This is a genomic window from Azorhizobium sp. AG788 (assembly GCF_943371865.1).
Lineage (GTDB): Bacteria > Pseudomonadota > Alphaproteobacteria > Rhizobiales > Xanthobacteraceae > Azorhizobium.
Genome location: NZ_CALRWL010000015.1, coordinates 1 through 114461, shown reverse-complemented (window position 1 = coordinate 114461; position 114461 = coordinate 1). Strand labels below are relative to the sequence as shown.

Below are 114461 nucleotides of genomic sequence, written 5' to 3'. Positions count from 1 at the left end.
AGGCGTAAATCGCCCCCAGGGTCAGGAAGCCCAGCGAGGGCGGGGTATCGAGAATGACCACGTCATAATCGTCTTCCACCTCCGCCAAGGCGAGGCGCAGCCGCTCGAAGAAGATGCTGTCCGAATCCGCCGCGCGCTTCGAGAGGAAGCGGGGCGTCTCGTGCTCATACTCCATCACCTCGATATTGCCGGGGATCAGGTCGATGCCGGTGAAATAGGTCGGCCGGATGATCTCGGCGATCGGGCGACGGTGCGCGTCATAGCGCAGGGCGGCATAGATGGTCTCGTTCTGCTGCACGTCCATTTCCGGCTGGGCACCGAACATGGCCGATAGCGAGGCCTGCGGATAGAGGTCGATGGCCAGCACCCGATAACCGTGCAGCGCCAGATAGTGCGCCAGGTGCGCGCTGGTGGTGGTCTTGGCGCTGCCGCCCTTGAAGTTGGCCACCGCCAGAATCTGCAGATGGTCGCCGGGCCGGCGGTGCGGCAGGAACCGCAGCGCGTCCGCCGGTCGCTGGCTGGCGAACAGCTCGCGCAATTCGTTGATCTGTGCCAGCGTATAGGCGCGGTGGTTGTTCTCCAGCCGCGCCGGCACCGGGCCCTTGCCCTCGTTGGACATCAGCTTGAGCGTCGATTCCGGAATCGACGTGAGTTTGGACACCTCATGAATCATGAAGTGCCTGAGGCTCTTCTGCGCATCCGGCGGATACATCTGCTGGCGTCGGGCCTGCAAATGTTCCGAGAGCAGGCCCGCATGGCGAACGATCTTGTCCGCCGGATCCTCATCCTGCTGGGGGGGCACGGCCTGGGCAGCCATTGTCGCTTCAATTCCTCTTTGTCGGACAGAATGCGTTTTGCCGCCCTCCGCCCGTCAAAGATAGGACACGATTCTGACGCTGCGTCCAGAGCTTTAAGGTTAACAAGACTTTAACCGCCGGCCGCGCGCGGGTCGCATCGGTGTCCCGGCGGCGTGGCCAGCGGCTGCGCTGGCCCAGAAAGGCGCGCCGCGCGTGGCGCCGGTATCCCGTCAGGCCGTCGGGCGCTGGCGGACGACACGCCGGAATGGGTCGCCTTCAAGCTCGCCGCCGCGCCGAACCCTTCTCGCGCCGCATGCCCTCCTGGTCGGCGGTCTTGAACGCGCCCCGGGTCCGCCATTCCGGCACCAGCAGATCGACGCTGGCTCCAGCGATTCCGGCATTGCCATGCGTACCAGATTGACGCCGTCCGCGTCCGCCACGTCGGCCCCGGCCAGCATCTGGTCGGCCACGTCGCTGGCTGCGCCCACGAACACCGGGCCGCGGGCGCCGACCGGAAGGTGTCGAGGCGCGCTGCGCGGCGAGAGGACATTTTCGGGTCGGTCCTTAGGTGGGGAGCGGACGGGGGAGGGGACTCTGCCGGGGCACGTGCTGCGTGCGGGCAGGGGGGTGGCGCGCGTTTCGCCCCCAACCCACCCGCCCGCGCACGGGCCGCGCCGGGCGAGGCGGCCCGGGCGTCAGGATGATGAGCCTGCACTAGCCGAGGGTCTCCTGGGCATGCTCCCCGGGGCGAGCGCACCGATGCCGGTCGTCGCCGCAGCCGGAGCGGGTGGGAGAGAGCTGGTCATGACGCGGCCTTTTGCCGGCAGGGAGGGGAGGGAGGCGCGGACGTGCGGGCGCTCACGACGCGGGCAACGTGCGGAGGGGATTCCTGTCGCATGACACGGTGGTGCATGCGGGGAATTGCGGGAAACTCCCTGTCTGTGACACGGGTTTGTGTCGCATCCCTCCAGCGCACAAGGCGCGCCTATTCCGCCGCCTCCGCCTGGTGGGCGAACCGGCTGGCGGGTGCCCACCCTCCCGCTCAAGGACGCCCCGTTGCCGCCGGATCGCTCCCGTGGTTATTGCTATCTGATGGTTGGAGTTGGCCTCGTCAGACGGGCGAGCGGCAGACGCGGTGGGGTGTTGCCTCTCCTGCGCCCGTGCGCCGGGGCCGCTCCATGGCCTGCCCCGTGACGTGTCCCGGTTCGAAATGATGAAAGCCAAGGCTGCCCCCCCATCGGCCCGCGTGACCCTGGCCGATGTTGCACGCACGGCGGGCGTCGACATGTCGACCGCCTCGCGCGTCCTGCGGGGCGAGGCGACCCAGCGGGTGCGGGAGGAGACCCGCGACCGCATCCTGAAGGTCGCGGAAGAGCTGCAGTACCTCGCCAATCCCCTGGCGCGGGGTCTGCGCACGGCGCGCACCTCCACCATCGGCATCGTCGTTCCCCAGCTCGATAATCCGGTGTTTGCCTCCGCCATCCGCGGCGCGGAGCTGGCCGCGGCGCGGCTCGGCTATTCGCTGCTGATTTCCCATCGGGAGCCCGGTGCCACCGGCACCACCATCGCCAAGCTGTCGCAGACCAACCGGGTGGACGGGCTGCTGGTGGCCAGCCTCGACGACGATGAGGTGCTGCGCACCGACCTGACCGCCGCGCGGGTGCCCTATGTGCTGATGAACCGCGTGCTGCCCGGCGCGGCGCTGTCGGTGGTTCTCGACAGCCGGGCCGCGGCGCGTCTCGCCGTCGCCCACCTTGCCGCGCTCGGCCATCGCCGCATCGCCCATCTCGCCGGGCGCGAGGGCGGGTTCAATGCCAAGGAGCGCTGGGAGGGCTATCGCGACGGGCTGAAGGCGGCCGGCATCGCCTATGATGCGAGCCTCGTCGCCGTCGCTGGCTACACCGCCGAGGGCGGCATGTGGGCCATGCGGGCGTTGTTGCCGCAGCGCCCGACCGCCGTGCTCGCCGCCACGCTGGTCTCCGCCGCCGGCGCGATGACGGTGCTGCACGAGGCCGGGCTGCGCATTCCCGAGGATATTTCGGTGATCGGCCTGCACGATGCGCCGGTGGCCGGGATGCTCTATCCCGCGCTCACCACGGTGATGATGCCCACCGAGGAAATGGGCAGCGTGGCGGCCACATTGCTGATCCGCAGCCTGAATGGCGAAAGCCCCGCGGCGGTGGCGCCGCTCCCCCCGGGCGCACTGATCTCCCGCAACTCCACCGGCCCCGCGCCCCACGGACGTTAACCGGCCGCGTTCCCCGCTTGACGGCCATAGGCTTCTCTGTCAGCTTTGAACAAACGATTGTTCAAAAGAACATGGGAGGACGCCAAAATGACATCATCGCCACGCGCCTCTCATCTTGAGAGGTGCCAATGACCGGCCTAGCGATCGCCGTTGCCCGAGACGCAGACACGATAGACACCGCCCTGGCGGCGGACTTTGCCGCCATCGTCGGTGCTGAGCACATCCTCAGCGAATTCGAGGCGCGGCGCGCCTATTCCCACGACCGCCTGCCCTTCGCCAACTTCCGGGAGCGCCATGGCAAGCTGGCGGGCGTGGTACCGCGCCTGGTGGTGCGTCCCGGCACGGCGGACGAGGTGGAGGGCATCGTGCGGCTCGCGCGGGCAAAGGGCATCCAGCTCATCCCGTTCGGCAATGGCTCGGGCGTGCTCGGCGGCGCTATCCCCCTCGACCATGAGGTGATGGTCGACCTGCGACGGCTGGACCAGATCCTGTCTATCAACCCGCAGGATGCCATGGTGACGGTGCAGGCCGGCATGAACGGCGCCGTGTTCGAGGCGGCGCTCAATGCGGCCGGCTTCACCACCGGGCATTTGCCGCAGTCCATCGAGATTTCCACCGTGGGCGGCTGGGCCGCCTGCCGGGGCGGGGGGCAGGCATCGAGCCGCTACGGCAAGATCGAAGACATGGTTCTCGGCCTCAAGGCGGTTCTGCCGGACGGCACCCCGATCGAGGTGCGCCCGGTGGCGCGGCGGGCCGTGGGGCCGTCAATCCGCGATCTGATCGTCGGCAGCGAAGGCGCCTATGGCATCATCACCGAACTCACCCTGCGCCTGTGGCAGTTGCCCGAGGTCGAGCGCGGGGTCGTGCTCGCCTTCCCCTCGCTCGACGCCGCGTGGGAGGCCGCGCGCCGCATCATGCAGGCGGAACTGCGCCCAACCGTGGCCCGGATCTATGACGCCACCGAGAGCGCCGAACGCACCGCCGATATCGCGGCATTCACCCGCAAGCCGATCCTGGCGATGATGGTGTTCTCCGGCTCCGAGCCGCTGGTGACCACCGAGCAGGAGATGGCGCTGGCCATCGCCGCCGAGCTTGGGGCCGAAGTGACCGCGGACGGGCCTTACCAGCACTGGAAGCAGAACCGTTACGTCGCCTATTCGCAGAAATGGCAGGCGGCGGGCTACTATAACGACACCATCGAGGTGACCGGAAACTGGTCGGCCATCCCCGGCATGTATGCGGCCATGGCGGCAGCGGCCCGCGCCATTTTCCCGGACATCCATTTCGGCGCGCACTGGTCGCACATCTACCCGGAAGGGGCGTGCCAATACATGACCATCCGCCTGCCGCCCATGGAGGAGGAGCAGGCGCTGCCGCTGCACGCCCGGCTGTGGGAAACCATCCAGACGCTGACCCTCGACCATGGCGGCTCCATCGCCCATCACCACGGGGTCGGCGTGTTCCGCAATCCATGGCTGGCGCGGGAGCTCGGCGCGGGGCTCGCTTTGTTGCAGACCATCAAGGATGCCATCGATCCCGGCAATCTGATGAACCCGGGCAAGCTCGGCCTGCGGCCGGCGGCCGGTGCGGTGGACGTGCGCAATGGGTAGGTGGCGCACAGCCAGGGGGGAGGTGAGCCGTGGCTGATCTCCTCGTCGGCATCGATCTCGGGGCGGGCTCGCTGAAGACCAGCGTGATCCGCGCCGATGGCACCCTCGTGGCGGAGGCGTCCGCCACGCTCACCACCTCGGCCCCCGCAGCGGGCTGGAGCGAGCAGGATCCGCACGACTGGTGGCGCGCCGTGTGCGAGACCGTACCACGGGCGCTGGCCGCGGCGGCGGGCGCGGGAACCGTGGCGGGCATCTCCTTCTCCGCCGGCGCCCATACGCAGGTTCTGGAAGACGCCGATGGTCGCATCATCCGCCCGGCGATCCTGTGGAACGACCAGCGCGCCGGCGCCGAGACCCGCGACCTGCGCGCCCAAGCGGACGCCCGCATCCTGGAGATCGGCGCCAACCGCGCCAATCCCACCTGGACCTTGCCGCAGATGCTCTGGCTCCGTCGCCACGAGCCGGACGCCTTTGCCCGCGTCCGGCGGCTTTACCTCGCCAAGGACTGGCTGCGGGCGCAACTGACCGGCACCTGGGAGACCGACCTGATCGATGCGGTCGGCACGCTGATGGCCGACACCCGCACCGGCACATGGTCGGAAGACTTGTGCGGGATGATCGGCTGGCCGCTCGACACCTTGCCGCCCATCGTCGCCTCCAAAGCGGTCGTCGGGCGGGTGACGGCGGCAGCCGCCCGCGCCACCGGGCTTGCGGAGGGCACGCCGGTGGTGTGCGGCACCTCGGACACCGCGGCCGAAACCTATGGCGTCGGCATGACCTGCGAAGGACTGGGGGTGATCAAGCTGGCCACCGCCGCCACCGTCAGCGTGCTGTCGCGGCACCCCCGGCCGGATTTCAAGGTGATCAACTATCCGCACGTCATGCCGGACCACTGGTATGTCATCGCGGCCACCAATTCCTGCGCCTCGGCGCATAAATGGCTGCGCGACACCTTCTTCCGGCGCGATGGCGAGGATGGCGCCAGCGTGTTCAGCCAGATGGACCGGCTCGCCGGCGCGGTGGCGCCGGGCGCGGAGGGGCTGTTCTTCCACCCCTACCTCAATGGCGAGCGCAGCCCCCATTGGGACCCGCTGTTGCGGGCGGATTACGTGGGCATCGGCTTCAACCACGGCGCCGGCCACTTCGTGCGCGCGCTCTATGAGGGCATCTCTTATTCGCTGCGCGACTGCCTGCTGGCGTTGCGCGGGCAGGGGCTGGATTTCACCACCGCGCGCCTCACCGGCGGCGGCGCCAAGAGCGCGCTGTGGCGGCAGATCGTGGCCGATGTGCTCAATGTGGAGGTGGAAATTCCGGCGGTGGCCGACGCCTCGTTCGGCGCCGCCCTTCTGGCCGGCGTCGGGGTCGGCATCTATGCCGACGAACACGACGCCGCCCGTGCGATCAAGGTGGTGTCCCGGCTGGTGCCGGACCCGGAACGGGCCGCGCTTTATACCCGGGGGCACGGGATTTACGGCGAGATCCAGGCCGCCTTGGCGCCCGTGAACCACCGCATCCATGACTTCGTGAGTGGACGGTGATGTCGCTCCGCAAGCTTGAGAGTGAATGAGAATGGCACAGGTCAGCCTGAAACAGGTCCGCAAGGCCTATGGCGGCACGGTCGCCGTCCATGGGGTGGACCTCGAGATCGGAGACGGCGAATTCGTCGTCTTCCTGGGGCCGTCGGGCTGCGGAAAATCGACCACGCTGCGCATGATTGCCGGTCTGGAGGAGATCACCTCCGGCACCATCGACATCGGCGGGCGCGACGTGACGCGGCTGGAACCGAAGGACCGGAACATCGCCATGGTGTTCCAGAACTATGCGCTCTACCCGCACAAGACGATCTACGAAAACCTCGCCTTCGGCCTGCGCATGCGCAAGATGGACCGCAACGAGATCGACCGGCGGGTGAAGTCCGCCTCCACCATGCTCGGGCTCGATCCCTATCTGGAGCGCAAGCCCAAGCAATTGTCCGGCGGCCAGATGCAGCGCGTGGCGCTCGGTCGCGCTTTGGTGCGCGATCCGGAAGTGTTCCTGCTCGACGAGCCGCTCTCCAATCTGGACGCCAAGCTGCGCGTGCGCATGCGGGAGGAGATTGCCCGGCTCCATCAGGAGGTCGGCACCTCCATGGTCTATGTCACCCATGATCAGGTCGAGGCCATGACGTTGGCCAACCGCATCGTCATCATGAAGGATGGCTATGTGCAGCAGGTCGGCGCGCCGCTGGAGGTCTATGACCGCCCCGCCAATCTGTTCGTGGCGAGCTTCGTCGGCTCACCGGAAATGAATTTGATCGAGGGGCACATCGCGGCCGGGGCGTTCCGCGCCGGCGACCTTCGCATCCCCCTGCCGGACGGCCTGCCGGCCGCGGACGGCGCCGAGGTCACGCTCGGCGTGCGGCCGGAGCACATCACGGTGGGCGAGGGCGCCGATGCCCTGCGGTTCGAGATCGCCGTGATCGAACAACTCGGCGCGCAGACCCTGTGCATCGGCCAGGTGGCCGGCGTGCGGATGCGCGTGCTCATGGAGCGCACCGATGCGGTGCGAAACGGGGCGGCGCTGCCGGTCTCGTTCCGCCCCGAGGGACTTCACCTATTCACCAAGCAAACCGGGGCGCGTCTGGACACCAGGCGTGCACCCACTGGGCAACGACCCACCGTCTAGGGCGGAACGATCATAACGGGAGGAGAGGGGACATGGACACCACAGTGAAGGCCGGCGGGCTCTCCCGCCGGGCAGTTCTCAAGGTCGCCGGCACGGTCGCGGGCGGCATCGCGGCCGGCGCCATCGCCGCACCGGCTGTCCGGGCGCAGGGAACCAAGACCATCCGGTTCCTGAACACGGAAACCTCCATCGACAGCATCCGGGCGTTGAAGGTGGCCGCCGCCGAATATGAGCGCCAGTTCGGCACCAAGGTGGTGATCGATTCCGTCCCGCTGGACGGCGCCTTCACCAAGGTCACCACGTCGCTGCGCGGCGGCACGCCCTACGACATCGCCACCTTCGCCTTTGTCGGCCATGTGCTGATCCTGGCCAGCGAAGGCCATCTGATGCCGCTCAACGAGCTGACCGACAAATATAAATGGGGGCCGAACATCCTGTTTCCCATCGACGGGAAGGTGTTCTGGTATCCCTACGACTATAATCTCGGCTGGATCTATTATCGCAAGGATCTCTACGAGAAGAACAACCTCTCCGTGCCCAAGACCTGGGCCGAATTCCTCAAGAACGCCCAGACCCTGAACGGCGACGGGCGGGCCGGCGCGCTCTATCCCATCGGCTCGAACGGCGCCACCAACTGGCTCTCGCCCGGCTTCATGTGGGCGGAAGGCGTCAAGGTGTTCGACGACAAGTGGAACATCGTGTTCGATAATGCCGACATCGGGCCGCGCGTCACCCGCTTCCTCGATTTCTTCGGCGAGCTTTACAAGACCATGCCGCCGGGCACCAGCCAGGCCAGCTTCGGCGAAGTGCTGTCCACCTTCACCTCCGACAAGGTGGCCCATTCCGCCTATGCCGGGCGCATGATCGAGACGCTGGAGCGCAACGCCCCGGCGCTCGCCGACAAATACGGCATCATGCCCTACATGGATTCCGCCGGAAAACATCAGGCGGTGAACCATGGCTATGACGGATGGGTGGTGCTGAAGACACCGAATTCCGACGAAGCGATGAAGTTCATGAAGTGGTTCACCGAAAACCAGTTCATCAATTTCCTGCACACCGCGCCGCTGCATTTCCAGCCGCCGCGGCTCGATGTCTATGAGGACGCCCGCTGGCGCGCCCATCCCTTGATCGAAAAGCACGCCGCCGCGGTGGAGACCATGCGCTCGTTCCTCACCGACAAGAACATGATCCTCACCTCGCTGGACACCCAGGGCCCGGCCCCGGACCTTCGCCCCGGCAAGATCTTCGAGGCGTTCGTGTTTCCGGAGATGCTGCAGAACAAGTGCCTGAAGAACCTGCCCTCCGCCGACTGCGTGAAGATCGCCGCGGACAAGATGCGCCAGGTGATCGCCTGACGTTCATCGACAGCGCAGCCGGCGCATGGGCCTTCCGGGCCCGTGGGCCGGCTTCCACCCGAGGCACGAGGGCGAGCCGGTGAGTTCCAAAGCGACGATCTATTCTTTTCTGGTCCTCGGCCTTGCGGTCACGCTGCTGTTGATCGTGGCGCCGGTGGTCTATGCCATTTCGCTCAGTTTCTATCAGATGGACTCGTTCGTCGGCACGCCGAAGTGGGCGGGCCTCGACAATTATGCCCGCGTGCTCTCGCAATGGGAGTTCTGGCGGGCGCTGATCAACGGCTTCGTCTATGCCTTCGGCACCATCGTGTTCCAGGTGGTGCTGGGCATCGGCTTCGCCCTGGTGCTCAACCAGGTGTTTCCAGGCCGCAATCTGGTGCGCGGCCTGTCCATATTGCCTTATCTGCTGCCCACCGTGGTGGTGGTGCTGACCTTCAAATGGATGGTGGACGGCTCCATCGGCGTGCTCACTCACGTCATTGCCGCCCTCGGCCTGCCGCCGGTGTACTGGTTCGAGAGCCCCGGCGCGGCCATGGCCTCGGTCATACTGGTCAGCGTCTGGATGTGGACGCCGTTCGTGACCACCACCTTCCTCGCCGCGCTGCAGACCGTGCCGACCTCGCTCTATGAGGCCGCCAAGGTGGACGGCACCACCGCGATCCAGCGCTTCTTCCACATCACCTTGCCGATGCTGAAGCCCATCCTCACCGTGATCGTGCTGCTGCGGGCGGTGTGGATGTTCAACAAGTTCGACGTGATCTGGCTTCTGACCCAGGGCGGGCCCGTCGGCTCGACCGAGCATCTGGCCATCCTGTCCTACCGCACCGCCTTCTCCCTGTTCGACATCGGCGGCGGCGCGGCCATCGCCACCATCTCCTTCGCCATCCTCTCGGTGGCGGTGTTCATCTATTTCCGCCTGTTCCCGCTCGATACGGAGTGATGCTCATGGTCCGCTCGCTCCCCGGCCGCCTCGCGCTTTATGCCGCGGCCCTCATCATCGCGGTCTATTCCGCCTTCCCGATCTACTGGATGGTGCTGTCGTCGCTGCGCGCGCCCGGCGTGCTGTTGACCAGCACCTCGCTGATCCCCGGCCCGTTCACCACGGAATATTACTGGAACCTGCTGGAGCTGACCGACTATCCGACCCAGTTCGTCAACAGCGTGATCGTGGCTGCGGTGACGGTGGTGGTGACGATGGTGTTCTCGGTGATGATCGCCTACGCCGTGACCCGCCACCGGGTGCCCGGCAAGAAACTGATCATCGGCGCAATGCTCTATGCGTACATGTTTCCGCCGCTGCTCATCGCCATTCCCATGTTCTCCATCTTCGCCAAGCTCGGGCTCGGCGACACGCTGACCAGCGTCATCGTCTCGCATCTGACCCTGACGCTGCCGCTCGGCGTCTGGTTCCTGTGGGGGTTCTTCAAGAGCATGCCGTTCGAGCTGGAGGAAGCGGCGATGGTGGATGGCTGCACCCGGCTCGGCGCCTTCCTGCGCGTGGTGCTGCCGCTGTCGCTACCGGGGCTGATCACCGTGGCGATCTTCTCCTTCCTGTTGTCCTGGACCGACTACACCTATGCGCTGATCATGATCGGGTCCGACGCCAACAAGACCGTGCCGGTGGGGCTGGCCTCCATGATCGGCTCGTTCGACCTGCGCTGGGGCGAGATCATGGCCGGTTCGACGCTGATCGCGCTGCCGCTGTTCGGCGCCTTCGCCATGCTCAGCCAGTATTTCATCCAGGGCCTCGGGGCCGGCGCGGTGAAGGGCTGAACCGCGCTCGAAGGAGACACGCACCATGGATTTCGGCCTGACCGGCAAGGTCGCGCTCATCACCGGCGGTGCCGGCGGCATCGGCCGGGCGGAAGCCGTGGCGCTGGCGAACGAGGGCGCGGCCATCGCCGTCAACGACCTGGATGGCGCCGCCGCCGAACGCTTTGTCGATGACTTACGGGCGCAGGGCGTTGTGGCTGTCACTGCCATCGGCGACGTCTCCGAGCCGGACACTGCGGCGCAGGTGGTGCGGCAGGCGGCGGAAGCACTCGGTGGCCTCGACATCCTGATCAACAATGCCGGCGCGGGCGGGCGCCATCTGGGGCGCCCTGTGGAGGAGATGGCGGTGGATGATTGGGACATCATCGTCCGCACCCATCTGCGCAGCAGCTTCCTGTGCAGCAAATACGCCATTCCCATCATGCGCGCCCGCGGCTTCGGACGCATCGTCAACACCTCGTCGATGAATGTCACCGGCGGCGGCCGGCCGGGGGTGGCCAATTATGCGGCAGCGAAGGCCGGCGTGCTGGGCTTCACCCGTACCCTTGCCAAGGAAATCGGCGGCTTTGGCCTCACGGCGAACGCCATTGCGCCTGGTTATGTGGAAACCAATCTCATCGCCGGCTTTTCCGAGCAGCAGCGCGCCATCATCACCGGCCAGAACCCGCTCGGCCGGTTCTGCCAGCCGGAGGAAGTCGGCGCCCTGATTGCATTCCTGTGTTCGACACAGGCCTCCTTCATCAACGGCGCCTTGATCTGCATGGATGGCGGCAAGCGCGATTTCCATTGGGGCGATGCATGAGCTTTCGCGCGTTCGGTGCCCCGCACCGCTATATCCAGGGCCCCGGTTCCCTCTCTGAACTCAAGGGCCTGGTGGCACTCTATGGTCGCCGCCCCTTCATCGTCGCCGACGCCGTGGTCGCCGACCTGCTGGGCACACGGCTGCGCGCCGAGCTGGACGGCGCCGAGCCGGCCGTGTTCGGTGTGTTTGGCGGCGAGTGCACGGCGGCCGAGATCGCGGCCCTCGCTGGCGCAGCACGGGCGGCGCAGGCGGATGTGATCATCGGGGTCGGCGGCGGCAAGGCGATCGACACCGCCAAGGGCGTGCGCATGGCCCTCAATCTGCCCATCATCATCGTGCCCACCATCGCCTCCAACGACAGCCCCACCTCGCGCCTCGCCGTGCTCTATCGCGAGGACCATGTGCTCAGTGAGGTGCGGCTGATGACGGCCAGTCCCGATGTGGTGCTGGTGGACACCGCGATCATCATCCAGGCGCCGGCGCGATTCTTCATCGCCGGCATCGGCGATGCCCTGTCCAAGAAATTCGAGGTCGAGCAATGCGCGGGCGCCGGGGGCACGAATTTCTTCAAGGGGCGCCCCACCCAGCTGGCCCTGGGCATCGCCAACGCCTGCTACGACATCATCCGCCGCGAGGGCGAAGCGGCGGTGGCGGCGGTGCGGCGCCACGAGGCCACGGAGGCGGTCGAGAACACCGTCGAAGCCGCCATCCTGATGAGCGGGCTGGCCTTCGAGAGCGGCGGCCTGTCCATCGCGCATTCGCTCACGCGGGGATTTTCGGCTATTCCGGAGATCGCCCGCGCTTTGCATGGCGAGCAGGTGGCGTTGGGGCTGCTGGTGCAAGTGGTGGCCGAGCGCCGCACCCCCCGGTTCCTGGATGACCTGCGCGGCCTCTATGATCGCATCGGCCTGCCCACCTCGCTGGCGGCGTTCGGCGTCAGCGATCCCGATGCGGTGGACACCATCGTGCGCCTGTCGTGGGAGACGGCGCCCTATATCAAGAATTTCACCCAGCCCTTGTCGCCGGAGATCCTGCGGGCGGCGTTCCTGTCGCTCGGGTGAGGGCGGGACGCGTCAGCTCGACGGAAGCGCGCTGAGCGGATTTGCGCCGGGCTGGCCGTGCGGGGCGGCGGGTGCGTGCCGGATGACGTCCGACATCTGCAGCAACGGCTTGGCCAAAGGGCTGGTCTTGCGCCAGACCATGCCGATGGTGCGGGACGGCTGGGGTCCGCGCCCTAATCCTGTCTGAAATTCGATTTGGCCCGACATTGAAAACTCGCCTGATCTTGGGCACGGGGCCGGAGAAAACCTGGGGCGCGGGTGGCTGCCTGGGCACAGGTGAGGGCGATCATGTGAAAGGCGTCATCCTCAGAGCAGCCGCGCGAAAGGTCATTCGCCGGACCGGCAAGGCCTTGCAATACCGGTCCGATTGCCTTTGCGCCGCCAATGCGTTGGGCGATCTTGTAGCCGATGTTCGCGGCGTCGAGATTAGGAAAGACGAACACATTTGCGTCCCCGCAAATCGCCAATCCCGGCGCCTTAGCTGCGCCTACCGCAGCAACGAACGCCGCGTCGAACTGAAGTTCACCTTCGATAATGAGCCCAGGGGCCTGCCTACGGGCGATGCTCACGGCCTCGATGACTTTGTCGACACGCGCGTGCCGGGCGCTTCCCGCGGTGGAGAAGGAGAGCATCGCCACCTTCGCGCACTCTCCCGTCATCGCCGTGTAGGAATGCGCGGAGGAGATGGCGATCTCGGCGAGTTCAGTCGCGTCCGGGTCGATCACGAGTCCGCAATCGGCGAACACGAAGGCGCCCTTGTGCACGTGATAGTCCTCGCACAGGATCATGAGGAAGAAGCTGGACACCAGTTGCACCCCCGGGGCGAGGCCGATGATCTGGAGTGCGGCGCGCACCGTCTCGGCGGTGGTCGCCACAGCACCGCCCACCATTCCGTCTGCATCAGCAAGGCGCACCATCATGGCGGCAAAGGCCAGCGGCTCGCTGATCCTATGCCGGGCCGCGGCTCGGTCCATGCCTTTGGCCCGGCGCAGAAGGTAAAGCTCTTCTCCATAGGCCTCGCGGTGCGGCGAGGTGCAGGGATCCACGATTGTGATGCCCCGTGCATCGCCTTCAAGCGCCGCCAAGACCTCTTGTGCACGCCCCAGCAAGATCGGATGGGCGATCCCTTCTCGCGCCGCCCTTCGTGCGGCCCCGGCAATGCGCGGATCGTTTCCTTCGGGCAGAACGATGCGGTGGGGGGCGGCGCGCGCAGCGTTGATGATCCGGTCGAGGGCGAGCATCATCGGGCCTCATGGCACGGGACAAAATAGCGTTTGAAGATCAGGAACCTGCGTCGGGGGCGGCTTTGGCCGCCCCCGACGCCCCAGGTCAGCGGGCCACGTGCGCGCGCATGTCGGCGCGGGCGATGCCGGCGACCTTCACGGGTTTCTTCATGGCATCGCGGCGGAAGGGCTCGCCCAACTCCTGGTTCAGCACCACCTCGATGAAGGTGGTGATGCCGGCTTTTTGATCGGCTGCGGCGGTGGAAATTGCCTCTGAGAGGGCGGCCTGGCTATCCACGCGCACGCCCTTGAATCCGCAGCCTTCTGCGATCCGGGCATAGGACAGCTTGGGATCCAGCTCCGTGCCGACGAAGTTGTTGGCATACCAGAGCGTCGTATTCCGCTTTTCCGCGCCCCACTGGAAGTTGCGGAACACCACCATGGTCACCGCCGGCCATTCCTCGCGACCGATGGACGTCATCTCGTTGATGGAGATGCCGAAGGCGCCGTCGCCGGCAAAGCCGAAGACCGGCACGTCCGGGCAACCGATCTTCGCGCCGATGATGGCGGGAAAGGCATAACCGCAGGGACCGAACATGCCGGGCGCGAGATATTTGCGGCCGAACTCGAACGCGGGATAGGCATTGCCGATGGCGCAATTGTTGCCGATGTCGGTGGAGATGGTCGCATCCTTCGGCAGCGCCGCCTGAATGGCACGCCACGCCTGCCGCGGCGACATGCGATCGGCATCGCGGGCACGGGCCTCCTCGTTCCAGGAGGTGCCGGGATCATCATCCTCATGGTCCATGGAGGCCAGTTGCTGGAGCCAGCGCGACCGGGTCTGGTGGATCAGGGCGGCCCGCTCCGCGCGGCCGGCATCGCCGGCGCCGGGTTCCAACTGCGCCAGGATCTGGCCCGCCACCTCGCGGGCGTCTCCGCAGATGCCCACAGCGATCGTCTTGGTCAGGCCGATGCGGTCGGAATTGATGTCCACCTGAATGATCTTGGCCTCGCGCGGCCAATAATCCATTCCGTAGCCGGGCAAGGTGGAGAAGGGATTGAGCCGGGTGCCCAGCGCGAGGACCACGTCGGCCTTCGCGATCAGCTCCATGGCCGCCTTCGAGCCGTTATAGCCCAGCGGCCCCACCGCCAGCGGATGGCCGCCGGGGGCGGCGTCATTGTGCTGATAGCCCGAACACACCGGCGCCCCGAGCCGTTCAGCAAGGGTCATGGCCTCGGCAATGGCGTTGCCGATGACCACGCCGGCGCCGTTCAGCATCACCGGGAACTTGGCCTGCGACAGCAATTTTGCCGCCTCGGCAATGGCGTTGCGACCGCCGCTCGGGCGCTCAAGGCGCACGATCTGCGGCAGCTGGATATCGATGACCTGGGTCCAGAAATCCCGGGGAATATTGATCTGGGCGGGGGCGCTGGCGCGCCAGGCCTTCTCGATGACCCGGTTCAGGACTTCCGCGACGCGGGAGGGATCGCGCACCTCCTCCTGGTAGCAGACCATGTCCGAGAACATGGCCATCTGCGAGACTTCCTGGAAGCCGCCCTGGCCGATGGTGCGGTTTGCCGCCTGTGGCGTCACCAGCAGCATGGGCGTGTGGTTCCAATAGGCGGTCTTCATGGCGGTGACGAAGCCGGTCACGCCCGGCCCGTTCTGGGCGATGGCCATGGCCATGCGGCCCGTCGAGCGGGTGTAGCCGTCGCAGATGAGGCCGGCGTTCGTTTCGTGGGCGCAATCCCAGAAGCGGATCCCGGCCGCGGGGAACAGATCGGACACCGGCATCATGGCCGAGCCGATGATGCCGAAGGCCTCGTCGATCCCGTGCGCTTGCAGGACTTTGATAAACGCCTCTTCGGTGGTCATCTTCATGGGACGATCGATCCTCTAAGTGAAGGGAAGAAAGGCGACCCGTCCGGCCGCCTTTCGGTCCGGTCCGTCAGCGCGCGCCCTGGGGCGAACGCTGGGCGATGGTGGCTGCGTGCACGGCCGGGACCGGCACGCGGATCGCCATGGCGGAGACCATGCTGATGAGGGCGGCGAACACCACGTAGGCACACACAAGCCACGGCTGGCCGTTGCCCTGGGCGAGCAGATAGGTGGCGATGATGGGGGTGATGCCGCTCGCGACGATGCCCGAGAACTGGTAGACGAACGAGATGCCCGTGTAGCGCACCCGCGCGTCGAACAGATCCGAGAACAATGCGGCTTCCGGCCCGTAGCACATGGCGTAGAGCACCCCGAACGGGAACACGATGCCCAGGGTGATGAGCGGCATGGATCCGGACGACATCAGCCAGAAGGCCGGATAGACCGAGAGCGCCAGCAGCAGCGAGCCCACCGCATAGGTGCGCGGGCGCCCCCAACGGTCGGACAGCTTGCCGAACATCGGGATGGTGAAGACCATCACGAATGCTGCCAGCGTGACCAGCCACAGCGTCTGCGTGCGCGGCACCTTCACGTAATTGGCCAGGTACACGATGGAGAACACGGCGAACACGTTGAAAAACACGCCGTCGATGTAACGCACGCCCATGCCCAGCAACACATTGCGCGGATAATCACGCAGCAGGGTGAAGAATGGGATCGTCGCTTCCTGGTTGTTGGCCTTCACCTGTTCAAAATCGGGAGTTTCATGAACCTTCAGGCGGATGTACATGCCCACGCCCACCAGGGCGATGGAGCCGATGAAGCCGATGCGCCAGCCCCAGGCCATGAATTGTTCATCCGGCAGCATGGACATGAGCGCCGTGACGCCGGAGGCGAGACATAGGCCCAGCGCCAGGCCGATCTGCGGGATCGAAGCGAAGAAGCCGCGCTTGTTCTCCGGGGCATATTCATAAGCCATCAGGACTGCGCCGCCCCATTCGCCGCCGATGCCGATGCCCTGCGCGATGCGCAGAAGCAGCAGCAGGATGGGGGCGGCGACGCCGATCTGCGCATAGGTGGGCAGAAGCCCGATGGCCACCGTGGCCACCCCCATGATCATCAAGGTCATGATGAGCATGCTCTTGCGGCCCAGCTTGTCGCCGAAATGGCCGAAGATCAGGCCCCCGATCGGCCGAGCCACAAAGCCGACGGCGAACGTGGTATAGGCCAGCAGGATCGACACCACCGGATCGTCGCCGGGAAAAAACAGCTTGTTGAAGACGATACCGGCGGCGATGCCGTACAGAAAGAAGTCATACCATTCAATGGTTGCGCCGATAACGCTCGCGCCGACGACCCGCCTTAATTCGCGACTTGAAGCTGCGGATTTCCCTGCCATGGTGTTGTCCTCCCATCCTTGGTTTGTTTCTGGACGTTGTCTCGCCCTGTACTGTTATTCAGACACTCATCCCGGATCATATCGGCGGCTTTTTCTCCGATCATGATCGCGGGAATATTGGTGTTGCCGGATGTCACCGTCGGCATCACGGAGCAATCGGCCACCCACAGGCCATCGACGCCGCGCACGCGCAGATGCGGATCGAGCACCGCCTCGCGATCGTCGCTGGCGCCCATACGGCAGGTGCCGGCGGGGTGGAAAATGGTGGCGCCATATTCGCGGGCGAAGGCCAGCAGGCCCGCATCGTCCGTGACGCAGGGACCGGGGAGATTCTCCTCGGCCACATAGCTGCGCAAGGGATCAGTTGCGGCGAGCAAGCGCGCGAACTTCAGGCTGGCCACCGCGCAGCGCCGGTCGGTCTCGGTGGCGAGATAATTGGCGTTGATCTTCGGTGCGGCCAGGGGATCCGCCGACCCCAGCCGCACCGTGCCGACGCTCTCCGGCCGGAGCTGACACACCGACAGCGTAAAGCCGGAATGCGCATGGACCTTGCCGCCGGCCATGTCCGCCGAGAGGGTGCCGATGTGGAACTGAATGTCCGGCGTCTGGGACTCCGGCAGCACCCGCGTGAACAGCCCGCCCTGGTTGATGCCGATGGCCAGGGGTCCGCCGCGGAACAGCAGATATTCCAACCCCATGCGCAGCCGTCCGAACAGGGAGTTGAGCGCGTCATTGGTGGTGATGGGCTTGGTGCAACGGTAGAGCAGGCGCAGTTGCAGATGATCCTGGAGATTCCCGCCGACACCGGGGCTGTCGACCCGCACCTCGATGCCGTGGTCCTTGAGATGCGCCGCCGGCCCGATGCCGGAGAGCATAAGCAATTGCGGCGATTGCACCGCCCCGGCAGAGAGGATGACCCCGGACTTTGCGTGCAGCGTCTTGATGGCGCCTGGCACACTCACCTCCACGCCACTGGCCCGTGCCCCGTCGAACAGAACGCGGCGGGCCTGGGCCTCGGTGAAGATGGTCAGGTTCGCCCGGCCCCGGGCCGGGGCCAGATAGGCCTTGGCCGCGCTGGCGCGCATGCCGTTGCGAGTGGTGAGCTGGTAATAGCCCACGCCTTCCTGGGAGGCGCCGTTGAAATCGTCGGTTTCCGGCACGCCGAGCGTGCGGCCCGCTGCCTTGACTGCCTCGATCAACTCGTGCTTGCGCGGGATGGAACTGATGGTGACTGGCCCGCTGGCCCCATGCAGGGGATCATTCTTGAAGCGGGTGTTGGTCTCCAGTTTCTTGAAGTAGGGCAACACATCCTGCCAGCCCCAGCCAATGGCGCCCCGCGCCACCCAGCCGTCGAAATCCTCCCGTTGGCCGCGGATCACCACCAGGCCGTTGATGGATGAGCATCCGCCCAGCACCCGGCCGCGCGGCCAGTAGATGCGCCGCCCGTCCATGGTGGGTTCCGGCTCGGTGTGAAAGCGCCAGTTGAGCCGGTCGTCCCACATGGTCTTGCCGTAGCCGATAGGGACGTGAATCCACGGGTTTGTATCCTTCGGACCGGCTTCCACCAGCGCCACCCGGCTCTTGCCGTCCTCGCTGAGGCGATTGGCCAGGACACATCCGGACGACCCCGCGCCGACGACGACGAAGTCGAAGGTTTCCTCGTCTTGCATGGGCAGTTTCCTCTCTGCGAAACCAACGATGCGACGAAGGTATGATGGGAGTCAATCCACTGATCGACACAAAACGTCTCATTAGATGAGATTTGTGTTGTGCAGCGCGCAACGAATGTTGGGCAGTTGCAGCAAAGCCCCCGGGTCGCTTGGACTTGATCTCGCCAGCAACTATGGTGCCGACCTCGGTGCGACGGGTGAGAGCGTGAAATGGCGGAAGTCATTAAAACCCCTGAGAAAAAAGACGGGCCGGACGGGGCATCCGTCATGCTGCGGGCGCTTGATCTGCTCGGCGAGGTGGCCCGTTCCGCAGTGCCGCTCGGGGTGCCCGATCTGTGCGTCCGCCTGGCTTTGCCCAAGCCGACCGTGCATCGCCTGTGTCAGAAGCTCGAAGCCGAGATGTATCTGCTGCGCGACCCCGACGGTCGCCGCTTCACCTCCGGCCCGCGTTTCCTGCGCATGGGCTTTGACATGCTGCGCAATTCCGTCAGCTCAGAGCGACGCGCCATCCTGGCGCAGTTGGTCGACGTGGCCGGCGAGACCTGTAATTTCGTCACGCGCGTCGGCACCGATGCGGTCTATCTTGATCGTGTGGAAGCGGCCTGGCCCCTCCGCATGCACCTGGAAGTCGGATCACGGGTGCCGATGCACTGCACCGCCAGCGGCAAGCTCTTTCTCTCCGCCATGCGTCCATCGCAGCGGCGCCGCATCCTGCAATCGCTGCACCTGAAGGTGAATACGCCCAACACCTTCACCAGCATTCCAGCGCTGGAGCAAGAATTGGAGCGGATCGCGGCGATGGGTTACAGCACTGACGATCAGGAGTTTTTGGAGGGGCTCTGCGGCATCGCGGTGCCGGTCAAGGATTCGCGCGGCGAGGTGGTCGGTGCCGTGGCCTGCCACGGTCCGGTTCCGCGCTTCTCCCTCGACAAGGCCGTCGCGCTGCTTCCGGATATGCGGCAGGCTGCGGACAAGCTCGCCGCAACGCTTTCGGATTGAGACGGACGTATCTTCAGTTTACGATAAAGAACGCTATGTCGTCCGGGTGCTCCATGCGGCCGGCGCGCGCCATCCGTGAGTTCAGATCGGCAACAATACGCGAGATGGACGGGCCTGTAACACCCAGATGCGAGTGCGCATTTAGTACAGCTCGTGTCTGTACTGCGCCTGCCACGAGGGAGAGCGTTGCGGCAAAGATCACGACATCATGAAGGCGCTGAAGATGGTGCATTGCTGCGCGTGGTTCGAATTGGGACAGCGCCATGTTTAGCATAGAGCATTGTGCGTTGCAAAATGAACGCCCGGATCGTCGTGGCGCCGCCGCTCCGACCTCACATGCGCGCGCAGGCCAGTCGGGGGTATCGCTGTCAGTCCGTACCGAAGCGCGCACCCAGGTCAGATGACGTCAACGCATTGAAAAATCTTCGGGATATGCATGCTGACCGGGGTTCGCGGCGGTGCCGATCGGGGCTCCAGCTAGCGCTACGTGATCGGCGTGACGCGCGAGGCGTTAGGATCACGCACGGTCACCGCGCTCGGTGCTCAGGCTCGATGCGCGGTCCGATGGCGGCAGCGTAGCACTATTAAATTCCAATCTCACCGTGCAGGTGCCGCGATGCCGCGCGTGAGAGCCTTGTTGAGCGCGATCGTCAGCGTAAGTGTCACCAAAATCAGGATGAAGGCCAGGACCGCGCCGACAGACCAGTTATTCTTGACGATGATCTCGTCTGAGATGGCAGGCCCCATCATGCGGAAGCGGGGACCGCCCAGCAAGACCGGCGTCGCATAAGCGTTCATGCTCAGGATGAAAGATAGGGTGCAGGCCGCCAGAAGGCCTAGCGCCATCAGCGGCAGGGTGACCAGTCGCCAGGTCTGGAACGGGGTCGCTCCCAGGCTGATCGACGCCTCTTCCACAGCGGGGCTGATGCGCTCCAGAACGCTCTGCAGCGTCAGAACCATGTACGGAAGGTTGACCGCAGCGGCGCCGATGAGCACCGCGGTTCCAGTATATATGATCTTGTAGGGGCCACCGAAGCCAAGGCCGGTGACGATGGTGTTGAACACGCCCCGTTCGCCCAACGCGATCATCCAGCCGATGGCCCGCACGGCATTGCCGACGAAGAGGGGCAGGATCACCGCGAGCAGGAAGACGCTCTTGAAGCGTGACTGGCTCCTCGCCAGGAAATGCGCGATCGGCAGCGCGAAGAACAACGCAAGTGCGGTGATGCCGAGCGCCATGAGGATGGTGGTCAGCAGGATGTCGAGATAATAGGGATCGGCGATCACCTTGACATAGCCGGCGAGGCTGAGCGGGCCTGCGCCATCCGAGGCCGGATACCCCTCGTTGAGGCTGACCCAGAACAGGATCGTGAGCGGCACCAACAAGAAGAGACATGTCAAAGCAAGCGCCGGGCCCAGGAGGCCGGCGGCGGTCAGGCCAGTGCGTAATTTCCGGCTCATGCTTTGAAAACCCGGTCCCACCATTCCTTGTTCGCGCCGTCGGTCTTGGCAATATAGGCGGGGTCGACGTCGAGAAGTTTGCCGCGAAAGGCCTCCGGCAGTTCCATCAGGCGGCTCAGTTGCGGATCCAGCGCATCCAGGCCCGTGCTCGTCGCCGGAGGCGACCACATGGCGGCAGCCCAGCCGGTCTGCGCCTGAACCGTCAGCGACGCATTGATGAACTCGTAGGCCGCATCCTTGTTGCGCGCATTCTTCGGGATGCCGAAGCCCCACCAATCCATCGGCACCCCTTCTTTGGCATAGGCGATCTCGATCGGCACACCCTGGCGTTTCCACATGATGCCGCGCGATTGGATCATCAGGCCGATCCAGCATTCACCGGTCTGCAGGGCCTGCCCGAACGCCTCGTTCGACGGATAGACCTGGACGCCGAGCTTCTTCAGTTCGAGCAGCTTGGCCTTTCCTGGCTCGTAATTGCTCATACTGCCGCCACTGGTCAGCGCGGCGGACGACAGCGCCATGTTGTAGTGCGGATTGATGAGGCCGACCTTATTGGCGTATTTCGGGTTCCAAAGATCGTCATAGGATGACGGCGCCGGTGAGACATGCGCGGGATTGTAGAGGATCGCCCGCGCCGTCACCGTATGCGGGATGGCGTAGCCCGTCTTCACCACCGGAAGGATCTTGTCGTAGGCGGGAATACGGGAGACGTCGAGTTCGTCGAGGAGGCCGTCCTGATAGAGCTGGTAGAGAATAGCGGCCTGATTGTGCACCACGTCATAGGTGCCGCGGGGCAATCGCCGTTCGGCCTGGAGCTTCAGCCGGCGCGGCGCATCGCTCGCAGCTTCGATCACCGTCGCGATGCCCTTGGGCTCGAGAATCGGCTTGACGATGAGATCTTCGATGTAGCGCTGCGTGTCCCCGCCATAGGTCCCCAACACCATGCGCTGCTGTTGGGCAGAAGCAGGACGCGTGCCGAAACCGGCGGCCGCGAGAGCGATGCCGCCGGCGGTAAAGCCACGGCGCGAAAGCGTGATCGGCATCGTCTATCCCCTTCTCGATTATGAATCGGTGACGGCGTAGGCAGTATCTGGCGCGATCTCCACATGGACCTGCTCGCCCTTGCATCGGCGGGGCGCACCGCCCGTTCCCGGGGTCGCCAGCAAGGTTTCGCCCGACTGCAACTGCAAGCGCACCTCGCAGACGGGGCCGAGATAGGTGACTTGCTCCACGGTGGCGGGCAGCGAGGTCGCCGACACTACGTCGACCAACTGGATGGATTCCGGCCGCACGATCGCGGCGCTGCAACCCGCGGTCAGGTTGCGGCAGCTGAGGCGCAGCCCGCTCTCGGTGATGAACGTCGTGCCTTCGCTGCCGCTCCCGTGCAGCACATTCGTGCGGCCGATGAAATCGGCCACGAACAGGTTCGCGGGCGTTTCGTAGATTTCGGTCGGCGTTCCAATCTGCTGGACCTTGCCCTTGTTCATGACGACCAGACGGTCGCCGAGGCTCAGGGCTTCCTCCTGATCGTGGGTCACCATGATGGTGGTGATGCCGAGGTCGCGCTGGAGACGGTGGATCTCGTCGCGGACGTCGTGGCGCAACTTGGCGTCGAGATTGGACAGCGGCTCGTCGAGCAGAAGCAGATCGGGCTCAATCGCGAGCGCGCGGGCGATAGCGACGCGCTGCTGCTGGCCGCCAGACAGTTGCTTGGGCATCCGCTCGCGCAGATGGTCGAGCTTGACCCTGGCGAGTGCAGCCATCGCCTTGGCTTCGACCGTCGCGGAAGGCAGTTTGCGCCGCCGCAGGCCGAAGGCGACGTTGTCGAATACACTGAGATGCGGAAAAATCGCGTAGTTCTGGAAGACGATGCCGAGGTTGCGGCGATAGGGCGGTATGGTGGTCAGGTTGCGCCCACCGATCGCAATCACACCAGCCGTCGGCTCGATGAAGCCGGCGATCATCCGCAGCGTCGTCGTCTTGCCGCAGCCCGACGGGCCGAGGAAGACGATAAACTCGCCCTCCTGGACGTCGAGATCCATGCTCTCGACCGCGGAGAATACGCCATATGCCTTGGAAAGGCCCTGGATCTGCAATCTGGCCACGGCTAGACGACCCTCGTGAGCTTCACGTAGCGGTCTGCGATCAGCAGGCCAGCGGCGATGAGTGCGATTTGGGCGACGGATACGGCAGCGACCGTCGGGTCGAGCTTCCATTCGAGATATTGCAGGATCGCGATCGGCAATGTGGTGGAACCCGGCGCGACCAGGAACAGCGACAGCTCGATGTTGCCGAAGCTGACCACGAAGCTAAACAAGCCCGCCGCCACAACGCCCGACCAGATCAGCGGCAGCGTAACCTTGAACAGCGTGGCGAGCGGTGAGGCTCCCAGCGAGGCGGCCGCCTCCTCGATCGAACCATCGACGCTCGCGAGGTTCGCCAGCAGCAGTCGCACGCACCAGGGAATCGTCATGAGCACATGCGCGAGGCCCAGCGCCCAGAGCGAGCCGACGACCGGCCACGAGGTCGCGATCTCGAACATCACCAGCGTCACATAGATGCCCGCGCCGATGACGATCGTCGGCACGATCAGCGGCGCCGTCAGCAATTGCACGATCGAGCCCGCGAGGCGGGAACGCGCATGCCGCAGTGCGATTGTCGCCGGAACCGAAACCGCAAGCCCCAATGCCGTCGCGATCAACGCCACATAGAGGCTGAACATGAAGCTCTCGGCGAAGCGCCCTCGTGTAAAGGCGGCGGCGTACCAGTCGAGTGTGTAGCCCTGCGGAGGAAGGTAGGGGATCTCGTTAGAAAAGAAGCTCATCCAGACGACGAAGATCAGCGGCAGCAGGAGATAGGCGAAGCCCGCCGCCGTCCAGACCGCCATCAGTGTCTTGTTCAGCCTGTCCATTGCGCTCCTCCGGAAGCGATGGCGATCGTCAATGACGTCGCGCTCGCAGGCCACCGCCCTTCAACTCGTCCGTCGCGTGCCGCCATCGCGCTCACCGGACCGGAAAGATCAACCGCGAGCCGCGCTCGCCGCCGATATGGACCTGCAGGCGCGGCGGACGGCCATGGGGCATCTGACTGCAGTGATCGGCATCGGCGCCGGAGATCGACAACCTGATCCGACTGCCAGAGGCGAACCGCCAGCTGATCGGCAGCAGCGGAATGCGCAGGGTCTCGGTGCCGTCGACGGGCATGGGCGAGGCATCCGCCCGTGCAAAGCTGCGGAACGGCCAACTGGTCCGATATCGCGAGGGGGCCGGCGACAGCTTGCGGTGCAGCAGACGCAGAAGGCCTTCCGTCACATAGCGTTCGCGACCATCGGCCTCGACTTCGGCCAGATAGAGAAACAGGTGGGCATCCGGCTCGCTCGTCGACAAGGTCAGATCACAGAGCACGTGGCCGGCGAATTCAAGCGGTTGCTCGAGCGGCTGCGACGTGTAGCGCAGCATCTTGTCGCTGCGGCCATCCCAATCCTGATAATAGTCGGTGATCGCGACGCCGGCGATCCGCTCGTAGCGGGTGTGCCCGCCAGTACCGATCGCGAAATCAACCTTGTATTCGTCGCAGCCGGAGTCCTGAGCGGAGGCGCCGAGCGAATGTCCGGTGCCGAAAAAGAAGGTGGTCTCGCTGCCCGCTGGAGGCCAGACCTCGCTGGCCCGCCATTCCTGCGCGTGGATGCAGAAATAGTGGACCGGCTTCTCCTGCGTCAAACCCGTGTCGATGCCCTTCAGATAGGTGTCGAAGAAGCGCAGCACTTCGCCAAGAACGGGGAAGTCTGCCGCCGCATTGCGGCGCCAGGGCGAGATATCGGAGCGCGCCCCATGGTCCCAGGGACCGAGCAGGAGGTGTCGTGGATTGTCTTCGAGCGTCAGGAAGCGAGAGATCGCGCCATTGGCGTAGCCCGCGCCGTCATACCAGCCCGAGACCGAAAGAACGGCGACATCAGAGGCGATGCCGTCGGAATAGGAATAGGGGCTGAACGAGGCGGAGCTGAACCCCGCATCATAGGCCAGCGGCTCTTCGCGGAACTTGAATTCCGCCATGAAGTCGGTCTGCCGGAAATTTCCAAGATGCTCCGTGATGGCATCGACGAGAAGCGTACCGTCGGCATCCTCGTCGACCGGCTGAGGCCCTTCGAAGTCGGGATTGTTGTAATAGGCGAAGGGCTTGAGCACGTCGCGACGATCATGATCCAGCCCGATCATCATGGCGTCGTAGAGTTTCGTCAGCGCTTTTAGATGCACGCCACCCGGATAGTAGTTGTCGGCATAGGTATCCCATACGCCGAAGAGGGGCGCGATCGCCTTGACGGCCGGATGGCCGGTCGAGGCCAGGAAGTCGGACGCCGCGCCGAGATAGGAGATGCCGGTGGCTCCGATGATCCCGTTCGACCAGGGCTGGCCGACGATCCAGTCCGCGATGGAGCGGCTGTCTCTGCGCTCGTTGGGGGAGCGGAAGCTGTCCCGCGTACCGAAGCTCGCCCCGGTGCCGCGCACATCGATCACCACCAGCGCGTAGCCATGGGGAACGAACAAATCGCGATAGAGCGCGACGTTGGCCGCGCCGTCGGCGGTGCCTCCGGCCCGGATCTTGAAGCGCCGGAAATAGGGCGTGAAGATCGTGATCGCGGGAAAGCGCCCCGGCGTGTCGGCAGCGGGCGAGGTCGGCTGCGGCAGGTAGAGATCGACCGCGATCCGGCAGCCGTCCGGCATCGTCACATAGCAGGAGCGGGGCTGTGTCACCCGGAAAGCCTGCGGAGTCCGGGCGAGATAGTCCGTGGGCGTCACCGCCCAGGCGCTGGCATATTCGTCCTGCAGGCTCATGATGGCTGGCTGCCCCCGTTCGAGCCAGCATCGAACCACGCCGATTATGTGTCAAATGCGTAATAAAGCAATTTAACTGCGTTTTTCGCACTAAGTGGGCGCGGGGCATAAGGCGTCAGGTTTGGCCGATCGACGCCTTGCGCTTCTGAGCAACCTGCCGGATTTCCGCGCACAGCAGTTTCGTCAGTGGCGAAAGCTCAATCCAGGTGGGAAAGACGAAGCCGTATCGGATGGTCAGCTTCGGCCTGAACGGGCGCATGACAAGGCCCGGCTCGCCCACCGAACTTGCGATCAGCGGGTCGGCAATGCTGCAGCCGAGGCCGCCAGCAGCCATCTGCGCCGCGATGAAACCGTTTGGGGCCTGGAAGCGGATGGTGAGAGCCTGGCCTCGTTCCTGCGCGAGGGATTCGATGAAACTGCGCACGGCCGAGCGCGGGTGCTGCATGGTCAGGTCGTAATCCGCCAGCATCTCGAACTCGACCACGTCCCGCGCCGCGAGCGGATGGTCCTTTCGCATGGCGCAGACCACATCGACCTCCACCAATTCCTCGGTCCGAAAGGCGGAATTCTGCACCGGCAAACTGGAGATGCCGAGGTCGAAGCTCTCGTTCTCGATCCATTCCTCGATGTCGAGACGGATCCGGGAATCAAGTTCGACCGTGAGTTCCGGATGCTGAACAGCCAATGCCGCCACAGCATCAATGACGATCGCCCGAGCCAAGAATGGCGCGGTCAAAATTCTCACATGGACGCGATCGACCGATCTGAGTTGTCGAGCGACCTTGTCGAGGCGTTCGACGCCGGCCATCGCGGTTTGCGCCTGAAGCGCGAAGTTGCGGCCTTCGCGGGTCAGTTCCAGCGGTCGCGTGGTCCGATCAAAGAGCGGAAAACCGAGATCGGCCTCCAGCGCGTTCAAGAGCCGGCCCACCTGCGGCGGGGTACGGCCGAGCCGTTCCGCCGCGCGCAGCACCGAGCCTGCCTGAACGAAGGCACAGAGCGCCTCCAGTCCGCGAAAGTTCATCCAGTCCGTCCCCGCCGACTCCCGAGGGTCGCGAGCGATCCCGAAAAGAAAGACGATGTCAAATCATGGCAAGTTCATATGCGCCATGAATCAGAGCCCAAGCGCGTCCCGTGGTCAGATCACATCACCTCATTGAAAAACACCGGGATAGTCACGCTGCCCGCGGTTCGCGTCGGCGCGGCTCGGGACACCAGCGATATTCGAAAGGTATGAGCGATATTAAATGCTTCGGCCATTTTAGTCGGGATCCAGTCACCGCGCTTATACACACCTGGACACGTCCCAGCCGTCAGGTCTGGTACCGAACGGCCGATCATCACCTGTCTGAATATCGTTCGGACCTCCCGCCCTCCTGCCAATCCATCACCACGTCTCGGCCGAGCGGGTCTCGTGGGCTCGCTCATGAGGAGGATTGGGTGCCACGGAGAGACGCACCGTCCTGGCAATATCATATGTATACATATAACTTTTTGGATATTTAGCAGAGAAAACTATATATTTGACTGTATGGGTAGCCGCCCGGACACTGCACCTCATCGGATGTGGATTGATGCCGAAACCCGGGTGATGAGCGAATGTCGCAGATAGTGATTCAGGACTGGAAGGCGCGAGCTGAGGCCCTTTCGATCCCCACCCAAGCCTATATCGGCGGGACCTTCGTTCCGGCCCTCTCCGGCAAGGTGTTTCCCTGCGTCTTTCCAGGAACGGGCCAACCCATTGCCCAGGTCGCGGCCTGTGCGGCGGAAGACATCGATCAGGCGGTGCGCTCGGCCCGGGCGGCGTTTGAAAGCGGCGTATGGTCCCGCATGGCACCTGCTGATCGAAAGCGCATCATGTTGCGCTTCGCGGAGCTGATCCTGGCCAATCGCGAGGAGTTGGCCCTGCTCGAGACGTTGAACGTGGGCAAGCCCATCTCCAGTTCGCTCAATGGCGACATCCCCAGCGCGGCCAATTGCATCGCCTTCTATGGCGAGGCCATCGACAAGATCTATGGTGAGGTGGCCCCCTCAGCGCCGGACATGACCACCCTGGTGATGCGCGAGCCGCTGGGCGTGGTCGGTGCCGTTGTGCCGTGGAACTATCCCCTGTCCATGACCGCCTGGAAGGTGGGCCCGGCCCTCGCTGCGGGCAATTCGGTGATCGTGAAGCCGGCGGAACAGTCTCCCTTCACCGCCCTGCGCATGGCGCAATTGGCCACGGAAGCCGGCGTGCCGCCGGGCGTGCTCAATGTGGTACCCGGCTATGGCGAGACCGCCGGCCAGGCGCTCGGCCTGCACATGGATGTGGACTGCGTGACCTTCACCGGCTCCACCGAGGTGGGCAAGCTGTTCCTGACCTATGCCGGCCGCTCCAATGCCAAGCGCGTCAGCCTGGAACTGGGGGGCAAGTCGCCCCAGATCGTGCTCGCCGACTGCGACGATCTTGATGCCGCCGCCCGCGCGGTGGCGGGGGGCATCTTCACCAATGCCGGCCAGGTCTGCAATGCGGGCTCCCGGCTGATCGTAGAAGACAGCATCCGCGAGGAGTTCCTGGAGCGCGTGGCCGCCATCGCCAAGGCTCTGCGCCCCGGCGATCCGCTCAACCCGGACACCAAGCTCGGCCCCCTGGTCAGCGCCCCGCAGATGGCCCGCGTGATGGGTTATATCGAAGGCGGCACGGCCGCCGGGGCGCGGATCATCGCCGGCGGCAACCGCGCGCTCACCGAAACCGGCGGCTACTATGTCGAGCCCACCATCTTCGATGCCGTGGACAATGCCATGGCCATCGCCCAGGAAGAGGTGTTCGGCCCGGTGCTGGCCACCATTGCGGTGAAGAGTTTCGAAGAGGCCGTAAGCGTCGCCAACGACACCATCTATGGCCTCGCCGCCTCCATCTGGACCCGGGATGTGAAGAAGGCTCATCGCGCGGCGCGGGCCATCCGGGCCGGCGTGGTGTGGGTGAACTGCTTCGACAAGGGCACCATGTCCGTGCCGTTCGGCGGCTTCAAGCAGTCCGGCTTCGGACGCGACAAGTCCCTGCATGCCATCGAGAAATACATGGACCTGAAGGCAGTCTGGTTCGCGACCTGATCCGGTTGTCCGGTTGGTGAGGGGAATGGCAATGAGCAAAGCACATACAACGCAGGGACCGGGTTCCAGCGGCATTTCCCGCCGTTCGGTACTCATCGGCGCCTCGGCGGCACTGGCGGCGCCACTGGTGATTACCGGCCGCGCCCGCGCCGACAGTACCATCACCGTCACCTGCTGGGGTGGCGACTACCACGCCGGCGTTGAGCGCGTGTTCGCCAAGCCCTTCACCGCCGAGACCGGCATTCCCGTGCGGCTGGTGGACAATGCGGATCTCGCCCGCATGAAGGCCCAGGTGGAGAGCGGCCGGCTGGACTGGGACGTGTTCGACAGCGTCGGCCCGCAGATCACCGCCGGTGCCAAGGACAATCTATGGGAGCCGGTGGACGCCAAGATCGTCGATCGCTCGGATCTGTTCGTGCCCGGCGGCCCCACCTATGTGGGCACCTATATGTTCGCAGGCGGCCTCGCCTTCGACCCCAAGCGCACCCCGGCCGAGAAGGCCCCCGCCGACTTCAAGGCGTTCTGGGATGTGAAGGCCTTTCCCGGCCGGCGGGGCCTGCGCCCGCGCATCAGCGAGACCCTGGAGATGGCGCTGATCGCCAGCGGCGTGGAGCCCGCGAAGCTCTATCCCCTGGATGTGGAGCGGGGCTTTGCCGCTCTCGACAAGATCAAGCCGCATATCAAGAAGTGGATCGAGACCACGCCGCAGACCGTCACCTTGGTCACGGCCAATGAGATCGACTTCTCCTACAGCTACATCAGCCGGGTGCGTCCGGCGGAGATCGCCGGCGCCTCCATCGCCATCTCCACCAAGCAGACGCTGAACTCGCTGGAATATCTGGCGGTGGCCAAGGGCACGACCAATCGCGAGGCCGCCATGCGCTACCTGGCCTTCTGCCTGCGCCCCGACCGGCAGACGGCATTTGCCGAGGCCCTGTTCTTCAGCCCCAATTCGAAGGCCGGCCTGGCCGCCGCCAGCCCCGCCGCCCGTCAATACATGCCGGACCTGCAGAACCCCGCCAATGCGGTGGTGAACGATGAGTGGTGGTTCGACAATTACGCCAAGCTGCAGAAGCGCTTTACCGAGTGGCTGCTGATCTGAGCCCGCGCAAGACGGGGCCAGCGGGCGCGAGCAGGCGCCGCTGACAACCGGCCCCGTGCCCGGCATCCTGCGGAATGGGGCTGTATCGCCCCGCTCCTGTCTGTCCGGTCCGCTTCGCTCGCGCCAGGGCGCGTGATCCCGCGTCCTGGCGCCCATCGCCATCGAGGTCATTTGCGATGAACCATGCCCTCGAGACCCGCTATGCGGCGGTGCTGCTGGCGCCGCTCCTGCTGGTGATGCTGCTGTTCTTCCTGCTGCCGGCGCTGTCCATCATCTGGACCAGCCTGCATGGCGCGCAGCTCGACCTCTCCACCTATGGCGAACTGCTCACCAGCACCTTGTTCCGGAAGGTGCTGGGGACGACGCTGGAGATCGGGCTTGAGGCGACCGCCGTCACCCTGGTCATCGGCTACGCCATCGCCATGCATCTGGCCCGGCTGCCCCCGCGCAGCCGTGCGGTGATGATGATATTCGTGATGCTGCCGTTCTGGACCAGCATCCTGGTGAAAAGCTTCGCCTTTACCATCGTGCTCGGCGATGCGGGCCTCGTGAACCGCGCCATCGCCTTTGTGTTCGGCAATACCGAGCCGATCCAGCTGCTGTTCAACCGCACCGGCGTCTTGCTGGGCATGCTGAATTTCCTGCTGCCCTTCATGGTGTTGCCGATCTTGAGCAACCTCCTGGCTCAGGATCCCGCTTTGCAACGGGCCGCACAGACCATGGGCGCGGGGCCGGTGCGCATCTTCCTGCGGGTGACGCTGCCGCTGAGCCTGCCGGGGGTGCTGTCCGGCGTGCTCATGTGCCTGTCACTGTCCATCGGCTCCTACATCACCCCGGCGCTGCTGGGCGGACGCACCGACATGATGCTGGCCAACCTGGTGGACTTCTACACCCGCCAGACCCTGGACTGGCCCGCCGCCTCCGCCATCGCCGTGATCCTCCTCGCCATCACCGGCGTCATCGTCGCGCTGCTGAGCCGCGTGCGCGGCGGCAATGCCGAAGTTCTGTGAGGGCGCCCCATGAATGACCTCATCGATCGCGCGACCCGCTTCTGGCGCGCCACCGGCGGCGCGGTGGCCTGGGCCGGCTTTCTGTTCCTGCTGATGCCGACGCTGATCATCATCCCGGTGTCGCTCAATGGTTCGCAGCAGCTCGCCTTTCCGCCGGAGCGGATTTCGCTGGCGCTGTTCGCCCAGTTCTTCTCCGATCCGTCCTGGTGGGGCGCGGCGCTGCAGAGCCTGAAGATCGCCCTCGCCTCCACCGCGCTCACCATGGTGCTGGCGGTGCCCGCCGCTTATGCCCTGGTGCGAGGCAGCTTCTTCGGCCGCCGCAGCCTGAACCTGTTCCTGATGAGCCCCATTCTCGTGCCGGTGGTGGTGCTCGGCCTGGGCTTCTATCTCAACTTCAACACCTTCCGCATCGGCGGCACCGACCTGGCCCTCATCCTCTCCCACACCGTGCTGATCGCCCCCTTCGTGGTGGTGTCGGTGAGTGCGGGCCTGCGCCAGATCGAGCCGGCGCTGGAGACCGCGGCCATCATCATGGGCGCCACGCGGGCCACGGTGTTCTTCCGGGTGGTGCTGCCGCAGATCCACGAATCCCTGATCGTCGGAGCGCTGCTCGCCTTCCTCATCTCGTTCGACGAGGTGGTGGCCTCCTATTTCGTCGCCGGCCCCGCCACCACCACCCTGCCGGTGAAGATGTACAGCGCCCTGCGGTGGGAGATTTCCCCGGTCATCGCCGCCGTGTCCGCCATGCTGACGGTGCTCTCCCTCGTGTTCAGCATCGCCCTGATCTACCTGCGCAAGACTCCCCGAGGTCACTGATGTCCAAGGACCACGTCCTTTCCACGCCCGTCCCCCCCGTCCAGGATCGCTTGGCTGCCATCGAGGCCGCGCCCCTGCCGGCCAACATCGCCGCTCTGCTGGCGCAGGCCGCCGCGGACGTGCCCGACCAGCTGGCCTGGCATTTCTTCGAGAGCGACGAGCGCGCCACCTATCAGGAGATGAAGGCCGGTGTTCATGCCCTCGCCCACGGCATGGCCCGGCACGGCATCACCAAGGGCACGCGGGTGGCGGTGATGCTGCCCAACATCGCCGCCTTTCCCCTTACCTGGCTGGCGCTGGGCGTCATCGGCGCGGTGATGGTGCCGGTGAATGCCAGCTATCGGGCGCGCGAACTGGCCTATGTGGTCAATGACAGTGAGGCCGAATTCATCGTGCTGCATGAGAGCGTGCAGTCGGTGTTCGAGGCGGGACGCGCTGACGGCTCGGTCACGCTGCCGGTGGCGCGGGCCCTGCTGGTGGGCCAGGAGAGCGCCGGCTATGCCTCCTGGGAGGCCTGCCTCGTGGGGTCATCGGGAGACTTCATGCCCGCGGAGCCCATCGGCCATGATGATCTGCTGAACATTCAATACACATCCGGCACCACGGGCTATCCCAAGGGCTGCCTGCTGCCGCAGGACTATTGGCTGGTGGCCGGCAAGGTCAACGCCACCCGCGACGGGCGCACCTATGGGCGCATCCTGGCCTCGACCCCGTTCTTCTACATGGACCCGCAATGGCTGCTGCTGATGACGCTCTATCAGCGCGGCACGCTCTATGTAGCCGCACGGCAGAGCGCCTCGCGCTTCATGTCCTGGGTGCGGGACTATGAGATCAATTTCTGCCTGCTGCCCTTCCTCGCCTTCAAGCAGCCGCCGCATCCGGACGACGCCCGCAATGCCATCGTGCGGGCCAATGTCTACGGCCTGCCCAAGGCCATGCATGCGGCGGTGGAGGCGCGCTTCAATCTGGTGGCCCGCGAAGCCTTCGGCATGACCGAACTGGGACCGACCCTGTTCATGCCCATCGAGGCCACCGACAAGGTGGGCTCCGGCTCCTGCGGCCGGCCGGGTCCGTTCCGCGAATGCAAGGTGGTGAATGCGGACGGCCAGCCGGTGCAACCGGGCGAGGAGGGCGAACTGGTGGTGCGCGGCAAGGGCATCTTCCGCGGCTATTACAATCGCCCGGAGGCCACGGCCGATGCCTTTCTGGATGGCTGGTTCCGCACCGGTGATGTGTTCCGCGTGGATGGGGAGGGCTATTTCACCATCGTCGGGCGCACCAAGGACATGATCCGCCGCTCCAGCGAGAATATCGCCGCCCGCGAGGTGGAAGGTGTGCTGCAGGCCTCCGGCGTGGTGATGGAGGCGGCCGTCCTGGGCGTGCCCGACGAGACCCGCGGCGAGGAGATCAAGGCCTATCTGGTACTGGAAGACGACCAGGCGCCGGACGCCGCCACGCTGGAGACCATCATCCTCCACTGCCAGCGCAATCTGGCGCCGTTCAAGGTTCCGCGCTTCTACGAATTCCGCAAGGCGCTGCCGAAGACACCATCGCTCAAGGTTGCCAAGCACATGCTGAAAGCGGAGCAGGCGGATTTGCGGGCCGGCGCCTATGACCGGGTGACCTCCTCCTGGCAGCAGACGAGCGCGACCCATGTCTGACACCTCCTATGACGCGCTCATCATCGGCGCCGGGCACAATGGCCTGGTGTGCGGGGCCTATCTGGCCCGCAGCGGCATGAAGGTGCTGGTGCTGGAGCGCCGCCCCTTGATCGGCGGCGCCTGCGTCACCGAGGAGGTGTGGCCCGGCTACAAGGTCTCCACCGCCTCTTATGTGATGGCGCTGTTGCAGCCCAAGGTGATCCTCGATCTGGAGCTGGCCCGCTACGGCTATGAAGTGCTCAAGCCGCCGCCGCTGTTCCAGCCGTTTCCGGACGGGCGTTCGCTCACCTTCTGGGACGAGGAGGCCAAGACCTGCGCGGAGATCGCCAAATTCTCCGCCAAGGATGCCGCCGCCTATCCGCTGTTCCGCCGCCACATGCGCCAGCTGGCGCCGATCATGCGCGAGATCATCTGGGACACGCCGTTTAACGTCTCCACCCAGCCGCGCGACCTGCTCGCCGCCGCCCGCTTCCTGTGGAAGAAGCGCGGCTTCGTGGGCCAGTTCTACCAGATCTACGATCTGCTCACCCTGAGCGCCTATGACGTGCTCAGCCAGTGGTTCGAGAGCGACGAGATCCGCGCTGCGCTGGGTTTCTACGCCACCGGTGGCGGCGGCAGCGCGAGCTTGCGCACACCGGGCACGGGCTATGTGCTGCTGCGGCCGCTGGTGCGCGATCACGAAACCGCGGCCGGAACCTGGGGCTTCGTCCGGGGCGGCATGGGCGCCATCAGCGACGCCATCGCCCGCTCGGGCGCCGCCCACGGGATGGAGGTGCGCACCGATGCCGAGGTCAGCCGCCTGCTGGTCGAGAATGGCCGCGCCGCCGGCGTGGTTCTGGCCTCGGGGGAGGAGATCAGGGCGCGGCGCGTGGCCGCCAATGCCAGCGCCCGCACCACTTTCACCCGCCTCGTGGACCCGGCCCTGCTCCCGGAGGGCTTCACCCACGCCATTTCCGGCCTGCGGGCACGCGGCTCCGTCTACAAGGTGCATCTGGCGCTGGACGACCTGCCGCGCTTTTCCGCCTTCGACGCCAGCGCCGCCGGCTTCCCCTACCCGGCCCAGGTGCGCATCGGGCCGACCATCGACTATCTCGAACGGAGTTTCGATCCGGCCAAATATGGCGACTATGCCCGTCAGCCCTTCATGATCGCCATGACGCCCACCGCCGTGGACGACACGCTGGCCCCGCCCGGCCAGCATTTCATGAGCATCATGGCCGGCCATGCGCCCTACGATCTGCGCGGCGGCTGGACCGATGCCGCGCGCGAGGCGATCGGCGATGCGGTCGTCGATACGCTGGAGACCTATGCGCCGGGCCTACGCGATCTGGTGCGCCATCGCCACATTTATACCCCCGCCGACCTGGAGCGCGTGTTCGACCTGCCCGGCGGGCATGTGCACCATGCGGAAATCAGCGCCGACCAGATGTTCATGCGCCGGCCGGCGCCCGGCTTTGCCGATTATCGCACCCCGGTGCCGGGCCTCTATCTGTGCAGCTCCTCCGTCCATCCCGGCGGCGGCGTCACCGGCGTGCCGGGGCACAATGCGGCCCGAGAGATCATCCACGACGCCAAGCGCCGATAGTGTGGCGCGGCCTTGCTTTGCTCAGGAGTTGCCATGGTGTCGATGATCGAAATTGAGCGACTGACCAAGAGCTACGGCGCCTTCCACGCCGTCGCCGAGTTCAGCCTCACCGTTGCGAAAGGAGAGTTCGTCAGCCTGCTGGGGCCGAGCGGCTCCGGCAAGACGACGCTGCTCAACCTCATCGCCGGCATGACCCGCCCCAGCTCGGGGACCATCCGCATCGACAATGTGGACGTGACCAACCTGCCGCCGAGCCAGCGCGACCTGGGTATGGTGTTCCAGAACTACGCCCTGATGCCGCACATGACGGTGTTCGAGAACATCGCCTTTCCGCTCCAGGTGCGCCGCGTGCCCAAGGCCGAGATCCGGCGCCGGGTGGCGGAGGCGCTGGATCTGGTGCGCATGCCGCAGTTCGCCGACCGCAAGCCCCGCGAACTGTCCGGCGGCCAGCAGCAGCGCATCTCGCTCGCCCGCTGCATGGTCTATCGCCCGGCGCTCATCCTCATGGACGAGCCCCTCGGCGCCCTCGACAAGAAGCTGCGGGAAGAGATGCAGATCGAGATCAGCCGTCTGCATCGGGACTCCGGCATCACCATGGTGTGCGTCACCCACGATCAGGAAGAGGCGCTCAGCATGTCCGATCGTATCGTGCTGATGCGCGAGGGCCGTTGCGTGCAGATCGGCACCGCCGACGAGCTGTATTTCAATCCCACCTCTTCTTACGTGGCCGACTTCATCGGCCATTCCAACCAGTTGCCCTGCACGGTGGCGGAAGAGGCCGCCGGGCAGCTCACCATCGCCTTGGGGGATGGCTCCCAGCGGCAGGCCCCGCGGCCGGCCTTCGCCACGCCGCCGGGCTGCGGCGCGACGCTGCACGTGCGCCCGGAAAGCGCCACCCTCGCCGCGGCGCCCGATGCGGCCCATGCGCTGAAGGGCACACTGGAAGCCTCCATGGTGGTGGGCAGCTGCATCAAGCATGTGGTGCGGCTGGACACTGGCGACACCTTCCTGGTGCAGGAACTCAATCACCGCGGACGCACGCGCCCGCAGTTCGGCGCCCCCGTGTGGGTGGGCTGGCCCACGGATGCCGCCCAACTGCTGCCCCCCTCCTGATCCTGAGCGAGACCGGAATGCTCATCGACTTCTCCAGCCGGCCGCCTCTGCCCGAATTTCAGAAATCGGCGCCGCATCTGGCCAATTACCGAAGGGTCTATAACGCCAGCGAAACCGCCAGCGCCGCGGAGATCGGGCCGGACGCCTTTGCCGATTACCTCGCCTCCTATGATGCGGTGGATGCCCGCCACATCGTGCTCAAGGCCCGCGATCTGGAGACCACCTTCGGCTTCAAGATCAGCAATGACGACGTGGCGCATCTGTGCGCCGCCCACGGCGGACGGTTCATCGGCTTCGCCGGGGTGGACCCGCACAAGGGCGCGGCGGCGGTGGAGGAATTGCGGCGTGCCATATCGGAGCTGGGGCTGCGCGGGCTCAATCTGCAGTGCTTCGAGCACCGGCTGAAGCCCAACGATCCGCTGCTGTTTCCGCTCTATGAGACGTGCCTGGCCCTCGACGTGCCGGTCAATATCCATTGCGGCATCAACTTCTCGACCGCGAGCCTCATGGAATTCGGGCGCCCGGCCTATCTGGACGAGGTGGCCACCACCTTCCCGGACCTGCGCATCTGCGCCTCGCCGCCGGGCTGGCCGTGGGTGCAGGAGCTGATCGCCCTCGCCTGGCGCCATCGCAATCTGCATATCGGCATCGTCTCGGTGCGCCCCAGCCTGCTCACCCGGCCCCATGCGGGCTATGAGGCGCTTTTGGTCTATGGCGCCAAGGTGCTGAAAGACCAGATCATCTTCGGCACCGGCTTTCCCATGCTGCCGGTGGCGCGCACGGTGGCCGAACTCGACGCGCTGCCCATCCCGCCCGAGGTGCGGCACAAGTGGAAATACCAGAACGCAGCGACCTTCCTGCGCCTGTGAGCCGTCGCGTGCCCGCTCGACACCCACCGATGTCGGCGATACCCTCTGACGGCCCCGGAGACCGGCCTCCGCCCTCTCCTCCGCGTGGCGGGGCCAAGCACGCGCACGCCATGAACATCCGTCACCTGCTGATCGTCGATTTGGTGATGGATCTCGGCTCCGTCAGCGCCGCTGCCCGCCGCCTGCGGGTGTCGCAACCCTCGATCACCAAGACGGTGCATCTGGCGGAACAGGAACTGGGCATTCCTCTGTTCCGCCGTGTGGGCGGCCGCCTCCAGCCCACGCCGGAAGCGCAGATCCTCATGCCGGAGGTCAAGCGCCTCGCCGGTTTCGTGGATACGCTGCGCGATCTCGCCGACCAGATCCGCGACGGCCGCTCAGGCCGCATCCGGCTGGCCACCAGTTCGTCCATTGCCAGCTCCATCGTGCCCCTGGCGGTCGCCCTGCTGCGCAAGGACTGGCCGAACCTCTCGGTGGACGTCATGGCCTATGCCACCAAGGACGTGATCGAGCAGGTCACGCGCAACGAGGTCGATCTCGCCATCGCCGATGTGGCGGTGCGCGATCCCGGCCTGAAAGTGACCGTGCTGTGCGAGGCAGACATGGTCTGCGTGCTCCCGCAGGGGCATCGTCTGGCCGGGGCGCCGGAGGTGGGCGTCAAGGATCTGGAGGCGGAATCGGTCATCACCTTTTCCGAGAGCACCACGCTCGGACGGGCGGTGCGCAGCGCCTTCTACGAATCCTATCCCCGCTTTCAGATCGCCAGCACGGTGAACCAATCCACCGTCGCCTGCGCCATGGTGGAGCAGGGCCTTGGCGTTGCGCTCATCGATCCCTTCACGGTGCTGGCCGGCGCCTATCGCGAGTTAGTGACGGTGCGCTTCGTGCCAGAACTGGCCATCCGGCCCGTGCTGGTTCATCGGCGCGATCAGGCGCAGTCGCAGTTCGCCATCCATTTCGAGCACGCTCTGGGGCGGGCCATCGCCCAGATCGCCAGCACGTCCAAAATACTGCGCGTCGCCAGCACGGGCTGAGCCTCGTCTTATGCCGGGCTTGTGAAGTCATGGTCCGGGCGCACTTGCGGTAACGTCAGCCCCAGAGTGTACCAGCCCGGCGTCTCGCTGTGGCGCGCGCCCTTGGCGCCCGCACTGCCGCCCACCATGACCGGACGACCGCGACCACGCCGCACCACTTCACCCCCAAGCCGGGAGCGCGAGATGGCGAAACTGAACATCAATGGCAAGATCCTCGCGCTGGACGTGGAGGACGACACCCCGCTGCTCTGGGCCATTCGCGAGCAGGCCGGACTCACCGGCACTAAATATGGCTGCGGCGTCGGCCAGTGCGGCGCCTGCACCGTGCACCTGGATGGCGTGGCGACGCGCTCCTGCGCCCTGCCGGTCAGTGCGGTGAGCGAGAACCAGAAGATCCTCACCATCGAGGGGCTGGGCGCCGAGCGGCCGCATCCGGTGCAGCAGGCCTGGGCCGAGCTGGACGTGGCGCAATGCGGCTATTGCCAGGTGGGCATGATGATGGCGACCGCCGCGCTGCTGGCGCAGAACTCCAGCCCGAGCGATGCCGAGATCCGGGCCGAGATCACCAATATCTGTCGCTGCGGGACCTATCCGCGGGTGTTGGCCGGCGTGAAGCTGGCCGCCGCGCGCATGACCGCCAACAAGGGGTGAGGGAGGCTGCCATGACGATCCAGACAAAAAGCGATCAGCCGCTGGGCCGCAGGCCCCTCTCCCGCCGGGGCTTCCTTGCCGGGGCCGGCGTGGCCGCCGGTGCCTTCAGCTTCGGCTTTTCCATACCAGTACCGGCCCATGCGGCGGCGCCGGGCGCTGCCACGGAAGTGGGCGCCTGGGTGGTGATCCAGCCCGATGAGACGGTGATCATCCGCATCGCCCGCATCGAGATGGGCCAGGGCTCGCTCACCGGGCTGGCCCAATTGGTCGCCGAAGAACTGGACTGCGACTGGGACAAGGTGCGGTTCGAGCTGGTAACGCCCGGCGAGAACAAGCGCCGCGGCAATGTGTGGAACACCCAGTCCACCGGCGGCTCGCGCGCCATCCGCGGCTCGCAGGACTATGTCCGCAAGGGCGGCGCCACCGCCCGTGCCATGCTGATCGAAGCGGCTGCCCAGGGCTGGGGTGTTCCCGCCGCGCAGTGCACGGTGGCCAAGGGGGTCATCACCCACGCCCAGAGCGGCCGCACCACCACCTATGGCGCCGTGGCCGGCGCGGCCAACGCCCTCTCCCCGCCCGCGACGGTGCCGCTGAAGGATCCGAAGGACTGGACCATCGCCGGCCAGCCGCTGAAGCGCCTCGACACCGCCGACAAGCTGGATGGCTCTTTGGTCTATGGGGTGGACTTTACGATGCCCGGCATGCTGGTCGCGGTGCCGAAGGCCTGTCCGGTTCATGGCGGCAAGTTGAAGAGCTTCGACGCGGCCGCGGTGTCGAAGATGCGCGGCGTCAGGCAGGTCCTGAAGGTGGATGGCGAGACCGTGGCCGTGGTGGCGGACACCTTCTGGCGCGCCAAGGTGGCGCTGGATGCCTTGCCGATCGTGTGGGAGGCGGGCGCCAACGCCCGGGTCTCCAGCGACACCATCGCCGCATTGCTGCGCGAGGGACTTTCCGCCGACACCCCTTATGTGGGCAATCGCGCCGGCGATGCCAAAGCGGTGCTGGCCAAGGCGACAGGGGATAAAGCCTCCCGTGTGATCGAGGCGGACTACAGCTTTCCCTATCAGAACCACGCCCCGATGGAGGTGCTCGCTGCAACCGTGCGCTGGACGCCGGAGCGCTGCGAAGCGTGGGCCCCGACCCAGGTGCCCGAAGCGGCGCTCGCCGCGGTGGCGACCGCCGCCGGCCTCGCGCCGGAGGCGTGCGAGATCCATGTCATGCGCATCGGCGGCAGCTTCGGCCGGCGCCTGCAGACGGATTATCTGCGCATGGCGACACTGATTGCCAAGCAGGTACCCGGCACGCCGGTGAAGATGATGTGGACCCGCGAGGAGGACATGGTCCAGGGCCGTTTCCATCCGGTCACCCAGTGCCGGCTGCGCGGTGTTCTGGATGCGCAGGGCCATGTGGAAGCCCTGCACATGCGCATCGCCGGCCAGTCGATCGCCAGCTTCACCAATCCCGCGGCGGTCACCGCCAATGGCGATCCCTTCGTCTTCCAGGGTCTTTTGCCCACCGGCGCCGAGATGGCCATCGGCTATACCATTCCCAACCTGCTCATCGACCATGCCATGCGCAATCCGCACATCCGGCCGGGCGCCTGGCGCGGAGTGAACCTCAATCAGAATGCGGTCTATCTTGAGAGCTTCATCGATGAACTGGCGGCGGCGGCCGGCCAGGATCCGCTCGCCTTCCGCCGCACCTTGATGGCGAAGCACCCCAAGCATCTGGCGGTGCTGGAGGCGGCGGCCAAGGGCATCGGCTGGGACACCCCGCCGCCGGCCGGCGTGCATCGCGGGCTCGCCCAGGTCATGGGGTTCGGCAGCTATGTGGCGGCGGCGGCTGAAGTCTCGGTGGACAAGGGCAAGCTGAAGATCCACCGCATCGTGGCCGCCACCGACCCCGGCCATGTGGTCAATCCGCAGCAGGTGGAGGCGCAGGTCGCCGGCTCGTTCGTCTACGGCCTGTCCGCCATGCTCTATGGCGAATGCACCGTGAAGGATGGGCGCATCGAGCAGGAGAATTTCGACAGCTACAATGTGATGCGGCTCGACGAGATGCCGGTGGTCGAGGTCATCCTGGTGCCCAGCGGCGGCTTCTGGGGCGGTGTCGGCGAGCCCACCATCGCGGTGGCGGCCCCCGCCGTGCTGAACGCGGTGTTCGCCGCCACCGGCAAGCGGGTGCGCCATCTCCCGCTCAAGAATGTCGACCTCAACATGAGCTGACGGCGGGTGGAAGGATGCGGGAGCCGGGTTGCCGGCCCCCGCCGGTCGCAACAGCGGGCCGTGCCCGCCGGCGCCTCACTTGGCGAGGACGGCCTGGACCATGATCTCGACCTTGCCGCCCACGCCGGCCAGCCGGCTTTCCACGGTGGCGCGCACCGGCTTGTTGTCGGGATCCACCCAGGCATCCCAGACCGCGTTCATGGCATCGAAATCGGCAATGTCGGTGAGCCAGATATTGGCAAGCACCAGATGGCTCTTGTCGACGCCGCAAGCGGCCAGATGCCCGTCGATCTGGGCGAAAATGTCCTGGGTCTGGGCGGTGATGTCGGCGGACTTGTCACGCGCCATCATGCCGGACAGATAGACCATGCCGTTGGCGACGACCGCCTTGGCGAAGCGGCCGCTGGTTTCGATGCGCTGGATCATGCGGAGATCTTTCTCTGGTGGAAGAAGGGTGGCGGCCCGCTCACGCGGCCGAAGGCGGCCTTGATGAGGGAGCGGCCGTGGGGGCCGGAGACACCCTCGCATAGATCGCCTCGATGCGGCCCGCCTCGTCAGCGGTCAGGGCGGCGAATTCCTTCTCGCGGGCGCGCTGGGACAGGCGGCCCTCGTTCTGCCGCAGGAAGCGGAACAGCAGATCCAGCAGCCGGTCGGGCATGTCCACCAGGGCCTGCACCTGGGCCTTGAACAGGTCATAGGTCCTCAGAAACGCGGTCTCCGCCGGCAGATCCACATCGATGGTGCGGGCGACGCAATCGAACAGAAACTCGGCGTGGGGCGTGGCATCGAAATAGCGATAGAAATCCGCTGTCTCATGGGGCACCTCCACATTGCCGCGGCCGGTGGGGCGCCAGTCGATCAGCGGCAGCAGACGGCGCGAATAGGTTTCCAGCACGGTGCGATAGAGGCCGATCCGCTCCAGGATGACGGCGGAGACGGGGAACACCAGTCCCGGCGGATTGAAGCCGCGCTCGGCCAGCACATGGTGGATCAGATAGCGGTGCAGCCGGCCGTTGCCGTCCTCGAACGGGTGGATATAGACGAAGCCGAAGGCGAGAATGGCGGCAGCCAGAACCGGATCCAGCGCCTGCGCCGCGCCACGGTCGAACGCCGTCAGGCCGTCGATCAGGCCCGCCAGATCCTCCGGCCGGGCGCTGATGTGATCGGGAAGCGGCGCGCCGGTTATGCGATCATGCTCGCCGATGAAGCCGCCCTCGGTGCGCAGGCCGAGATGGACGAAGCGGGCATCGCCGATGACGATGCGCTGCAGGCGCTCCAGCTCCGCCCGGTCGATGGGGCGCCGGCCCGCTTCGCCGATCACCTGCCCCCAGCGCTGGATGCGCTCCTGCGGCGGATCCTCCCCCTCGATGGCGAAGCTGGAGCGGGAATCCTTGAGCAGCAGGAAGGCGGCGGTGCGGGCCAGCAGATCCGCCGGCACCTCGGCCGCCAGGCGGCGGGCTTCGTCCGCGAGCCGGCGCGCGACGTGCGCCTCCAGGGCCGGGGTGCGGAACACCAAAGGGCAGAAGGCCGGGGTGCCCGGCAGGTTGTTCTTCACCCGATGGCGGGGCGAGGTCACGCTGCCCGCTGCCCATTGCCGCTCCGGATCCACCACCAGGGCATAGCTGCCCTTGGCGGCATCAGGCAGGGCGAGGCGCTGATCCAGCAACCATTCGTAGAGAAACCAGATCCGCCGTGCATAGGACCCGGTGGGTGCGGCGCGCACCATGGCGGCGATGGGATCGGGACCGGTGGCCTTGAACAGCGCCTTGAGCACGGCAAGGTCCAGCCCCTCGTAGCGGAGCGCGAAGGTGAGATGCCCGGCCAGGGTGGCCTCGGGGGCATGGCGGGGCGTATAGAGCCGCCAGCCGTCCGCCGCATAGACCTTGTGCCGTGGCCCGATGGCGGACAGCGTGAGCGGCACCGGCACGGCCAGCTCGTATGCCGCGATCAGGGCGGCATAGCCCACCGGAACGGCGGCCTCCGGCAGCCAGCGGTCATGAAAGACGCGCACCGGTCCTGAAAATGCCGCTTCCTGGGCAGGTGTCATGAATTTCGATGCCGGGCCGTGATAAAGAGATCTAGACCAGGATTTTCACGAAAAACGATAACTGGCAATGCCTTTCGCTGGCGGCGACGGGCACCACCATGGTCAAGGTCCAGATGGCATCGATCTCCGCATGATGCCCACGCCGCAGGGGCCACCTGCGCGATGCATCGCCCGAACTCCCCCTGAGGGATGGGAGGTCTACGCCGCTGATCGTGCCGGCCGGTGCGCCGGGCGGGCGAGGCGAGATCTTCGCGCCGGGATTTTCGCACAGGGTGGCGCCTCCGGATCCGGTCCGGAACAGACGGCGACGGCATCCTTTGGGCGCCAACCGACAGATCAGCACTGCGGGCTTTTCGCCGCCTCCATGGCCAGGGTCTCACGAAACGCGGGGGCGGCGATGGCGATCAGGCGGCGGGCGCGCTCGCGGAAGGTCGCACCGCGCAAGTCGGCCACACCATATTCGGTCACCACCACGTCGGCATCGCTCTTGGGCAGGGTGACATTCGACAGGCGGGGCACGATGCGGCTCAGCGTGCCTCTGCGGGCGGTGGCGGGCAGCGCGATGATGCTGCGCCCACCGTTCGAGACCTGCGCCGCGCGGGCGAAATCCAGCAGGCCGCCGGTGCCGCCCACATAGGCGCCCCCGGCCGTCTCCGTATTCACCTGCCCGGACAGGTCCACCTCCAGCGCGGAATTGATGGCCACCAAATTCTCTATCGCCGCCAACACGTCGCGGCCATGGGTATAGCGTGCCGGTCGCACGCGGATGTCGGCATTGTCGTCCGCATGCGCGCGCGCCAGCGCCGTGCCGAAGATGGCGTTGGTAATGGTGAGGCCCGCATCCACGCCCTTGCGGCCATTGGTGACCACCCCGCGCTTGATCAGCTCCACCACGCGATCGCCGATGACGCCGGAATGGATGCCCAAGTCGCGATGGCCGGTCAGTGCCGCCAGCACCGCGTCGGGAATGGAGCCGATGCCGATCTGGAGCACCGCGCCGTCGGGCACGAGCCCCGCCACATGGGCGGCGATGGCCTGCTCCGTTCCGCCCATGACGGTGGGCGCCACATCCACCGGCGGATACCGGGCCTCCACCAGCAGGAGGTTCTGCAGCCCCTCGGGCAGCGGCGCGTCATGGGTCCAGGGGGCGTCTTGATTGACCTCGGCGATGACGAGGCGGGCATGGCGGGCGGCCTGGGCGGTATAGTCATTGGCAAGGCTGAGGCTGAAGCGGCCATCGCTGCGCGGCGGCGCCAGTTGGAGCAGCACCACGTCCGCCCGCCACGCGCCGGAGCGGGCGGCGGCGTCCAGCGCACTGTAATGGGTGGGCAGCACGTCCAGCAGACCCGCACTCCACAGCCGACCGGCGGCGCCCATGGCACCGTAGCTGGAAAAGCGCAGTTGCGTTCCCCGCACGGTGTCCGGCGTGAAGCTGTCGGCCAGCAGCGGGCCGACGAACACATCCAGCGGACCCAGCGCGGGCGCCTGCGCGGCGAGGCGGCGGGTCAGGGTCAGCGGCTCGGCCGCCCCCTGCCCGCACACCACACGGTCACCCGGACGCAGCAGGGTGGAGAAATCCAGCGTATCCGCATCCGCCGGACGCGCGCTGTGCATATGGAGCCCCATGCGCCCGCCTCAGCCCGCCGCCATGCCGCCGGCCGCAGGGCGGCGGGCGAGGATGGCGGCAGCCTGCGCGATGATGGGGCGGTCCACCAGTTTGCCGTCCACCGTGACCGCGCCATGGGCGCCACTGCCGGCGGCCACCACCCGCTGCGCCCAGTCGACCTCCTGATCGCTGGGCGAGAAGCCGGCGTTGACCGGCGCCACCTGCAGCGGGTGGATGCACAGCTTGGCGCCGAAGCCGAAACGTCTGGCATGGGCGATATCCGCCGCCAGCGCCGCCTGGTCCTGCACGGCGAGCGTGACGCCCTCCACCGGCGGCGGCAAGCCGGCGGCGCGGGACACCACCACCAGTTCGGTGCGGATGGCGTCCAGCTCGCTGCCCAGTCCGCCAATGCCGGTCTCGGCGCAGAAATCCACCGAGCCGAAGGCGAGCCGGGAGAGGCCCGGCGTAAACACCAGCCGGCGCAGGTCCAGATAGGCGCGGATGGTCTCGATCAGCGCCACCAGCGGGCGTTCCGGTGGAAGATGGACGCGCACGCCGGCAATGGCTTCAGCGGTGTCGGCTTTGGGCAACATGAGACCCGTGACCTTGGGCTTGCGGGCCAGCGCCTTCAGGTCGTCTTGATGCCACGGGGTATCGGCGGCATTGACCCGCACCATGATGGGCCGGGCCTCCGGCCCATCCAGCCATTGGGCCAGGCCCGCGCGGGCCCCGGCCTTGTTGTCCGGCTGCACGGCGTCCTCGAGGTCGATCACCACCCGATCGGCGCCGGTGGCCAGCGCCTTGAGGAAGCGTTCGGGCCGGTCGGCGGGCACGAAGAGGAAGCTGCGTTCGCTGCTGGTCATGCGGTGTGCCTCCTCACACGGGGTTGCGGGCAATGAGCTGCTTGGCGATGATGATGCGCTGCATCTCGTTGGTGCCTTCGCCGATGACGAGCAACGGCGCGTCGCGATAGAGCCGCTCCACATTGTATTCGCGCGAATAGCCGTAGCCGCCGTGAATGCGCAGAGCCTCCTGGCTGTTTTCCATGCCCGCCTCGGTGGCGAAATACTTCGCCATGCCGGCTTCCATGTCACAGCGTTCGCCGCGGTCGAATTTCTCCGCCGCCTTCTCGGTCAGCAGGCGCGCGGCCTCGGTGCGGGTCGCCATCTCGCCCAGCTTGAGCTGGATCGCCTGATGTTCGCAGATGGGCTTGCCGAAGGTCTTGCGCACCTGCGCATAGGCCACCGACTCGTCCAGCGCCGCCTGCGCCAGACCGACGCCGCGCGCCGCCACATTGATGCGCCCCAGCTCCAGCCCGCCCAGCACCTGCTGAAGTCCTTTTCCCTCGACGCCGCCGATCAGCCGGTCCACCGGCACGCGATAGTCCTCGAACACCAGTTCGCAGGTGTCGATGCCGCGATAGCCCAACTTCTCCAGCTTGCGCGCCACCTTGAAGCCCGGGCCCTTTTCCGCGATCAGCAGGCTCATGCCCTTGTGGCGGGGCGAGGCGCCGGGATCGGTCTTCACCAGCAAAGCGATGGTGTTGCCGTACATGGAATTGGTGATCCAGGTCTTGGCCCCGTTGACCACATAATGGTCGCCCTCGCGCTTGGCGACGGTGCGGATGGCTTGCAGATCCGTGCCGCAGTCGGGCTCGGTGAGACCGATGCCGCCCCGCAATTCGCCGGTGGCGAACAGCGGGAGATAGTGCCGCTTCTGCTCCTCGGTGCCGCAGCGCTGCACTGCGCTCGCCATGATGAGATGCGAGTTGATGATGCCCGAGACCGACATCCAGACCGTCGAGATACGCTCGATGATCTTCACATAGGTCATCGTGGAGAGACCCAGGCCGCCGTATTCCGGGCTGATGGTGCAGCCGAACAGGCCGAGATCCTTCATCTTCTCGACGATCTTGGCCGGATATTCATCCTTCGCCTCCAGATCATGCGCCACCGGGCGCACTTCGGCTTCCAGAAAGCGGTCGACGCTGGCGAGGATGAGGGCCTCGTCCTCATTGGGCAGGGATGCGTGGGCGTTCATGGGAAAAACCTTTATTGTTCGTGGAATCAGGACCGGCGCGCCGTCTCAGACGGCATCGCCCACACCGTGGCCGCGCTTGGGGATCAGCGCGCTGCGCACGAAGTTCATCACCGGTGTGCCATCCTGCTTGAAGGCGCGGGTCTGCACGGTGACGATGCCCTGCGTCGGGCGCGACTTGGACTCGCGCATCTCCAGCACCTCGCTTTCCGCATAGAGCGTGTCACCGGGGAACACCGGGCTGGTGAGGTTGATCTCCTTCCAGCCCAGATTGGCGATGGCCTTGCCGCTGACGTCGTTGACGCTCATGCCGAGCACGATGGCGAGGCTCAGGCCGCTGTTGACCAGCGGCTTGCCGAATTCGCTCTTCTCCGCGAACGCCCGGTCACAATGCATGGGGTGGAAGTTCATGGTCATCAGCGAGAAATTGATGTTGTCGCTCTCGGTGATGGTCCGGCCTGGCCGGTGGTCGTAGATGGTGCCCACTTCGAACTCCTCGAAGTAGCGGCCAAACGGCGTGGGAATCCGGGTCTTCTCAAGCGTTGCCACAGACATGGCCTGTCTCCTCATGTTGGGCGCCGCCGGACAGCCGGCGGCGCGCATCCGTTAGTCCGTATGGAAGGTGCAAAAGGCCGAAAGCTCTTCACGCGTGGTGCGCAGGCGGTTGGCGGGCTCGCCGGCATCCTCGTGGCCGATGGCCATGCCGGCGATCACCATCTGGCTGTCGGGAATGCCCAAGCGCCGGCGCACGATCTGCGGATAATTGCCGATGGCAGCGAGCGGGCAGGTGTGCAGCCCATGGCCGCGCGCCAGCACCATCACGTTCTGCATGAACATGCCGTTGTCCACCCAGCTGCCGGGATTGAGGTCGCGGTCGATGGCGAACACCAGGCCCGCGGGGGCGCCGAAGAAGCTGTAATTCTTCGCCCGCTGGCGCAGTCCGGCCTCGCGGTCGCCGCGCTCCACGCCGGTGAGGGCATAGAGCGACCAGCCGGTCTGTCGCCGCCGCTCGATATAAGGCGAGCGCCAGTGGGTGGGGTAATAGGCATAGTCCGGCGCCTCCGGCTCGCCGGCCAGGAAGACCGAGGTCAGTTCCTCTCCCAGCGCCCGCAGTGCTTCTCCGGTCAGCACATGCACCTGCCAAGGTTGGATGTTGCTGCCGCTGGGCGCCCGGCGCGCCACGCCGAGAATGCGCTCCAGGAGGGACAGGTCCACGGGATCGGACAGGAAGCCGCGGACCGAGCGACGGGAGGCCACGGCCTCTTCCACGATCTCGGCCGGAGATGCGGCGGGTGCGGGCATGGGAGCGGCCTCAGGCATGGAGGGCCTCGGGCGCCTCGCCCAGGAACACGCGCTTGACCCGGTCATCGGCCAAAAGTTCGCCGGCCGGTCCCTTGAAGGCGACACGGCCCGTGTGCATCACATAGCCGTAGTCGGCCACCGTGAGCACCATGGAGGCCTTCTGCTCCACCACGATGATGGTCAGGCCGCTCTGCGTCAGCTCGGTGAGCTTCTCGAACACCACCGCCACGAACTTCGGCGACAGGCCGAGCGAAGGCTCATCCAGGATGATCACGTCCGGCGCCGTCACCAGTGCCCGAGCGATGGCGAGCATTTGCTGCTCACCGCCGCTCATGTTGCCGGCCAACTGGCTCATGCGCTCGCCGAGAATGGGAAACAGGCCGCAGAGGCGGTCAATCGCCTCGCGCAGACGGCGACGATCCGAGCCGAGCGTGTAGCCGCCCAGCTCCAGATTTTCGCGCACCGTCATTTCCGGCAGCACGATGCGCCCTTGCGGCACATAGGCGATGCCACGGGAGAGCCGCCGGTAACCGGCCTCGCGCGTGATGTCGGTGCCCCGGACGAGGATCCGGCCCGACCATGCGGGCAGGAGGCCGGCCGCCGCCTTGATGACGGTGGACTTGCCGGCGCCGTTGGAGCCGATGATGGCGGTCATGACGCCCTGCCGAAACGAAAGGTCCGCATCCCGCACCACCTCGACGTCGCCATAGCCGGTGGTGAGCCCTTGAATATCCAGCAGAATGGGCTGGACCGGGGCTGGGATCGGCGCCGCTATGGGATGCATTGCGAGAGAACTCATTGAAGCGCGTCTCCGCTATGGGTGAAGGCGGGAATGCGGGGGCGCGCGGCCTCAAGCTGGGATGCGCGCGTCCCCCATTGCGTGACATGGCTGTTCGGCTGGAGGCCGAGCAGGTGGGCGGCCCGCTCGGCGACGGCGATGACCCGCGACAGGTCGAGGCCGGTCCCGATGCCGGAAGCCTCCAGCAGATGCACCAGATCCTCGGTGGGATAATTGCCCGGTGGCCGCTCGCCGCCCGGCATGGCCATGCCGCCGCCCAGCCCGCAGACCGCGCCCTCCAGCCAGCGCGCGCCGCCATCCAGGGCGGCGAGGATGTTGGCGGGCGCAAATCCGGCGCGGTCGTGGACGTGATAGCCGAAGGCGCAGTCCGGGAAAGCGCCGACGAGGCGCGCGAACAGGCGCGAGACATGACGCGGGTCTTCCATGCCGACGGAGCCCGCCAGATAGATGCGCCGCACGCCGGCATCGTGCAGGCGCTCGACGGCGCGCAGCACATCCGCCTCCGGGATCGTGCCCTCGTAGGGGCACCAGAACGACATGCCCAGCGCCATGACGAAGCGCCGCCCGGCCTCCTGCGTCAGCGCGAAGGCGCAGATCGCCTGATCCAGCGCCTGTTCCACCGTCATGTTCTGGTTCTTGGCGGTGTAGGTGCCGCTGAGGGTGGCAAGGCCGAGCACCTCATCCGCCTGTGCCGCCACCGCCCGCTCCGCCCCGCGCAGGTTAGGGGCGAGCGCACGGTAGATGGTGCCCGGCCGGCGGGTGATGCCGGCCATCACCGCCTCCGCATCCGCAAGATTGGGAATGGCGCGCGGATGGGAGAATGCCGTGACCTCGATCACCGGGAATCCGGCATCCGTGAGCGCATCCACCAGCGCGATCTTGGTGCGCGTGTCCACCGCGCGCGAATGGCTTTGCAGGCCATCGCGGGGCGACACTTCGACGATCTCGGTCCGGGAGGGGAGCGCGAGCATGGCGGCCTCTCAGAAATAGGCAGCCAGCACGGCGGGGTCCTCGCGGACCTCCGCCGGCCGGCCGTGCGCGATCACCCGGCCTTCCGCCAGCACGTACACCTGATCGCAAATATCGAGCACGATGCGCATTTCGTGGTCGATGAAGAACAGGGTCATGCCCCGTTCCCGCAACCGCACCAGATAGTCGACGATCTGGTTCTGCAAGCGCGGGTTGATGCCGGCGAAGGGTTCGTCCAGCAAAAGCAGCGTGGGCGACATCATCAGCGCCCGCGCGATCTCCGCCAGCTTGCGCTGGCCATAGGAGAGTTCCGCACCCCAGCAGTCGCGCAGGCGGGTGATCTCCAGCAACTCGAGCAATTCCAGCGCCCGATCCACGGCCGCGGAATCATCAAGGCCGTGAGCCACGGCGATGAGATTCTCAAGCACCGTCATCTCGGCGAAGACGCGGCTGATCTGGAAGGTGCGGCCCACCCCTTCGCGGCAGATGCGGGCGGGCGATGCGCGGGTCACGTCGCGCCCGTCCAACAGGATGCTGCCGGCATCGGGGGCCAGGGCGCCGGCCACCATGTTGAACAAGGTGGACTTGCCGGAGCCGTTCGGCCCGATGACGCCGGTGATGGAGCCGACGGCCACCTCGAGGCTTGCGGCATCCAGGGCGACGCGGCCGCCGAAGCGCTTGCTCACCCCGTTCACCACGAGTTTGTGTGCGATCTCAGCCAAGGGCGGCCTCCGTGCGCATTCCGGGGGGAGAGCGGCGGGCGACGAGGCGGCGCAGCCCCTCGCGTCCGACGGGGAACAGCAGGCTGCGGCGGCGGGCCATGCCGGCCAGCCCGCGCGGCATGAAGACGATGGCCAGCAGGATCACGCAGCCCACCAGCATCAAGTAGATTTCGGGGAAGCGGGACCACAGCAGCTCATTGATGACCGACATGGTGACCACACCCACCAGCGGGCCGAACACCGTGCCGAGCCCGCCCAGCAGCACCATGGAGATGGTGGTCAGCTCGGTCATGGGCGCGAACGCGGTGGCCGGATCGATGAAGGCCAGATAGGTGGCATAGAGCGAACCGGCCGCCGCCGGCGCGATGGCGGAGGCGGCGAAGACGCCGATCTTCAGCCGGCTGGTGCGCACGCCCAGCGCCTCCGCTGCCGTCTCGTCCTCGCGGATCGCCAGAAGCTGCAGACCGAGGCGCGAATTGTCGAGGCGCCAGGTGGCGACCAGCAACCCCAGTGCAAGCACCGCAAACGCGGCATAGATCTGCCGCATGTCGGAAACCGGCGAGAGATAGAGCCCCGTGCCGCCATCGGTGATGCCGTCGAAGCCGAGCGCGAAATTCTCAAACACCCGCGCCATGCCGAACATGCCGATGGCGAAGAACGGCCCCTTGAGCCGGAGCATGGCGAAGCCCAGCGGCAGCGCGAGCACGAGGCCGCCGAGGGCGGCCGCCACCGCCGCCGGCAGCCAGTGCCAGCCGGCTCCCATGCACAGCGCACCCACATAGGCACCGAAGCCGAAGAAGGCCACCTGCCCGAAGTGGGTATAGCCGGCATAGCCGCCGATCAGATTCCAGGAATAGGCGAGCGCCGTGAACATCAGCAGCTGCACGCCGAAGGATATGGCGTATTCGCTGCCGACGAAGGGCAGGATGAGCACCGCGACGGCGGCGGTTGCGATGAAAGCGATCGAGTTCATACGCGCATCCCCACACCGAGCAGGCCGCGCGGGCGCACCAGAAGCACCGCGAGCATGATGAGAAAGAGAAGGGCGGAGCCGATCACCGGCCCGACCACATAGGAGCCGAACACCTCGACGATGCCGAGCAGGATCGCCGCCATCATGGCGCCGGGATAGGACCCCATGCCGCCGACGATGATCACCGCGAAGGCCTTGATCAGGAAGCGCGAGCCCAGCTGCGGGTCGGAGGCGAAGGCGGGCGCCAGCAGCACGCCCGCCAGGCCCGCCATGGCCGAGCCGAGCGCGAAGGTGAAGGTGCGCATCCGCTCAATGGAGATGCCGGAAATGGTGGCAAGTTCGGGGGCCTGCGCCACCGAGCGGATGGCCCGGCCGAAGCGGGTGGCCGTGAGGAACCACCAGACCCCGAGGCTGACCGCCATGGCGCCGGCGAATGCGACCAGGCGGGACAGGGAGACATTCACGCCCAGCATCTGCACCGAGCCGCCGAGCACATCCGGCAGGCCGCGATAACCGCCGCCCCAGATCAGGATGGAGAGGTTCACCAGGATGGTGGAGAAGGCGAAGGTCGCCAGCAGCGACATGATCATCGGCCCATCCACCAGCCGCCGCAGGATCACCAGCTGGAACAGCAGGCCCAGGGCGGCGGTGAGCAGCGGCACGATGACCAGGGCCGCCACAAACGGCAGGTGCATGCCCCCCACCAGCGACACGGTGGCAAGCGCCCCCACCGCCATGAACTCGCCATGGGCGAAGTTGACCACGCGCATGACGCCGAAGATCAGATTGAGGCCGCAGGCCATCAACGCATAGAGGCCGCCGAGCAGCACGCCTCCCACAAGGAGTTCGAGGACGGGCACGTCAGATCACTCCTTCCGCTGCGAGGGCGGCGCGGCGCTCCGGGGCAAGCCCCAGGAGGTCGCCCCAGACGAAATCGTTGTGTGCGCCGAGCGCCGGGCCGAGATGGTCGATGCCGCCGGGGGTCTCGTTGAGCCGCGGCACCACGTTGGGCACCGCATGGCGGCCGGCGCGGGGATCATCCACCATCACGATGTTCTCCCGCGCGCGGTATTGCGGGTCCTCGAAGATCTCGTCGATGGAATAGACCGGCCCGCAGGGCACCTGGTGGCGCTCGCAGAGGTCGATGATCCGGGCGCGGTCCATTGAGCGGGTCCAGTCGGTGACTGCTGCGTCCACCAGCGCGCGGTCGCGCTCGCGCGATGCCAGCAGGCCCCAGCTGTCGTCTCCCGCCAGCTCCGGCCGGCCCATGGCCTCGGCGAGGCGGGCGAAAATCTTGTCGCCGGTGCAGGCGATGGCCACCCAGCGCCCGTCGCCGGTGGGGTAATGGCTGTGCGGCACCACATTGACCGTGCCCGGCCCCATGCGCTCGCGCACATAGCCGAAGGCGTGGTAGGCGCCTGCCAGTTCATCGAGGATGCGGAACACCGGCTCGTAGAGGCCGATATCCACCACCTGCCCGCGCCCGCTCGTCTCGCGCCCCCGCAGCGCCAGCAGCGCGCCATAGGCGCCATAGAGCCCGGCCAGATAATCGGCGATGGTGGCCGAGCCGGGCGTCACCGGCGCCCGGTCGGGATAGCCGGCGAGGAACGACAGCCCGCCGAAGGCATTGCCGATGCGGCCGAATCCGGGGCGGCGGCTGTAGGGCCCGGTCTGGCCGTAGCCGGAGATGCGCACCATCACCAGCTTGGGATTGATGGCGGAGAGCACGTCATAGCCCAGCCCCCAGCCTTCCATGGTGCCGGGCTGGAAGTTCTCCACCAGCACGTCGGCGGTGGCCACCAGCTCCTTCAACAGGGCCGCCCCCTCCGGCTTGCGCAGGTCGAGCGTGGCGCACAGGCGGTTGCGCGCCTCCGACAGATACGGAAGGCTGTCGCCGCACTCGGTCCGCGAGCCGAAGCGGCGCAGGGCATCCCCCACGCCCGGCAGTTCCAGCTTGATCACCTCCGCGCCGAACTCGGCCATCTGCGTGGCGCAGAACGGCCCGGCGATGAAATTCGCCACTTCGAGGACGCGGATGCCCGACAGCGGGCGCTCCGGTTGGGCTTGAGAACCAGTCATGCGGCGTGCTCCCTTGAAGGTCAGCGCGGATCCGAGGCCGAAGCCGGTCCGGATCGGAGGGGCAGGATCAGCGCTTGTCCCAGGGCGGCATGGGCACCACCGCGTCAGCGGTCTTCAGCTCCTCGGGCCACACGATCTCCCGGTTGCCCTTGAGCACCTGAATAAGAAGGCCCTTGGCGCCGAGCTGGGAGCCCGTCTTGGGGTCGATCTTGTAATGACCGAGAACCGTGTCGGTCTCCATCTCGCCCAGCGTCGCCCGCAGCGTGTCCTGGTCGAGGGTCCCAGCCTTCTTGACCGCGTCTTCCAGCACGGTGACACCCGAATAGCCGAAGCCGGCATAATAACCGGGCGGGTAGCCATATTTCGCCTCGAAGGTCTTCACGAACTCCGGATTGCCCTTCGTCTTCACGCCCGGCTCGTAGAGCGAGATGCCGAAGGCATATTCGCCGTCCTTGCCGGTGGACTTGATGAAGTCCTCCTGCGAGACGCCGTTGGAGATGAAGATCTTCGGCAGATAATTGTTGGCGCGGAATTGCTTGATCATCTCGATCGCCTCGTTGGGATAGGCAATGGAGATCCAGGCGTCCGGGGCCTGCTGGCGCGCCTTGGCGATGGCGGACGAATAATCCGACGTGCCGGCAGGGAAGTATTCCGACGCCACCATGGTCAGCGCGCCGCTCTTCACCACTTTGTCCAGTTCCGCCGTCATGTCGCGCGCCGCGTTGAAGTCACGCGACACCATGGTGAAGCTCTTGGCGCCGTTCTGGGCCATCAGCGGGGCCACGCCCTCCACATAAGCGGAGATCGGCGAAGCGGACTGCACCACATAGCGAAAGCCGCGCTGCTGGATCTTCTCCGACGCGCCGCCGGCATTGATGATCACCCGCTTGTGCTTCTCCGCCACCGCAGTGGCGGTGGCGGTGGAGGCCGAGCCCCAGGGCGCCACCAGCAGGTCCACCTTGTCGTCGGTGATCAGCTTTTCATACAGCCGGGCGGCGGTGGCCGGGTCGCTGCGCTCGTCATAGATCACCAGTTCCACCGGCCGCCCCAGGAGGCCGCCACGGGCATTCACCTGATCGCGCCACAGCTCGATGGCCTTGCGGTAATGCTCGGCGGAATCGGCGAGATTTCCGGTCATGGACAAGGCGATGCCGATCTTCACCGGTTCGACCGCCGGGGCCGCGGATGTAAGTCCCAGCCATAGGGCAGCCGCCATCAGGCTGCGCCTGGAAAGTGCGCTCATTGAGGATTCCTCCGTTCAAACGGCCGCTTTGAGCGGCTCTGAATTCAACATGCAGGCGTCAGTGATATGCGGGCCTACTCCGCCGCCCTCATCTCCAGCATGGGATTTGCCTCGCCCAGCGCCGGCGCCTGCCAGCGTGGGCGGGCCGGCTCGTGGCGGAAGCGGATGACGGGGGCCACGTGGCGCCGCCCCTCCCCATCCGTCACCACCGCCCCTCGGGCCACGACTTGAGGATCCGCCAGCGCCTCGGGGAGGGTGTTCACGGGCGCGAAGCAGACCTCGCGTCCGTCGAACCAGCGCACCCATTCGGCCAGCGGCTTCGCGCGAAACGTCTGGCGCAGGAACTGGACCAAGGGCAGTTGATGCGGCCCCGGCCCGCGCTCCGCCAATTCCGCCAGATCAAGGCGCCCCAGCGCCCCCAGCAGGGCGCGGATGAACTTCTCCTCCTGCCCCGCCAGCACCAGATGGCGCCGATCCGCCGTCTCATAGATCTGGTAGAAGGCCGCCCCACCGAGTGAGCGCTCCTGGGCGGGAACCGGCTGACGGTCTTCCGCCAGCGCCGGTCCCAGCTGGTTGGGCACAGCGGCCAGCACGCTCTCGTGCATGGAAATGTCGAGATAGTCGCCACGGCCGGTGCGCTCGCGCCGCAGCAGCGCCATCAGCACGCCGGACAAGGCGTTGAGCGAACTGATGATGTCAGCCGCAGCCAGGCCAGGAATGGCCGGGGCACCGTCGGCGCCCAGCGTGATGCCGGCCACGCCCGCCAGCGCCTCGGTGGCGAGGTCATGGGCCGGGCGGTCGCGATAGGGACCGTCCTGGCCAAAGGCGCTGATGGAGCAATAGACGATCCGCGGATTGCGCGCCGCAACGGTCTCATAATCGATGCCGAGCCGCTTCATCACCCCCGGCCGGAAGGCTTCCACGAAGACGTCCGCCTCCGTCGCCAGCCGCAGCAGGGTGGCGCGTCCCGCCTCCGATTTCAGGTCCAGCACCACGCTGCGCTTGCCCCGGTTCACGGAGCGGAAGAACACCGAGTGCGGCCCATCCGCCAGACCGATGGCGCGACCGGGGTCGCCGCCTGCAGCCTCCACCTTGATGACCTCCGCGCCATGGTCGGCCAGGGACATGGTCAGGTAGGGACCCGGCAGGAAAACGGACAGGTCGACGACCTTCAGCCCCTCAAGCTTCATGACGGGCCTCCTCGCGCCGGTGCAGCGGGGTCAGCAGGCGCTCATTATCGGCCCCGAGGCTGGAACAGGCGGCCTTCGCAGGGCGCGCGCCGTCGATCTTCAACGGGCAGGCGAGCACGCGCAGCGTCTCCGCATGGGGATGATGCACGCTGGTCACCATGGCCGTCTCGGCCATGAAGGGATTGGAGAAGGCTTCCGCCACATCGAAGATCGGCGCGGCGGGAATGGCGCCGGTGAGCACGGAGAGCCACTCTTGGGTGGTGCGCGCCTGCATGCTGGCGTCGAGTTCCGTCGTCAGCGCGGCCCGGTGGTCCCGCCGCGCCAGTTGGGTGGCGAAGCGCACATCGGTGAGAAGATCCCGCCGGCCGATGCGCTCGCACAAGACCTGCCAGAACTTCTCCTTCATGCACATGACATAGATCCAGCCATCCTTGGTCTTCACCGACTGGACCGGCGCCATGGAGCCATGGGCGCCGCGGGGCAGGCGCTGCGGCATGGTGCCGGTGTTGAGGAACCAGGTGGCGGAATAGGCATGCTGGTGGGTGGCCACGTCGAACAGATTGGTGTCCACGTCGCAGCCCTTGCCCGTGATGCGGGCACGCATGAGACAGGAGAGCAAGCCGACCACGCCGGTGGTGCCGGTCATGTAGTCGATCATGGACAGGCCGATGCGGGTGGGTGGGCCGTCCGGCTCGCCGGTCATGCTCATCAGGCCGGCCTCGGCCTGGGCAAGGAAGTCATAGCCCGGCCAGGCGGTTCGACTGTTATCGCGGCCATAGGCCGAGATGTGAAGGCAGACGATCGCGGGATTGACCTTGGAGAGACTGGCATAATCGATGCCCAGCTTCTTCGGCAGATCGCCGCGCAGATTATTGACCACCGCATCAGCAGTCGCCACCAGCGCCAAGAAGTCGTCATGATCTTCCGGCCGGCTGAGGTCGAGGGCCATGCTGCGCTTGTTCATATTGAACGACTGCGCATACAGGCTGTCGCTCTCGCCCAGAAAGTGCGGCCCCACCCCACGCGAGGCATCGCCGCCAGTGGCCGGGTTCTCAATCTTGATCACCTCGGCCCCCAGATCCGCCAGGAGCATGGTGCCATAGGGGCCGGCCCCAAAGCTCTCCAGCGACAGAATGCGGAGGCCGGCGAGCGGCCGTGTGGTCTCAGGCGTTTCCCTAGGCGTCATGGGCGTTACGCTCCCATCCAATGCTGGCGTGCTGTCCGGCACGCTGCGGCGCCTTGCCATCCGCGGACTTTATCGTCCCCGAACATGCGTCTCTGGTCGGACCCGGCGCTTCAACTTGTTCGGATAAGATTGAACTTCAAACCATCGAGGTCAAGTAGAAAAACATTAAATCAATGGTGCGTCGCACTCTTTGGGTTGTGCAACAGCACACTTATCAGATCTTGACCGGACAAGTTTGCCCTTCTAAAGTGTGTTTGAAGATGTGCGGACGCGGAGATGGTAACGTCCGCGGCGTCACGCTCGCCAGGCACGCGCCGCCCGGCGTTGAACGATGGTGCGACAGGACATCGGGGCACGATCCCATGGATGCAGACATGAAGACGGACGAAGCGGCAGGATTTTCCAGTGATCAGACGCTCACTTCGAGCGATCTGGCTGGCGTGATCCAGCGCGAGATCGCCCACGGGCGGTACGGCATCGGCGCGGCGCTGCCGTCCGAGGCGGACCTGCGCCTGCGCTACGCCGTCGGGCGCCACACCGTGCGTGAGGCGGTGCGGCGGCTGGTGGAGATCGGCCTTGTTGAGCGCCGCCAGGGCGCGCCGACCCGCGTCGTCGCGCTTCAGCCGCGCGCGGCCTATGTGCATTCCCTGCTGTCGCTGGGCGAGTTGTTCCAGTACACGCGGGAAACCCAACTGGAGATCGCCGAAAACGCCATCGTGCCGCTCGATGAGGACGACGCCGCCTTCGTGGGCGCCACGCCGAAGTCACGCTGGCTGCGCCTGCTGGGCCTGCGCCGCGAAGCGACGGTGGACGAGGTGATCAGCCACACCACGGTGCTGCTGCACGCGCGTTTCGCCCCCCTCTTCGCGGGCATGCGCCTGCCTCAGGGGCCGCTCTATGCGGTCATCGAAAGCGCCACCGGCGAGGTGGTGATGGAGGCGCGGCAGGAAATCTCCACCGGGCCCCTGCCGGCCTATGCCGCGCGCGTGCTTGGCGTGCAAGCGGGCGTCATGGCGATCATGGTCACCCGCCGCTACATCGACATCAGCGGCGGCATCATGTTTGCCTCGCGCAACTGGCACAAGGCGGAAGCCTTCCGCTATGCGGTCAGCCTCCGGCGCGACATGCCGAGTTGAGGCGACGCCTTTGGCCGGCCCCCCGCACCAGCATCTCCTGGGTGGCATCCGCATAGGGAGGTGCGGCGCGGCGATTCTTGTCCCGCGCGGCGCGCGCATGTTCCCGGCACCCCCGCCGCGACGGGAGATGCGGACAGCACGCGCTTGACGCCGCGCTGCCACTTGCTAGGGTGACCGCAAGTGGTTGTGAACCGAACCGTCATGCCCCGTGAGGGCTGACTCTCTGCCGTGAAACTCGCAGGGCGCGCCGGACACAGACCGCTTCTTCCCAAGACACGCGACCTTTCGACATACGGCGTCCTCCCGGATCCGGCGGCAGTCCCCTGCCGGCGGCACGGGCAAAGAGAACGGCCATGACCGATCGCACCACCGACGCGCTTGCCCCCGGCGAGCTGGCGTCCGCTCAGACCCTCGACGCCGGCCACATGGGCTGCGGCGAGTTGGTGATGCTGCTGCGCATCCGCCTGAAGGCGATGCCCGGCGCGGTGATGCGCGTCATCGCCTTGGATTCCGGCGCGCCGGAGGACCTGCCGGCCTGGTGCCGCATGACCCGCAATGCGCTGCTGCGCCACGACGCCGCCACCCACAGCTTCTGGATCCGCTCGCGGACCGACTGGACCTGACCCCGCCCCACCCCAAGGAGCATCACATGCCCGGCAAATTCGTCGTCTCCATCAGTTGCGCCAAGAACGACACCGACAAGGCGACCGTCGGCTTCGTCATCGCCAATGCCGCGGTAGCCTCCGACCAGGAGACCGTGGTGTTCCTCTCCATCGAGGGCACGCGCCTGTCCCAGGCCGGCTATGCGGACGACATCCACGAGGAGGGCTTTGCCCCGCTGAAAGACCTGATGGCCAATTTCGCCGCTGCCGGCGGCACCATCTATGTCTGCTCGCCCTGCTTCAAGAAGCGCGGCCTCAACGAGGACAATCTGGTGGCCGGCGCGAAGATCGTCGGCGGCGCCAAGCTGGTGGAGTTCATGAGCGAGGGCAGTCCCTCCATCAGCTACTGACGCCCGAGGCCGGAGCCACGCCATGATCCCCGTCCGCCGGATGGCCGCCGCCTTCCTGATTGCCGCCCTCGGCTACGGGGCGCTGTCGTTCGCCCTGTTCCGCATGCCGGAGAGCGCCGCCGCCGCGCTGGAGTGCGGCTTCCTGCCCGAGGAATTCGTGTCCTCGGGCGAGCTCACCTTCCAGCGCACCCAGGCCTTCCTGGTCTCGTTCCAGCGCAAGGAGGAGTATTTCACCGCCGCCACCGTGGGCCTCGCGGTGGCGTTCGCCGCCTTTGCCTTTCAGGTGGGCCGGCGCGGCGGGGCGGCCTCCGCGGGGCTGGCCGCCGGCGGCGGCCTGCTCGCCGTCTCGGCCTTGTGCGTCAGCTGCATCGCCCCCGCCCTCTCCGTGGTGGGCCTCGGCCTCGCGGGCAGCGTTCTGGCCGGGGTGCCGAAGGGGCTGCTGTTCCTCAATACGCTGCTACTCACCGGCTGGGGCACGCTGTTTCTCGCGCGCCGCGCCACCGCCTGCCCGCTGCCGGCGCGCCCGGCCCCTCGGCCCGATGGCCGCCTCGATCAGGGAGTGACGCCATGAGATCCGTTCGTGCCCCGGCCCTTCTCGCCACGCTGGCGGCCTTGCTCGCCGGCCCCGCCTTGGCGGCCGACTATGCCAGCATCCTCACCCCGGCCAAGCCCGGCTGGCCGCTGGCCAACCCCATCGCCACCAGCGAGATCGCGCCGCCGCCGTTCGCGCTGCCCTCCGAGCGCGGCGTCAATCCGGCCTATGTGCCGGGCCTGCCCGGCCTGCCGCAGGGCCGGGCGGTGAGCGACGACTTCGGCCGCAAGCCGCTGAAATATGATGCGGTGTTCATTCGCCAGAGCCGGGTGGAAAATGGCGAGGTGGTGATCCCGCCCGGCGGCCTTGCCTATCTCGAAGACACCTGGGGCGGCGAAGTCGCCCTGCGCGGCGAGCAGGTGCCGGTGCTGGGCCGCACCCCCACTTATATCGACTACGACATGTCCATCGCCGTGAAGGAGAATGTCACCATTCCCGCCGGCGGCGCGGTGGTGGTGGGCGGGCAGGTCTATCATTACTACGCCACCGTCGGGCACGAGAAGATGTTCAACCATTCCCTGCACGTGCGCACCATCGCCGGCACGGACTGGGAATGGGCGTTCGGCGCGCCGGAACTCTCCGCCACCGAGACCGGATGGTGGGGCAACCGCTTCGCCCAGCTCTACAACCAGGGCCAGGCGCGGGAGGTCTCGCCCAAGCAGCTGACCTTCGACTGGCTGTCCGGCGTGCGCATGGACCGGCTGCTCTATGCCGAGGACAAGGTGTTCGCGGGCCTCGCCGGCGCCGGAGCCGAATGGACGGTGGGCGCGCGCACCGTGCGCGTCGCCGGCATCGACGCCGCCAAGGGCACGGTGACCCTGGAACTGCTGCAGAACGGCGCGGTGACCGGCTCCAAGACCCTCGGCCCGGTGCAGGGCGACCGGCTGATCGAGGACACCGCCGCCCGCAAGGCGCTGGTGTTCGAGGACGGCGACATGGTGGCCTTCCTGTCCCCCTGGCCCAACGCCTTCGAGGGCGACACGGCCAATCTCAAGGTCTATGGCCGCGCCTTCAGCCTCGCCTATGGCGCGGATTATGCGCGCGATCCCCGCTTTGCGGTCTATCCGGTGGGTTGCCCCACCGGGCACAATTTCGGCTTCATGCTGGTCAACAAAGCGGAGATCCGCCTGAAGCCCGGCACCGCCTACGATGGCCCGGAGGGCTATTTCAAGGTGGTGGTGGACGCCCTGGAGGGCGGCGCCGTCACCGCCTGGCACGTGGAAGATGGGCAGGGCAACCGCTCCATCAATCTGGGCGGGCCGCAGGTGGCCAATGTGGACCTGGTGCTCGGCCAGGGGCGCGTCGCCGGCCAGGCGATCCTGAAAGACGTGGGCCGCGCCTTGCTGACCCGGAGCTATGACACCGCCGCCCGGCTGGAGACCGCAGCGCTGCCCGCCGGCCAGAAGGCCGCGGCCGCGACGCCGGCCGCACCGGCGGTGATCGCGCCTCCTCCCGCCGCGGCGCCCGCGCATCCCGTGGAAGCGAGCCTCTCGCCGGCACTGATGGTCGCCGTCGGCATCCTGGCGGTGGGCGCGGGGGCGGTGGGCTTCGAGCTGGGCCGCCGCCGCAAGGCCTAAAGGCCGCTCCCCTCCCGCCGGCGGCTCCCAACGGGCCGCCGGCCGTCAGTCCTGCCGAGGATCCTTGATGACCGAGCCCGTGGCCGCCCACGCTTATCCCCCCGATGTGGCCTTCGACGGCGGCGATCTCGATTGCGGCAACGGCCTGCTGCTGCTCATCCGCAAGCACATCGATCCGCTGCCCCGCGGCGGGCTGCTGGAGATCCGCTCCACCGAGATTTCCGTCGATGAAGACCTGCCGGCCTGGTGCCGCCTCACCGGCAACGAGCTGATTTCCTGGACCAAGGAGAAGACGCAGCGCTCCTTCCTGGTGTGCAAGGGCAAGCTGGCCGAGCGCGCGCCGCTTCCCGCGCCCACCGTCCGCGCGCCCGCCATGGCGGCGCCCGCGCCCCGGGTGCGCACGCCCATCACCCCGCCCCTTATTCCCGAACTGGCGGTCATGGGCATCGGCTCCTGGCCGCGCCCGCGCTGGATGGTGGAGGCCATGCATGCTTATGTGGAGGGCCGGCTGTCGGAGGCCGCCTTCCAGGAGACGGCGGACGATGCGGTGCGCCTCGCCATCGCCGCCCAGGAGCGGGCGGGCGTGGGCCTCGTCACCGACGGCGAGCAGCGCCGCGACAGCTATGCCAGCTTCGTGGCCAGTCGCCTGGACAATTGCCAGCTCATTCCGCTCACCGATCTGCTGCCGCTGGTGGACGATCCCGAGGAGTTCGCCGCCGAGCTGCGCGCGCTGGACATTCCGGCCGGCGATGTGCGCCACCCGGCGGTGTTCGGCCCGCTGGTCCGCACCCGTCCGCTGGTGGCCCATGAGGTGGATTTCGCCCGCACGGTGACCACCAGGCCGGTGAAGGTGGCCCTGCCCGGCCCCTATCTGCTCACCAGGACCATGTGGATGGAGTGCATTTCCGACCGCGCCTATGCCAGCCGCGAGGCGCTGGCCGCCGACATCGTGGCGGTGCTGCGGGCGGAACTGGCGGAGCTCATGGATGCGGGCGCGGCGCTGGTGCAGTTCGACGAGCCGGTGCTGTCGGAGGTGGTGTTCTCGGGCGCCAAGAACAAGCGCTCCTTCATGTGCGGCGCGCTGTCGGAATCGCTGCCCCCAGCCCACGAGTTGGCTTTTGCCCGCGACCTTCTCAATGCGGTGCTGGACGGCGCGCCGCGCGCCCGCACCGCCATGCATGTGTGCCGCGGCAACTGGACTCCCGACGAGAGCGTGGCGCTCGCCGGCTCCTATGCCCCGCTGGTGGACATGCTGGCCCAGGTGAAGGTGGGCGCCTATCTGCTGGAAATGTGTACGCCGCGCGCGGGCGAAATGGAGATCCTCAAAGCCCTGCCGGAGGACGCGCGCATCGGCGTCGGCGTGGTCAACCAGAAGGACCCGCACACGGAAGGCGTGGCCGAGGTGGAGGCGCGCATCCGCGCCGCCATCGATTTGTTCGGACGCGAGCGGGTGCTGCTGCATCCCGACTGCGGCTTTGCCACCTTCGCCGACAACCCCATCTGCTGCACCGGCGCGGCGCAGGACAAGCTCTCCGTCATCGCCCAGGCGGTGCAGCGCCTGCGGTGAGCCGGACGGCGATGGACTGGGTCCGGTCACCATCCGATGCCTGACGCAGGGCGCCTTCGGGGTCAAGGGCCGCCCGGTCCGGGCCGTTTCACCCCCCTCCCTGCCCTCCCCCGCATGGGGGGAGGGTTCGCCGGCCGCGCGCGGCGACCGCTCTCCCGATGACCGTCGGTTACACCGCTCATCCTGGCGCACCGCGCCCTCTCCCCCCTTGCGGGGGAGAGCTGGAGAGGGGGGTGAAACGCTCTCCAGTCAAGGCGTTCGCACGCCGGATCGCGCGCTAAAACCCGTAGACGTCCCGTGCCGCGTCGGCGCTGATGAGCCCGTCGCGCAGATCGGCCGCCACCGCTGCGCGGTCGCGCGTCCTGGCGCACCGCGCCCTCTCCCCCCTTGCGGGGGAGAGTTGGAGAGGGGGGTGAAACGCTCTCCCGTCAAGGCGTTCGCACGCCGGATCGCGCGCGAAAACCCGTACACGTCCCGTGCCGCGTCGGCGCTGATGAGACCGTCGCGCAGATCGGCCGCCACCGCCGCGCGGTCGCGCGCCTTAGGGTCGCCCATGCCGCCGCCGACCGCGCGCGGCGACCTCTCTCCCGATGACCGTCGGTCACACCGCTCGTCCTGGCGCACCGCGCCCTCTCCCCCCTTGCGGGGGAGAGCTGGAGAGGGGGGTGAAACGCTCTCCAGTAAAGCCGCTCGCACGCCGGATCGCGCGCTAAAGCCCGTAGACGTCCCGTGCCGCGTCGGCGCTGATGAGCCCGTCGCGCAGATCGGCCGCCACCGCCGCGCGGTCGCGCGCCCTGGGGTCGCCCATGCCGCCGCCGCCGGCCTCGCGCAATGTCATGCGGTCGCCGGGCGCCAGCACCTGCCGCCCCTTGGGGTCCACCACCACGCCATTGATGCGGTGCTCGCGCAGCGTGCCGGCGCCGCCGCCGGCCAGGCCCTTGGGCGCGAACTCGGTGCGATTGGCCATGGAGAACACCACCACCTCGGCGCCGGTGTCGTTGCGAAACTGGATCTCCTGCCCAAGCCCGCCCCGCGCCGCCCCCGGCCCGCCGGAATCCGGCAGCAGATGCTTGTGCTCCACGGTGAGGCCGGTGCGGCTTTCCCAGGTCTCCACCGGCACGCAGCCCATGTTGGACGGCCCCGGCGTGGTGGAGTAGCCGTCCAGTTGGTCCAGCGCACCAAAGCCGCCGGCGGCGAAATACAGCGCCGAAAGCTGCCGGCCATTGGGCTGGCGCCCCTGGAAGGTGACGATATTGATCATGCCGCAATCCGCCTGCACCCGCTCCGGCAGCGCCTTGGCCAGCGCACCGAAGATCAGCGGCGTCACGAAGTGCCCGACGATGTGCCGGCCGGCGGTGGCCATGGGCGGAATGGCGTTGAGGATCGAGCCTTCCGGCGCACGCACCTCGACCGGGGCCACCGAGCCCTCATTATTGGGAATGGACGGCGCCGTGAGGCACTTGATGGAGAACAGCGCCATGGCACGGGTGTAGCAGAACGGCACATTGATGCCCGCCCGCACCGCCGGGCTGGAGCCAGTGAAATCGATCGCCAGCCCATCGCCCGCCTTGTCGATGCGGCAGGCCAGATGCAGCGGGCCGTCGATGCCCTCGAAGTCGATCCGGTTGGTATAGACGCCATCGGGGATCTCGCGGATGCGGGCCCGCATGGCCTGCTCTGACTGCGCCTGGATCGCCCGTGACAGCGGCACCAGATCGGCCACCCCATATTCGGCCATGAACTCCACCAATTGGCGCGCACCCACCTCGGTGCAGCTCACATTGGCGAAGATGTCGCCCAGCACCTGCTCGGGCACCCGCACATTGCTGCGGATGATCTCCACCAGCAATTCATTGAGCACGCCCTCATCATAGAGCTTGCAGATGGGGATCAGGATGCCCTCGTGATACATCTCGGTGGCCACGGCCGAGAAGCCCATGCCGCCGATGTCCGGCAGATGGGTGACGCTCATGGAATAGGCCACCAGCGCGCCATTCTGGAACACCGGCCGCATCACGCAGATGTCGAACAGGTGGCCGGTGCCCATCATCGGGTCATTGGTCACCACCACGTCGCCGGGCTTCAGGGTCTCGGGCGGGAAGCGGTTCAGCATGTGGCGCAAGGTGACCGGGGCGGTGCCCACGAACACCGGGATCGACCGTGTGCCCTGCACCATCATGCGGGCCTCCCGGTCGAACAGCATCACCGAGAGGTCGTAACCCTCCCGCACGATGGTGGAGAAGGAGGTGCGCACCAGCGTCTCGACGATCTCGTCGCTGATGGAGATCAGCCGGTCCCACATGATGCCGAGGCTGAGGGGATCCAGGTCCAAACCGGTCGCGGATGCCACAGGGTGTTCCATGCCGTGACTCATTGTGGCACTCCCTGTCATGCGACATCTCCCGCGCGGGTGGCGGCGGCGATTTCGACCACCAGATTGAACGCCGCGTCCACCTGCGCCAGGTCGCCGGCGCGCAACAGGCAGGTGGACTCCCGCTCCTCGATCACCGCCGGGCCGGCCACCGTGGCGCCGGGGGCCAGCGCATAGCGATCATAGACCGGCACTGCGGCAAAGCCGTTCTGCTCGGGCAGATAGACCTGCCGGTGGCCCTTCAGCGCCGTCCCGGCCGGCGCGCGCGAACCGGTCTCGCCGCTCAATTCCGGCGCCGGACCGCGCACGTCCACCTTCCAGCTGACCAGCTCGATCGGCTCCTTCAAGGCATCCACCTTGAAGGCGGCGCGATAGTGCGCGGCGAACATGTCGGCCAGCAGCGGGAACACCTCTTCCAGCGGCCGGTCGGGCAGCACCAGCTCGATCTCGTGGCCCTGGCCGCGATAGCGGGCGTCCACCCGCAGGTCGCGGACGATGTCCTGCGGGGCGATGCCGGCCGCGTCCAAATACGACGCGGCTTCGGTCACAAGTTTGGTGAATTCCGCAGCGAAGCGTGTCGCATCCAGATGCTCCAGCTCCACCAGATGCGAGCGCGCCAGCTCGAACGACAGCGGGCTGGCCAGCAGGCCGAGCGCCGACATCACCCCTGCGCCGGGCGGCAGGACGATCCGCGCCACCCGCAATTTGCGTGCAACGCCAGTGGCATGGATCGGGCCGCCGCCGCCGAAGGCGATCATCGTCGCCTGCCGGCAGTCGAACCCGCGCTCGATGGCATGGATGCGGAAGGCGCGGGCGATGTCCTCGTTCACCACCTCATGGATGCCCCAGGCGGCGCGCGATAGATCGAGGCCCAAGGGCTTGGCAACATTGAGGATTATGGCTTCTTCCGCGGCCTGCGGCCCGAGCCCCATCTTGCCCCCCAGGAAGAAGGCCGGATCCAGCAACCCCAGCACCAGATTGGCATCCGTCAACGTCGCCGCCGCCCCGCCCCGGCCATAGCAGGCCGGTCCCGGATCGGCGCCGGCGGACCGCGGCCCGACCTTCACGACGCCCCGTTCGTCAACATTTGCAATGCTTCCGCCGCCCGAGCCGATCTCCGTCATGTCGATGACCGGCAGCTTCAGCGACAGCCCGCTGCCTCTTTTGTGATGATAGGTGCGGGCCACCTCCATCTCGTATTTTTTCAGCGCCACCCCCTCCCGCACCAGCGCCCCCTTGGCGGTGGTGCCGCCGAGGTCGAAGGCCAGCACATTGGCAAGGCCCAGCCGTCGCGCATGCTCGGCGGCCATGAGCACGCCAGCGGCAGGTCCGGATTCCAGCATGCGCACCGGATAGCGCCGGGCGGTCTCCGGCGTCACGGTGCCGCCGCTGGACGACATCATGTAGAGCCGGCCGGCGAACCCCAGATGGGCCAGAGTGTCTTCCAGACGGCGCAGATAGCGGTCGAACAGCGGCTGCGTATAGGCATTGACCGTGCACGTGGTCCAGCGCTCATATTCCCGCAGATACGGAAAAACATCCGCGGACGTGGACACGTAAAGCTGCGGAAATGCCTGCGCCACGCCGTCGCGGGCCGCCTGCTCATGGGCCGGGTTGGCATAAGCGTGCAGGAAGCAGATGGCGAGCGCCTCGATCTTTTCGCGCGCCATGAGGTCCGCCACCGCTGCGGTGACACTGTCTGGATCGAGCGGCCGCTCAATGCTGCCGTCGAAGCGGACCCGCTCATCGATCTCCGCCCGGCAGCCGCGCGCCACCACCGGCGGGGCGAAGCGGATGCGCAGGTCGAACAGGTCGTAGCGCTGCTCCAGTCCCATATCGAGCTGATCGGCAAAGCCCTTGGTCACCAGCATGCCGGTGCGCGCGCCGCGCCGCTCGATCACCGCATTGGTGACCAGCGTGGTGCCATGGATGATCTCGCCCACCTGCGCGAGATCCAGCCCCGCCTGCGCGAGAATCGCCTGGCAGCCCTCCACCACCGCCGCGGAGGGGTCGTCCGGAGTGGTGAGCTGCTTGTGAAGGTGGAGCCGGCCATCCGGCGCGCCCGACAGGGCGAAGTCGGTGAAGGTGCCGCCGATGTCCACGCCGATCCTGATCATCCGCTGCACCCCGACACCCGTCCGACGCCCACGCCATGCCCGGTCATTGTCGGCATCGCGCCGCGTTCGTCAACATACATCGTTGTATGGAAAATATGCATGACTGCTTGGTAATACAGCATGACAGACCGGCGACGTTAAATTATCGTCAAGCTTCATCGGGCGGAAAACGCCGCCTCGCGCATCGGTCGGAGGGGTTCATGAGGCATGCCGAAATGTTCGCAGCGCTGGCCCTCGCGGCCAGCCTCGCAGCCGGGCCGGCCCACGCTCAGCAGGTGATCAAGATCGGCGTGGTGGGCCCCCTCACCGGCGCCTTCGCCGCCGGCGGCCAGAGCCAGATCACCGGCGCCGAGATGCGCGCCAAGGAAATCAACGCCCAGGGCGGCCCCTACAAGATCGAGCTGTTCTCGGAAGACGACGCCAGCAATTGCGATCAGTCGGTGAACGCCACCGTGAAGCTGGTGACGCGCGAGAATGTGGTGGCCGTGCTCGGCGCCCTGAACAGCCCGTGTGCCCTGGCCATGGTGCCCATCACCAAGCGCTACAAGACCCCCCAATTCACCCCGGGCGTCGGCGCCGCCATCACCAAGCAGGGCTCCGAATGGGTGTTCCGCATTGCGGTGGGCGCCGAAGGACAGACCAAGGCGCTCGCCGACTTCACGGTGAACAAGCTCGGCGAAAAGAAGATCGCCGTCTTGTATTCGGATGATGAATACGGCGCCTCCATGGCCAACGGCTTCAAGACGGCCCTGGCGGCGCTCGGCGTCCAGCCGGTGGCGTTCGAGAGCTTCCCCCGCGCCGACCAGGACTTTACCGGCCAGTTGAGCAAGGCAAAGCAGGCCGGCGCAACCGCGCTCTACGCGGTTGGCGCCTACACCGCCTCCGCGCTCATCGCCAAGCAGGCCAAGGCGCTGGGCATGAACTTGAAACTGCTGGGCGACACCGGCAATGCCACGCCCAAATATATCGAACTGGGCGGCGAGGCGGTGGAAGGCGCGGTGGTGATGGAGCCCTTCACCCCGGTGGACCCCGACCCGAAGGTCCAGGAGTTCGTGAAGCGCTACAAGGACCAGTACGGGCGCGATCCCGACGGCTGGGTGGCAGAGATGTATGACACCGTCGGCATCATCCACGCGGCGGTCACCAAGGCCGGCAAGGCGGATCGCCAGGTGGTGCGCGACTATGCGGCCAGCCTCAAGCCCGGCACGGCCTACACCGGCATTCTAGGCCAATGGACCTTCGATGCCACGGGCGAGGCGCAGTTTCCGCTCTACAAGGTGGAAATCAAGGACGGCAAGAAGGTGATCGTCGGGCGCTGAAGCGCCCGCGTCGCTCTGGGCCGGCCCCGCAGGCTGGCCCCGGAGCCCTGGGGCGGCGCTCTGCCGCCTCCCCCACCCCCGAGAGGCCCGCCCGCGATGATGTGCGTCCATGACCTTTGACACGATCGCGCAACTTGTCGTCTCCGGGCTCACCATCGGCTGTGTCTACAGCCTGATCGGCCTTGGCTTTGCGCTCACCCTCAAGGCCACGGACCTGATCAATTTCGCCCACAGCGAAATGGTCATGCTGGGCGCATTCTTCGGCCTCATGCTCACCGCCCAGCTGGGAGTGCCCTTCGTGGGCGCGGTGCTGATCTCCGCCGTCGCCACCGGCATCGTCGGCGTCATCATCGAGCGCTTCATTCTCGGCCCGATCATGGTGCGCAAGGCGCCGCAGCTCAACCTACTGATCGCCACGCTGGGCCTGTCCATCGCCCTTCAGGCCCTGGCCATCATCTTCTGGGGCCGCGAACCCATTGCCTATCCAGACCTGTTCTCCTCGCAGCCTTTGGTGATCCTGGGCCTGCGGGTGCAGCCGCTGCAACTGTGGATCATGGGCGTGAGCCTGGTGGTGATGGGCGCCCTGCAATGGTTCTTCCAGCGCACGGTGACCGGCATCGCCTGGCGCGCCGCCTCGCTGGATGCCACCACCGCCGCGCTCTATGGGGTCGGCCGCCGGCGCAACGTGGCGCTCACCTTCGGCCTCAGCGCCGCCCTGGGCGGCGCCGCGGGCGTGCTGATCGCGCCCTTGTTCTTCGCCTCGTTCGGGCTGGGTCACTCGCTGATCATCAAGGCCTTCGCGGCCACGGCTTTGGGCGGCTTCGGCATCGTCGGCACCATGGTCGGCGGGCTGGCCCTGGGGGTGATCGAGACCCTCACCGCCGGGCTCATCTCCTCCGATTACAAGAACATCGTCACCTATGCCCTGCTGATCGCCATCCTGATGCTGTTCTTCCGCCCCCGCCTGCCCAAGGGCCGGCCGGCCAGCGACGCGGCAAAGGTCTCGGTCAGCGACATTTCCGCCCTCATCGCCACCCCCGCCCGCAAGCTGGCGCTGGCCGGCGGGCTGCTGGCGATCTGGGCTGGGGTGGGCTGGTTTGGCGACGCCTATCTGCTGCGCATCGTCAATATGTCGCTGATCGCCGCCTTGGCCGCCCTCGGCCTGCAGGTGATCGTCGGCCTCACCGGGCAGTTCTCATTCGGGCAGGCCGGCTTCTACGGCATCGGCGCCTATACCTCGGCGCTGGTCACCATGAAGCTCGGCGTGCCGTTCTGGCTTGCACTTCCCCTGGCGGGCATCCTGGCCGGCTGCGCGGCCCTGGTGGTGGCGCCGATCCTGCGGCTGAGCGGCCATTTCCTGGCCATGGCCACCCTGGCGCTGGGCGAGATCATCGTCCTTCTGATGCTGAACCTGAAGGTCATCACCAATGGCGCCTACGGGCTCTACGGCATCCCGCTGCCGTCATTCGGCAGCTATGAGGTGGAGAGCGAAGGCGCGTTCTTCGTCCTCATCTCGGCCGTCGTGGCCCTGGTCTACGCAGCGGTGGTCCGGCTGCTGCACTCCCGCTTCGGCCGCTCGCTGGTGGCGGTGCGGGAGAACGAACTGGCGGCCATCGCCTGCGGCATCCGTGCCGACCGGCAGAAGGTGAAGGCCTTCGTCATCGGCAGCGGCTGTGCCGGGCTGGCCGGCAGCCTCTATGCCCATTACCTGGCCTATATCAGCCCGGAGAGCTTCAGCTTCCTCACCTCGGTGCAGATGGTGACGATGGTGGTCATCGGCGGGCTCGGCTCCCTGCCCGGCGCCATCATCGGCGCCTTCGGCGTCACCTTGCTGCCGGAGATGCTGCGGGTGCTGGCGGATTTCCGGCTGGTGGTCTATGGCGGCCTCATCATCCTGTTCATGCTGTTCCTGCCCGGCGGCCTGGCCGAGGTCGGCCGCCGCCTGACCTCGGCGCTCCTCGCCCCCCGCAAGACCGGAGGCCGGCCATGAGCCTGCTCACGGTCGAAGGCGTCTCCAAGCGCTTCGGCGGCCTCGCCGCGCTGGACAATGTCTCGCTGACGGTGGAACCGGGCGCGGTCTGCGGGCTGATCGGCCCGAACGGCTCGGGCAAGTCCACCTTCTTCAATGTGGTGACCGGCGTCATCCCCTCCGACAGCGGCCGCATCGTCTTCCGCGACCAGGAGATGCAGAGCGCCCCGCCCGACCGGCGCCAGCGGCTGGGCCTGGCCCGCACGTTCCAGGAGATCCAACTGTTCCACGACATGACCGTTCTGGAAAACGTCATGGTGGGCGCCAACCGCATGGGCACGGCGGATGTGTTCGGCGCGCTGTTCCGGCCCCCCTCGGTGCGGGCAGAAGAGAGGCGCCTGCGCGAGATCGCGCAGGCGTGGCTCGCCTTCGTGGGGCTGTCGCATCTGGCGGGCGAGCGGGCGCGCTCCATCCCCTACGGCCACCAGCGCCTGCTGGAGATCGCCCGCGCGCTGGCCTCGGACCCGCACCTGCTGATGCTGGACGAACCCGCCGCCGGCATGAACCCGGCCGAGACCCGCGCGCTGATGGCGCAGATCGAACGCATCGCCGCCAAGGGCATCACCGTTCTGCTGGTGGAGCACAATGTGCGGATGGTGATGAATTTGTGCCGGGCCATCACCGTGCTCCACCATGGGCAGGTGATCGCCACCGGCGCGCCGGCGGAGATCCAGGCCCACCCGGCGGTCATTGACGCCTATCTGGGGCGGACGGAGATCTGATGCTCAGGCTCGAAAATCTCCATGTGGGCTATGGCGAGATTTCCGTCCTGCGCGGCGTCTCGCTCACCGTGCCCACCGGCGCCATCACCGCGCTGATCGGTGCCAATGGGGCCGGCAAATCCACCACGCTGAACACCATCTCCGGCCTGCTCAAACCCACGCAGGGCGAGATCCTGCTGGAAGGCACGCGCATCGACGGCCTGCAGCCGGAACAGGTGGTGCGCCTCGGCGTGGTGCAGGTGCCGGAGGGCCGCAAGGTGTTCCGCAATCTTACCGTCCACGAAACACTGGTCATGGGCGGCTATATCCATGCGGACAAGGCGGCGGTGGCCAAGGACATCGCCCGCATGTTCGAGGCCTTTCCCCGGCTGGCGGAACGCCGCACCCAATTGAGCGGCACGCTGTCGGGCGGCGAGCAGCAGATGCTGGCCTTCGCCCGGGCGCTGGTGGCCCGCCCCAAGTTGCTGCTGCTGGATGAGCCGTCCATGGGGCTGGCCCCGCGCATCGTCGCCGAGATGGCGGGACTGATCCGCAGCATCCGCGCGGAGGGAATGACGGTGCTGATCGTGGAACAGAATGCCGCGCTGGCGCTGGGGGTTGCCGACGAGGGGCACGTGCTGGAATCCGGCACCATCGGCTTGTCGTCGCCGGCCAAGGATCTGCTCGCCAACGACCGGGTACGCGAAGCCTATCTGGGGCTGTGACAGGCCTCGCCCCGATCCTTATTTGGTCTCATCCTCATAGGCCGCGGTGCCGACCGGTCCGGCGAGGATCGCCACATAGGTGGGCAGCAACGCCGCCCGCACCGCGGCGCTCTCCTTGATGCGCATCGCATAGTAACCCACCTGATGATAATAGGTGATGCGCGCCCGCACCTCGGCCTCCGTCGGGGCAAACCCCATAGCCAGATAGATCTTCTCCAGCACCGCCATGCGCGCCGCATCGCTTTCCCGGACCAGACGCTTGACCTTTGGTGCGCTGCGCGCCCAGTCGCGCACGGCGGAATCGTAATCCGGATCATAGATCTTCGGACTGAACCACAGATTGACGTATTTGCGGAACTGGACCCCCGGCTGGTCCCCATCGTGATCGAGCACCTTCAGGAAGGGATCGATATTGCGCGCCCGCCAGGATTGCAGGAGCGCCGACAGCAGGTCCTCGCGATTCTTGAAGTGCCAGTAGAAGCTGCCGCGCGTGACCTTCAGATCATCCGCCAGGCGCTCAACCTTGACCCGTTCGATGCCCTCGCGGATCAGGCTTTTGCGGGCAGCGTCAATCCAGGCGTCGCGATCGAGACGGGCGGATGGGACAGGTCTGGGAGTCTTTCTCGCGGGCACCGGATGCATCTCCCCCACACAGCCGTGCGGTCACACGTCAAGGTAATGCCTCGCGGGCCGCTTCGCCACCGCGCACCTACGCGTCGCCCGATGGAAACAACATCGCGCGCAATGTCGCAGATCGCGTCCCGCATTGCCGGCATCCTTGCGGCGGCACCTCTCTTTCAGTACAGTACTGTATGGTCTTGGCGTGCGGCTCCGCCCATGGGAGAGCCGCACATTCACTGATGCCGGCCACCAGGGCGGACCGCTGATCCGCAGACTGGTGCGCGGCCCGCCGAAGGGTTCCATGCAGCACTATTCGGTGGCCTCCCTTTTGCGCCGCGCGGTGGATCCCGTCGCCTCATGGCCCGCCATGTGGCGCACCCCCGAGCCCCAGGCCCAGTACGATGTAGTGATCGTCGGCGCCGGCGGGCATGGCCTGGCCACCGCTTATTATCTGGCCACCGAGCACGGCATCACCAATGTGGCGGTGATCGAGAAGGGCTGGCTCGGCGGCGGCAATTCGGGGCGCAACACCACCATCGTACGCTCGAACTATCTGTTCCCCGAAAGCGCCCATCTCTACGATTTCGCGCTGAAGCGCTACGAAGGCCTGTCGCAGGACCTCAATTACAACGTCATGCTGAGCCAGCGCGGTGTCGCCATGCTGGCACACAGCCGTCACGACATGGAGAGTTGCACCCACTGGGCCAATGCCATGCGGCTCAACGGCATCGATTCCGACATCCTTTCGGCCGGGGACGTGAAGCGGCTCATTCCCTTCATCGATGACTCCGCCACGGCGCGCTATCCGGTTCACGGCGGCTTCATCCAGCGGCGCGGCGGCGTGGCGCGGCACGATGCGGTCGCCTGGGGCTATGCGCGGGGCGCCGATCGGCGCGGCGTGGACATCCTGCAGAATTGTGAAGTCACCGGCTTCCTGCGCGGCCCGACCGGAGCGGTGACCGGCGTGGAGACCACCCGCGGCGCCATTCGCGCGAAGCAGGTGGCGCTGACGGCGGCGGGCAACACCTCGGTGCTGGCGACCATGGCCGGGTTCCGCCTGCCGCTGCAAAGCTACGCGCTCCAGGCCATGGTGTCGGAGCCGGTGAAACCCTTCTTCGACACGGTGGCGATCTCGCTCGCCACCGGCCTCTATCTGAGCCAGTCGGACAAGGGCGAACTGGTGTTCGGCGCCGGGCTGGACCTCTATCATTCCTATGCTCAGCGCGGGAACTATCCGGTCACCGAGCGGGTGATGGCGAGCGCGGTCGCCATGTTCCCGGCGCTCTCGCGGCTGAAGCTGCTGCGGCAATGGGCCGGTCTCGTGGATGTCTCGCCGGACTCCTCGCCCATCCTGGGGCCATCCCCGGTGGAGGGCCTGTTTCTGAACTGCGGCTGGGGCACCGGCGGGTTCAAGGCCATTCCGGTCGGCGGCTATATGCTCGCCTGGCAGCTGGCCACGGGCGCGCCCCACCCCATCGCCGCCCCCTTCGGCCTGGACCGCTTCTCCACCGCCGCGCTGGTGGATGAGGCGGCGGCGGCCGGCATTCCCCATTGAGGCGCCGGTTATGCTGCTGATCGCATGCCCCTTCTGCGGCCCGCGCCCCGAGCTGGAATTTTCCTGCGGGGGGCAGGCCCATATCGCCCGTCCCGGCCCGCCGGAAGCCGTCTCGGACGCGGAATGGGCGCAGTATCTGTTCTATCGCGACAACCCCAAGGGGCTGGCCCGCGAGCGCTGGCGCCATGGCGGGGGCTGCGGGCAATGGTTCAATGCGGTGCGCGACACGCTCACCCATGACTTCAAGGCGGTGTACCCGATGGGCGCCCCTGCGCCGGAGACCGGCTGATGGCGCGCCTTCCCACCGGCGGCCGCATCGATCGCACCCGCCCGCTCCGCTTCACCTTCGACGGACGCGCCTATAGCGGCTTTGCCGGCGACACGCTGGCCTCCGCTTTGCTGGCCAATGACGTGATGCTGCTGGGCCGCAGCGTCAAATATCACCGCCCGCGTGGGCTCGTGGGCGCGTTCGATGATGAGCCCAATGCCATCCTGCAGGTGGGCACCGGCCGCCATGCGGATCCCAATGCCAAGGCGACCCGCCAGGATCTCTATGAGGGGCTGGAGGCCCGGCCGGTGAACTGCTGGCCTTCGCTGCGCTGGGACTTCGGCGCCGTTGCGGATCGCTTGAGCCGGATCTTGTCGGCTGGTTTCTACTACAAGACCTTCATGGGGTTTCCCGGCTGGCCATTCTATGAGCGGCTGATCCGCCGCGCGGCCGGTCTCGGCCGGCTGGCCAATGCGGCGGACGACGACCTCTACCTGAAGCGCTACGCCTTCTGCGACGTGCTCGTGGTCGGTGCCGGTCCCGCGGGCCTGGCGGCGGCGCGGGCGGCCGCGGCCACCGGCGCGCGCGTCATGCTGATGGATGACCAGACCGAGCCCGGCGGTTCGCTCCTGTGGGACGCTGCCACCGTGGACGGGCAGCCCGGCGATGTGTGGGCGGCACAGACCGCCACAGCGCTCGCCGCGTCCGGCGTCGTGGTGCTGCCGCGCACCAGCGTGCTGGCTTATTATGATCACGACTTCCTGCTGGCCGTGGAGCGGCTCGCCGACCACGAGCCGCCCGCCCAACGCGCGGGCAAGGCGCGCCAGCGGGTGTGGCAGGTGCGGGCCAAACGCGTGGTGCTGGCCACCGGCGCCATGGAGCGCCCCCTGCCCTTTCCGGACAACGACCGGCCGGGCATCATGCTGGCCTCCGCCGCACGCCAGTTCACGGTCCGCTATGCCGCCGCCCCCGGCCGCTGCGGCGTGCTCTTCACCAATAACGACAGCGCCTATGCCGCCGCCCAAGACCTGCTGACGGCCGGCATCCGCATCGCCGCGGTGGTGGACGTGCGCCCGGCGCCCGGTCCGGCCGCTCGCGCGCTGGAGGCCAAAGGCATCCGGTGCCTGACCGGCACAGCCATCGTCGCCACCCAAGGGCGGCATCGGGTCAAAGGCGTGCGTGTGCGGCCTCTCGCCGGCGGCGCCGAGGAAACCATCGCCTGCGATTTCGTGGCGATGTCCGGCGGCTGGTCGCCCACGGCGCATCTGTTCTCGCAATCCGGCGGACGCCTGCGCTGGGACGATCTCCTGCAAGGCTTCCGGCCCGACGTGTCGGTGCAGAACGAGCGTTCCGTGGGCGCTGCCAATGGCTGCTTCGACCTCGCCGCCGCTTTGCGCGAAGGTCACGCCGCCGGCTCCGGCGACACCCCGATCACGCTCGCCGCGCCGCAGGCCATCCCCCAGCCCCCGCCCGCGCCGCCCCTGCCATTCTGGGTCACGCCCCAGGTCAAAGGCCGCCAATGGATCGATTTCCAGAGCGACGTCACCCATAAGGACGTGGCCCAGGCGGCGTCCGAGAACATGGTCTCGGTGGAGCACTTGAAGCGCTACACCACCACCGGCATGTCGTCGGACCAGGGCAAGACCAGCAATGTGAATGCGCTCGGCCTGCTCGGCCAGGTGACCGGCCGCCCGCCCGGTGCGGTGGGCACCACGCGCTTTCGGCCGCCCTATGTGCCGGTGGCCATGGGGGCGCTCGCCGCCGAAGCGGTGGGGGACCTCTATGCGCCGCGCCGCACCGTCCCGGCCCACGGGGTGCATCGGGATCTGGGCGCCGTGTTCGACGATTTCGGCGGCTGGCAGCGGCCGGACTATTATCAGCGCGCCAGCGAAAGCCGGGACGCCGCGGCCACGCGCGAGCACAGCGCGGTGCGCACCGCCGTGGGCCTGTTCGAGAGTTCGCCCATCGGCAAGATCGCCGTGGAGGGGCGCGACGCCGGCCTGTTCCTTCAGCGCCTGTATGCGAACGACATCCTGAAGCTGAAGGACGGACAGATCCGCTACGGCCTGATGCTGAACGAGAACGGCATCATCATCGACGACGGCGTCTGCGTGCGCCTGGCCGCCGATCGCTTTCTGGTGAGCCCCACCAGCGGCGCCACCCCGCGCATCCTCGCCTGGATGGAGGAATGGCGGCAGTGCGAATATCCAGAGCTGGATGTGGAGATCTTCGATCTCACCACCGCCTGGGCCGCCTTCGCCATCGCCGGCCCCCGCGCCCGCGACACCTTGCGCGCCGCAGGCACAGACATCGATCTGGAGACCGCCGCCTTCCCGCACATGACCGCCCGGCACGGGCAGGTGGCCGGGGTTCGCGCCCGGGTGATGCGGGTGAGCTTCTCCGGCGAACTGCAATATGAAGTGCAGGTTCCGGCCAGCGAAGGCGCGTCCGTCTGGGGCGCCTTGATGGCAGCCGGGCAGGCGTATGGCATCACCCCCGTGGGCCTGGAGGCCTGGCTGCGCCTGCGTCTGGAAAAAGGCTATGTGCATGTGGGCAGCGACACCGACGGCACCAGCAGTCCCGACGACATCGGCTTTGGCCCGGCGCTCGCCCGCAAGGCGGACGATTTCGTCGGCCGGCGCTCCCTCACCCGCCCCGCCATGGTGGCGCCCGATCGCTTCCAATTGGTCGGGCTGCGGGCGGGCGGAGCCGCGCCCCTGCCCATCGGGGGATGTCTTCATGCCGGCCCGAGCTTTGCCCCGCCGATGGCGCTGGAGGGCCGCGTGACCTCCAGCTGCTTCAGCCCGGTGCTGAATGCCCCAGTGGCCTTGGGACTGGTGCGCGGCGGACGGGCCCGCATGGGCGAGACGCTGTGCGTCTATCACGCGGGCACGACGCTGCAGGCGACCATCTGCGCGCCGGTCTTCTATGACCCGTCGGGGGAGCGCCTGCGTGCCTGACCAGACCTTCGCGCCGGACTGGCAAACGCAGCCCGAAACCCGGGAGGCACAAGGCCTCCGCCTGGAGACGGCGCCAGCCGGCGGCGTTTTTCTGGTGGCGGCCCGCACCGGCGCGGTGCTGCCGCCCCTGTCTGGCCTGGCCTGGCCCACCGCCCCGGGTCCATGGGTGGGGGGTGATCCGGGGATGACCCTGATCGCCCCGAACCGCTGGCTCGTCGCCTGCGCGCCGGCGCACCGGGGCGCGGTGGGCGCGCAACTGGAGGCTCTTCAGGCCGGCCAGTTGGTCCATGCGCACGACGTGGGCGACGGCCGTGTGTGGTTTGCGGTGTCCGGCCCACGCGCTGACGCCTTGCTCAATTGCGGCATCGCCATCGACCTCGCTCTCGACCGCTTCCCGCCGGGAACCGCGGCGAGCGTGCAATTGTCCCGCGCCCATGTGCTGCTGCATCGCTCCGGCGCGCACGCCTTCCGGCTGCTGGCGGATGCCTCCTACACCAGCTATTTGCGCGCCTGGTTCGCCCATACCATGCCGCTGGTGGCAGGCGCGCCCACCTGACCGGCATGCCATCGCCCCGGCGGACGGACGGCTGACGCGCCGCCCGGAAGCGCGCGACCGACCTATTCGCCTTCCGCGTGACGCCCGATCCTGAGTCACCGGTCCAAGCGCATTGAAATTGTCGGCCCGCTGCGGCGAGGTACCGGTGAAGTCCACCACCGCCTCGCGCTGCTCCCGGTCGACGGTGATCTGGGCCTTGATGCTGCTGCCCTGCTCCAGCTCTACCTGGAAGCTGCAGTCGGACAGGGTGTCGAGCGCCCACCGCACGCTTTCGGCGGCATTGTCCTGGACCTGGCCCAAATAGGCCGCAACCACATCGGCCCCGAAATGGGCGATCATCCTGCGCAATTCCGAGACACCGCGCTCCGACGCCGCGATCTGCGCCTTCAGGTCGCGCTGGTCATAGAGCCTATCGGGCGATCCAGGTTCCGCCTTCGGCGATCCGGCGGGAGATTGCATCCCCCACCGCCATCACCGCGGCTCGAAAGCCGGGGACCGCATCAATGGGTACGTCTGCCGCATTGAATACGAGGCTCACTCCGGCGACCACTTGGCCTTCGGCGAACACCGGCGCCGCAATGCCCACCCTTCCCTCCGCCACTTCGGACGCGGTCTCCACTACGCCCGCCTTGCGAATGGCGCGCAGTTGGTCCTTGAACGCCTTCCAGTCGCCATAGCCAAGGCGCTCCCGGATGGTTGCTGCATTATCCAGATAGATGCGCTTCAGCGAGCGGTCGTCCAGATGGGCCAGCACCACCTTGGACGATGCCCCGGCAAATAGCGGCATGGCCACGCCCCGCTCGTAAGCGGTGAATGGATGGGGCGAGAGGCCGGCCTCTTGGTGGACACACATGACCATGTCGCGATAGCGCCGGCAGATGATCGCGGTCGCACTCTGGGTGGTTGTCTCCAACAGATGGCGCAGGGCCGGCGCCGCCACCTTCAGCAAGGTATCTCCCTGCCGCGACAGCCGATCATACTCAATGAAAGCCGGACCAAGCACGTATCCGGCGCCGGTCACCGGATCGAGGAAGCCGAACCGGGACAGTTCCTGGACATCCCGATAGGCGGAGCTTTGGGAGACGTCCATCTCCCGCGCGATGGCCTCGACGGTCCACGGACCAGGATCGAGACGAAATAGACCCAAGACCTGCAGGATCCGACTGGCCACATGACCCCCCAAAGATACAATATATCAATATGTGAGAATTTAACAAAAATCCCACATATTGAGAATAACGCTTGAATTCAGTTTTGAACAGCGGTTAGCTGAGATCAAGCCGCGCCACAAAGCGGCACCTCCTTCAGCTTCCGGAGTTCCTGATGCAACGGATTCTTGCTGTGCTGGTAGCCGCCGTGATCGGCGTTGCCCCCCTATCCCAAGCGATGGCCGCCCCTCCCGAGCAGAAAGTCGACGTCAAGCTGGCAGTGCTGGCGCCCAGTGCCTTGCTATGGCTGCACGCCATTGCCCAGCAGCAAGGCTTCTATGACAAGCACAACCTGGCCATCCGTGAGCTGCGTGCCTCAGACAGCCCGGCGCTCATGCAGGCGGTCGCCTCCGGCAGCGCCGACGCCGGCATTGGGCTCGGCGACTTGGCGGTGCGCGCCATCGATAAGGGCGCACCCATCATCATCGCCGGCGCTGTGCTGGACAAGACCATCCTGCGGCTCTACGGCGCCAAGGCGGCGACCAGCATGAAGGATCTCGCAGGCAAGCCGCTGACTGCGGGCGCAGTGAAGGGCGGTACCGCCGACCTGTTGAAATACCAATTGAAGCTGGCGGGCGTCGACCCCAAGGGCGTGCAGATGGTCTCCATCGCAAATTCCCGCGACCGTATTATCGCCATGAGCAATGGCCAGGTGGCCGGCGCCCTGCTTATCGCCCCCTTCGACACGCTCGCCGCGCGGGAAGGCGCCAATCTGCTGGACGTCTATCGCGAGCCTTATGTGCAAACTCCGCTGGTGCTCAATAAGCCCTGGGCGACGGCAAACCGCGAGACCGCCGTGGCGCTGACGCAGGCGTTGAAGGAGGCCGCCGCCTTCATCAACAATCCGGCAAATAAAGACGAATCCATCTCGGTTCTGGCGCGCTACACCAAAACCGACCGCGATGTTTGCGCCGACAGCTATGCCTTCATCGTCGGCGAGCAGAAGGCCATCCCCGCCGATCTCTCGGTGCCCGCCGCCGGCCTGGAAAATCTCTACAAGATCGACGCCGCCGTGAACGGCACCGATGCACTGGCTGCCCCGGCGTTCGAGCTGAGCCGCTACTACGACCCGAGCTTCATCGCCGGCAAATAGCCGCCGCGTGCGCAGCGGCAGACCCGCCGCCCCGCCCCCAGCTGCCGGCGCCGCGCGCGCCGGCCCACCCCCAACGCTCCTGTCGCAGACCGCCCAGCCCGCCCCCGTGCGAGCCCGGCCCCGTCATGTCCGAAGGCCAGCTCATGTCCGACACCATCCGCCCCTCCGACAGCCGCACCCCGATCACTTTGCTCACCGGCTTCCTGGGCAGCGGCAAGACCACCCTGCTCAATGGCTGGTTGCGGGATCCGGCGCTGGCCGATGCGGCGGTGATCGTCAACGAGTTCGGCGACGTGGGCATCGATCACGACCTCATTGCCGCCAGCAGCGACAACACCATCGAATTGTCCACCGGCTGCCTGTGCTGCACCGTGCGCGGTGATCTGGTGGACACCCTGCGCGACCTGGCCGACAAGCGGGCGCGCGGCCTCGTCTCCCGCTTCTCGCGGGTGCTCATCGAGACCACGGGCCTGGCCGACCCCGCCCCGGTAATCCAAGCGCTCATCACCCATCCTGTGGCGCAGGCCTTCCGCCTGGGGCGCGTCATCACCGTGGTGGATGGCGTGCAGGGCCTGGAGACACTGGAGCGGCATGTGGAGGCCCGCAAGCAGGCGGCGGTGGCCGATGAGATCGTGCTCACCAAGACCGACCTGAAGCCCCGCGCGTTACCGGCGCTTGAAGCCCGGCTGCACGAACTGGCCCCCGGCGCCCATCTGCATCTGGCGAGCCTCGCCGCGCCGCCGTCCGCCGCGCTGCTGGACGGCATCGACCCCTACGCCCCCGCCACCAAGCCCGCCGACGTCATGGCATGGCTGCGGGCGGAGGCCGACGCCGATGCCGAGGCCGCGGCCGGGGCCCCCGCCGGCGATCACGGGCATGGCCACGATCACGGGCATTCTCACAGCCACGGCGTCCACCCTCACGACACCAATCGCCACTCCGCCGACATCGGCTCGTTCTCACTGCTGTTCGACGAGCCGCTGCATTGGGAGCATGTGGCCACCTGGCTGGATGCCCTGGTGGTGGCGCACGGCCCCGACCTGCTGCGGGTGAAGGGCATTCTGCGCATCGTCGGCCGCGACAAGCCGATCGTGGTCCAGGCGGTGCAGACCCTGTTCTCCCCCCCGGCGGAGCTCGCCGCCTGGCCCGAGGGGGGGCAGCGCTCGCGCATCGTCTTCATCACCAAGGGTCTGTCGCGGGCCTTCGTCACGGAAGTGTTCGACGTCATCCGCACCCGCCCCATTCCCCATGCCATCGCCGGCTGATCCCGGCCCGCCGCGTCAGGAGACCCCCATGGACACCATCATCAAGAACGGCCTCATCATCACCGCCGACGGGCGGTTTGAAGGCTCCATCGGCATCAAGGACGGCGCCATCGCCGCGCTGTTCGAGCCCGGCGCCGAGCCGGACGCCAAAGAGGTAATCGATGCCAAGGGCCTCGCCATCCTGCCCGGCGTCATCGACATGCATTCGCATCACCGCGAGGGCTCGGAGAAGGGCTTCGAATACAAGGACACCATCTACACCTCCACGCGGCAGTGCGCCGCTGGCGGCGTCACCACTTCGGTGGCCATGCCCAATGTGACACCCCCGCCCAATTCCAAGGATCTGCTGGACAAGCAGTTCGCCATCTATGAGCGTGACGCGGTGGTGGACTGGAACTTCAACCCGGCGCCCACGGTGCTGGAAGAAGTGCCGGCCATGGCTGAGACCGGCATTGCCGCGTTCAAATTCTTCATGGTGGTGGATACCGGGCGCTCCTACCCGCACATGCCGGGCATCGGCGTACACGACCATGGACGCATCCTCGAGATCATGACGGCCTGTGCGGCACAGGACGTGCCCCTGATGGTCCATCCGCACGACCAGGCGCTGATGGACGTCATCGAGAAGGAATTCTGGGAGCGCGGCGAGCGCGATGCGCTGGCCTATGCCAAGGCCTATGCCGCCCATGACGGCGTGATCTGGGAAACCGCCATCGCTACCTTGCTGCGTCTGCAGAAGGCCGCCGGCTGCCATCTGCACATCCTCCACACCCAGACCGCCGGTTCGGTACAACTGATCCGCGAAGCCAAGGCCGCCGGCCAGAAGGTCACCTGCGAGATCAACCCCTGGGCGCTGTTCCTGGGTTGCGAATGGTCCGCCATCCAGCGGCTGGGCTCCTATGCACTGTCCTATTGGGTGCCGGAGAAGAACGTGCCGGGCCTGTGGGCCGGGCTCAATGACGGTACCATCGACATCGTCGCCACCGACCATGCGCCACATCTGAAGGAAGAGAAGGAAATCGGCTGGACCGACGGCTGGAAGGCCCACACCGGCACTCCGTCCACGCAATTCTATCTCTCCATGTTCCTGACCGCCGCCATGGAAGGCAGGATCCCGCTGGAGCGGGTGGTGGAAGCCACCTCGACCGCTCCAGCCCGCCTGTTCCGCCTCGACCGCAAGGGCGAAATCCGCCCCGGCTTCGACGCCGATCTGGTGCTGGTGAACCTGGACGCGGAGTATGAGGTGCGCGATCCAGACGTGCTGTCGCTCACCGGCTGGACGCCCTATGCGGGACGCACCTTCAAGGCCAAGCCGGTGCGCACCATCCTGCGTGGCAAGACCATCTATCTGGACGGCAAAGTGGTGGGCGAGAAAGGCTACGGCAAGCAGGCCGTCTCCACCGCCCGCCATGCCGCCAAGGCCGCCGCCAAGGTCGCCGCGGAATGAGCGCCATGCGACCCTTCCTGGACTTTATCGAGGGGTCTTCCCGCACGGCGGCGCTGCTGCGCATGACCATCAGCATCGCCTGCGTGCTCGCGCTGTGGGAGGTGCTCGCCACCTATGTGGTCACCAACAAGCTGCTGTTGGTGCCGCCCATGGAGGTGTTTCGCGCCCTGGGCTCGGAGAATGCCAGTGGCGCCCTATGGACCAATGCCGCCGCCACCGTCAGTGCGGTGGCCGCCGCCTTCCCCATCGCCGTGGTGATCGGGGTGGCCATCGGCCTGGCCTTGGCCTCCAGCCGGTTGCTGGCGTTGACCATCGGCCCCATGCTCACGGCGCTCAACTCGGTGCCGGTGGTGGCGCTGGCGCCCTTGTTTATCGCCTGGCTGGGGCTGGGCTTTGCCTCCAAGTTCGTCATCGTCACCATCTTCTCGGTGTTCCCGATTCTGGTGACCACGGAAGTGGGACTGAAGGCCACGGACAAGATCCTCATCGAGGCGTCGCGCTCGTTCAACGCCTCGCGCTGGCAGATCTTCACCACGGTCACGCTCCCCTTCGCGCTGCCATTTGTCATCTCGGGCATCCGGGTCGCCTGGGCGCGGGCGCTGGTGGCGATCATCGTGGCGGAATTCTTCGGCTCATTCGCCGGCTTCGGCTTCGCCATATTGGCCGCGGGCCAGAGCTTCGATACCGCGACATTGCTGGCCTATGTGATCGTGCTCGGCGCATTGGGTCTTGTGGGCAGCCTGTTTTTCGAGTGGCTGGAGCGCCGCCTGGCGCCATGGAGGCATGAATGATGGCCGCGGACGCGCTTTCCATCCAAGGCATCAGCAAGGTGTTCGGCCGCCCCGGAAAGCCGACGGTGGAGGCGCTGCGGGACATCAACCTCACCATCCGCGAAGGCGAGTTCGTCTCCATCGTGGGGGCGTCCGGCTCGGGCAAGTCCACCTTGCTGCGCATCATCGACGGCCTGCTGCCCGCCTCCTCCGGCGTGGTACGGGTGGGTGGTGCGGCGGTGAACCGGCCCGGCGCCGACCGCGCCATGGTGTTCCAGCAGGATGCCTTGCTGCCCTGGAACACCGTCCTGGACAATGTCGCCTATGGCCTGGTCATCGGCGGCGCCCGCAAGCGAGATGCCCATGCGGTGGCCCAGCGCTTCATCGAGATGGCCGGGCTGAAGGGCTTCGAGCAGCATTATCCGCACCAGCTCTCCGGTGGCATGCGCCAGCGGGTGAATGTCGCCCGCGCGCTGGCGGTGGACCCCAAGATCCTGCTGCTGGACGAGCCATTCGCTGCGCTTGATGCCCAGACCCGCGAGATCATGCAGGGTGAGCTGCTGAACATCTGGCAGAAAAGCCGCACCACCGTGCTGCTCATCACCCACCAGATCGACGAGGCGGTGTTCCTGTCCGACCGGGTGGTGGTGTTCAGCGCCCGGCCCGGCTCGGTGCGGGAAGAGATCCCCATCGCCCTACCCCGCCCGCGCGCCCTGGACGTCAAGCGCAGTGCCGAATTCGGGGCGCTCGTGGACCACATCTGGCATCTCATCGAGCATGAGGTGCGCACAGCGGTGGCGGAGAATTTAGCCTGATACCAAAGGCGTCCGCGCCGATAGGCAACGCGGACGGCCTCTCTGCTGTGAGGATGGCGGGGCGCTGTTCGGCCGTCATGCACTTCATCTCGCGCCCGATCGCGCACACCGCGTCGATGCGGCGTTGCAGTCCTGCCCCCGCCCGTGGATTGACTCCAATGCTCGGAACCCTCGCTTTCGAGCGGCGATGATGGCTTCTGGATCGGCGCGCCAGGCGAAAGGCGTCGGAGTCTGGCTGTGCTCGCCCATGAAGCGGTTGCTGGCCGCCTGGAGATCGACGCCGCCCTTGAAGACGCCGCGCTTGAGGCGGCGGCGGGTGAGCTTGGCGAAGTCGCCTTCGACGGCGTTGAGCCAGGAGCATAAGGTCGGCGTGAACTGGACGGTCCGCCTTGGATGCCTGGCCAACCACTCGCGCACCTTGGGGTGTTTGTGGGTGGCGCTGTTGGCCTGGCCGACCGGCGGCTCGGCATTGTCGACCAGATCGCCGGACTGATCAGCGACCCGGGCAACCCGGCTCTGGTCACCCACTCAGTGACCTCGATCCAGCAGGTGGGCGGCGACCGATGCCGCGACCACGGATGCGACCAGGATCGCGGCCTCCGCAACGCTCGTCTTCCACATGATCGAACCCATTCTCTCGCCCCGCGGGCGCCTCAGCGGGCGCGGCGGCGCGGAACCGGGTTCATGCAGCGACAGGTGGTTTGCAGGGATGATGCGGCGATGTTGCACTTTGCAATCGCTGGCCGGGGACCCGCGACTTCCGGCCCGCGTCAGGCGCTTTCTCGATATGCGAGAAACATAATTCCGTAGACTGAAAAAATGAATGGACAGCCGCCCCAGCTTTTTTATTTTTGGACGCAACGATAAAGAAGCACCGAGGGAGCGCCCCTTGCCGACAAGGGCAGAAAAGCCGTCTCCCGACGGCAATAAATCGTCACTTTCCAAGGCCCTGTCGCTCATGGTGATTATCGCCGAGCGGGGACACAATGGGATGACCTTGAGTGCCGCCGCCAAGCGCGCCGATATACATGTCGCGACCGCGCATCGCCTCCTGACATCTTTGGTCGAGGAAGATTTCCTCAATTTCGACCCTTACACCAAGCGCTATTGCCTGGGGCTGATGCCCTACGAAATCGTCACCCGCGCCGGGCACGATCTGGAATTTCTCGTCCTGCGCAAGAAACTTCGGCCGATCCTGGAGCGCGCGCAGGCCGAGGTCAGCGGCATCGTCTGCATGTCGGTGGACTCCCGCGGCGAGGCGCTGTGCGTCGATCTGGTGGAAGGACAGTCGGACATCCTGGTGAACACGCTGAAGGTGGGCGCCCGCCGCCCGCTCGGCGCCGGCGCCGCCAGCCTCGCCCTGCTGGCGGTGCGCGCGGAGGCCGAGCGCGAGGCGATCATCCGCAAGGAGAGCGAGCGCTACCTGAAGTACGGCCGCCTGACCGCCGACATCGTGCGCGCGGCCTGCGCCGGCCTGCACCGGGACGGCTATGTGCTGAATGACGCGGTGATCATTCCGGACATCGGCGCCGTGGCCATTCCCGTCTTCTCGGACGGCGCCGTGGTCTGCGCCCTTTCGGTCACCAACACCATCTCGCGCCTTCACGCCGACCGGCGGAGGGAGATCGCATTGGTGCTGACGCAAGCGGTCCGCGCGGCCGGCTTTCAAACCCTGGATGTGGCCTGATGTATCCTATCGACCTGTTCTACCGCCAAGCCGCCCGTGCGCCGGACCGCATCGCCGTGGAGTTCGGCGCGGAGCGCTGCACCTATGGCCAGTTGCTGGCCCGCACCTCGGCCCTTGCGGCGGGGCTGCAAGCGCTTGATCCCGCGCCCGGTTCGCGCGTCGGCATCTGCTGCTTCAACCATGTGGAACACCTGGTGGCCTGGCTGGCGGTGATCGCTGCCGGCAAGGTCTGGGTGCCGCTCTATCCCAAGAACAAGGCCGCCGAGATCGGCCAGGGCATCGACTTCACCCAGATGAGCCTGGTGATCGTGGATGCCCATTCCCGCCATCTCGTGGAGGGTGCGGGAGCGCAGGTCATCGTCGCCGATCCGCACGGCGGCGCCGGCACCACCGGCGCGCTCGCCCGCGCCCATGCGGGCGCAGCGCCCCGCCCGCACCTGCTGCCGCTCACCGACACCCAGGCCATCAAGTTCACCGGCGGCACCACCGGCAAGCCGAAGGGCGTGATGCAGCCCTACCGCTCGTGGAACACCAACATCGCCACCCAGGTGCTGGCCTGGGGGCTGACGGAGGGCGACCGGATGCTGGCGGCGGCGCCCATCACCCACGGCACCTCCACCTATATCCTGCCGACGCTGGGCACCGGCGGCACGCTGGTGCTGCTGGACCAGCCGCGCCCGGAGGACACCCTGCGCTGCCTCGCCGAGGAGCGCATCGCCACCACCTTCCTGCCGCCCACCGTCATCTACATGATGATGCAGCTGCCCGCCGCCCGCGCCGCCGATTACGCCCACCTGCGCAACCTGGTCTACGGCTCGGCCCCCATGCGCCCCGACGCCATCGCCGAGGCCCAGTCGGTGTTCGGCCCGCGCATCGCCTCCACCTACGGCCAGACGGAAGCCCCGCAGATCGCCACCATGATCTCGGCGCAGGAGATGACCCGGCCGGAGCGGCGCGCCTCGGTCGGCCGCGAGACCATCCTCACCCGCGTCGCCATCATGGATGGGGCGGGCCATGTGCTGCCGCAGGGCGAATATGGCGAGATCGTCATCCGCGGCGACCTGGTGATGAGCGGCTACTGGCGCCAGCCGGACAAGACCGCCGAAACCCTGGTCGATGGCTGGCTGCACACCGGCGACCTCGGCCAGTTCGACGCCGAGGGCTTCCTCTACATCAAGGGCCGGGCCAAGGACCTCATCATCACCGGCGGCTTCAACGTCTATCCCATCGACGTGGAGCCGGTGATCGCCCAGCACGCGGCGGTGGCCGACTGCGCGGTGTTCGGCGTGCCCGACGACAAATGGGGCGAGTCCGTCCATGCCGCGGTCGAGCTGCGCGACGGCGCGCAGGCCGACCCGGACGAGATCATCCGCTTCGTGAAGGACAAGCTGGGCTCGGTGAAGGCGCCCAAGTCCATCGCCGTCTACGAGCGCCTGCCGCGCAACAATTACGGAAAACTACAGAAGCAGGTGCTGGTGGACGACCACATCGCCCACGCATCCGCGAAGGAGGACGCCCGCTCATGAACGCCAACGCCCCCAAGACATCCGGCATGAAGACGCCCACCACGGCGCTCAGCCACCACACCACGGACGCCATCTTCTACCGGGAAAAGAACCTGGTGGAGGACATATTGAAACCCGGCTCATCGCCGGATTTCGTCAGCGAGGCCATGGCGCACATCCTCGGCCGGGAGATCTCGGGCGGCGAGCGGCGGGTGATGAACGCCATCCTCATCACCATGATGGAGCATGGCCTCACCCCCAGCGCCATCGCCACCCGCTCCATCTATATGAGCGCGCCGGAGAATCTTCAGGGGGCGGTGGCCGCCGGCCTGATGGCGGTGGGCAGCCAGTTCGTGGGCACGGTGGAGAACAATGCCCGCCTGCTCGACAAGATCGTCGCCGCGCCGGAGGGCGGGCAGCGGGCGCTGGCCGAAGAGATCGTCGCCGACCACAAGGCGCGCCGCGCCCACCTGCCCGGCTTCGGCCACCATCTGCACCGGCCGGACGATCCGCGCGCCATCCGCCTTCTGGAGATCGGCGCCGAGAACGGACTGGCCGGGCGCCATGTGGCCGCGCTGGGCCTGCTGGCGCAGGTGGTGGACGAGAAGGCCGGCAAGCACATCACCATCAACGCCACCGGCGCGGTCTCGGCGCTGCTAGGCGAGATGGGGATTCCGGTGGAGCTGATGCGCGGCTTTTCCGTGCTCGGCCGCACCGCCGGGCTGGTGGCCCATATCGCCGAGGAGCAGCAGCGCCCCGCCGGACGGTTCATCTGGGATCTGGTCGACAACACCATCCCCTACGAGGCCTGAGCCATGGGCGACTTCGCGCTGGTGACGGGGGGCAGCCGCAATATCGGCGGCGCCATCTCCCGCCGCCTCACCGAGGACGGCTTCCGCGTCATCGTGCTGGACATGGTCCCGCCCGAACATGACGCCCTGGAGCTGTTCCTCCCGGTGGACCTGTCCGACGCGGCGGCCACTGCCGCCGCGCTGGCAGAGGCGGTGAGCGGGCGCGCGGTCACGCGCCTCGTCAACAACGCGGGCATCGTCCAGCCGGCGAGCCTGGAGGAGACCACGCTCGACAGCCTCGACCAGGTGGCGGCGATCAACCTCAAGGCGCCGATCCTGTGCGCGCAAGCGGTGCTGCCGGCGATGAAGGCCGCCGGGCGCGGCCGCATCGTCAACATCTCCAGCCGCGTGGCGCTGGGCAAGGCGCTGCGCACCGCCTACGCCGCCACCAAGGCCGGCCTGCACGGCATGACCCGCACCTGGGCGCTCGAACTCGGCGCCCACGGCATCACGGTCAACGCGGTCGGCCCCGGCCCGATCCGCACCAGCCTGTTCGAGGCCGTGAACCCAGCCGATTCCCCGCGCACCCAGGCCATCGTCGCCAAGGTGCCGGTGGGCCGCCTCGGCACCCCCGAGGACGTGGCCGAGGCCGTCGCCTTCTTCGCCTCGGACCGGGCCGGCTTCGTCACCGGCCAGGTGCTCTACGTGTGCGGGGGCATGACCATCGGCGCCGCCTGATCAACCGAGCAAAAAAACAAGATCGATCCACGGGAGGAAACCATGTTCCGACGCCTCAAGTCCGTCTTCGCAGCGGCGCTCGCCACCGGCCTCATGGTCGGCGCCGGCGCCGCCGCGGCCGAAACCAATTGGCCGCTGCGCAACATCACCATCATCGTTCCCTATTCGGCCGGCGGCGCCACCGACATCCTCGCCCGCAAGGTGGCCGAAGGGCTCACCACGATCCTGGGCAAGACGGTGATCGTCGACAACCGGCCCGGCGCCGGCGCGACGCTGGGCACCACGCTGGCGGCCAACGCCAAGCCGGACGGCTACACGCTGTTCCTCGGGCAGGTGTCCTCCCACGGCATCGCGCCCAACCTCTACACCACGCTGAAATACGATCCGATCAAGAGCTTCGTCCCGATCGTCTATCTGGACGCCATTCCCAATATTCTGGTGGTCAACAAGAACTTGCCGGTCAACAGCGTGGACGAGCTGATCGCCTATGCAAAGGCCAATCCGGACAAGCTGAACTACGCCTCGTCCGGCATCGGCGCCTCCACCCATCTGTCGGGCGAGATGTTCAAGGCCAGGACCGGCATCCAGATGACGCATATCCCCTTCCCCGGCAGCGCGCAGGCGATCACCTCCGTCATCGGCGGCCAGACCCAGCTGATGTTCGACAACATGCCCTCCGCCTACCAGTACGTGCTGAGCGGCGACCTCAAGGCGCTGGCCATCACCACCCTCCAGCGCTCGCCCCAGGCGCCGAACATTCCCACCGTGGCGGAAGCGGCCAAGAGCGTCGATCTGTCCAACTTCGAGGCTACCTCCTGGTTCGGCCTGTTCGCGCCCGCCGGAACGCCCAAGGAGGTGGTCGCGCGCGTCAACGCCGCCACCAACGAGCTGCTGAAGAAGCCCGAGATGATCAAGTTCCTGAACGACAGCGGCGCCGTCGTCGGCGGCGGCACGCCGGAGGAGCTCGCCCGCCACGTGGATGCCGAGCTGGCGAAGTGGAAGCGCGTGATCGACCAGGCGGGTGTGCCCAAGCAGTAGCGCCGTCCACCGGTCCGCGCGGCGCCCGCACCCGCGCGGACCCTGGCCTGGGGCCGCCGCCGCAGTGGCGCGGCGGCCCGCATCCCCTCAGACCGGAAGCCTCACCATGACGCCATTCGGCATCAAGCACTCAAGCCAGGACATCATCGCCGGCGCGATCTTCCTCGCCGCCGGCGTGGTCGGGGTGTTCGGCAGCTTTTCCTATCCCATGGGCACCGCGCTGCAGATGGGGCCGGGCTATTTTCCCGCTTTGGTGTTCGGGGTGCTGGCCGCGCTCGGGGCCGCCATCCTGCTGAAGGGCCTGCTGGTCGCCGGGCCCGGCATTACCGGCTGGGCCTGGCGCCCGTTCGCGCTGGTGCTCGGCGGCCTCGTGCTGTTCGCGCTGGTGGCGCAGACGCTCGGCTTCATCCTGTCCTGCATGGCCCTGGTCCTGGTGGCCACCGCGGCGGTGCCGGGCCTGTCCCTGCTCTCGCGCCTCGGCCTCGCGCTCGTCCTCGCCGGCTTCTGCTGGGTGGTGTTCCTGCTCGGCCTCGGCATCCTCATCCCCACATGGCCGGACCTCACGCCATGATCGATCTGTTCGGAAACATCGCCATGGGGCTCGGCGTCGCCGTGCAGCCCATGAATCTGGCCTTCTGCTTCATCGGCGCGCTGCTCGGCACGCTGATCGGCGTGCTGCCCGGCGTCGGCCCCACCGCCACCATGGCGCTGCTGCTGCCGCTCACCTTCGGGCTGCCCACGGAAGCCTCCATCATCATGCTGGCGGGCATCTATTACGGTGCTCAATATGGCGGCTCCACCACCGCCATCCTGCTGAACCTGCCGGGCGAGACCTCCAGCGTGGTCACCACCCTGGACGGCCACCAGATGGCCAAGCAGGGCCGCGCCGGCGCCGCGCTCGCCATCGCCGCCATCGGCTCGCTGTTCGGCGGCAGCGTGGCGACCCTGGTGCTCGCCGCCTTCGGGCCGATCATGACGCGGGCCGCGCTGTCGTTCGAGGCGGCGGACTATTTCTCGCTGATCCTGTTCGGCCTGCTGGTGTCCATCGTCCTCGCCCACGGCTCGGTGCTGAAATCGGTGACCATGGTGGTGGCGGGCGTCGCCCTCGGCGTCATCGGCGTCGACATCAATACCGGCCAGTTCCGCTTCACCTTCGGGCTGATGGAGCTGGCGGAGGGGATCAATTTCGTGCCGCTGGCCATGGGCCTGTTCGGCGTGGCGGAGATCCTGCGCAACCTGGAGAACCAGGGCGCGGACGTGGGCACGGTGCGGCCGATTTCCAGCCTGTGGCCGACCCGCGACGACATGCGGCGCTCCTGGCCCGCCATCCTGCGCGGCACCGGCATCGGCAGCCTTCTCGGCGTGCTGCCCGGCGGCGGCGCGACGCTCGCCTCCTTTGCCTCCTACAGCCTGGAGAAGAAGGTCGCCGCCAATCCCAGCCGCTTCGGCAAGGGCGCCATTGAAGGCGTGGCGGGGCCGGAGAGCGCGAACAATGCGGCGGCGCAGACCTCCTTCGTGCCGCTGCTCACCCTCGGCCTGCCCACCAATGCGGTGATGGCGCTGCTGGTGGGCGCCTTCATCATCCAGGGCGTCCAGCCCGGCCCGATGATGCTCAAGCAGCAGCCGGCGCTGTTCTGGGGGCTGATCTCCTCCATGTGGATCGGCAACATCATGCTGGTCATCATCAATCTGCCGCTCATCGGCCTGTGGGTGAAGCTCTTGCGGGTGCGCTATGAATATCTGTTCCCGGCGGTGCTGCTGTTCTGCGCCATCGGCGCCTACAGCCTGAACAATTCCGGCTTCGACGTGCTGGTGATGGTGGCGTTCGGCGCCATCGGCTACCTGCTCATCAAGCTCGGCTGCGAGCCGGCGCCGCTGCTGCTGGGCTTCGTGCTGGGGCCGATGCTGGAGGAGAACCTGCGCCGTGCCCTCATGCTCTCACGCGGCAGCCTGCTCACCTTCGTCGAGCGGCCGATCAGCCTGACCATTCTCATCGCCTTGGCCATCACCCTGGTGATGCTGGCCCTGCCCTCCCTGCGCCGCAAGCGCGACGTCGCCTTCGCGGAAGAGGAAAACTGATGCTCAGCACCCCACATCCGGAGCAGGCCGCGCCCGAGCGCCGAAGCGGCTACGCACGGGACCTGGAGGGCCGCATCGCCGTGGTGCTGGGCGGCGGCTCCATCGGCCCCGGCTGGGGCATCGGCAAGGCGGTGTCGCTGCTGTTCGCCCAGGCCGGCGCCACGGTGGTGGTGGCCGACCGCGACCTCTCCTCGGCGCAGGAGACCTGCCGCCTCATCGCCCAAGAGAGCGACATACGGGAGGGCGGCACCCGGAAGGGCGACGCCCGGCAGGCCGCGACGCCGGCGGAGGCGATCGCGCTCGACGTGACCGACGACGCCGCCCTGGCCGGGACCCTCGATGCCGTCATCGCCCGGCACGGGCGGATCGACGTGCTCTATTTCAATGTCGGCATCGGCAAGGCCGGCCCGTCCGGCGAAACTTCACCGGCCGACTGGCGCCGCATCTGCGATGCCAACCTCACCGCTTTGCATCTGGCCGCCGCCACGGTGCTGCCGGCCATGCGGGCGCAGGGGCGCGGCGTCATCCTCGCCACCTCCTCCATCGCCGGGCTGCGGGACGTGGGCTATCCGCACCTCGCCTACGGCACTACCAAGGCGGCGGTGATCCAGTATCTGCGGCTGCTGGCGGTGGAGAACGCGCCGTATGGCATCCGCGCCAACACCATCATTCCCGGCCTCATCGATACGCCGCGCATCGAGAAGACGGTGGCGGGCGCCTATGGCGCGGCCGATCTCGACCGGATGAAGGCCCTGCGCGCCGGCCAATGCCCGCTGGGGCGGATGGGCACCGCCTTCGACGTCGCCGAGGCGGCGCTGTTCCTGGCCTCCGACCGCGCCGCCTACATCACCGGCACCGAGCTCCTGGTGGACGGCGGCCTTGCCGCCACCACCCGCCAGCCCCTCGCCGATTGAGACGGGGCAAGATCAACAAGGAATTGCAGCGCCATCGCGCCGGGCCGCGCCGCACTCCGTTGTCGTGCGCCCCGGCATTGAGGCCGATGATCTGCCCGCTGATATAGTGGCTCTCGTCCGAAGCCAGGACGAGGGCAATGCCGTCCGGGACTTCGGTGGGTTCAAGGCCGTTTCGAACGTGGATTTCGATCTGCGCGAAGGCGCCATTCAGGCTGTCATCGGGCCCAATGGCGCCGGCAAGTCCACGCTGTTCAATCTCCTGACCAAATTCCTGGCGCCGAGCGCGGGCCGCATCACCCACCGGGGCGAGGACGTCACCCGGCTCAAGCCGCCGGCCATGGCGCGGCGCGGCGTGGTGCGCTCGTTCCAGATTTCCGCCGTGTTCGCCGGTCTCTCGGTGCGCGAGAATGTGGAACTGGCGCTGCTGCGCAAAAGCGGCCGCGGCTGGAGTTTTCTCGGCTCGGTGGCACGGCATCCGGCCATCGGCGCGCCGGCCGACGAACTGATCCACCGCTTCGGCCTTACCCCCTATGCGCAGACCCGCGCCGCAAACCTCTCCTATGGCCGCAAGCGCGTGCTGGAGCTGGCCACCACCCTGGCTCTCGATCCCGAGGTGCTGCTGCTGGACGAGCCCATGGCGGGCCTCGGGCGCGAGGACATCGGCCGGGTCACCCAGCTCATCCGGGAAGCCGGCCAAGGCCGCACCATCCGGACCTTCACCGTGATGGCGCGTCGGGCCGAAACGGCGGAGGTGGTGGCGCTGCGCCTCGCCCCGCTGGATGGGGCTGCGCTCCCGCCGTTTCATCCTGGCCAGTCCGTGACCGTATCGATCGACGGTAGCCACCGCTCCTATTCGCTCACCGGGGCGGCAGAGGCACAGCCCCGTGACTACACCATCGCCGTGCGCCGGCTGGAGGGCGGAGCGGTGTCCCCGGCGGTGACAGGGCTGAGGGTGGGCGCGCGGGTCGAACTGAGCGCCCCATCTGGCAGTTTCCGGATGCCATTGGAGAATGCGTTTCCGGTGGTGCTGATTGCCGCCGGCATCGGCATCACACCCTTTCTCTCCTATCTGGAGACCCTGGCGACGCGCGGTGGCGGACCGCGGGTCATCCTGCATCATGCCTGCCGGGACGGGAGCAGCCATCCCTTCGCCGACCGGCTGCAGGCCCTGGCCCGGCAGGTGCCCGGCGTCCAGCTGATCACCCATTACAGCCGACCCCGCCCCGGTGATGTCTGTGACGGCGAAGGTCGCTTCCATGCGGACCTGATCCCCGATGACCTTCTCGCGCAGCGCCCCCGCTTCTACGTCTGCGCGGGGGACGCCATGACGACGGAGACAATCGCGGTGTTGACGCGGCGCGGGGTGCCGCCGTTCGAGATTTTCCAGGAGCGCTTCACCTCTTCCGCGCCCAAGGTCCTGGATGGCTCGGCGACGCACCGGGTCACGTTCGCCCGCTCCGGCGTCACCCTCACCTGGGCACCCCCCGACGGCTCCCTGCTGACCCTGGCCACACGCGCGGGCCTTACCCTGGCCAGCGGTTGCCGCGTCGGACAATGCGAAAGCTGCATGGTCAGCGTCATCTCCGGCACGCTGGACCATCTCATCGCCAGTGCAGAGATCGATCCCGGCACGTGCCTCACCTGCCAGGCGGTGCCCACCTCCGACCTGGTGCTTGAGGCCTGAGCCATGCCGGCCGGGAGCAAGGGGTGGCGCTTCTCGCTTCGCCACCCCTGAACCGGCCCGGTGGTGCGCCTGTTGGCGCGATCAACCAACGGCGGTGCGCTTCTTCTTGTCGGGATCGTCGAACGGCAAGGTATGGGCGATGGCGGTGGTGGAGAGGGATTTGCCCCGCACCTCCAGCGGCGTGCCCTGCACCGCCTTGTCCACGTCGAGGCGGGCGATGGCCATGGATTGGCCGGTGAGGGTGGAATAGCAGGGGCAGGTGATGACCCCCACCTTCTTGCCATCCGCCCACACCTCGTCGCCCAGATCGGCCGGGCCGTCCGCATCCAGCAGCATGCCGAAGATCTTGAAGCGCTCCTTGCCCTTCAGGCGGTAATGCTCCTCCGCCCCCCGGAAGCCGGTCTTGCCGGGGCTGACGGTGAAGTCGAGGCCCAGTTCCCACAACGTATCGCCCGGCGGCTGGTCGGCGAACGGATACATCTGCGAATTGTCGTAGGGATAGAACAGCAGATAGCTTTCCACCCGCAGCATATCCAGCACGCTGAAACAGCAGGGAATGATGCCCATCTCCGCGCCTTCGGCGACGATGGTGTCCCACACCTTTCCCGCATCCTGCGCCCGCACGAAGATTTCATAGCCGCGCTCGCCGGTATAGCCGGTGCGCGACAGCATCACCGGCGCGCCGAACAGCGTGGCCGGCATGTGATGGAAATACTTCAGGTCGCGGATGCCGGGCACGTATTTGGCCAGGAAGTCCACCGCCAGCGGGCCTTGCAGGGAGAGATCCTGAAGATCGTCGTCGAACAGCACCGCGCAATTGCGCCCGGCCGCCTGCTTCGCCACCTCCTCATGGCCCGATCCTGAGCCATGGACCAGCATCCAGGCATTGGGGCCGGTGCGGTAGATGATGCAATCATCAGTGAAGAAGCCGCGGTCATTCAGCATGCAGGCATAGACCGAGCGGCCCGGCGTGATCTTCGAGACATCGCGGGTGGTGATGGCGTCCAGCACGGCGAGGGCGTGCGGGCCGACCATGTGCAGCTTCTTGAGGCCGGAGACATCCATGAGCCCCGCCTTGGTGCGGATGGCCACATGCTCGGCCGCCATGTCCTTGTCATAGGTCCAGGCGGTGGGCATGCCGTTCCAGTCTTCGAGCTTCGAGCCGAGAGCCCGGTGGCGATCCGCAAGGACCGCATTGCGCCAGCTGACCGTCATTGTCGTTCCCCTGTTCTGTCATCTGCTTGCGGGTGAAAGATCGGTGGCGGAGAGGCCGCCGGGTTAGCCCATGCGCTCGGAGGCGTAGGAGCCGGGCGAGGCCGGGAAGACCACGGTGCGGTTGCCGTTGATGAAAATGCGGTGATGGATGTGGGCGTGGATCGCCCGCGCCAGCACCTGGCTTTCCACGTCGCGGCCGATGCTCACATAATCGTCCGGGCTCTGGGCGTGGGTGATGCGGGCGAGGTCCTGCTCGATGATCGGCCCCTCATCAAGATCGCTGGTGACATAATGCGCGGTGGCGCCGATCAGCTTCACGCCGCGCTCATAGGCCTGCTTGTAGGGATTGGCGCCCTTGAAGCTGGGCAGGAAGGAGTGGTGGATGTTGATGATCCGCCCCGACATCTTCCGGCACAGTGTATCGGAGAGCACCTGCATGTAGCGGGCGAGCACGATCAGTTCGGTGCCGGTCTGCTCGACGATGGACAGCAATTGGGCTTCCGCCTGCGCTTTGTTGTCCTTCGTGACCTTGATGTAGTGGAAGGGAATGTCGTGGTTCACCACCACCTTCTGATAGTCGAAATGGTTGGAGACCACGCCGACGATATCGATGGGCAGGGCGCCGATCTTCCAGCGATAGAGCAGATCGTTCAGGCAATGGCCGAAGCGCGAGACCATCAGCAGCACCTTCACGCGGGCGCTGGCATCGTGGAGCTGGAAGTCGATGTCCAGCTGGCGCGCGATGGGGGTGAAGGACGCGGTGAGCTCGTCCTGCATCACGCCCTCTTCCGAGCGGAAGCGGATGCGCATGAAGAATTTGCCGGTATCCACATCATCGAACTGGGAGGAGTCGGTGATGTTGCAGCCGGCATTGGCCAGGAAGCCCGAGATGGCGGCCACGATGCCCCGGCGACTGGCGCAGGATACGGTGAGGACATAGTTGGAGGCGCGCGGTGCGCCGCCCCCAGTGTCAGATTTGCTTGCCGGTTTGGTATGCGTTTCTTTGAGCGTTGCTTTGAGCGTTTCTTGCAGCATGTCTTGTCCCTAAAGTTCTGGAACGGTCCAAAGGGCGGCGCCGGCGCGAGGCATCAGGCGCGCACGCGCTTCTTTTCTGGGTCGTAGAAGGGAAACGGCACGATGCTGGCCGCCAGGCGCTTCTGGTGGCCGTCCAGCTTGCCGATCTCCAGCGCTGTGCCGATGGCGGCATGGGCCACATCCACACGGGCGAGCGCGATGCTGCGGGCGAGGCAGGGGGAGCGCGTGGCGCTGGTCACGATGCCGATCTCAGCCCGGCCCACATAGAGTCGGTCGCCATGGGACACGCTCTCGCCGCCGCTGATCTCCAGACCCACCAGCTTGCGCGACGGCGTCTCCCGGCGGCGCTGCAAGGCGGCCTTGCCGATATAGTCCTCTTCCTTCTTGGTCGGAACGGTGAAGGCGATGCCCGCCTCGAACGGGTCCGTGGTGCTGTCGAAGTCATGGCCGCCGAACACCAGCCCGGCCTCGATGCGCACCATGTCGAGGGCATCGAAGCCGAACGGCCGGATGCCGAATTCGGCGCCCGCCGCCATCAGCGCATCCCACACCTGTGGGGCATCCTTGGGATGGCAGAACACCTCATAGCCCAGCTCGCCGGTATAGCCGGTGCGGGACACCAGGACCGGCGTGCCCTCATGATCGCCAATACGCCCCACCGTGAAGCGGAACAGGGCCAGTTCATCGAGCGTGGGGCGGCCCGGCGCGGTCCAGAGCAGCTTGCGCAGGGTGTCCCGAGACCGTGGCCCCTGCAGCGCGACGTTGTGGATCTCGTTGCTCGCGGTCTTCAGGCTGACCCGGCCGCCGAACGCCGCCGCCTGTTCGGTGATCCACAGCAGGCCGGCATCATCCCCGCCGATCCAGCGGAAATTGTTGTCGCCGAGGCGGAACAGCGTGCCGTCGTCCACCATGCCGCCATGGGGGTAGCACAGCGGCGTGTAGTAGATCTGGCCCACGGACAGCTTGCGGATATCGCGCGGCAGCAGCCCTTGCAGAAACGTCTCCGCATCCGGCCCGACGATCTCCAGCTTGCGCAGCGCGGACAGGTCCATGAGCACCACCGCCTCGCGGCAGGCCCAATATTCCGCGATGGCGCCCGTGGCCGCGAAATGCTGCGGCACCCAGAAGCCGCGATATTCGGTGAAGGCCCGCGTCAGTTCGGCGGTGCGGGCATGGAAGCCGGATTCCCGCGTCAGGCGGGTCGGAGAATCGGGGGTCATGCGGGTGCCGATCGCGCGCTGGAAGGGGATGTCTTTGGGATAGACCCGAACCTGGATCTCGCTGAGCTGCCAGCCGTTGGAGGCGTCGATATCGGACGGGCAGGCCGAGGCGCCGCACACCAGATCGGTGAGGGCGCGCAGCAGCACATAATCGCCGGGGCGGGACCAGGGCTCGTCCGACCAGATGATGTTATGGGCGCCCACATTGGTGTTGTAGAAAAAGTTGATCGCCGGCCAGCCGCGATACGCGCCAACGGCGTAATCGCGCATGGCGGCGTTGAAATTGTCCGAGCAGTTGACGTGGCCGAAATAGCCGAGATCTTCGTAATAGCGGGCCGTACAGGCCAGGTTGAAGGTATCGTGCCGGCCCACCGTGTCCTGCACCACTTCCACCAGCGGCGTACGGTCCTGGTCGAAGAATTTCGAATAGAGCCCAGGCCGGGGATAGGCCGCCCCGTTCAGGGTGCGGGTGGTGGTGCTGTCCAGGCCACGGATGCGGCCCTGGTCCAGGGCGCGCCGCTCAAAGGCGATGAAGTCGGAGCATTGGCGGCCCTCGATGTCGATGATCTGAATGGTCTCGCCCGCGAACACTTCGAAACTGAGGGCGCTGGCGACGTTGATGCGCAGGTCAAGACGCGGCTCCGCCAGGGGATCAGGCAGGCGGGCTTCGGCGCCGCGCCGCAGCACGGCCCGGGTGATGAAGACCAGAAGATCGCAGGCCGGGGTCTGTTCCCACACCAGCATGGGCGCCGCGGGCGCGGCGACGATGACCGTCAGAAACTGCTCCGCCCGCAGCTCAACGGACTGGCCGGCGGGAGCGTCCGGCCCGAACAGCCGGGCCGCCTGCCCCGCCGCCGGATCGATGCCGCGCCGGAACAGGCCGAAGCGCACCCGCTCCGCATCCGGCGTACCGGAGGCGAGGATGCGCAGCAGCCCGTCGGCCCGCCCGCCCGGCTGCAGCCCGAGGGCCTCCACCACCGGGCGTCTCGACCCGTCGAAGGCGAGCAGCTCGACACTCTGGCCTCCCTCCAGCTGAGCGATCTCGATCCGGTCGCCCGGCTCCAGGGAGAAGACCTGAGCGCCGCCGCCAGCCACCACATAGCGTTCGACGCCGGGATCCAGCGCAGGCGTGCTGCGCGGGATCCCGTTGGTCTTGAACAGGGCGGCGCTCATGAAGGATGATCCGCTGTTCATTCCGCAGCCTGGCTGGGCATGGTCGCGAGGAAGGTTTCCAGGCTGTCGTCCAGCGCCTGCATCCACGGCGTGTGATGCTGCGGCGCCAGCGTGCCGGTCAAGGTCGAGCGGTGGCTGCGGTCGCGATAGGTCAGAATGTTCTCGACCTTGTGGTGCTCCCACTCCTTGAACATGCGGGCGACCGCGTCGACATCGAGGCGCGGATAGTCCGTCGCCTGGATCAGCTCCCGGACATATTCCGTCTGGAAGTCGATCATCTGCGCGGCGTCTTCGAGCTGCTCCTCCTTCGCCACCCAGGCGGCGATATCGGCGGCCATGCCGGCTGCGTCCGGCAGCGGAATGCGGCCGAGCACCACGTCGCGGGCGTACCAGGCCTGCGCATCGAACATGTTGAAGGTATAGAACTGATCCTGCGCGCCCACATACATGAAACGCGGATTTTCGGTCCAGAAAATGCCCTTGTAGAGATGCTCCGGATACAGGCGGTTGCGCGACTTCAGCCGCAAGGCGTCATCCAGGAACGGATAATGGTGCAGATAGCCCGTGCACAGCACGATGGCATCCACCTCCTTTTGCGTGCCGTCCTTGAAGTAAGCGGTCTTGCCGACCAGCTTTTCCAGCAGCGGCACCTCGGAAAAGCCGGCCGGCCAATCAAAGCCCATGGCCTTGCTGCGGTAGCTGAAGGTCACCGATTTGGCGCCGTACTTCATGCACTGGATGCCGATGTCTTCCGACGAATAGCTGGCGCCGATCAGCAGCACGTTCTTGCCGGCGAACTCGTCCGCCGAGCGGAAGTCGTGGGCATGGAGCACGCGGCCGGGGAAGGCTTCCAGCCCTTCAAAATACGGCACGTTCGGTGTCGAGAAATGGCCCGTGGCGCACACCACGTAATCGAAGGCGGAGGTCTCCAGAACGTCTGCCTTCAGGTCTTTCACCGTGACCAGGAACGTCTCGCTCGCCGCATCATAGGCCACGTGGCGAACCGCGTGGTTGAGCTTGATATAGCCGCGCACATTGCTCTTCTCGATGCGGCCCTTGATGTAGTCGTGCAGCACCGCGCGCGGCGGGAAGGAGGGAATAGGCCGGCCGAAATGTTCCTCAAACGAGTAATCGGCGAACTCCAGGCATTCCTTGGGGCCGTTGGACCACAGATAGCGGTACATGCTGGCATGGACGGGCTCGCCGAATTCATCCAGGCCGGTGCGCCAGCTATAGTTCCACATGCCGCCGCAATCACTTTGCTTTTCATAGCAGACGATCTCCGGGATCTCGGCACCCTTGCGGCGGGCGCTTTCGAAGGCGCGCAGCACCGCAAGTCCACTCGGCCCTCCGCCCAGAATGGCAATGCGCTTGGACATGATTGTTCCCCTCTGTCTGGTAAAAAGGCATGGCTCAGCCGTTCACCGAACCGACGGGTCCGGTGCTGGTCTTTCAGGAACGCGTCGATCGGAGCTGAGCTAGAGCGCGATCCGATCAGATTGAATCAATCTGATCGGTGAATCGCCCTCTAACTTGATGATAGAGAACGCGTTTCCCAATCAGCTTGCATTGCAAGCTGATTGGGGCGTGCTCTAGCGCTCAGTCCGGCCCGAAGCCGGGCGATGTCGGCTGGCCGTCGTCACGCACGGCGAGCCAGTCCAGCGTCGTATCGAGATAGCGGGTCAGCCCCTTGTAGGCGGCGATCTCCGGCGGCAGTGTCTTGAGCACCCGGTGCAGGCGCCGGTGCCATTTCGGCACGGTGGCGATCTCGTCCACTTTGATGAGATAGCCCCGGATGGAAAAAACGATGGCATTGGAGCGCGGCAGCCGCCACAGGGCCTGCAGTTCCACCCGCAGATGCACCTTGTCGCCCACATTGTCCGGCGTCACGGTGCCCCGGTCCGGCCCCCACAGGGGATAGGTCTCGGGCGCCGTGTCGAGGCGGGGATTGACCGTCATGGTCCAGTTCAGCCGCCGCACCGGGCGGCCGATCTGCATGTTGAGCAGGAATTTCTGCGCCCGCTCGAAAATGCCCATCTCATGGGCGAACGGCACCGGCGCATGCCATTCCTTGAAGCTCATGCCGATGTCGAAATCCAGCGACCAGTCCGCCTGCGCAGTCACCATGCCGGAATCGACAAAGAGGTCGCCATTGCGCTGGTCCAGCAGGCAGAAGTCGCCCTGGCACTGGCGGGTGATGTATTCCATCGGCGGGCACGGCAAGGTCGCGACGTCACCGAAGATGAAGGCCTGCTCAAGACCGAGCGGGCGGTTTATCCAGTGCCAGCGGTCACCGTCGCGGGTCAGCGTGAACAGGTCCGGATAGGATTGCGCCAGCGACACCATCAGCAGGTCCAGCAGATCCCATTCCGCCGTGATCATGTGCGGCAGGGACTGGCAGCGCAGCGGGTCCTCCCGCAAGGTGATGGCGCGGTCGCGCATGTCGGCGACATAATGCTCGTCGATATCGATGGGGAACTCATAGACTGAGCCTTTCGGCCCCGCCGTGTGCGGCTCGATGTTCACCGAATACATGTAGGTGTCTTCGTTGAACGGAAACGGAAACCGCCGCACGGCGGACGGACTGTTGGCGAAGGTGTAATCGCCCCGGAAGGTCTCGTCGTTGAAAACGATGGTCATGTCCGTCATCTCCTTCGGGCTGCCCCGAATGTTCCATGCTCCCGGCGCGCGGTTGCGATGGCTGAAGGTCAGAGGTCGAGAACCAGCCTCTCGCCGGCGATGCGCGAGATGCAGATCATGAATTTTCGCCCGCTCTCCCGCTCATCCGGGGAGAGGAAATGGTCGTGGTGTTCCAGGGCACCGTCGCAGGAGACCACGGCGGTCTCGCATTGCCCGCAGGCGCCGCCGCGACACAGATGCGGTGCCTCAAGCCCGGCGGCCTCGATGGCCTCCAGCGCGCTCTGGTGCGCCCCCACCTCGATGCGGTGGCCGCTGCGCGCCAGGTCCAGCAGGAACGGCTTGCCGGAGGGTGGCGCGGCGAAGCGCTCGCAATGCACATTCTCGTCCGGCCATCCGGCCTCGCGCGCCTGGAGCAGCACATCATCGATGAGCCGCGCGGGGCCGCAGACATAAAGATGGGTGCCCAACGGCTGGCCGTCGAGCAAATCGGCGAGGGCGATCCGCCGGCCGTGCGCGCTGACATAGGTGCGCACCCGGTGGGCCCCGTACCGCGCTTCCACATCCTGCCGGGCGGCACCGCTGTCGGGGCTGCGCATGGCATAGTGCAGCTCGAACGTGCCGCCCTCCAGCGCCAGCTGCTGCATCATGGCGAGAAAGGGCGTGATGCCGATGCCGCCGGCGATGAACAGATGCTTGCGCGCCCGCCGGTCCATGGCGAACAGATTGACCGGATAGGAGATGTCCAGTTCATCGCCCGCCTTCAGCCCGTCGTGGACGAAGGCGGAGCCGCCGCGCGAGGACGGGGATCTCTGCACGCAGATCTCATAGGCGGTGCCGTCGTGCGGGCAGCTGGTCAGCGAATAGGGATTGCGGATGAGGCCCTGCGCGGTCGGCAGCGACACCACGATATGGGCGCCGCCGGAGAATAGCGGCAGCGGGTCGCCAGCGGTGGAGACGAGCCGGATGCGACGGATGTCGGGGGCCAGATCCACCGTCTCGGCGACACGGACGGAGAGGCTGAGGGCGCCGGTCATGGATAGAGCTCCTCGGCAGCGGGAATGTGCCCGGGGGCTTCCGCATCGATGCAGACGCCCTGGAACGCGCCCAGGCGCTTTGAATAGTGATCGCGGACGAACAAGCTGAGCCCGCAGTGGCTGCACACCACCGGGTTCTGCGTGACGTTCTCGATCATCCCTTTGCAATGGACGCACTGCACCCGCCGCCGCGTGGAGCCGCGATGCTCGGTGATGATCGAGCGGGGATCGACCCCGAATACGGCGGCTTCCGCGACCACCTGGCCGATGAAGGGCTCGGTGCCGGCAGCGAGGATGCGCGTGCCCATGGTGGCCGTCTGCAGCACGCCGCGCAGTCGCACCAGGGTGGTCTCCGCGCTCGGGAAGCTCCAGAGCGCCTGGGGCGCGAGCGCCTCCAGCGCCGGGAGGATGGCGCGTTCCGCTGCGTTGACCGCGCAATGGAAAATGAGGGATCGGGCGAAGAAGGCGCAGGTCGCGTCCGGTGTCTGGCTCAAGGCGAGGACCGCCTCGGCGCCGTCTCCTTCGGCGAGGATCAGGTTGAGCCTGGCGAACTTATCCACGCGCAGCCCCGGATAGACCGGCCTGCTGAGAATGCTCGGCGACAGCATGCAATGACGTCCCTGGTCTGGAAGACGGGCCGAAGGGAAAGTCTCCCCTTCGGCGATCTTGGCGGGCGGAGCCGGTGCGTTCCCGGTCAGCTGGGCAGGACGAAGATGAAATTGGCGATGAGCACCACCGCGACACCTGCGGCGAGCGTGACATAGGGCCAGACACCGGCCTTGCGCACCGCCATGTCCTTCTCGGTCAACTGCAGGTCTTCGAGCATGTGGGCGGGGAAGACGCCCTTGTCCTGCACATAGTGGCGATAGACGAAGACCGGGATGATGAGCGCGGCGGTGATGAACCCGGCCATGAGGGCGGAGGGGTTCCACACCTTCGCCCCGGCCCCCATGAAGGCGGCATTGACGAAAGCGAACACCGTTCCGAGACCAAGGAGGATGTTGGGCGCCTTCCAGGGCCGCTCCACATGGGCGTTGTCGATCCGGTGGATCCAGCCCGCATTGAGGTTGAGGAAGTTGAAGATGATGTAGCCGACATTGGAGACCGCCAGCAGGAAGAAGAAGCTGGTGGCATCGGCGGCGGCGATGGACAAAGCGAAGAGATTGACCACCAGGTCCGTCCACATGGCGCGGGTGGGGGCACCGTGCTCGTTGACATGGCTGAGATAGCGCGGCAGCCAGCCGTCGAGGGAGCCCTGGTAGAGCGTGCGGGAGGAACCCGCCATGGCGGTCATGATCGACAGCATCAGCGCCAGGATCATCAGCAGGATGAGGATATGGCTGACGAAGCCGGAGCCGCCGACCATCCGGGCCATGGCCGCCGCCACGCCCGACCCGTCGACGATGGTGGGATCGAGCATGCCATCAAGCCCCAGAACGCCCTGGAAGGTGAAGGGCACGAGGGTATAGAGCAGCAGGCACAGCAGGCCCGAATAGAAGATCGCCTTGAAGGTATCGGTCTTGGGGTTGCGGAATTCGCTGGTGTAGCAAATGGCGGTCTCGAAACCGTAGGTGGACCAGGCAGCGATGAACAGCCCGCCGAGGATCAAGGTCCAGCCGCCGATGTCCCAGGCGCCGGACGCCGGCGCATAGGCCACGGCCAGAGGGGTGAGCGGCGTGTAGTTGGACCAGTTGATCTGGCCGGTGATGATCGGAACGATGCCCACGATCAGCATCGGCACGATGACCAGCAGGCCGATATATTTCTGCACATTGGCGGTGCCGAGAATGCCGCGATGCTGGATGGCGAAGGTGATCAGCATCAAGACGGCGCCGATCCAGAAGGTGGCGTTCAGGGAGAAGCTGACCGGCCCGAGGCTGTGCGTCGCCAGCGTCCAGCTGCGCAAGGCCGGGGTAAACGCCGCAATGCCGTCCTGCGAGAGCAGGGCGGCGACACCGTCCTGCGCGGTCTTGCCGGCATTCAGCGCCAGCCATTCCGCCACCCGCGGCGAGTCCGCCGCCACCGAGCTGGCATGGGCGGCGATCCACTGCGCCACCTGCGGGCTGTCGGCGCCGGGGATGGGCGCCAGCACATTGAGAATATAGGCCGCCGCAATGGAGCAGCCGAGCGAGAGCACCGGCGACCAGGCGAACCAGTTGCACCATACCGAGAGCGGAGCGATCAGCTTGGAATAGCGCACCCAGGCCGCCGCGCCATAGACCGATGCGCCGCCCGACTTGTTGGGAAAGAGGCCGGCGATTTCGGCATAGGTGAAGGACTGGATGAAGCCCATCACCATCGAGACCGCCCAGACCAGGAAAGCCACCTTGCCGGCGGTCCCCGCAATGCCTCCGATGGAAAACAGGACCAGGGCCGGAACGCCGCTGGCGACCCAGAAGGCCCCACGCCAGTCGATGGCTCGTTTCAACTCGCCCGTTCGCTCAAGCGCCATGGGCGCAGCAGCTTCCATTGTCATGTGGCAACCCCTCTCGATGGCTAAACCATTTCGAACCATTTTGTCTGGAATTGGTTTTTTATTGTTGAGCTGTCCGCCGCGGCGCCAGCTCTTGAATTTACTCTGAGGTAAATTTTATTTCTCATCAAGAACGATTGTTGATCAAAATGGGCGCCAAGATGCCTAAATAAGACTCAGAACAGCATCTGGACGCCGAGTGCAGCCCATTGGTATAGTTTGGTTATATTTGGTACGTTCTGGTATGGAGGGTCTGCCGCTGCGTCACGAGCTGGAAATTTGGCTGGCGTCGACGCGCGCCGGGTTCGCCGCGTTGCGCGCGGGGGATGGCCAATCCGCGGCCAGACACTGGGCGGAGGGCTTCTCCATCGCTGAAGGCAGCGCCCTGGTCCGGACGCCGTTCCACGCGGTCGCCTGCAACAATGCGCTGGTGGGCGGCCTCATCGGGCCGGGCGGGTCCACGCTGGCGCGGGAGACCGAGCGCCTGCATGCCGCATGGGCGCAGGTGCTGGATATGGCCGCCCATGCGGACATGGCGCTGCCCGCCCGCAGCAGCGCCTTTCATCTGCTGCTCGCCAGCCGTCACGCCCAGCCGTTTTCGTCCTTTCTCCGGGCCCGCACCCTGGCGCTCGCCACCCTCGGACAGCAGCTTGGAGCCGCCAATGCTCTCGCCTGCGCCGGTGCCGATGCGGACGCCTCAGCCCTTCTGCGCCGGCTGGACCAGACCCAGGCCCGGCTTCCCGATGTCCTGGACTGCGCCGTGCGGGCGCATCTCGCCGCCCCCTTCAGCGGCACGGTCGCCGCATCGCTTCTCGCCCGGCAGGTGGCGCACCTGCAGTCCTACCGGGCCGAAGACGGGCTGCCGGAGACCTTCCGGCAGCAGATGGAAGCCGCACTCGACTTCTGCGCGTTTGCCCCCCTCGCCGCCGCGGTCATGGGGCGCGGTCATGGGGCGCAGTCTTGGGGAATGCCCGAAACCTGAATTCTGAGGAGCCGGAAACATGATGAATACCGACACGGTGATCCCGCCCTGGGAGATGGACGGCGCCGCTCCCCCCTTCGTCAAGCCGGAGGTGAAGCATCTGGCCAAGGAGATCTTCGCGCGGATCAAGACCGGCAAGTATCCCTACGGCACCCGCATTCCCGCCGAGCGCAATCTTGCGGACGAACTGGTGACCTCGCGCGCGACCATCCGGCAGGTGCTGGCCTTTCTCGAGAGCTTCGATGTGGTGATGAAGCGGGTCGGCAGCGGCACCTTTGTCGTCTATCGCGGCGCGGTGTTGCAGTCCGCCCTGACGCAGGAGCCCCCGCGCGAGGTCGAGCCACCGCTGGCCGAAGTGGTCTCGCCATTCGAGATCAATATCACCCGGGCCATCTTCGAGCCGGAAATCGCCCGGCTTGCCGCCATCTACATGACGTTCCGCGACCAGACCGCGCTCGGCAATTTGTTGCAGGAGCTGGATGACGTCGTGACCGACGCCGGCAAATTCGCCGATCTGGAGCGGCAATTCTTCATGACGCTGTGCGAGGGAACGCACAATGCCCTGCTGATCGCCATGTACAAGATCATCCACGACATCCGCCGCGAGCCGCAGTGGTACACCAACAAGATCCGCTCGCTCACGCCGGCGCGGATCAAGGAGGCGCAGCAGGGTCTGCGGTCGATCTGCGCGGCGCTTGAACGCAGGAACATCGAAAGCGCCGTAGAATGTATGCGCTTTTACATTTCGAACATGCAGGAGGAACTCATCTATACGTCATCCTGAGCATAGATCTTCTGGCCGTTCACATGGCGAATGTGACGCTGATCCCACATCAGGTTCATGGCGCGCAGGTGCCGGACCAGCACATCCGTATGCTGCTTCAGCCAGGCATTGATCGACGCCATCTCCTGGATCCGCGCCTTGCCGCCTTCGATGCGGACGACCGGCCAGTCCCCCACCAGCGCATTGTCGATGCCGAACAGTTCATGCCCCCACCAGACCGCCTCCCCGAAGGCGTGGTGCCCGACGCCGCCGAACTTCATCATGGCCAGCACCGAGAAAGGCTCGGCTGATCGCGCCCGCTGCACCGCCATCCGCCACAGCTCCAGGGTCGAGGCATATTCCCACGACACCGCGCTCCAGGAATTGGGGAAGCGCTCGCAATATTCGCGATAGAACTCATCGGCCTTCTCGAAATTGACCTGGGAGTCCGTCAGGGCCGGATCATCGAAATCGGGAAACTGGAAGACGAAGCCCTCCATGAATTCGGCGCTCGTCTGCCGGATCAACTGGCTGTAATTGTCACAGGTGCATGAGAGCAGCTGCCCCTTGAAGCCCTGGCGGTAGGCCGCGCGCGTGAGGGCGTCCACAAAGGGCTCATAGGCCGTGTCCCAGCACAGGATATCCGGGTCCGGCGCCAGCATGCGGGCCACGATGGGCTCGAAGTCCATGGTATCGACCGGAAAGAACTCCTCGCTGACGATCTCGATGTTCGCGACCTCGAACGCGGCCCGATAGGTGGCGACGGACGGCAGCCCGAACAGATCGTTCTGGCCGCACAGGCTCACGGTCTTCAGGTGCGGCGCGGTGCGGCTCAGCCAGTCCACCCCGGTGACGTTGTAGATGGGATGCACCTCGCTCGGCGCGATCAGCGTCGGGATATCGGGCGACAGGTCGCTGGGCAGCAGCGTGGCGACGAGCATCCTGTGGGCGGCGATGACATCGCGCACCTCCGGCGACAGATCATTGCCGCCGTTCATGAGGATGAATTTGACATTGTGGTCATGGATCAGGGTGCGGATGCCCTGAAGCACCCGGTCGGGCTCATAGCGGGTATCGAAGGGGACGATCTCCACCATATGGCGCCGCATGCCGATCTTGAGGCCGCCCATGGCATTGACCCGGTCGCACCAGATCATGCATCCGAACAGGCCGGGCTCGGACCAGGCCCTCAGGCTACCGCTCAGCGGCGCCAGGAAGCCGATTTTCAGCGTCGTGCGCGCCTCGATCCCGTGATCCACCATCGCCACGGACAGAGCCGAAAGCAGAGGGTTCTTCGCCCCATCACGCATCTCGTGTTCGTCTCCCAGACCCTTCTCGTCCCGATTGCGCGCCCCTGCGGAAGCACCTGAAACCATAAACGCCGAATTGTGGATCCGATATCACCGTCTGCCGCGACGTATGGCCCGGATGCCGCTGCCGCCGCACGGGAAAGCCGGGATGTCATCGGCTGCCGGTTCGCCGCTGCGCGCATTCGGCGTGCGCCCGCCCTTTTGGCAAGGGCGAGACGGGGGACGTCCCGCGCCCTCCCCAGGCCGGATCTGCGTTCATCCCCATTGACCAAGCGCCGCTTGCACGCCGCGCGCGCTCCAACGCATCTTATGAATCGCACGGGCGCCATCGATTCATAAAATGCGTTGGACGGCGCAGCCCCTGGTGGCGATTCTCTTCCACCATGAGCGATGAGCCCCCTCCAGCCCTGCTGCTGCACCGCATTGATCATACACACAATATGGCGCGCTATTACGCGCTGTCGGTGGAGATGACCCTGTTCGGGGGCAGTTCCCTGGTCCGCCACTGGGGCCGGATGGGCACGCGGGGCCAATGCAGGATTGACTTGTTCGAAGACAGAGCCGCGGCGGAGAACGCCATGCACCGGCTGGCGACACTCAAGGGCAAGCGCGGCTATCTGTCCTCGAACTGAACGGGCGGATCGCCGGGTCGGATCGCCAAATCGCCCGTGCGCGGGCACGAACCGCACCTATGCGCGCGCATCCTCGTCGTCATCCTCCGCGCCACACCACTCTCCCCTGCCCTCGCCATCGTCACCGAGGGTCGCGAGCGCCGGAAAATTCCCTGCCAGAAGCTTGGCGGTGTCGAGCAGGCCGGCATCTTCCAAGGCCTCCCGGTCGGGAAGTTCGCGCAGGCTTTCGAAGCCGAAATGGCTGAGAAAACCCTGCGTCGTCACATAGGTATAAGGCGCGCCCGGCACCGGGCTTCGCGGGCCGGCGGCGATGAAGCCGGAGGCCCGCAGCGACCCGATCAGATCGCGGCTGACCTCCTTGCCGAAGAACTGGCCCAGTTCGGCGCGGGTGATGGGCTGGAAATAGCCGATGGCCATCAGCACCAGGCCCTCGGTATGCGACAGGGGCCGCACCTGCGCCCCAAGACCGGAGGCGGCGCGGATGGCGTCGGCAAAGCCCGTCTTGGTGCGGTGCTGCCAGCCGCCGGCCACCGCCACCAGCTCATAGGGCCGCCCGCGCAATTCGGCGCGGATGTCGGCGATCAGCAGGTCGAGATTGCAATCGCGCCCGACCACGCGGGCCAAGGCGGCCCGGCCCACCGGCTCCGGCGCGGCGAAGATCACCGCTTCCACCCGCCCCATCCACTCCCGCCAGCGCAGCTCCGGGGTGAGGTCGGCCAGTTCGGTGTCGAGAGGGGTGCTGGAGCGCGGTCGCCGGGCCATGCTCAGAGCCCGTACAAGCGGAAGGCCGGGCGGCCGGTCAGCTCGCGCACCGCCCCCAGGGTCGTCAGGCGCTCGAACAGCCGGCGGGCCCCCCAGCGGGAGAGATCCTCGGTCTGCAAGGTGCCGGGCACCGCATCGTCGTCCAGCAGGCGGCGCACCGCCTCCCCTGCCCCCTTGGCGCGCAATTTTGGCGCGACGGCCTCCAGCCGGGCCGCGCGCGGCGCGAGATCTCCCGCCAGCCGGCAGGCCGCGTCGGCCCCTTGGACCAGGGCAAGGCAGACCGCCCGCTGGAAGCCATCCGCGCCCGGTTGCAGGCGCCCGCCCCGTCCCGGCCCCCGGAACAGGCCGCTGTGCGCCTGCCCCATCAGGAGCGGCACCGGAAACGCCCAGCGCATGCGCAGCGCGATCGCCTGATCCGCCAGCCACCAGGCCAGCAGCTCCCCGTCGGGCCGGGCCGTGGAGGCCTGCGCCATGGCGGACGCGGCGATGAACGGCGCCGGCCGGCGCGATTGGGTCAGGTCTGCGATCTGGCCGGGCAAATCCGCGAGGCCCGCCGTCCCGATGCCCAGCAGCGCGGCCGCAGAATGCAATGCCGCCGCCTCGCCGGTGGGGGCGCGATCGGCCAGGCGCCGCCAGGCGGCCAGGATGCGCCCGGCGGGGCCGGGGTCGTCGCCGGGCTGGCACAGATACCAAGCATCGCGCAGCGCGGCTTCGTCCTCGGTGCGGCCGGCGCGGCGCACCGCGGCGGCGGCCGCACTCAGGGCCAGGCGCTGGCGCCAGACGCCGGCCCAGGGCGGATCGGCCCGGACCAGATTATCCAGCGCATTCAACGCCGCCCCCACCAGGAACGCGGCCTCCCCGTCGTCGCTCACCACACCGCGCGGCAGCGCCCAGCCCGGCACTGTGGGCACGGGCGGGGTGGGGCGCAGCGGCGGATCCATGGCGACATTCATCCGCGCAGGCTAGCGCATCTGTGCGCTTTAAGCCATGATTTCTCCCTTCAACCGCACGCGATGTCGCTGGTCAATTATGATTGATAATCTTGCATTATCAGTCATAATTTCACGCGCAAGGAAACACGCCTGAATCGCGCCGAAACATCCCTTCTGCGGGGGTCCGCCAGCAGTGCCCTCGTCAAGCCAGGGCGCTATCTCTATAGCTAGACAGTCTAGCCAGGATCGAATGCGCATGGAATGGCAGCTACAGGACGCCAAGAACCAGTTCTCACGGGTGGTTCAGAAAGCCCGTTCGGAAGGGCCCCAGTTCGTGACCCTGCGCGGCGAGCGGGCCGTGGTGGTGCTGTCCGCGGCCGATTATGACGCCCTGCGCGCCGGCCGGCCCAGCTTGGTCGACGACCTGCTGTCAGCTCCATCCTGGGATGCGGATGTCGCCGCCGCGGTGGAAACCCGCGGCGCCCCCTCCAGCCGGGACGGGGCGTTCTGATGTATCTGATCGATACCACCATCATCTCGCAGGCTCGGTGCGGTTCGCCGCAGGCCACCGCCTGGTTGCGGGCGACGGACCCGCTCAGCATCCACCTCAGCACCCTCACCCTCGGCGAGATCATGCGCGGCATCATGCTGAAGCGGACCAGCGATCCGAAGGCGGCGGCGGACCTTTCGGAATGGCTCCGCAAGCTGCGCCACGACCATGCCGACCGCATCCTGCCGGTAACCGATGCCATTGCCGTTGAATGGGGCCGGATCGCCGCTCTGCGTCCCCGCAACGAGATCGACGGCCTGGTGGCCGCGACGGCCATCGTCCAGGACCTTATTCTCGTCACCCGCCATGCTGCGGACTTCGAGGACACCGGCGCCTCGGTGATCAGCCCGTGGAGCGCGGGGGCATGACCGAACGGACCAGACCCGCGGACCCATGGGCCGAGGGCGGCGCCAGCCCCACCGCGCCGTCAGCCGCTGCGGTCCCTTCCTATCGAACAGGGAGGCTGCCGTCATGAGACCACCCGGTCCCGTGGATGACACAACCGCCGCCGCCGATGCGCCCTCCCCCACCGGCGCCATGGTCCCGTCCGATCCGGCCGCCCAGCCCCCGCTGCCGAGCCATCTCGTCACCCTGGCCGATCGCGCGCGCGACTATGCCCAGGCGGCCAGCTCAACCAACACCCGCCGCGCCTATGCCGCCGACTGGACGCATTTCAGCGCCTGGTGCCGTCGGCAGGGCCTGCCCCTCCTCCCGCCCGATCCCCAAGTGGTCGGTCTCTACATCACCGCCTGCGCCTCAGGCACGGCCAGTCCTGACTGCAAGGCCAATTCCGTCAGCACCATCGAGCGGCGGCTGTCGGCCCTGACCTGGAACTACAACCAACGCGGCATGCCCCTCGACCGCAAGGACCGCCATATCGCCACCGTGCTGGCGGGCATCCGCAACACCCATGGCCGGCCGCCGGTGCAAAAGGAAGCGGTGCTGCCCGATGACCTGCGCGCCATGCTCGCCACCCTGGACTTGGGCGCCCTGCGCGGCCTGCGCGACCACGCTTTGTTGCTGGTGGGCTTTGCCGGCGGCTTGCGCCGCTCGGAACTGGTGGGCCTCGATGTGGGGCCGGAGCAGACCGAGGACGGCCGCGGCTGGATCGAGATCTCGGACCAGGGCCTGATCGTGACCCTGCGCGGCAAGACCGGCTGGCGCGAGGTGGAGATCGGCCGCGGCTCCAGCGATCTCACCTGTCCGGTCCGCGCGCTGGAGGTCTGGCTGCGCCTCGCCCGTATCGGCCACGGCCCGCTGTTTCGCCGGGTGACACGCCAGGGCAGGGATGTGGGCGCCGAGCGGCTCAACGACCAGGAGGTCGCTCGCCTGGTCAAGCGCACCGTGCGCGCGGCCGGCGTCCGCAGCGATCTCACCGCAGGCGAGCGCGCGGAAAAGTTCTCCGGCCATTCCCTGCGCGCCGGCCTTGCCTCGTCGGCCGAAGTGGACGAGCGCCATATCCAGAAGCACCTGGGCCACGCCAGCGCCGAAATGACCCGGCGCTATCAGCGCCGCCGCGATCGCTTCCGCGTCAATCTCACCACCGCCTCGGGATTGTGAGCGCCCGCGCGACCCCTGGCTGCCCTCCATCACCAGGCGCCGTCGGGCGCATCCGGCCTCGGACTGCCCGCCCCCAATCCCTTCAGCACCTCATCGACCCGGGCGCCCCGGCTGCCGAACCGCGCCGTCTCCGGTGCAGCGGCGGGGCGTGAGACCTTGGCCGCATCCAGCTTGGCCCGCAGCAGGGCCATGACCATGGGCCAGACGCTGAACTGCCCCTCCCGCGCCCGGCCGGTGAGGCTGCGCAGATAGCCGCCGCAGCTGCTGATCTGCTCCGCCCGCTGCAGGATAGCGGCCACCGTGATCGCCGCCTGCTCCTCGCCCATCACGGTGCGGGCCTCGGCCCAGGCATCCACGCTGATCCCCACATAAGTGCGCGCCAGCTCGGCGGCGGTCACGAAGTCACGCCAGGTGCGGATGGGCCCGGTGGCCAGCACGCCCAGTTCCGGGCAGGCGTCCAGAACCATGCCCAGCGGCAGGTCCCGTTTCGGCAAGGCGTGGACGTTGCCGGTCGCCGTAGCTTCGCCGCCAGCTTCTTCTTTTATCGAAAAGCCTTGTTCAGGTTCAGATGAGGAGTCTGGTTTTGAATTCTGTATGTGATGCTCAGTCTGAGACTCATTGGCGCTTGTATTTAGCGTTTTAACGAAGGCTTCCAACAGGGTGCTGATCTCGCCCCACAGGCGTTCCAGATCGTGCGCAATGAGGGTCAGCGTCTCCAGACCGGCGGTGCGCGGCAAGCGGGCCAGGATGCCGTCATAGCGCTGGCGAAAGCCGCGCCAGTCGGCCGGCACGGACTCGGCCAGGCCGGCATCGATCATCTTGACCACGTCCCGCCGGCAGATGGTGATCCGCTCCTTGGCGAGGCGAAGGGCCTTCTTCTCGTCCGCAGCTGCCTGGGCCAGCGCCTTGAATTCGGCGGCGCGTGCCACCAGCGGCGACAGATCGAAGCCATAGG

General features: G+C 66.8%; 98 protein-coding genes and 3 pseudogenes (1 of these 101 running past the window's edge). 55 read left to right on the top strand and 46 right to left on the bottom strand.

Annotated elements, in window-relative coordinates; all coding sequences use genetic code 11:
* Positions 1 to 817, bottom strand: the 5' portion of a protein-coding gene (repA, locus tag AAG816_RS11375; protein ID WP_341989733.1) for a plasmid partitioning protein RepA. It extends 401 nt beyond the left edge of the window; only the first 817 of its 1218 coding nucleotides appear in the window; its start codon is at positions 815 to 817; its stop codon lies off the left edge, out of view.
* Between the two features lie 1190 nt (positions 818 to 2007).
* Between repA and AAG816_RS11370 the strand changes: the two genes are divergently transcribed.
* The 9 genes from AAG816_RS11370 to AAG816_RS11330 all read left to right on the top strand — a co-directional run bounded on the left by AAG816_RS11370 (position 2008) and on the right by AAG816_RS11330 (position 12313).
* Positions 2008 to 3045: a LacI family DNA-binding transcriptional regulator gene (locus AAG816_RS11370; RefSeq protein WP_341989739.1), complete on the top strand. Its 1038-nt coding sequence runs from the start codon at positions 2008 to 2010 to the stop codon at positions 3043 to 3045.
* Between the two features lie 128 nt (positions 3046 to 3173).
* A complete protein-coding gene (locus AAG816_RS11365; RefSeq protein ID WP_341989732.1) occupies positions 3174 to 4655 on the top strand; it encodes an FAD-binding oxidoreductase in 1482 nt (493 codons plus the stop codon).
* 29 nt (positions 4656 to 4684) lie between these two features.
* Positions 4685 to 6193 (top strand): xylulokinase, encoded by a 1509-nt coding sequence (xylB, locus tag AAG816_RS11360; protein ID WP_341989731.1) that lies wholly within the window; start codon positions 4685 to 4687, stop codon positions 6191 to 6193.
* A 31-nt stretch (positions 6194 to 6224) separates the two neighbouring features.
* The gene (gene ugpC / locus AAG816_RS11355; RefSeq protein ID WP_341989738.1) at positions 6225 to 7319 is read left to right on the top strand and encodes a sn-glycerol-3-phosphate ABC transporter ATP-binding protein UgpC; all 1095 of its coding nucleotides are present in this window, start codon (positions 6225 to 6227) and stop codon (positions 7317 to 7319) included.
* A gap of 32 nt (positions 7320 to 7351) precedes the next feature.
* Complete coding sequence (locus AAG816_RS11350; RefSeq protein WP_341989730.1) at positions 7352 to 8677, top strand: extracellular solute-binding protein; 1326 nt, start codon at positions 7352 to 7354, stop codon at positions 8675 to 8677.
* Between the two features lie 79 nt (positions 8678 to 8756).
* Positions 8757 to 9617 carry a sugar ABC transporter permease gene (locus AAG816_RS11345; protein ID WP_341989729.1) on the top strand — a complete coding sequence of 287 codons (861 nt, stop codon included), beginning with the start codon at positions 8757 to 8759 and terminating at the stop codon, positions 9615 to 9617.
* A 5-nt stretch (positions 9618 to 9622) separates the two neighbouring features.
* Positions 9623 to 10450 carry a carbohydrate ABC transporter permease gene (locus tag AAG816_RS11340; protein ID WP_341989728.1) on the top strand — a complete coding sequence of 276 codons (828 nt, stop codon included), beginning with the start codon at positions 9623 to 9625 and terminating at the stop codon, positions 10448 to 10450.
* Between the two features lie 25 nt (positions 10451 to 10475).
* Positions 10476 to 11252, top strand: a complete 777-nt coding sequence (locus AAG816_RS11335) for an SDR family NAD(P)-dependent oxidoreductase (protein ID WP_341989727.1) — start codon at positions 10476 to 10478, stop codon at positions 11250 to 11252.
* Positions 11249 to 12313 carry a glycerol dehydrogenase gene (locus tag AAG816_RS11330; protein ID WP_341989726.1) on the top strand — a complete coding sequence of 355 codons (1065 nt, stop codon included), beginning with the start codon at positions 11249 to 11251 and terminating at the stop codon, positions 12311 to 12313. The genes AAG816_RS11335 and AAG816_RS11330 overlap by 4 nt, the downstream gene beginning before the upstream one ends.
* A gap of 173 nt (positions 12314 to 12486) precedes the next feature.
* Here AAG816_RS11330 and pta read toward each other — a convergent pair whose 3' ends face one another.
* From pta to AAG816_RS11310, 4 genes are all read right to left on the bottom strand, one after another.
* On the bottom strand, positions 12487 to 13554 hold the full coding sequence (pta, locus tag AAG816_RS11325; protein WP_341989736.1) for a phosphate acetyltransferase: 1068 nt from the start codon (positions 13552 to 13554) through the stop codon (positions 12487 to 12489).
* An 88-nt stretch (positions 13555 to 13642) separates the two neighbouring features.
* The gene (gene xsc, locus AAG816_RS11320) at positions 13643 to 15418 is read right to left on the bottom strand and encodes a sulfoacetaldehyde acetyltransferase (RefSeq protein ID WP_341989725.1); all 1776 of its coding nucleotides are present in this window, start codon (positions 15416 to 15418) and stop codon (positions 13643 to 13645) included.
* A gap of 67 nt (positions 15419 to 15485) precedes the next feature.
* Complete coding sequence (locus tag AAG816_RS11315) at positions 15486 to 16814, bottom strand: MFS transporter (RefSeq protein ID WP_341989724.1); 1329 nt, start codon at positions 16812 to 16814, stop codon at positions 15486 to 15488.
* The gene (locus tag AAG816_RS11310) at positions 16778 to 18484 is read right to left on the bottom strand and encodes a GMC family oxidoreductase N-terminal domain-containing protein (RefSeq protein WP_341989723.1); all 1707 of its coding nucleotides are present in this window, start codon (positions 18482 to 18484) and stop codon (positions 16778 to 16780) included. The genes AAG816_RS11315 and AAG816_RS11310 overlap by 37 nt, the downstream gene beginning before the upstream one ends.
* Before the next feature lie 210 nt (positions 18485 to 18694).
* Between AAG816_RS11310 and AAG816_RS11305 the strand changes: the two genes are divergently transcribed.
* Positions 18695 to 19483 (top strand): IclR family transcriptional regulator, encoded by a 789-nt coding sequence (locus AAG816_RS11305; protein WP_341989722.1) that lies wholly within the window; start codon positions 18695 to 18697, stop codon positions 19481 to 19483.
* A 597-nt stretch (positions 19484 to 20080) separates the two neighbouring features.
* On the opposite strand, the gene AAG816_RS11300 is transcribed toward AAG816_RS11305, so the two are convergent.
* From AAG816_RS11300 to AAG816_RS11275, 6 genes are all read right to left on the bottom strand, one after another.
* Positions 20081 to 20944 carry an ABC transporter permease gene (locus tag AAG816_RS11300; protein ID WP_341989721.1) on the bottom strand — a complete coding sequence of 288 codons (864 nt, stop codon included), beginning with the start codon at positions 20942 to 20944 and terminating at the stop codon, positions 20081 to 20083.
* On the bottom strand, positions 20941 to 21987 hold the full coding sequence (locus AAG816_RS11295; protein ID WP_341989720.1) for an extracellular solute-binding protein: 1047 nt from the start codon (positions 21985 to 21987) through the stop codon (positions 20941 to 20943). The genes AAG816_RS11300 and AAG816_RS11295 overlap by 4 nt, the downstream gene beginning before the upstream one ends.
* Positions 21988 to 22005: 18 nt before the next feature.
* A complete protein-coding gene (locus AAG816_RS11290) occupies positions 22006 to 22986 on the bottom strand; it encodes an ABC transporter ATP-binding protein (protein ID WP_341989719.1) in 981 nt (326 codons plus the stop codon).
* A gap of 65 nt (positions 22987 to 23051) precedes the next feature.
* Positions 23052 to 23855 carry an ABC transporter permease gene (locus AAG816_RS11285; RefSeq protein ID WP_341989718.1) on the bottom strand — a complete coding sequence of 268 codons (804 nt, stop codon included), beginning with the start codon at positions 23853 to 23855 and terminating at the stop codon, positions 23052 to 23054.
* A gap of 91 nt (positions 23856 to 23946) precedes the next feature.
* On the bottom strand, positions 23947 to 25776 hold the full coding sequence (locus AAG816_RS11280; protein ID WP_341989717.1) for a CocE/NonD family hydrolase: 1830 nt from the start codon (positions 25774 to 25776) through the stop codon (positions 23947 to 23949).
* A gap of 115 nt (positions 25777 to 25891) precedes the next feature.
* Positions 25892 to 26797 (bottom strand): LysR family transcriptional regulator, encoded by a 906-nt coding sequence (locus tag AAG816_RS11275; protein WP_341989716.1) that lies wholly within the window; start codon positions 26795 to 26797, stop codon positions 25892 to 25894.
* Between the two features lie 575 nt (positions 26798 to 27372).
* Between AAG816_RS11275 and AAG816_RS11270 the strand changes: the two genes are divergently transcribed.
* The 11 genes from AAG816_RS11270 to AAG816_RS11220 all read left to right on the top strand — a co-directional run bounded on the left by AAG816_RS11270 (position 27373) and on the right by AAG816_RS11220 (position 40932).
* Positions 27373 to 28866: an aldehyde dehydrogenase gene (locus AAG816_RS11270; protein WP_341989715.1), complete on the top strand. Its 1494-nt coding sequence runs from the start codon at positions 27373 to 27375 to the stop codon at positions 28864 to 28866.
* A gap of 31 nt (positions 28867 to 28897) precedes the next feature.
* Positions 28898 to 29968 carry an ABC transporter substrate-binding protein gene (locus AAG816_RS11265; RefSeq protein ID WP_341989714.1) on the top strand — a complete coding sequence of 357 codons (1071 nt, stop codon included), beginning with the start codon at positions 28898 to 28900 and terminating at the stop codon, positions 29966 to 29968.
* A gap of 176 nt (positions 29969 to 30144) precedes the next feature.
* Positions 30145 to 30978, top strand: a complete 834-nt coding sequence (locus AAG816_RS11260; RefSeq protein ID WP_341989713.1) for an ABC transporter permease — start codon at positions 30145 to 30147, stop codon at positions 30976 to 30978.
* Positions 30979 to 30987: 9 nt separating this feature from the next.
* A complete protein-coding gene (locus tag AAG816_RS11255; protein ID WP_341989712.1) occupies positions 30988 to 31794 on the top strand; it encodes an ABC transporter permease in 807 nt (268 codons plus the stop codon).
* Positions 31794 to 33455: an AMP-binding protein gene (locus AAG816_RS11250; RefSeq protein ID WP_341989711.1), complete on the top strand. Its 1662-nt coding sequence runs from the start codon at positions 31794 to 31796 to the stop codon at positions 33453 to 33455. Before AAG816_RS11255 ends, AAG816_RS11250 begins: the two co-directional genes overlap by 1 nt.
* Positions 33448 to 35040, top strand: a complete 1593-nt coding sequence (locus AAG816_RS11245) for an NAD(P)/FAD-dependent oxidoreductase (RefSeq protein WP_341989710.1) — start codon at positions 33448 to 33450, stop codon at positions 35038 to 35040. Before AAG816_RS11250 ends, AAG816_RS11245 begins: the two co-directional genes overlap by 8 nt.
* A gap of 33 nt (positions 35041 to 35073) precedes the next feature.
* Positions 35074 to 36153, top strand: a complete 1080-nt coding sequence (locus AAG816_RS11240; RefSeq protein ID WP_341989709.1) for an ABC transporter ATP-binding protein — start codon at positions 35074 to 35076, stop codon at positions 36151 to 36153.
* A gap of 17 nt (positions 36154 to 36170) precedes the next feature.
* Complete coding sequence (locus AAG816_RS11235) at positions 36171 to 37022, top strand: amidohydrolase family protein (RefSeq protein ID WP_341989708.1); 852 nt, start codon at positions 36171 to 36173, stop codon at positions 37020 to 37022.
* Positions 37023 to 37132: 110 nt separating this feature from the next.
* Complete coding sequence (locus tag AAG816_RS11230) at positions 37133 to 38056, top strand: LysR family transcriptional regulator (protein WP_341989707.1); 924 nt, start codon at positions 37133 to 37135, stop codon at positions 38054 to 38056.
* 183 nt (positions 38057 to 38239) lie between these two features.
* The gene (locus AAG816_RS11225; RefSeq protein WP_341989706.1) at positions 38240 to 38707 is read left to right on the top strand and encodes a (2Fe-2S)-binding protein; all 468 of its coding nucleotides are present in this window, start codon (positions 38240 to 38242) and stop codon (positions 38705 to 38707) included.
* An 11-nt stretch (positions 38708 to 38718) separates the two neighbouring features.
* A complete protein-coding gene (locus AAG816_RS11220; protein ID WP_341989705.1) occupies positions 38719 to 40932 on the top strand; it encodes a molybdopterin cofactor-binding domain-containing protein in 2214 nt (737 codons plus the stop codon).
* 75 nt (positions 40933 to 41007) lie between these two features.
* Here the strand turns inward: AAG816_RS11220 and AAG816_RS11215 are convergent, their stop codons facing one another.
* From AAG816_RS11215 to AAG816_RS11140, 16 genes are all read right to left on the bottom strand, one after another.
* On the bottom strand, positions 41008 to 41358 hold the full coding sequence (locus tag AAG816_RS11215) for a RidA family protein (protein WP_341989704.1): 351 nt from the start codon (positions 41356 to 41358) through the stop codon (positions 41008 to 41010).
* Positions 41359 to 41398: 40 nt separating this feature from the next.
* The gene (locus AAG816_RS11210) at positions 41399 to 42979 is read right to left on the bottom strand and encodes a Fic family protein (RefSeq protein WP_341989703.1); all 1581 of its coding nucleotides are present in this window, start codon (positions 42977 to 42979) and stop codon (positions 41399 to 41401) included.
* 336 nt (positions 42980 to 43315) lie between these two features.
* A complete protein-coding gene (locus AAG816_RS11205) occupies positions 43316 to 44593 on the bottom strand; it encodes an acetyl-CoA hydrolase/transferase C-terminal domain-containing protein (protein ID WP_341989702.1) in 1278 nt (425 codons plus the stop codon).
* Positions 44594 to 44614: 21 nt separating this feature from the next.
* Positions 44615 to 45448, bottom strand: coding sequence for a CoA ester lyase (locus AAG816_RS11200; protein WP_341989701.1), 834 nt, complete (start codon positions 45446 to 45448; stop codon positions 44615 to 44617).
* 13 nt (positions 45449 to 45461) lie between these two features.
* Positions 45462 to 46625 (bottom strand): acyl-CoA dehydrogenase family protein, encoded by a 1164-nt coding sequence (locus AAG816_RS11195; protein ID WP_341989700.1) that lies wholly within the window; start codon positions 46623 to 46625, stop codon positions 45462 to 45464.
* A 45-nt stretch (positions 46626 to 46670) separates the two neighbouring features.
* Positions 46671 to 47177: a MaoC family dehydratase gene (locus tag AAG816_RS11190; RefSeq protein WP_341989699.1), complete on the bottom strand. Its 507-nt coding sequence runs from the start codon at positions 47175 to 47177 to the stop codon at positions 46671 to 46673.
* Between the two features lie 51 nt (positions 47178 to 47228).
* Entirely contained in the window at positions 47229 to 47942 is a 714-nt protein-coding gene (locus tag AAG816_RS11185; RefSeq protein ID WP_341989698.1) for a nitroreductase, read from the bottom strand.
* Positions 47935 to 48723, bottom strand: coding sequence for an ABC transporter ATP-binding protein (locus AAG816_RS11180; RefSeq protein WP_341989697.1), 789 nt, complete (start codon positions 48721 to 48723; stop codon positions 47935 to 47937). Before AAG816_RS11180 ends, AAG816_RS11185 begins: the two co-directional genes overlap by 8 nt.
* Positions 48720 to 49694, bottom strand: coding sequence for a hydroxymethylglutaryl-CoA lyase (locus tag AAG816_RS11175; RefSeq protein ID WP_341989696.1), 975 nt, complete (start codon positions 49692 to 49694; stop codon positions 48720 to 48722). Before AAG816_RS11175 ends, AAG816_RS11180 begins: the two co-directional genes overlap by 4 nt.
* Before the next feature lie 9 nt (positions 49695 to 49703).
* Entirely contained in the window at positions 49704 to 50414 is a 711-nt protein-coding gene (locus AAG816_RS11170; protein ID WP_341989695.1) for an ABC transporter ATP-binding protein, read from the bottom strand.
* Positions 50407 to 51387 carry a branched-chain amino acid ABC transporter permease gene (locus AAG816_RS11165; protein WP_341989694.1) on the bottom strand — a complete coding sequence of 327 codons (981 nt, stop codon included), beginning with the start codon at positions 51385 to 51387 and terminating at the stop codon, positions 50407 to 50409. Before AAG816_RS11165 ends, AAG816_RS11170 begins: the two co-directional genes overlap by 8 nt.
* Entirely contained in the window at positions 51384 to 52247 is an 864-nt protein-coding gene (locus tag AAG816_RS11160; protein WP_341989693.1) for a branched-chain amino acid ABC transporter permease, read from the bottom strand. Before AAG816_RS11160 ends, AAG816_RS11165 begins: the two co-directional genes overlap by 4 nt.
* A gap of 1 nt (position 52248) precedes the next feature.
* A complete protein-coding gene (locus AAG816_RS11155) occupies positions 52249 to 53466 on the bottom strand; it encodes a CoA transferase (RefSeq protein ID WP_341989692.1) in 1218 nt (405 codons plus the stop codon).
* Between the two features lie 67 nt (positions 53467 to 53533).
* On the bottom strand, positions 53534 to 54709 hold the full coding sequence (locus AAG816_RS11150) for an amino acid ABC transporter substrate-binding protein (protein WP_341989691.1): 1176 nt from the start codon (positions 54707 to 54709) through the stop codon (positions 53534 to 53536).
* Positions 54710 to 54783: 74 nt separating this feature from the next.
* Complete coding sequence (locus AAG816_RS11145) at positions 54784 to 55899, bottom strand: CoA transferase (RefSeq protein WP_341989690.1); 1116 nt, start codon at positions 55897 to 55899, stop codon at positions 54784 to 54786.
* A complete protein-coding gene (locus AAG816_RS11140; protein ID WP_341989689.1) occupies positions 55889 to 57085 on the bottom strand; it encodes a CoA transferase in 1197 nt (398 codons plus the stop codon). The genes AAG816_RS11145 and AAG816_RS11140 overlap by 11 nt, the downstream gene beginning before the upstream one ends.
* Before the next feature lie 374 nt (positions 57086 to 57459).
* Here AAG816_RS11140 and AAG816_RS11135 point away from each other — a divergent pair, with 374 nt between their 5' ends.
* The 6 genes from AAG816_RS11135 (at position 57460) to AAG816_RS11110 (ending at position 62969) form a co-directional block, all read left to right on the top strand.
* Positions 57460 to 58221, top strand: coding sequence for a GntR family transcriptional regulator (locus AAG816_RS11135; RefSeq protein WP_341989688.1), 762 nt, complete (start codon positions 57460 to 57462; stop codon positions 58219 to 58221).
* Between the two features lie 353 nt (positions 58222 to 58574).
* On the top strand, positions 58575 to 58844 hold the full coding sequence (locus AAG816_RS11130) for a sulfurtransferase TusA family protein (RefSeq protein WP_341989687.1): 270 nt from the start codon (positions 58575 to 58577) through the stop codon (positions 58842 to 58844).
* A gap of 26 nt (positions 58845 to 58870) precedes the next feature.
* The gene (locus AAG816_RS11125) at positions 58871 to 59233 is read left to right on the top strand and encodes a DsrE family protein (RefSeq protein ID WP_341989686.1); all 363 of its coding nucleotides are present in this window, start codon (positions 58871 to 58873) and stop codon (positions 59231 to 59233) included.
* A gap of 22 nt (positions 59234 to 59255) precedes the next feature.
* Positions 59256 to 59804: a hypothetical protein gene (locus tag AAG816_RS11120; protein WP_341989685.1), complete on the top strand. Its 549-nt coding sequence runs from the start codon at positions 59256 to 59258 to the stop codon at positions 59802 to 59804.
* Entirely contained in the window at positions 59801 to 61402 is a 1602-nt protein-coding gene (locus tag AAG816_RS11115) for a hypothetical protein (RefSeq protein ID WP_341989684.1), read from the top strand. The genes AAG816_RS11120 and AAG816_RS11115 overlap by 4 nt, the downstream gene beginning before the upstream one ends.
* A gap of 67 nt (positions 61403 to 61469) precedes the next feature.
* A complete protein-coding gene (locus tag AAG816_RS11110; protein ID WP_341989682.1) occupies positions 61470 to 62969 on the top strand; it encodes a 5-methyltetrahydropteroyltriglutamate--homocysteine methyltransferase in 1500 nt (499 codons plus the stop codon).
* Positions 62970 to 63678: 709 nt separating this feature from the next.
* Here the strand turns inward: AAG816_RS11110 and AAG816_RS11105 are convergent.
* Both AAG816_RS11105 and AAG816_RS11100 read right to left on the bottom strand, forming a co-directional pair.
* Positions 63679 to 65331: a hydantoinase B/oxoprolinase family protein gene (locus AAG816_RS11105; RefSeq protein ID WP_341989681.1), complete on the bottom strand. Its 1653-nt coding sequence runs from the start codon at positions 65329 to 65331 to the stop codon at positions 63679 to 63681.
* Positions 65332 to 65357: 26 nt separating this feature from the next.
* Positions 65358 to 67457 (bottom strand): hydantoinase/oxoprolinase family protein, encoded by a 2100-nt coding sequence (locus AAG816_RS11100; protein WP_341989680.1) that lies wholly within the window; start codon positions 67455 to 67457, stop codon positions 65358 to 65360.
* Positions 67458 to 67657: 200 nt separating this feature from the next.
* Here AAG816_RS11100 and AAG816_RS11095 point away from each other — a divergent pair, with 200 nt between their 5' ends.
* The 4 genes from AAG816_RS11095 to AAG816_RS11080 all read left to right on the top strand — a co-directional run bounded on the left by AAG816_RS11095 (position 67658) and on the right by AAG816_RS11080 (position 72231).
* Positions 67658 to 68776: an ABC transporter substrate-binding protein gene (locus AAG816_RS11095; protein WP_341989679.1), complete on the top strand. Its 1119-nt coding sequence runs from the start codon at positions 67658 to 67660 to the stop codon at positions 68774 to 68776.
* A 109-nt stretch (positions 68777 to 68885) separates the two neighbouring features.
* Positions 68886 to 70766: an ABC transporter permease gene (locus AAG816_RS11090; protein WP_341989678.1), complete on the top strand. Its 1881-nt coding sequence runs from the start codon at positions 68886 to 68888 to the stop codon at positions 70764 to 70766.
* The gene (locus tag AAG816_RS11085) at positions 70763 to 71527 is read left to right on the top strand and encodes an ABC transporter ATP-binding protein (protein WP_341989677.1); all 765 of its coding nucleotides are present in this window, start codon (positions 70763 to 70765) and stop codon (positions 71525 to 71527) included. Before AAG816_RS11090 ends, AAG816_RS11085 begins: the two co-directional genes overlap by 4 nt.
* Entirely contained in the window at positions 71527 to 72231 is a 705-nt protein-coding gene (locus tag AAG816_RS11080; RefSeq protein ID WP_341989676.1) for an ABC transporter ATP-binding protein, read from the top strand. The genes AAG816_RS11085 and AAG816_RS11080 overlap by 1 nt, the downstream gene beginning before the upstream one ends.
* Before the next feature lie 18 nt (positions 72232 to 72249).
* Here AAG816_RS11080 and AAG816_RS11075 read toward each other — a convergent pair whose 3' ends face one another.
* A complete protein-coding gene (locus tag AAG816_RS11075; protein WP_341989675.1) occupies positions 72250 to 72864 on the bottom strand; it encodes a TetR/AcrR family transcriptional regulator in 615 nt (204 codons plus the stop codon).
* A gap of 289 nt (positions 72865 to 73153) precedes the next feature.
* On the opposite strand from AAG816_RS11075, the gene AAG816_RS11070 reads away from it, so the two are divergent.
* The 4 genes from AAG816_RS11070 to AAG816_RS11055 are packed head-to-tail and all read left to right on the top strand — an operon-like array spanning position 73154 to position 78191.
* A complete protein-coding gene (locus tag AAG816_RS11070; RefSeq protein WP_341989674.1) occupies positions 73154 to 74407 on the top strand; it encodes a sarcosine oxidase subunit beta family protein in 1254 nt (417 codons plus the stop codon).
* Between the two features lie 10 nt (positions 74408 to 74417).
* Positions 74418 to 74696 carry a sarcosine oxidase subunit delta gene (locus AAG816_RS11065; RefSeq protein WP_341989672.1) on the top strand — a complete coding sequence of 93 codons (279 nt, stop codon included), beginning with the start codon at positions 74418 to 74420 and terminating at the stop codon, positions 74694 to 74696.
* Positions 74696 to 77635, top strand: a complete 2940-nt coding sequence (locus AAG816_RS11060; RefSeq protein ID WP_341989671.1) for a sarcosine oxidase subunit alpha family protein — start codon at positions 74696 to 74698, stop codon at positions 77633 to 77635. The genes AAG816_RS11065 and AAG816_RS11060 overlap by 1 nt, the downstream gene beginning before the upstream one ends.
* Positions 77628 to 78191, top strand: a complete 564-nt coding sequence (locus AAG816_RS11055; RefSeq protein WP_341989670.1) for a sarcosine oxidase subunit gamma family protein — start codon at positions 77628 to 77630, stop codon at positions 78189 to 78191. Before AAG816_RS11060 ends, AAG816_RS11055 begins: the two co-directional genes overlap by 8 nt.
* A gap of 93 nt (positions 78192 to 78284) precedes the next feature.
* Here the strand turns inward: AAG816_RS11055 and AAG816_RS11050 are convergent.
* A pseudogene (locus AAG816_RS11050) lies at positions 78285 to 78584 on the bottom strand (hydantoinase B/oxoprolinase family protein); the annotation flags it as partial.
* A gap of 16 nt (positions 78585 to 78600) precedes the next feature.
* Positions 78601 to 79362: an IclR family transcriptional regulator C-terminal domain-containing protein gene (locus AAG816_RS11045; protein WP_341989669.1), complete on the bottom strand. Its 762-nt coding sequence runs from the start codon at positions 79360 to 79362 to the stop codon at positions 78601 to 78603.
* A gap of 152 nt (positions 79363 to 79514) precedes the next feature.
* Here AAG816_RS11045 and AAG816_RS11040 point away from each other — a divergent pair, with 152 nt between their 5' ends.
* The 5 genes from AAG816_RS11040 to AAG816_RS11020 all read left to right on the top strand — a co-directional run bounded on the left by AAG816_RS11040 (position 79515) and on the right by AAG816_RS11020 (position 84789).
* Complete coding sequence (locus AAG816_RS11040) at positions 79515 to 80492, top strand: ABC transporter substrate-binding protein (RefSeq protein ID WP_341989668.1); 978 nt, start codon at positions 79515 to 79517, stop codon at positions 80490 to 80492.
* Between the two features lie 143 nt (positions 80493 to 80635).
* Positions 80636 to 81757, top strand: coding sequence for a GTP-binding protein (locus tag AAG816_RS11035; protein WP_341989667.1), 1122 nt, complete (start codon positions 80636 to 80638; stop codon positions 81755 to 81757).
* A 28-nt stretch (positions 81758 to 81785) separates the two neighbouring features.
* On the top strand, positions 81786 to 83204 hold the full coding sequence (locus tag AAG816_RS11030; protein ID WP_341989666.1) for a dihydroorotase family protein: 1419 nt from the start codon (positions 81786 to 81788) through the stop codon (positions 83202 to 83204).
* Positions 83201 to 83995, top strand: coding sequence for an ABC transporter permease (locus AAG816_RS11025; RefSeq protein WP_341989665.1), 795 nt, complete (start codon positions 83201 to 83203; stop codon positions 83993 to 83995). The genes AAG816_RS11030 and AAG816_RS11025 overlap by 4 nt, the downstream gene beginning before the upstream one ends.
* Positions 83992 to 84789: an ABC transporter ATP-binding protein gene (locus tag AAG816_RS11020; protein ID WP_341989664.1), complete on the top strand. Its 798-nt coding sequence runs from the start codon at positions 83992 to 83994 to the stop codon at positions 84787 to 84789. The genes AAG816_RS11025 and AAG816_RS11020 overlap by 4 nt, the downstream gene beginning before the upstream one ends.
* 84 nt (positions 84790 to 84873) lie before the next feature.
* Here AAG816_RS11020 and AAG816_RS11015 read toward each other — a convergent pair.
* Both AAG816_RS11015 and AAG816_RS11010 read right to left on the bottom strand, forming a co-directional pair.
* A pseudogene (locus tag AAG816_RS11015) lies at positions 84874 to 85233 on the bottom strand (hypothetical protein); the annotation flags it as partial.
* Between the two features lie 84 nt (positions 85234 to 85317).
* Positions 85318 to 85749 (bottom strand): hypothetical protein, encoded by a 432-nt coding sequence (locus AAG816_RS11010; RefSeq protein WP_341989663.1) that lies wholly within the window; start codon positions 85747 to 85749, stop codon positions 85318 to 85320.
* A gap of 31 nt (positions 85750 to 85780) precedes the next feature.
* Between AAG816_RS11010 and AAG816_RS11005 the strand changes: the two genes are divergently transcribed.
* The 9 genes from AAG816_RS11005 (at position 85781) to AAG816_RS10965 (ending at position 95225) form a co-directional block, all read left to right on the top strand.
* A complete protein-coding gene (locus AAG816_RS11005) occupies positions 85781 to 86476 on the top strand; it encodes an IclR family transcriptional regulator C-terminal domain-containing protein (RefSeq protein WP_341989662.1) in 696 nt (231 codons plus the stop codon).
* Positions 86476 to 88002 (top strand): AMP-binding protein, encoded by a 1527-nt coding sequence (locus AAG816_RS11000; RefSeq protein ID WP_341989661.1) that lies wholly within the window; start codon positions 86476 to 86478, stop codon positions 88000 to 88002. The genes AAG816_RS11005 and AAG816_RS11000 overlap by 1 nt, the downstream gene beginning before the upstream one ends.
* Positions 87999 to 88793 (top strand): citryl-CoA lyase, encoded by a 795-nt coding sequence (locus AAG816_RS10995; RefSeq protein ID WP_341989660.1) that lies wholly within the window; start codon positions 87999 to 88001, stop codon positions 88791 to 88793. The genes AAG816_RS11000 and AAG816_RS10995 overlap by 4 nt, the downstream gene beginning before the upstream one ends.
* Before the next feature lie 3 nt (positions 88794 to 88796).
* Complete coding sequence (locus AAG816_RS10990; RefSeq protein WP_341989659.1) at positions 88797 to 89510, top strand: SDR family oxidoreductase; 714 nt, start codon at positions 88797 to 88799, stop codon at positions 89508 to 89510.
* Positions 89511 to 89552: 42 nt separating this feature from the next.
* Positions 89553 to 90548 carry a tripartite tricarboxylate transporter substrate binding protein gene (locus AAG816_RS10985; RefSeq protein WP_341989658.1) on the top strand — a complete coding sequence of 332 codons (996 nt, stop codon included), beginning with the start codon at positions 89553 to 89555 and terminating at the stop codon, positions 90546 to 90548.
* Positions 90549 to 90654: 106 nt separating this feature from the next.
* Positions 90655 to 91119 (top strand): tripartite tricarboxylate transporter TctB family protein, encoded by a 465-nt coding sequence (locus AAG816_RS10980; RefSeq protein WP_341989657.1) that lies wholly within the window; start codon positions 90655 to 90657, stop codon positions 91117 to 91119.
* On the top strand, positions 91116 to 92627 hold the full coding sequence (locus AAG816_RS10975; protein ID WP_341989656.1) for a tripartite tricarboxylate transporter permease: 1512 nt from the start codon (positions 91116 to 91118) through the stop codon (positions 92625 to 92627). Before AAG816_RS10980 ends, AAG816_RS10975 begins: the two co-directional genes overlap by 4 nt.
* Positions 92627 to 93541, top strand: a complete 915-nt coding sequence (locus tag AAG816_RS10970) for an SDR family oxidoreductase (protein ID WP_341989655.1) — start codon at positions 92627 to 92629, stop codon at positions 93539 to 93541. The genes AAG816_RS10975 and AAG816_RS10970 overlap by 1 nt, the downstream gene beginning before the upstream one ends.
* A 106-nt stretch (positions 93542 to 93647) precedes the next feature.
* Complete coding sequence (locus AAG816_RS10965; RefSeq protein WP_341989654.1) at positions 93648 to 95225, top strand: ATP-binding cassette domain-containing protein; 1578 nt, start codon at positions 93648 to 93650, stop codon at positions 95223 to 95225.
* Between the two features lie 81 nt (positions 95226 to 95306).
* On the opposite strand, the gene AAG816_RS10960 is transcribed toward AAG816_RS10965, so the two are convergent.
* The 8 genes and pseudogenes from AAG816_RS10960 to AAG816_RS10925 all read right to left on the bottom strand — a co-directional run bounded on the left by AAG816_RS10960 (position 95307) and on the right by AAG816_RS10925 (position 106018).
* Entirely contained in the window at positions 95307 to 96440 is a 1134-nt protein-coding gene (locus tag AAG816_RS10960) for an aminomethyltransferase family protein (protein WP_341989653.1), read from the bottom strand.
* A 63-nt stretch (positions 96441 to 96503) separates the two neighbouring features.
* Positions 96504 to 97385: pseudogene (purU, locus tag AAG816_RS10955) on the bottom strand (formyltetrahydrofolate deformylase); the annotation flags it as partial.
* A 143-nt stretch (positions 97386 to 97528) separates the two neighbouring features.
* Positions 97529 to 99868: a DUF1989 domain-containing protein gene (locus AAG816_RS10950; RefSeq protein ID WP_341989652.1), complete on the bottom strand. Its 2340-nt coding sequence runs from the start codon at positions 99866 to 99868 to the stop codon at positions 97529 to 97531.
* A 17-nt stretch (positions 99869 to 99885) separates the two neighbouring features.
* Positions 99886 to 101247: an NAD(P)/FAD-dependent oxidoreductase gene (locus AAG816_RS10945; RefSeq protein ID WP_341989651.1), complete on the bottom strand. Its 1362-nt coding sequence runs from the start codon at positions 101245 to 101247 to the stop codon at positions 99886 to 99888.
* Between the two features lie 220 nt (positions 101248 to 101467).
* Positions 101468 to 102508: a DUF3445 domain-containing protein gene (locus tag AAG816_RS10940; protein ID WP_341989650.1), complete on the bottom strand. Its 1041-nt coding sequence runs from the start codon at positions 102506 to 102508 to the stop codon at positions 101468 to 101470.
* Positions 102509 to 102576: 68 nt separating this feature from the next.
* The gene (locus AAG816_RS10935) at positions 102577 to 103542 is read right to left on the bottom strand and encodes a PDR/VanB family oxidoreductase (protein WP_341989649.1); all 966 of its coding nucleotides are present in this window, start codon (positions 103540 to 103542) and stop codon (positions 102577 to 102579) included.
* Positions 103539 to 104150: a dimethylamine monooxygenase subunit DmmA family protein gene (locus AAG816_RS10930; protein WP_341989648.1), complete on the bottom strand. Its 612-nt coding sequence runs from the start codon at positions 104148 to 104150 to the stop codon at positions 103539 to 103541. Before AAG816_RS10930 ends, AAG816_RS10935 begins: the two co-directional genes overlap by 4 nt.
* Positions 104151 to 104236: 86 nt before the next feature.
* Positions 104237 to 106018 (bottom strand): APC family permease, encoded by a 1782-nt coding sequence (locus AAG816_RS10925; RefSeq protein ID WP_341989647.1) that lies wholly within the window; start codon positions 106016 to 106018, stop codon positions 104237 to 104239.
* A 241-nt stretch (positions 106019 to 106259) separates the two neighbouring features.
* On the opposite strand from AAG816_RS10925, the gene AAG816_RS10920 reads away from it, so the two are divergent.
* Together AAG816_RS10920 and AAG816_RS10915 are read left to right on the top strand one after the other, a co-directional pair.
* Positions 106260 to 106997, top strand: coding sequence for a hypothetical protein (locus AAG816_RS10920; protein ID WP_341989645.1), 738 nt, complete (start codon positions 106260 to 106262; stop codon positions 106995 to 106997).
* A 19-nt stretch (positions 106998 to 107016) separates the two neighbouring features.
* Entirely contained in the window at positions 107017 to 107781 is a 765-nt protein-coding gene (locus AAG816_RS10915; protein ID WP_341989644.1) for an FCD domain-containing protein, read from the top strand.
* On the opposite strand, the gene AAG816_RS10910 is transcribed toward AAG816_RS10915, so the two are convergent.
* Positions 107766 to 109070, bottom strand: coding sequence for an ABC transporter substrate-binding protein (locus AAG816_RS10910; RefSeq protein ID WP_341989642.1), 1305 nt, complete (start codon positions 109068 to 109070; stop codon positions 107766 to 107768). The genes AAG816_RS10915 and AAG816_RS10910 overlap by 16 nt on opposite strands.
* 383 nt (positions 109071 to 109453) lie before the next feature.
* Here AAG816_RS10910 and AAG816_RS10905 point away from each other — a divergent pair, with 383 nt between their 5' ends.
* On the top strand, positions 109454 to 109702 hold the full coding sequence (locus AAG816_RS10905; RefSeq protein WP_341989641.1) for a WGR domain-containing protein: 249 nt from the start codon (positions 109454 to 109456) through the stop codon (positions 109700 to 109702).
* Between the two features lie 57 nt (positions 109703 to 109759).
* Here AAG816_RS10905 and AAG816_RS10900 read toward each other — a convergent pair whose 3' ends face one another.
* Both AAG816_RS10900 and AAG816_RS10895 read right to left on the bottom strand, forming a co-directional pair.
* Complete coding sequence (locus tag AAG816_RS10900; RefSeq protein ID WP_341989640.1) at positions 109760 to 110464, bottom strand: SMC-Scp complex subunit ScpB; 705 nt, start codon at positions 110462 to 110464, stop codon at positions 109760 to 109762.
* 2 nt (positions 110465 to 110466) lie between these two features.
* Positions 110467 to 111405, bottom strand: coding sequence for a DUF1403 family protein (locus AAG816_RS10895; RefSeq protein WP_341989639.1), 939 nt, complete (start codon positions 111403 to 111405; stop codon positions 110467 to 110469).
* 247 nt (positions 111406 to 111652) lie between these two features.
* Between AAG816_RS10895 and AAG816_RS10890 the strand changes: the two genes are divergently transcribed.
* The 3 genes from AAG816_RS10890 to AAG816_RS10880 all read left to right on the top strand — a co-directional run bounded on the left by AAG816_RS10890 (position 111653) and on the right by AAG816_RS10880 (position 113506).
* The gene (locus AAG816_RS10890) at positions 111653 to 111907 is read left to right on the top strand and encodes a type II toxin-antitoxin system Phd/YefM family antitoxin (RefSeq protein ID WP_341989638.1); all 255 of its coding nucleotides are present in this window, start codon (positions 111653 to 111655) and stop codon (positions 111905 to 111907) included.
* Positions 111907 to 112314: a type II toxin-antitoxin system VapC family toxin gene (locus AAG816_RS10885; RefSeq protein WP_341989637.1), complete on the top strand. Its 408-nt coding sequence runs from the start codon at positions 111907 to 111909 to the stop codon at positions 112312 to 112314. Before AAG816_RS10890 ends, AAG816_RS10885 begins: the two co-directional genes overlap by 1 nt.
* Before the next feature lie 169 nt (positions 112315 to 112483).
* Complete coding sequence (locus tag AAG816_RS10880; protein WP_341989735.1) at positions 112484 to 113506, top strand: site-specific integrase; 1023 nt, start codon at positions 112484 to 112486, stop codon at positions 113504 to 113506.
* A gap of 29 nt (positions 113507 to 113535) precedes the next feature.
* On the opposite strand, the gene repC is transcribed toward AAG816_RS10880, so the two are convergent.
* On the bottom strand, positions 113536 to 114461 hold a 926-nt coding region (gene repC / locus AAG816_RS10875), incomplete at its 5' end, for a plasmid replication protein RepC (protein ID WP_341989636.1).

What these genes read in the sequence shown, in the direction of transcription:
- AAG816_RS11370 (WP_341989739.1), top strand. Translation starts at nt 2,008, where the DNA reads ATGATGAAAGCCAAGGCTGCCCCCCCATCGGCCCGCGTGACCCTGGCC.
- AAG816_RS11365 (WP_341989732.1), top strand. Translation starts at nt 3,174, where the DNA reads ATGACCGGCCTAGCGATCGCCGTTGCCCGAGACGCAGACACGATAGAC.
- ugpC (WP_341989738.1), top strand. Translation starts at nt 6,225, where the DNA reads ATGGCACAGGTCAGCCTGAAACAGGTCCGCAAGGCCTATGGCGGCACG.
- AAG816_RS11350 (WP_341989730.1), top strand. Translation starts at nt 7,352, where the DNA reads ATGGACACCACAGTGAAGGCCGGCGGGCTCTCCCGCCGGGCAGTTCTC.
- AAG816_RS11340 (WP_341989728.1), top strand. Translation starts at nt 9,623, where the DNA reads ATGGTCCGCTCGCTCCCCGGCCGCCTCGCGCTTTATGCCGCGGCCCTC.
- AAG816_RS11335 (WP_341989727.1), top strand. Translation starts at nt 10,476, where the DNA reads ATGGATTTCGGCCTGACCGGCAAGGTCGCGCTCATCACCGGCGGTGCC.
- AAG816_RS11330 (WP_341989726.1), top strand. Translation starts at nt 11,249, where the DNA reads ATGAGCTTTCGCGCGTTCGGTGCCCCGCACCGCTATATCCAGGGCCCC.
- pta (WP_341989736.1), bottom strand. Translation starts at nt 13,554, where the DNA reads ATGCTCGCCCTCGACCGGATCATCAACGCTGCGCGCGCCGCCCCCCAC.
- xsc (WP_341989725.1), bottom strand. Translation starts at nt 15,418, where the DNA reads ATGAAGATGACCACCGAAGAGGCGTTTATCAAAGTCCTGCAAGCGCAC.
- AAG816_RS11315 (WP_341989724.1), bottom strand. Translation starts at nt 16,814, where the DNA reads ATGGCAGGGAAATCCGCAGCTTCAAGTCGCGAATTAAGGCGGGTCGTC.
- AAG816_RS11310 (WP_341989723.1), bottom strand. Translation starts at nt 18,484, where the DNA reads ATGCAAGACGAGGAAACCTTCGACTTCGTCGTCGTCGGCGCGGGGTCG.
- AAG816_RS11305 (WP_341989722.1), top strand. Translation starts at nt 18,695, where the DNA reads ATGGCGGAAGTCATTAAAACCCCTGAGAAAAAAGACGGGCCGGACGGG.
- AAG816_RS11300 (WP_341989721.1), bottom strand. Translation starts at nt 20,944, where the DNA reads ATGAGCCGGAAATTACGCACTGGCCTGACCGCCGCCGGCCTCCTGGGC.
- AAG816_RS11295 (WP_341989720.1), bottom strand. Translation starts at nt 21,987, where the DNA reads ATGCCGATCACGCTTTCGCGCCGTGGCTTTACCGCCGGCGGCATCGCT.
- AAG816_RS11290 (WP_341989719.1), bottom strand. Translation starts at nt 22,986, where the DNA reads ATGGATCTCGACGTCCAGGAGGGCGAGTTTATCGTCTTCCTCGGCCCG.
- AAG816_RS11285 (WP_341989718.1), bottom strand. Translation starts at nt 23,855, where the DNA reads ATGGACAGGCTGAACAAGACACTGATGGCGGTCTGGACGGCGGCGGGC.
- AAG816_RS11280 (WP_341989717.1), bottom strand. Translation starts at nt 25,776, where the DNA reads ATGAGCCTGCAGGACGAATATGCCAGCGCCTGGGCGGTGACGCCCACG.
- AAG816_RS11275 (WP_341989716.1), bottom strand. Translation starts at nt 26,797, where the DNA reads ATGAACTTTCGCGGACTGGAGGCGCTCTGTGCCTTCGTTCAGGCAGGC.
- AAG816_RS11270 (WP_341989715.1), top strand. Translation starts at nt 27,373, where the DNA reads ATGTCGCAGATAGTGATTCAGGACTGGAAGGCGCGAGCTGAGGCCCTT.
- AAG816_RS11265 (WP_341989714.1), top strand. Translation starts at nt 28,898, where the DNA reads ATGAGCAAAGCACATACAACGCAGGGACCGGGTTCCAGCGGCATTTCC.
- AAG816_RS11260 (WP_341989713.1), top strand. Translation starts at nt 30,145, where the DNA reads ATGAACCATGCCCTCGAGACCCGCTATGCGGCGGTGCTGCTGGCGCCG.
- AAG816_RS11255 (WP_341989712.1), top strand. Translation starts at nt 30,988, where the DNA reads ATGAATGACCTCATCGATCGCGCGACCCGCTTCTGGCGCGCCACCGGC.
- AAG816_RS11250 (WP_341989711.1), top strand. Translation starts at nt 31,794, where the DNA reads ATGTCCAAGGACCACGTCCTTTCCACGCCCGTCCCCCCCGTCCAGGAT.
- AAG816_RS11245 (WP_341989710.1), top strand. Translation starts at nt 33,448, where the DNA reads ATGTCTGACACCTCCTATGACGCGCTCATCATCGGCGCCGGGCACAAT.
- AAG816_RS11240 (WP_341989709.1), top strand. Translation starts at nt 35,074, where the DNA reads ATGGTGTCGATGATCGAAATTGAGCGACTGACCAAGAGCTACGGCGCC.
- AAG816_RS11235 (WP_341989708.1), top strand. Translation starts at nt 36,171, where the DNA reads ATGCTCATCGACTTCTCCAGCCGGCCGCCTCTGCCCGAATTTCAGAAA.
- AAG816_RS11230 (WP_341989707.1), top strand. Translation starts at nt 37,133, where the DNA reads ATGAACATCCGTCACCTGCTGATCGTCGATTTGGTGATGGATCTCGGC.
- AAG816_RS11225 (WP_341989706.1), top strand. Translation starts at nt 38,240, where the DNA reads ATGGCGAAACTGAACATCAATGGCAAGATCCTCGCGCTGGACGTGGAG.
- AAG816_RS11220 (WP_341989705.1), top strand. Translation starts at nt 38,719, where the DNA reads ATGACGATCCAGACAAAAAGCGATCAGCCGCTGGGCCGCAGGCCCCTC.
- AAG816_RS11215 (WP_341989704.1), bottom strand. Translation starts at nt 41,358, where the DNA reads ATGATCCAGCGCATCGAAACCAGCGGCCGCTTCGCCAAGGCGGTCGTC.
- AAG816_RS11210 (WP_341989703.1), bottom strand. Translation starts at nt 42,979, where the DNA reads ATGACACCTGCCCAGGAAGCGGCATTTTCAGGACCGGTGCGCGTCTTT.
- AAG816_RS11205 (WP_341989702.1), bottom strand. Translation starts at nt 44,593, where the DNA reads ATGCACAGCGCGCGTCCGGCGGATGCGGATACGCTGGATTTCTCCACC.
- AAG816_RS11200 (WP_341989701.1), bottom strand. Translation starts at nt 45,448, where the DNA reads ATGACCAGCAGCGAACGCAGCTTCCTCTTCGTGCCCGCCGACCGGCCC.
- AAG816_RS11195 (WP_341989700.1), bottom strand. Translation starts at nt 46,625, where the DNA reads ATGAACGCCCACGCATCCCTGCCCAATGAGGACGAGGCCCTCATCCTC.
- AAG816_RS11190 (WP_341989699.1), bottom strand. Translation starts at nt 47,177, where the DNA reads ATGTCTGTGGCAACGCTTGAGAAGACCCGGATTCCCACGCCGTTTGGC.
- AAG816_RS11185 (WP_341989698.1), bottom strand. Translation starts at nt 47,942, where the DNA reads ATGCCTGAGGCCGCTCCCATGCCCGCACCCGCCGCATCTCCGGCCGAG.
- AAG816_RS11180 (WP_341989697.1), bottom strand. Translation starts at nt 48,723, where the DNA reads ATGAGTTCTCTCGCAATGCATCCCATAGCGGCGCCGATCCCAGCCCCG.
- AAG816_RS11175 (WP_341989696.1), bottom strand. Translation starts at nt 49,694, where the DNA reads ATGCTCGCGCTCCCCTCCCGGACCGAGATCGTCGAAGTGTCGCCCCGC.
- AAG816_RS11165 (WP_341989694.1), bottom strand. Translation starts at nt 51,387, where the DNA reads ATGAACTCGATCGCTTTCATCGCAACCGCCGCCGTCGCGGTGCTCATC.
- AAG816_RS11155 (WP_341989692.1), bottom strand. Translation starts at nt 53,466, where the DNA reads ATGACTGGTTCTCAAGCCCAACCGGAGCGCCCGCTGTCGGGCATCCGC.
- AAG816_RS11150 (WP_341989691.1), bottom strand. Translation starts at nt 54,709, where the DNA reads ATGAGCGCACTTTCCAGGCGCAGCCTGATGGCGGCTGCCCTATGGCTG.
- AAG816_RS11145 (WP_341989690.1), bottom strand. Translation starts at nt 55,899, where the DNA reads ATGAAGCTTGAGGGGCTGAAGGTCGTCGACCTGTCCGTTTTCCTGCCG.
- AAG816_RS11140 (WP_341989689.1), bottom strand. Translation starts at nt 57,085, where the DNA reads ATGACGCCTAGGGAAACGCCTGAGACCACACGGCCGCTCGCCGGCCTC.
- AAG816_RS11135 (WP_341989688.1), top strand. Translation starts at nt 57,460, where the DNA reads ATGAAGACGGACGAAGCGGCAGGATTTTCCAGTGATCAGACGCTCACT.
- AAG816_RS11130 (WP_341989687.1), top strand. Translation starts at nt 58,575, where the DNA reads ATGACCGATCGCACCACCGACGCGCTTGCCCCCGGCGAGCTGGCGTCC.
- AAG816_RS11125 (WP_341989686.1), top strand. Translation starts at nt 58,871, where the DNA reads ATGCCCGGCAAATTCGTCGTCTCCATCAGTTGCGCCAAGAACGACACC.
- AAG816_RS11120 (WP_341989685.1), top strand. Translation starts at nt 59,256, where the DNA reads ATGATCCCCGTCCGCCGGATGGCCGCCGCCTTCCTGATTGCCGCCCTC.
- AAG816_RS11115 (WP_341989684.1), top strand. Translation starts at nt 59,801, where the DNA reads ATGAGATCCGTTCGTGCCCCGGCCCTTCTCGCCACGCTGGCGGCCTTG.
- AAG816_RS11110 (WP_341989682.1), top strand. Translation starts at nt 61,470, where the DNA reads ATGACCGAGCCCGTGGCCGCCCACGCTTATCCCCCCGATGTGGCCTTC.
- AAG816_RS11105 (WP_341989681.1), bottom strand. Translation starts at nt 65,331, where the DNA reads ATGGAACACCCTGTGGCATCCGCGACCGGTTTGGACCTGGATCCCCTC.
- AAG816_RS11100 (WP_341989680.1), bottom strand. Translation starts at nt 67,457, where the DNA reads ATGATCAGGATCGGCGTGGACATCGGCGGCACCTTCACCGACTTCGCC.
- AAG816_RS11095 (WP_341989679.1), top strand. Translation starts at nt 67,658, where the DNA reads ATGAGGCATGCCGAAATGTTCGCAGCGCTGGCCCTCGCGGCCAGCCTC.
- AAG816_RS11090 (WP_341989678.1), top strand. Translation starts at nt 68,886, where the DNA reads ATGACCTTTGACACGATCGCGCAACTTGTCGTCTCCGGGCTCACCATC.
- AAG816_RS11085 (WP_341989677.1), top strand. Translation starts at nt 70,763, where the DNA reads ATGAGCCTGCTCACGGTCGAAGGCGTCTCCAAGCGCTTCGGCGGCCTC.
- AAG816_RS11080 (WP_341989676.1), top strand. Translation starts at nt 71,527, where the DNA reads ATGCTCAGGCTCGAAAATCTCCATGTGGGCTATGGCGAGATTTCCGTC.
- AAG816_RS11070 (WP_341989674.1), top strand. Translation starts at nt 73,154, where the DNA reads ATGCAGCACTATTCGGTGGCCTCCCTTTTGCGCCGCGCGGTGGATCCC.
- AAG816_RS11065 (WP_341989672.1), top strand. Translation starts at nt 74,418, where the DNA reads ATGCTGCTGATCGCATGCCCCTTCTGCGGCCCGCGCCCCGAGCTGGAA.
- AAG816_RS11060 (WP_341989671.1), top strand. Translation starts at nt 74,696, where the DNA reads ATGGCGCGCCTTCCCACCGGCGGCCGCATCGATCGCACCCGCCCGCTC.
- AAG816_RS11040 (WP_341989668.1), top strand. Translation starts at nt 79,515, where the DNA reads ATGCAACGGATTCTTGCTGTGCTGGTAGCCGCCGTGATCGGCGTTGCC.
- AAG816_RS11035 (WP_341989667.1), top strand. Translation starts at nt 80,636, where the DNA reads ATGTCCGACACCATCCGCCCCTCCGACAGCCGCACCCCGATCACTTTG.
- AAG816_RS11030 (WP_341989666.1), top strand. Translation starts at nt 81,786, where the DNA reads ATGGACACCATCATCAAGAACGGCCTCATCATCACCGCCGACGGGCGG.
- AAG816_RS11025 (WP_341989665.1), top strand. Translation starts at nt 83,201, where the DNA reads ATGAGCGCCATGCGACCCTTCCTGGACTTTATCGAGGGGTCTTCCCGC.
- AAG816_RS11020 (WP_341989664.1), top strand. Translation starts at nt 83,992, where the DNA reads ATGATGGCCGCGGACGCGCTTTCCATCCAAGGCATCAGCAAGGTGTTC.
- AAG816_RS11010 (WP_341989663.1), bottom strand. Translation starts at nt 85,749, where the DNA reads ATGAGCGACAGGGCCTTGGAAAGTGACGATTTATTGCCGTCGGGAGAC.
- AAG816_RS11005 (WP_341989662.1), top strand. Translation starts at nt 85,781, where the DNA reads ATGACCTTGAGTGCCGCCGCCAAGCGCGCCGATATACATGTCGCGACC.
- AAG816_RS11000 (WP_341989661.1), top strand. Translation starts at nt 86,476, where the DNA reads ATGTATCCTATCGACCTGTTCTACCGCCAAGCCGCCCGTGCGCCGGAC.
- AAG816_RS10995 (WP_341989660.1), top strand. Translation starts at nt 87,999, where the DNA reads ATGAACGCCAACGCCCCCAAGACATCCGGCATGAAGACGCCCACCACG.
- AAG816_RS10990 (WP_341989659.1), top strand. Translation starts at nt 88,797, where the DNA reads ATGGGCGACTTCGCGCTGGTGACGGGGGGCAGCCGCAATATCGGCGGC.
- AAG816_RS10985 (WP_341989658.1), top strand. Translation starts at nt 89,553, where the DNA reads ATGTTCCGACGCCTCAAGTCCGTCTTCGCAGCGGCGCTCGCCACCGGC.
- AAG816_RS10980 (WP_341989657.1), top strand. Translation starts at nt 90,655, where the DNA reads ATGACGCCATTCGGCATCAAGCACTCAAGCCAGGACATCATCGCCGGC.
- AAG816_RS10975 (WP_341989656.1), top strand. Translation starts at nt 91,116, where the DNA reads ATGATCGATCTGTTCGGAAACATCGCCATGGGGCTCGGCGTCGCCGTG.
- AAG816_RS10970 (WP_341989655.1), top strand. Translation starts at nt 92,627, where the DNA reads ATGCTCAGCACCCCACATCCGGAGCAGGCCGCGCCCGAGCGCCGAAGC.
- AAG816_RS10960 (WP_341989653.1), bottom strand. Translation starts at nt 96,440, where the DNA reads ATGACGGTCAGCTGGCGCAATGCGGTCCTTGCGGATCGCCACCGGGCT.
- AAG816_RS10950 (WP_341989652.1), bottom strand. Translation starts at nt 99,868, where the DNA reads ATGAGCGCCGCCCTGTTCAAGACCAACGGGATCCCGCGCAGCACGCCT.
- AAG816_RS10945 (WP_341989651.1), bottom strand. Translation starts at nt 101,247, where the DNA reads ATGTCCAAGCGCATTGCCATTCTGGGCGGAGGGCCGAGTGGACTTGCG.
- AAG816_RS10940 (WP_341989650.1), bottom strand. Translation starts at nt 102,508, where the DNA reads ATGACCATCGTTTTCAACGACGAGACCTTCCGGGGCGATTACACCTTC.
- AAG816_RS10935 (WP_341989649.1), bottom strand. Translation starts at nt 103,542, where the DNA reads ATGACCGGCGCCCTCAGCCTCTCCGTCCGTGTCGCCGAGACGGTGGAT.
- AAG816_RS10930 (WP_341989648.1), bottom strand. Translation starts at nt 104,150, where the DNA reads ATGCTGTCGCCGAGCATTCTCAGCAGGCCGGTCTATCCGGGGCTGCGC.
- AAG816_RS10925 (WP_341989647.1), bottom strand. Translation starts at nt 106,018, where the DNA reads ATGACAATGGAAGCTGCTGCGCCCATGGCGCTTGAGCGAACGGGCGAG.
- AAG816_RS10920 (WP_341989645.1), top strand. Translation starts at nt 106,260, where the DNA reads ATGGAGGGTCTGCCGCTGCGTCACGAGCTGGAAATTTGGCTGGCGTCG.
- AAG816_RS10915 (WP_341989644.1), top strand. Translation starts at nt 107,017, where the DNA reads ATGATGAATACCGACACGGTGATCCCGCCCTGGGAGATGGACGGCGCC.
- AAG816_RS10910 (WP_341989642.1), bottom strand. Translation starts at nt 109,070, where the DNA reads ATGCGTGATGGGGCGAAGAACCCTCTGCTTTCGGCTCTGTCCGTGGCG.
- AAG816_RS10905 (WP_341989641.1), top strand. Translation starts at nt 109,454, where the DNA reads ATGAGCGATGAGCCCCCTCCAGCCCTGCTGCTGCACCGCATTGATCAT.
- AAG816_RS10900 (WP_341989640.1), bottom strand. Translation starts at nt 110,464, where the DNA reads ATGGCCCGGCGACCGCGCTCCAGCACCCCTCTCGACACCGAACTGGCC.
- AAG816_RS10895 (WP_341989639.1), bottom strand. Translation starts at nt 111,405, where the DNA reads ATGGATCCGCCGCTGCGCCCCACCCCGCCCGTGCCCACAGTGCCGGGC.
- AAG816_RS10890 (WP_341989638.1), top strand. Translation starts at nt 111,653, where the DNA reads ATGGAATGGCAGCTACAGGACGCCAAGAACCAGTTCTCACGGGTGGTT.
- AAG816_RS10885 (WP_341989637.1), top strand. Translation starts at nt 111,907, where the DNA reads ATGTATCTGATCGATACCACCATCATCTCGCAGGCTCGGTGCGGTTCG.
- AAG816_RS10880 (WP_341989735.1), top strand. Translation starts at nt 112,484, where the DNA reads ATGGTCCCGTCCGATCCGGCCGCCCAGCCCCCGCTGCCGAGCCATCTC.